This window comes from Streptomyces javensis (assembly GCF_039525925.1).
Classification (GTDB): Bacteria; Actinomycetota; Actinomycetes; order Streptomycetales; family Streptomycetaceae; genus Streptomyces; species Streptomyces asiaticus.
The window spans coordinates 114,570-229,912 of record NZ_BAAAIF010000004.1; the positions used below are offsets into that span (position 1 = coordinate 114,570).

A 115,343-nucleotide genomic window follows, 5' to 3' on the forward strand; every position below is an offset into this window, starting at 1 on the left:
AATGGTGTTCAGGCCCGTACAGGCGAGGAGCAGCGTGTCCGCGCCCGACGCGACGAGCCCGGCGGCCGCCTCCAGCACCGCCTCGGGCCCCTCCGCGGCGAGCAGATCGGTGGTGCGGTGGACGCCGTGGGGGCGGGCGGAGGCGGTGAAACGGTCGCCGAGCAGAGCACGTACGGCGGGCGGTGCCTCGTCCCGGATGCCCAGCACCCCGACCCGGCGGCCGAGGCCCAGGGCCACGGCGGCGGCCGCCGACCCCGCGCCGATGACGGGGACGCCGACGGCCGCACGCGTCTCCTGGAGCGCCGGATCGGCGGCGCAGCTGATGATCAGTGCCCGCGCCCCGGCATCGGCCAACTCCCGGGCGAGCGCCACGATCTTGGGTTCGGCGCGGGCCTCGGACTCGTCGTCATGGATGCCGTACGGCTGGTCGGGGATGCACCGCGAGACGGTCGGCAGACCGTAGCGCTCCTCGATGGCCGTGCCATGGGTGGCGACGGCGGCGGGGTCCTCGCTGGTGAGGACGCGGATCACCCCGATGGGGCGGGCCGGGGCCGCGGACTGGGGCACGGACATGGTGGACCTCCGGTGGATGAGGCACATCGGGTCGGACGAAAGGCGCGGGCGGGAGGTGTGGGCGGCAGGTGCGGGCTGGAGGTGCGCTGGAGGCGCGGGCGGGAGGCGCGCGGCAGGCGCGGGCGGGAGGTGCGCTGGAGACGCGGACGGGAGGCGCGCGGCAGGCGCGGGCGGGATGCGCGCTGGAGACGCGGACGGGAGGTGCGCGGCAGACGCGGGCGGGAGGCGCGCTGGAGACGCGGACGGGAGGCACGCGGCAGACGCGGGCGGGAGGCGCGCTGGAGACGCGGACGGGAGGCGCGCGGCAGACGCGGGCGGGAGGCGCGCTGGAGACGCGGACGGGAGGCGCGCGGCAGACGCCGCGCACCCGTTACGCCGAGGCCGCCACCACCTCCGCCGCCATCCGGACGGCGATGGCGCGGGCCAGCAGTACCGGGCGGTCCGCGGCCCGCAGGGCGGCGGCGCGCATCCGCTCGGTGTAGCCGATGCAGTCCAGGACGAGCCAGGAGCTGCCGCGCTCAGCCAGGCCGCGCGCCGCGGCGGCCACGTCGTCCAGGGCACGTTCGGCGGGACCGTACGGATCGGCGACCGCGGTCTCCACCCGGCCGGGCAGCAGCTCCGCCCAGCGCCGCGAGACATCCTCCGCCTGGTCCGGGTGCGGGCAGATGATGCCCACGGGGTCGGTGCCCACGGCCGCGGCCACGGCCTGCTGCACCAGCGGTTCGGCGAACAGCAGCGGCCGCGTGGCCCGTACCGCCGGGAAGCGGCCGGTGCACAGCAGCAGCGTCGCGGCGGCGCCGTCCCGCTCCGCGCGGGCGACCGCGTCCGCGATGCGCGGGACGATCGCGCCGTGCCCGAGCAGCACCGAACGGCCGTCGCGCAGCCGGGAGACCAGCGGTGCCTCGCCGTGCTCGGGGGCCAGCAGGCGACGGGTCGCGGCCTCGGCGTCGCCGTCGAAGCGGTCGGCGTCGAGCGCACCGTGTTCGACCAGGCGCACCCCGGGCAGCAGCGGTTCGGCGTCCGGGCGGAGGTCGGCGCGCGGGGCCTGGCCGATGGTGACGAGGCCGAGGGCCGGGCCGCCCGCCGGGTGGTCGCGGTCGACGGTCTCCGTGGTGTCCACAGCCTCGGTGGTGTCCACAACCTCGGTGCTGTCCACAGCGTGCACGTCCTTCCTCACAGGGCCGTTGTCGGGGCCTGCCACAGGCTTCTTCACAGGGCCTTGGTGAGCTGGCCGACGTCGTTGAGGGAGCTTCCGGCGACGAGTCCCGCGCCGACCAGCGACAGATCGTTCTCGGCCTGCTCGTCGGACTCCTTGCGCGCCCTCGCGTCGGCGATCCCGCGCCGCCGCCACATGGTGTAGAGCTGACGGACCACCAGGGCGCCGAGGACCATCCATCCGGCCTGGGGCGTGGCCACCAGGAGTCCGGTGGCCAGCAGGACGCCCATCTGCCGGGAGGGTCCGCCGATGAGCTGGACCAGCGCGCCGGGGATCGCCCACAGCAGCATGGTGGTCATGGTGCCGGGCTCGAGGCCGGTCTTGATGGTGGTGACGTAGACCTCGGCGACCGGCGGCACCTTGCCGTCGGAGAAGAAGGCCTTCCAGGCCACGGCGACGACGACCAGCGCCACACCGAAGCCGACGAGCTGGGCGAGGTACTGCTGGCGCCGCCCCTCGATCTCGAAGGGCCGCCAGGGCGCGGCGTCCCGGCGCAGCAGCCAGCCCGCCTTGAAGTCGTAGCCGAGGTCGGCGAAGGCGGGGCCGGTGGAGGCCGTGTAGCCGACCAGCAGGGCGAGCGGGACGGTCGGGATGTGCAGCACCAGACCGATGATCAGGAAGATCAGGGTGACGGCGAAGGCCGGGAACCAGCCGGAGTGCATCGCCGCCAGCCCCACGATCAGCTGGTGGACGATGGCCGCGACACCGGCCAGCAGCACCCAGCCGACCAGGGCGGGCACGGAGAGCCCGCCGACCACGCCGCCCGCGATCGCGACCACGACCGCGCCGCAGACGAAGAGGCCCATGCCCTCCAGCAGTCCCCGCCGCAGCTGGGGGGCCCGGACCGTACGGCCGCCATCGACGTCATCGGCGCCATCGGCGCCATCAGCGCCATGGGCGTCCGGGCCGCCGTCGGCGCTCTCCGCCCGATCAGCCCCGGCGCCCCCGCCCTTCCGCGTCCGCATCAGCAGCAGCGCCTGGGAAAGGGCGACCAGCCCGGCGCCGATCATCAGCCCGTGCGGGACGTGGTTCGCGCCCAGGTCGAAGCCGAAGTCGGGGGCGTACTGCCCCACGGTCAGCCCGATGCCGAACATGGCCAGCGCCCAGATGTTGCCCAGGAAGCCCACACCCGCGGCGCTGGTCGGCAGCTTGAACAGCGCGCCGACGAAGCCGACCAGGGCACCCGCACCCAGGATCGCGGCCTTGCGCCCGCCGGTGTCCCCGGCCTTGATCGTCTCGGCCGCCGCGATACCGGCCGGCCAGGAGCCGGTGGCGGGCAGCAGCTTGGAGTCGAACACCCGGTACAGCACCCAGCTGTCGACCGCCAGGCCGATGACGGCCCCGCCGAGCATGGGCCACACCAGGTCGTTACGCCCGAGAGCGAAGGGCACCGCGATCGGGGTGAGCAGGGAGTTGGCCGCGGCGAAGGTGGAGCCGGAGATCGCCGACTGCACGAGGTTCTGCCGGTGCTTCGAGCGCATCCGGGTCAGCACGCCCACCGGGATGCGGCCGATGAGCATCGCCACCAGGGCGCCGATCACCGCCGTATTGGGCGACACCCCGAGCGTGGTGATCAGTACGATGCCGATCAGCGCGCCGAGGACCGACAGCACGATGGTCAGCACGAGGGTGACCGGTTCGAAGGCTCTGGGGTGCGACCGCGGTGGGGCTTCCGCGGCCGCGGCGGTGGCCTGGGGGTTCGGGTTCATGGGGACTCCTGCGGGGTCCGGGGCGGGGACTGGTCGATCGCCCCGGACGGGTCGGTCACCCCGCCGGGGTGAGGGCCTGGAGGTGGGTCATGGGTCCGTACAGCTCGACCAGGCGCGCGAACTCCTCGGCGTCCAGGAAGCGGGCGACGCCGCGGCCGAACTCCTTGGCGGTCTCGACGGCGAACCGGGCCGCGACGGCGATGTCGGTCTCGTGGCTGGCGCCGGTGGCGCAGCCGGCGACCGCCGAGCCCGCCGTGATCGCGAGGCCGACGACGGGGGCGGTGGTGGCCACGGCGGGCTGGAGGATGGAGTTGAGGTGGTGCACTCCGTTGCCGTACGGGGTGATGTCCTGGGTGGTGATCGGCAGGATCCGCGCCGACTCGCCGGTCACGCTCTCCAGGACGGACACCAGATCCTCGCTGACCCGCAGGATCCAGCCCTGGCAGACGGTGGGCGAGAGGGCGACGCCGCGGTGGTTGAGCAGCCGGTTGCCCTTGGTGGTGTCGATGGAGACGACCGCGTCCATCGCGGGCGAGATCTCCTCGCGGTTGCACACCAGGGTGTCCACCGGGGAGTCCATGAAGGGCACCGGGTCGTGCGGCTGGGTGGGGGCCCAGCCGGAGACATGGGTGGAGAGCGTGACATCGCCGTCCAGGACGTCGCCCCGAGCGTGCATGTCCAGCAGCTTGGCCGCGGCGGACAGCGCCGCGACCGCCCCGTCGGCGTCCGAGACCAGCCCGATCCGCTCCGGGCGGGCGCCGACTCCGCCGAGCCGGCCGAGGATGCCCAGGGTCGGGGCGGCGCCGCCGGACAGCTTGCCGCGGCGGCCGGGGACGGTGACGGAGACGAAGTCCGTGCTGCCCTTGTCGCCCTCGACGGTGCGTACCTCGATCGCGGGCGCCGTCTGGGGGTCGGCTCCGGCCGCGGCCTGGACCGCGCGCAGATGGTCGGCGAGCAGGGCGCCGCTGGTCTGCGGACGGTCGAGGAGTTCGATGATGTCAAGGACGTGTTTGAGCACGGCTGGCCTCTCACGGCGGGTGAAGCGGTGGTGGGGTGATGCGGTGGTCGGGAAGATGCGGTCGGTGGCGGCGATGGCCCGACCGGAGATGAGCGGGGAAGCGGCGCGCGGGGCGGGCACTGCCACCGGGCACCGGCCTGGCCGGGGATCCTCCCGGCACCGGCCCCGCCAGGGTCCGCCCGCTGTCGCGCAGTGCGCAATGTTTTCTCTATATCCGAGAATGTTTACCCTTTCGTCATGGCCGAACAGACGCCCGTAACCGGCGCCCCACCCCTCCAGACCGCGGACCGCGTGCTGAATGTGCTGCTGTCCTTCGACCGGGAGCGCCCGGAGTGGGGCGTCACCGAGATCGCCGAGGAGTTCGGGCTGGACAAGTCGGTGGCCCAGCGGCTGCTGGCCGCGCTGGCCTACCGGGGCTTCCTGGTCTCCGACAAGCGCTCACGCCGCTACCGGCTGGGCCCGGCGGTGTGGCATCTGTCCTGGGTGTGGGAGCGGGGCGGCGGCATGGCCAGCCTGGCCCGGCCCACCCTGGAGTCGCTGGCCGGGGCGGTCGGGGTGAACGCGCTGTTCGCGGTCCCGGACGGGGTGCACATGCGCTGCGTCGCGGCGGTGGACGGGGCGACCGGACCGCTGCGCTACTACGTGCTGGCGGGTGAGCTGTACCCGGCGCACGCCGGGGCCACCTCCCGCGCCTACTTCGGTATGCTCCCGCCCGGTGACCGGGCCGTGCTGCTGTACGGCCGTCCGATGGCGCGCTTCGGCGAGCACACCCTGACCGACCCGGTGCGGCTCGAGGAGCGGTTCGCCGAGGCGCGGCGCGAGGGCTACGCCTACTCCGAGGGCGAGTACGATCCGGACACCGCGGCGCTCGCTGCGCCGGTTCTGGTGGGCAGACGTCCGGTGGGCACCCTGACCCTGGCCGCCACCCCCGAGGTGCTGCGCCCGCGCCGGGAGCAGCTGGTGGCACCGCTGCTCCAGGGTGCCGCCGATCTGGGCCGGGCGCTGACGCCCGCCCGGACCCGGCGCGCCCCGCACCGCGAGCGGCGCTGAACGGCGCGGCGTCGGCGCCCAGCCGTCCGCCGTCCCGCCGCCCTCCCCCCTGTGACCCGTCCCGGAAAGGCCCCCTCATGCAGTTGCTGCTGCTGTCGAACTCCGCCGCGCCCGGCCGTGGCTATCTGGAACACGCGCGGGAGGAGATCGCCTCTGCGCTGGACGGCGCGCGCCGGCTCGTCTTCGTGCCGTACGCGCTGGCCGACCACGACGGCTACACCGCCCAGGTGGCCTCGGCCCTGGAGCCGCTGGGCGTGGAGGTCACCGGCGCGCACACCGCCGACGACCCGGCCGCGCTGGTGCGCGGGGCGCGGGCGGTGTTCGTCGGCGGCGGCAACAGCTTCCGGCTGCTCAAGGCGTTGCACGAGCGCGATCTGGTCCGGGCGATCCGGGAGCGGGTGGCCGCGGGCGCGGTCTACATGGGCTCCAGCGCGGGCACCAACATGGCCTGCCCGACCCTGCGCACCACCAACGACATGCCCATCGTCCAGCCGCCCACCTTCGAGGCGCTGGGCCTGCTGCCGTTCCAGATCAACCCGCACTACCTCGACGCCAAGCCGGACACCGCCCACATGGGCGAGACCCGGGCCCAGCGGCTCGAGCAGTTCCTCGAGGAGAACGACGTCCCGGTGGTCGGCCTGCGCGAGGGCACCTGGCTCCGCCGGAACGCGGACCGGCTGACCCTGGGCGGCATCGACGCCGGGGCCATCCTCTTCCGCCGCGGCGAGGCCCCGGCGGAACTGCGCCCCGGCGCCGAGCTGAGCGCCCTGCTGCGCGAGGAGCCGCGCTTCGACTCCGCCGCGCGCTGACGGCGCGGATCGGGTTCGCCGGGTTCGGGGGGGTGGGGCACGGGGGTGGGAGATGAGGGTGGGACATGGCGGGTGATGCCGGGATACGCCACCGACATCGCCCCTTACCGAAATTGACCGTAAATCACCGTCATATGAACACGGCACACCTGTCAACGGACACTTTCCGGACAAGTTTTTGTCGCGATCCTGACAGGTCGAGTCCATTGGTGGCACTCTTCCCTCGGCCGAGGCGCAGCGCTTCCCCCAGCCCATAGCCGCGCCTGACGCCACAGCCACCCAATCCCTCCACACCAGCACGCGTTCTGCCCTGCCCTGCCCGGACGGCGACCCAGCCGCCCGGTCGTCCCGGCCGTGCCACCGCGCGGCCAGCGCAGAAGGAGTCAGCGTGAGATCCCTCCCCCAACGGCACCTCAGACCCAGTAGCCGCAGATCCGGCCGCACCCCGGGCAACCGGACGATCGCGACCGGTGTGCTGGTCGTCGCGGCGGCGATGATCGGGGTCGGCTTCCAGAGCGGCACGGCCGCCGCCCGCCCGGACGGCTCCGCCGCGAACGCCGCCGACCGCCCCGCCGCCCGTACGATCTCCGGCGCCCCCGACCGCGGCGCCCTCCCCGTCAAGCTGTCCCCGGCCGAGCGCGCCAAGCTGATCCGCGAGGCCGATGCCACCAAGGGCGATGCCGCCCGGGATCTCAAGCTCGGGGCCAAGGAGAAGCTGGTCGTCAAGGACGTCATCAAGGACGCCGACGGCACCACCCACACCCGCTACGAGCGCACCTACGCCGGACTCCCCGTCCTCGGCGGCGACTTGGTCGTCGACCGGGCGAAGAGCGGCGCGCCGCTGACCGTCGCCAAGGCCACCAAGGCCCGGCTGACCGTCCCGACCACCAGCGCCGCCGTCACGCCCGCCACCGCCGAGAAGGCCGCCGTGAAGGCGGCGAACGCGCAGGGCTCCGGTAAGACCTCGGCCGACCGGGCGCCCCGCAAGGTGGTCTGGGCCGCGAAGGGCACGCCAACTCTCGCGTACGAGACAGTCGTCGGCGGCCTCCAGGAGGACGGCACCCCGAACGAGCTGCACGTCATCACCGACGCGGCCACCGGCAAGAAGCTGTTCGAGTTCCAGGGCGTCAAGAAGGGCACCGGGAACAGCCAGTACAGCGGCCAGGTGACCCTCGGCACCTCGGGCAGCTCGGGCTCGTACAACCTCACCGACTCCGGCCGCGGCAACCACAAGACGTACAACCTCAACCGCTCCACCTCGGGCACCGGCACCCTCTTCACCGACGCCGACGACGTCTGGGGCAACGGCACCACCTCCGACGCCGCGACCGCCGGGGTGGACGCGCACTACGGCGCCGCCGAGACCTGGGACTACTACAAGAACGTGCACGGCCGCACCGGCATCCGGGGCGACGGCGTCGGCGCGTACTCCCGGGTCCACTACAGCAGCGGCTATGTCAACGCCTTCTGGCAGGACGCCTGCTTCTGCATGACCTACGGCGATGGCTCGGGCAACGCCAAGCCGCTGACCTCCATCGATGTCGCCGCGCACGAGATGAGCCACGGTGTCACCGCGGCCACCGCCAACCTCACCTACAGCGGTGAGTCCGGCGGGCTCAACGAGGGCACCTCCGACATCTTCGCCGCCGCCGTCGAGTTCTACGCCAACAACGCGAGCGACCCCGGCGACTACCTCGTCGGCGAGAAGATCGACATCAACGGCGACGGCACCCCGCTGCGCTACATGGACAAGCCCAGCAAGGACGGGGCCTCCAAGGACAGCTGGTACTCCGGTGTCGGCAATGTGGACGTCCACTACTCGTCCGGCATCGCCAACCACTTCTTCTACCTGCTCTCCGAGGGCAGCGGCGCCAAGGTCATCAACGGCGTGAGCTACAACAGCCCGACGTACGACAACCTCCCGGTCACCGGCATCGGCCGGGACAACGCGGAGAAGATCTGGTTCAAGGCCCTGAGCCAGCGGATGACCTCCAACACCAACTACGCGGGCGCCCGCGACGCCACGCTGTGGGCGGCGGGCGAGCTGTTCGGCCAGGGCAGCGCGCAGTACAACGCGGTGGCCAACGCCTGGGCCGGGGTCAACGTCGGCACCCGGATCGCGGACGGCGTCACCGTCACCCCGCCCGGCGACCAGACCAGCATCGTCAACCAGGCCACCAGCCTCCAGATCACCGCGACCAGCTCCAACCCGGGCGCGCTGAGCTACGCGGCGAGCGGGCTCCCCGCGGGCCTGGCCATCAACTCCTCCAGCGGTCTGATCTCCGGCACCCCGACCACCGAAGGGTCGAGCTCGGTGACCGTCACGGTGACCGACTCGGCCGGCAAGACCGGTACCGCGTCCTTCACCTGGACGGTCAGCGTCAGCGGCGGCAATGTCTTCGAGAACACCGCGGACATCGCCATCCCGGACGCGGGTGAGCCGATCACCTCGCCGATCTCGGTGAGCCGGGCCGGTAACGCGCCCAGCAACCTCCAGGTGGGCGTGGACATCGTGCACTCCTACCGCGGCGACCTGGTGATCGACCTGGTGGCCCCGGACGGTACGGCCTACCGGCTCAAGGATGCCAGCCTCTTCGACTCGGCGGACGACGTACGGACCACGTACACCGTGAACGCGTCCTCCGAGACCGCGGTCGGCACCTGGAAGCTGCGGGTCCAGGACATGTACGCCCAGGACACCGGCTACATCAACAGCTGGAAGCTGACGTTCTGAAGTTTCTGACGCTCTGACGTTCTGACGGGCCGTGAGGCCCACCCAGGACAGGCGCCGCCAGGGGTCGACCCGACTCCCCCTGGCGGCGCCTCTTTCCGTCCAAGACTCTTACGTCCGCTCGTCCGGAATCCGAAGGTTGATCAGCATTCAACGAACATTTTCCCTTCGACCTGTCGTGAAACCCGTGACATGTCCCGGACTTGTGTGACAGTCTGCCCAACGCATTACGCATCAGTACCTCTTGTTCAGCACCGGGCCGCACTTCCCCGCAGCCCGGCGCTGACCCCCCACAGCAACGAGGAGATCGCGTGCGCAAGACCTTCAGCATGCCCATATCCGGTTCCGGCAAGCGGCGTTCGGCCATCGCGGCCGGTACCGCCGTCGCCGCGGCGGCCCTGCTCGCCTCCGGACTGAGCGCCGGTACCGCGGGCGCCGCCCCGGCCGACGCCACGTCCGGCGCCCAGCCCGCGGCGCTCACCGCCTCGGCCCGCGCCGAGCTGCTCCGCGAGGCCAACGCGACCAAGGCGGACACCGCCTCGTCGCTCGGCCTCGGCGCCAAGGAGAAGCTGGTCGTCAAGGACGTCATCAAGGACGCCGACGGCACCACCCACACCCGCTACGACCGCACCTACGACGGCCTGCCCGTCCTCGGCGGCGACCTGATCGTCCACCGCGCCAAGGGCGGTGACGTGAAGAGCGTCACCAAGGCCACCAAGGCCACCGTCAAGGTCGCCTCCACCACGGCCGGGATCGCCCCGAGCGCCGCGGCGAAGTCGGCCGTCAAGCTGGCCAAGGCCGACGACACCGCCAAGGCGGCGGCCGACCAGGCCCCGCGCAAGGTGATCTGGGCCGCCGACGGCAAGCCCGTGCTCGCCTACGAGACCGTCGTCGGCGGGGTGCAGAAGGACGGCACCCCGAACCAGCTGCACGTCATCACCGACGCCGCCACCGGCAAGAAGCTCTACGAGTACCAGGGCATCGAGACCGGCAAGGGCGCCAGCGAGTACAGCGGCGAGGTCGAGCTCGGCACCAGCAAGGAAGGCAGTGGTTACACCCTGACCGACGCCGACCGCGGCGGCCACAAGACCACCAACCTGGAGAACAAGGAGGACGGCGAGGGCAAGGCCTTCACCGACGACGACGACAACTGGGGCACCGGCAAGCCGGACGACCCCCAGACCGCCGCCGTCGACGCCCACTACGGCGCCGCCGCCACCTGGGACTACTACAAGAACGTGCACGGCCGCGACGGCATCGCGGGCGACGGCAAGGGCGCCTACTCCCGCGTGCACTACGGCGACAGCTACGTCAACGCCTTCTGGGACGACAGCTGCTTCTGCATGACCTACGGCGACGGCCAGGACAACAAGGCCCCGCTGACCGCGCTCGACGTCGCGGGCCACGAGATGAGCCACGGCGTCACCTCCAAGACCGCGGGCCTGGAGTACAGCGGCGAGTCGGGCGGTCTCAACGAGGCCACCTCCGACATCTTCGGCACCTCGGTGGAGTTCAACGCCAAGAACACCACCGACGTCGGTGACTACCTCATCGGCGAGGCGATCGACATCAACGGCGACGGCACCCCGCTGCGCTACATGGACAAGCCGAGCAAGGACGGCCAGTCCGCGGACAACTGGTCCGACGGCGTGGGCGACCAGGACGTGCACTACTCCTCCGGTGTCGCCAACCACTTCTTCTACCTGCTGTCCGAGGGCAGCGGCGCGAAGGAGATCAACGGTGTGAAGTACGACAGCCCCACCGCCGACGGCTCCAAGGTCGAGGGCATCGGGCGGGACAAGGCCGAGAAGATCTGGTACAAGGCCCTGACCACGTACATGACCTCCAACACCGACTACCACGCCGCCCGTGAGGCCACCCAGAAGGCCGCCACGGACCTCTTCGGCGCCGACAGCGCCGAGGCCAAGGGCGTGGACGCCGCCTGGGCCGGGGTCAACGTCAAGTAAAACCACCTGAGTTACCGCACGACACTCTGCCGGTGCCCGGGGCCTGAGGCCCCGGGCACCGGTATGTTTTATCCACGGCAAAGCGACATCTTTGTCGCGTTGGGCGGAAGCTTCGCCCAACTCCCCATCACAACTGGAGATACGCGTGGATTCACGTTCGACGTCAGCCATATCCGGCATATCCCGTCTCAGACGCTCGCGTACCGCCCTCGCCGCCGGAGCGGCGACCCTGGCCGCCTCCCTGCTCGCCGCCGGCGCCACCGCCGGATCCGCGAACGCGGCCCCCTCCTCGGCCACCGCTTCAGGTGCCACCACCGTCTCGCTCTCCCCCTCGGCCCGCGCCGAGCTGCTGCGGGAGGCGGGCTCCACCGCTGTCGCCACCGCGAAGTCGCTGCGGCTCGGGGCCAAGGAGAAGCTGGTCGTCAGGGACGTCGTCAAGGACGCCGACGGCACCACCCACACCCGCTACGAGCGCACCTACGCGGGACTGCCGGTCCTCGGCGGCGACCTGATCGTCCATGAGTCCGCGAACGGCGCCTCCCAGGGTGTCGACAAGGCGACCGACGCCGACATCGAGGTCGGCGACACCAGCGCCGCCATCGCCCCCTCCGGCGCCGAGCGGTCCGCGCTCGGGGCCGCGCGGGCCGCGGGCGACAAGAAGGCGGGCGCCCAGGACGCGCGCAAGGTGATCTGGGCCGCCACCGGCAAGCCCACGCTCGCGTACGAGACGGTCGTCACCGGGGTGCAGAAGGACGGCACGCCGAGCAAGCTGCACGTCATCACCGACGCCGACTCCGGCAGGAAGCTCTACGAGTTCCAGGCCGTCGAGAACGGCACCGGCACCGGCCAGCACAACGGCAAGGTCACCGTCGGCTCGGTCAAGAGCGGCAGCCAGTGGCTGCTGAAGGACACCGCGCGCGGCGGCCACCAGACGTACAACCTCAAGCACGCGTGGGAAGAAACCAAGAAGGGGTCGGCGTTCTACGACGCCGACAACGTCTGGGGCAACGGCAAGCCCACCATCGCGCAGACCGCCGCCGTGGACGTCCACTACGGCGCCGCGATGACCTGGGACTACTACAAGAAGGTCCTCGGCCGGAACGGCATCAAGGGCAACGGCAAGGCCGCGTACTCCCGCGTCCACTACGGCGACGCGTACGAGAACGCCTTCTGGGACGACGACTGCTTCTGCATGACCTACGGGGACGGCGCGGGCAACAAGAAGCCGCTGACCTCGCTCGACGTCGCCGGCCACGAGATGAGCCACGGGCTCACCTCGGCCACCGCCAACCTCGAGTACAGCGGCGAGTCCGGCGGGCTCAACGAGGCCACCTCCGACATCTTCGGCACCGCCGTGGAGTGGTACGCCAAGAACGCCAAGGACCCCGGTGACTACCTCATCGGCGAGAAGATCGACATCAATGGCGACGGCACCCCGCTGCGCTACATGGACAAGCCCAGCAAGGACGGCCTGTCCTACGACTACTGGAAGAGCGGTGTGGGCAACGACGACCCGCACTTCACCTCCGGCATCGCCAACCACTTCTTCTATCTGCTGGCCGAGGGCAGTGGCCGCAAGGTCATCGGCGGGGTGACCTACGACAGCCCGACCAAGGACGGCCGCACCGTCAAGGGCATCGGCCGCGCCAAGGCCGAGAAGATCTGGTACAAGGCCCTGACCACGTACATGACCTCGACCACCAACTACGCCAAGGCCCGCACCGCGACCCTCAAGGCCGCGAAGGCGCTTTACGGCGCGAGCAGCGCCGAGTACAAGGCGGTCGACAACGCCTGGGGCGGCGTGAACGTTAAGTGACCCCCGCCGGTCGGCCGGGCTTCGGTACCCACCCCGGCCGACCGGTTGCCCCGCTGTCTCCTACCGCCCGCTTACCGCCCGCCGGTCGCCAGCTGACACGCCCGCTGGTTCTCCGCGGCGGCGCAGGGCAGATGGCCATGCTTCTCGATGAGGTTCCGCCCGGTGTCCCCGGCCAGATAGTCGAGGAACTTCGAGGTCAGGGAGTTCGCGGGCGGCGCGGTGTAGGTGTACGCGTACTCCGGCTCCCAGAAGGGGTAGATCCGCTCCCGCACCGCGTCGATGGAGGGCTTGCGGTTGTCGAGCGCCACCAGATGGAGATCCCCTTTCTGGGCGCTCTCCTCGGCGGAGTGCAATTCGGCGTAGCCGATGGCGCCAGGGGTGTTCGCCACCGTCTTCAACACCTCGCCGGTGCTGTCGAGTTCACAGCGGACGACGGTGTCTCCGGTGAATTTCGGGGTCCGGCAGTTGTCGGACGTCCGCGAAATCTCGTTACGCTCCAGCACCCGGCTCTCGAACACCCCGCGCGTCCCGGATTTCGCGTCCCGGCTCACCAGCCGCACCGGCAGATCGGGCCCGCCGGGCAGCTGGTTCCAGTTGGTGATCCGGCCCGAATAGAGCCTGCGGAGCTCGTCGAGCGAGAGATCGGTCATCCGTACGTCCTTGTTCACCACCACGCTGAACACGGACAGCGCCACCAGATGCTCCTTGAGCCTGGGGTCCCCGTCCCCCTCCGGCCCGTCGGAAAAGGCGAGATACGACGGGAATCCGCCCTTCGCCGCCTCCCCGACGTCGATCAGCGTCTTCGTACCGCGCCCGCTGCCCTGCGCCTCCACGGTGACACGGGCATCCCGGCAGTCGCCCTGATACGCCGTGCCCGCGTCCTGCGCCACCGGCTTGAACGCGGTCGAGCCGACGATCGTCAGATCCCCCTCGGCGCAGCCGCGCGGGAGCGGATCGTCCCGCCACACCCGCATCCCGAACGACTGGAGGATCAGCATCGCCAGCAGACTGCCGATCAGCCCGAGCATCCGGTTGCTCGGCCGCCGGAACTTCTCGTTGTTCCGGATCCTGCCCTCTTTGATCCGCCCGCCCACATGCGGCGGCTTATCGGTCCCGGCACCCGTCAGCAGCACCAGCAGCTTGAAGTGATCGCCCTTGTTCAGCGGCACCCGGGGCAGCGAGATCTCATTGCCCGCACAGACCAGCCCGGGATTCTCCGGCGTCCCGCGCTGCGGCAGATGCCGCAGCAGATCCGGATGGCTGGGCTCGGTGACCGCCACATCCCGCACGGTGCGATTGGGAAAGGTCGCGGTGAGCCCTCAGTGATTCGTCGCCGGCGCCGTGATGTAGTCGTCGGCGTCAATGCTCCGAAACCCATCATTCTCGATCCGCAACAGTACGAGCGAGGCCCCGGCCAGATCCGGAGTGTTCTCCAGCATCCGCAACCGCTGATGAATCGGCCCGCCCTGGGTGCTGTCGTCTATCAACGTGTCCATCTGCACGCGATAGCCGATACGCTTCCGCCCGGGAATCAGCCGCTCATACGAGAGCCCGCCGACCGTCACGACGACACCGAGCAGCGCCAGCAGATTCTCGGGCGCAGTCAACTGCTCCAGCCACTTCATGGTTGCCCCCCGTGCATGCAATGGCTTCAGGGGGGCGAATGTACGCTCCACGAACGCACATGTGGCCGAGGTGGCCCAGCTCTCATCCAATGTTCGTCCCGCGTTCAACCACGACCTTCGCAGGGGCGCGGGCGGCACGACGCCACCGTGCAGCAAACGCATCTGCCGCACGGCGCTGCTGCCCCATGCGCGATCAGAGGTCGTCCGGCATGCGGATGGGACGGTCGAAGGGACGCTTCTGGAAACCAGTGCGCAGATTGCGGCAACCGGGCGCCTTGCACATGAAGAACTCCTCGACCGTCTTCCGCCCCGTCCGGTTCTTGAGCCAAGCTTTCTCGGCGGCAGAGAGACGACGGTGCATCTCGTCTGTTCCACAGGTGTAGCAGTACATCTTCTGGCCTCGCACGACACCTCCTGAAACGGGCGGACAGCCAACCCCCAAGCCTATAAGCCACGTTCAGCGACGGACAGCACGCAACCGGACAACGCGACCTCTGACACGGGGACTACGAGTTCAGTAATGTCTACTCACGTAATTGCTCGATGTTGCCCCCAGGTCTTCTCCGGGGAGGAGAAAGCGTGCCCGACCTCGTTCCGTTCGAAGACATCACACATTTCTTCGAAGACTTCGTGCACACCGCCTGGCGGCTGGAGACGCAGCGGGGGTACGCCTCCGACCTCGCCAGCCCCAACTGGCCGCGCTTCCAGCGGGGTGAGACCTTCGGCTACAACCCGGAGAACTCCTGGCACCTCAACGTCCGCGAACAGACGATGCAGGGCAAGCGCTTCGAGCGGGTGCGCCTGGTGGATCAGCCTCCCACAGAGGGGCAACGGTTCTTGCTCGCCTCCGGGCTGGGCAACGTCGAGGCCGGAGAGGACATCCGGAACCTCTTCCGGTCGGATGCGGAGCGTATCGGCCTGCCGGACTATGACTTCTGGCTATTCGATTCCCGCTCCGTCGTCAAGTTCGTCATCGACGGCGAGGGAACGACGTTGGGCGTGCACGTCCTGGAAGACGCCGAATCAGTGGTTCGCGCGTGCCAGGTCCGTGACGCTGCATGGCATTACGCCATGCCCACGAGGGAGTTCGAGGCACAGGTACCGTCGTCCGCATGAGCACTGATTTTCAGGCCGGTCGTATCGCTCTCGGTGCGCGGCTGCGTGAACGGACCTGCGCTGCCACCACGACGGTTCACAGTGGCCAGTACTGGGAGTGGGGCAAGGCACGCTCCCAAACGGATTCGAACGCGGAACCGGCCAGCCTAGCCGTGTCGGACTCGTGCCGAACCTCCATATCCGTGGCCGGGTTCCAGTTCCCATCGCCGTCGAAGTGGTTGAAGATCACAACCTGTTCGTCGATCAGCCAGAAGTCCGCTCCCGGAAGCGCCAAGTCAGCCGCCCGCCTTCTGGGCAGCCACCGCACCTCCTCCCCTGCGGCGACATTGTGGCGCCCGGTCACGTCGTACTCGAATTTGATGTATTCACTGACGGGCTCGGAAATGATCCGGGCACGCCGCATCCGAACACCGCGTGAAACTGTCGACACCACGAGGTCGAACCAGCTCCGCCACCGCTCTGCGGGGTCGAAGCGCACCCCGGCGCACCAGTCGGCGAAGTCAGGGTCGCCGGGCGTGTAGATATCACGCATTTCCAGGTGAACCGCTGAACGCCGCGCGTTGATCAATGCCTGACGTACCGCTGTAGCCATCGATCGTGAACCTCTCGGAGTCGTCGCTAAGGGATACGCCAGCCGATCGTGCATTGCGGCGCGCCCCGCCGCACAGCCTCGTCAGGGTCCGGCGACATGGTCGAACCGACCGGCCTTGGCGGCGCATATGAAGGTTCTCAGGCGCGCCCGAGTGGTCGAAAGTACGACCTCGGGGTGCTCGCTCTCGCGGAGCATTATCGAGTCGCGCTCACCTGCGGCGACGTTGACGCACGAGGCCGATTCCTGGCAGTAGGAGGACTGCCGCCATGACGCCGGGTCCATGTGCTGCTCCTTGTCATAGTTCCTGGATGAGGCCATGGATGAAGTCGCGAGACTCGTCCGGCTCCAGAGCGATGGCCTCCATCTTGCCGATCACCAACCGATACTTCTGCAACTGGGCTTCCGCGTCGAGCAGGAGGGAGCCGTGCGCCTGTTCCAACAGGATCGTGTCGAGTTGGGGTACGGGGCCGGAGAAGTAGTTGATCGACTGCCCGGACCCGGCAAACGTGCCGTTACGGAACGGAACCACCCGGATAGTGATGTGATCCCGTTCGCTCATGTCAATCAAGTGCTTGAGCTGCGCTCGGGACGTTTGTGGCCCGCCGAAGGGCATACGGAGGGCGGCCTCGTGGATCACCGCCTTGCACGGGGTGGGACTTTCGCCATAGAGGATGCGTTGTCGCTTGATGCGGTACGAGACGCGGTCTTCCACATCGGGCGGTGGGAGCGCGGGCACCCCTTCGGCGAAGACCGCACGGGCGTGATCGACGGTCTGAAGCAAGCCGGGGATGTGGAGCACAGTAGCCAGCAACAGTGCCGCCGCATGGTGTTCCAACTCGGCCAGGTCGAGCTGTCCGGGAGATAGCAGCTCCCGGTACTCCTCCCACCAGCCCCGCTTCCGTTTGCCGGTCATGGCGATGAGCGCGGCGATCAGGGCCTCGTCACCGCATGTGTAGTTCCCGGCCAAGGTGCGGATGCTGCGCTCGCTGAGGCCGAAGCGTCCAGTCTCGATGTTGCTGATGCGGGCCGGGTTGGCCCCGATCAGCTCAGCGGCCTCCCGGGTGTTGAGCCCCGCGCGCTCGCGGAGCTTGCGCAGCTCAACTCCGAGGCGTAGCTGACGTGCGGTCGGAGTTGTCCTTGGCGGCATGCGGTCCTCCACGATCGCACAGGTGGTGCAAGGGTCACTGGAACGAAGTCAAGGTTAGAGACTTCTCGATACACCGTAGAAGTAATTCGACCTTTCGCTCTACGCTGTGATCCAGGCCACCCCGACCAACCCGCCTCGGAGCCCTTCGACCTCGGCACAGAACTCCGCGCCCTCGTCCTCGCCACCGCACCCCGCCTCTTCGCCGTGGCCCGTATCCACCCGTACGAGGACACCGGAGAATCAGACGTGGAGATCGCGGCATGGGGCATGGCCTACGAGGACGGCCGTACCGAAGTGGTTGGGTCAGGGCAGCGGTTGGTCCTCGCCTCGCCCGAGCGGGTGGCGGCGTGGTTCTCCCGGGACGAGGTCACCGCACAGCTCGTATGGCTCGCCCCGGCCACCGTCGCCTCGCTCGGTCCCGACCTGGCCGCCTAGCGTTCGCCGGGTTCATTGCCTCCGGTGGCCGACCGGTCTGTGGGAAGGGTGTAGTGCCAGCCGTCCTGACATCTGAACGGCGCGTTCGACCAGGTCTTCGATCGAGGCGCCGGTCAGTAGGCTGGGCGGCCAGGACGTCAGGCCGACACGCTTTGGTGTTGCGCTGGACCATCCCCACGCCGGTTCTCCCGCCAGGAAGCGGGCCCTGTGGTCAACTGGCCCTGCCGGTTGGGCGGCTGGCCGCCGAAGCACCCACCGCCCCGGCGCCCCGCTCCGCGTCCTCACGAGCGCGCAGGTCGCCGTGGAGACGGGCGAACACCGCGCACACCAGTGGCATGACCACCGGGGGCAGGAGGAGAAGGGCCACGGCTGTGGGCAGGATCATCACCAGCACGCCAGTGATCCACACATTGTCGTCGCTGAGCCACAGCATGCCGAGTCCGGCGAAATGGGCGACGGGAGCGGCCGCGTACCGGGCCAGCCAGAAGACGAGCACGGCGGCCGCGGTGACCAGCGTGCCCAGGCCGAGGGTGCGCCGTCGTGCGCGGCGGGTCAGCACCCAGGAGCGGTACAGCGCCACGAACGGGGAACGGCGTTCCAGCACCGTCTCGGCGGTGGCCAGCGACAGGCGGGAGTACAGCAGCGGGCCGAGACACCAGATGGCGATCGGCAGCACCCACCCCACCAGCGTGTACTGCCAGGACGCGGTTTCGCCCAGTGGCGTGGTCTCCACGCCGGGCACCTTGTTGCCGTCCACGAGGCTGAACAGCACCAGGCCCGCCATCACCACGGCGCCCACGGCCAGCCCGGTCAGCGCGTTGACCGCGAGCGCGGCGGGGAAGCGCCGGCGGGTGCGCCGCCACAGCTCGCGGGTGGTCAGCGGCCCGCCGTCGCGCGTGGCGTGGGAGTCGCCGATGGCGTACGCGGTGTGCAGGACGGAGACGACGAGGAGTCCCAGCACGAGCAACAGCAGCGACACCACAAAACCGACCCGCACCAACGGGGGCAGGCCACCGTCGGCGTAGGCCACATAGGAGTCCTCGTTGGCGATGTTGCGGTCCGCGTAGTCCCGGACGCCCTCGAAGGTGTCCCAGGCCGCCGCGAACCCGCCGGCCACGATCGCGCAGCCGAGCACGGCTGTCAGGACGGACACGCGGAGGGTGAAGCCGTACAGCGCGCCACGGTAGCGTCTGACGACGCCGAGCGACGACCGGAGCGCCCCACCGATGCCGCCGCCCGGCTGCTCGGTGGGGTTGTCGCCGATGCCTTCGGCCACCCGGTTGGTCGACTGGGTTCCCTCGTGCGCCATGACCTGATCCGACCTCCGTGCGGCTACGTGGTGACGGCAGCCAAGATGTCATGCCGGGCGCGTGGGTTCCCGGAGATCGGGTTCATTCCCGCAGGTCCGCATCACCGGCGGCCGCCCCGGCCTGCGCCACACGGCGAGATCGACGAGTCCACCAGCCGCCGGAGGCTCAGCGCATCAGGACTCCCGCCGCCTCGGACGCGGTCTCCGAGGGCATGGCGATGAGGCCCGGTTCGGCGGGGTGGGAGAGGAGGGGGTGGGTGGGGAGGATGCGGATGGTGTAGCCGAAGGGGCCGGTGCGGTTCAGGGCCAGGGGGGCTTCGTAGAGGCGGCTGCCTTCCAGGTCGGGGCCCGCTGTGGGTTTGAGGGGGACGTGGGTGGCGTCGGTGATGTGGTCGGTGTCGTCCACGCGGCCCGCCACGGCCTGGACTTCGACGTCCGCCGGGTCCAGCGCACCGAGGCGCACCCGGACGCGGAGGGAGAGGGTCGAGCCGAGTTCGGCGGCGCCGCCCGGGGCGGGTGGGGTGAGGTGGGCCTCGACGTGGTCGACCGCGACGTCCGGCCAGGCGGCGCGGATTCGGGACTTCCAGGTGGCCAGTTCGGCGGCCGCGTCGAGGTTCAGGGCCCGGTGGGAGCGGGCGGCGGGGGCGTAGAGGCGCTCGACGTATTCGCGGACCATGCGGCCCGCGAGCACCTTGGGGCCGAGGGTGGTGAGGGTGCGGCGGACCATGGCGATCCAGCGGCCGGGGTGGCCGTCCAGGCCGCGGTCGTAGAAGCGCGGGGCGACCCGCTGCTCCAGCAGGTCGTAGAGGGCGGCGGCCTCCAGGTCGTCGCGGCGGGTCTCGTCGATGGCGTCGCCGTCGGCGGTGGGGATGGCCCAGCCGAAGTCCGGCTCGTACCACTCGTCCCACCAGCCGTCGAGGACGGAGAGGTTGAGACAGCCGTTCAGGGCCGCCTTCATACCGCTGGTGCCGCATGCCTCCAGCGGGCGCAGCGGGTTGTTGAGCCAGACGTCGCAGCCGGGGTAGAGGTTCTGGGCCATGCCCATGCCGTAGTCGGGCAGGAAGACCAGGCGGTGGCGGACCCGGGGGTCGTCGGCGAAGCGGACGAGTTCCTGGACCAGGCGCTTGCCGCCGTCGTCGGCCGGGTGGGCCTTGCCCGCGACCACGATCTGGACCGGCCGCTCGGGGTGGAGCAGCAGCTCCATCAGCCGGTCCTGGTCGCGCAGCATCAGGGTGAGCCGCTTGTAGGAGGGGACGCGGCGGGCGAAGCCGATGGTGAGGACGTCGGGGTCGAGCACCCCGTCGATCCAGCCGAGCTCGGCGGTGCCCGCGCCGCGCTGCCGCCAGGAGGCGTACAGCCGCTGCCGGACCTCGGCGACCAGCCGCTTGCGCAGGGTGCGGCGCAGCTCCCACAGCTCGGCGTCGGGCAGGTGGCCGAACTGGCGGGCGCCGAGCCGGGTGACCTCGGGGGCCGTCCAGGTGGGCGCGTGCACCCCGTTGGTGACGGAGGTGATGGGCACCTCCTCAGGGTCGAAGCCCGGCCAGAGCCCGGCGAACATCTCCCGGCTGACGCGGCCGTGCAGGGTGGACACCCCGTTGGCGCGCTGGGCCAGCCGCAGGCCCATGACGGCCATGTTGAAGAGGTTGGGCTCGCCGCCGGGGTAGGTCTCCATGCCGAGCGCGAGGATCCGCTCGACCTCGATCCCGGGCAGCTCGGCGTCGTCGCCGAAGTGGCGGGCGACCAGCTCGCGGTCGAAGCGGTCGATGCCGGCGGGCACGGGGGTGTGGGTGGTGAAGACGGTCCCGGCCCGCACCGCCTCATGGGCGGTGTCGAAGTCGGCCCCGTCGGCGATCAGTTCGCGGATGCGCTCCAGGCCCTGGAATCCGGCGTGGCCCTCGTTGGTGTGGAACACCTCGGGTTCGGGGTGGCCGGTGAGCCGGCAGTACGCGCGCAGGGCGCGGACGCCGCCGATGCCCAGCAGCATCTCCTGGAGCAGCCGGTGCTCGCTGCCGCCGCCGTAGAGCCGGTCGGTGACCTCGCGCTCGCCGTGGCCGTTCTCCTCCACGTCGGAGTCGAGCAGCAGCAGTGGCACCCTGCCCACCTGGGCCTGCCAGACGCGGGCGTGGAGCGGACGGCCGCCGGGCAGGGTGAGCGGGATCCGGACGGGCCGGCCGTCCGCCTCGCACAGCTGGGTGAGCGGGAGCTCGTCGGGGTCCAGGACGGGATAGTGCTCCTGCTGCCAGCCGTCGCGGGAGAGCGACTGCCGGAAGTAGCCGTGGCGGTAGAGCAGGCCGACGCCCATCAGGGGGACGCCGAGGTCGCTGGCGGCCTTGAGGTGGTCACCGGCGAGGATGCCGAGGCCGCCGGAGTACTGGGGCAGGGCGGCGGTGATCCCGAATTCCGGCGAGAAGTAGGCGATGGCGGTGGGGAGTCCGGAGGGGGCGGGTGGGACGGAGGGTACGGGCGCGCCTGGGGACACGGTGGGTACGGACGCGTCTGACGGCACGGGCGCGCCCGAGGACGCTGTGGGTACGGACTCGACCGGGATCGGCCCGGCTCTGTCCTCGGCGGCGGCCCGGCCCTGATACCACCGGGGTCCGGTCAGATAGTCGTGCAGATCATCCGCGGCCGCCGTGAGACGCCGCAGGAAGGAGCGGTCCTCGGCGAGGTCCGCGAGCCGGGAGAGGGGCACGGCGCCCAGCAGCCGTACCGGGTCGCCGCCCGACTCCCGCCATCCCTCGGGGTCCACGGACTCGAAGAGCTCGCGGGTCTCGGGGTGCCAGGACCAGCGCAGATTGCGCGCCAGCCGGTTGAGCGGTCGCAGGGGCTCCGGAAGGACGGGGCGCACGCTGAATCGACGAATGGCCTTCACCCTTTGACGGTAGCGGCCGACGAGTCCCTGTTTCGACTGTTTCGCCCCGCTCCCGAGAAGTCGGCCCGAAGGCGGCAACCTTTCAGGCCAAGGGGGCGACTAGGGGTCACACCTTCCCCCCATGCCTTGGAGGACCACGTGCGCTCTCGGGACAGTTCGCACACTCCGCCCCCCGCTCATCCGCCCAGATCCACCCCGCGCCGGGGCCGGATGCTGGCCGCCGCCTGCGCGGCGGGCGCGCTGACCGTCACCTCGCTGGTGAGCGTCTCGGAGGCCGCCGAGGGCAAGGGGCCCACGCCGAAGGCGGCCGCCGCGGCCCAGCTCGAGAAGCTGGACCGGGGGCTGGTGAGCGTGCACACCGGCAATGACAACCTGGTCAGCTGGCGCTGGCTGGCCACCGATCCGAATGACGTGACGTTCAACCTCTACCGGGGTGGCGTCAAGGTCAACTCCTCCCCCATCACCACCACGAACTACCTCCACAAGGACGCCCCGAACAGCGCGGACTACACCGTGCGGGCCATTGTGGGCGGGGCGGAGCAGCCCGCCTCGCCGAGCGCGATCCAGTTCCGCCCGGGGTACTACGATGTGCCGATCTCACCCCCGGCGGGCGGCTCGGGCTACACCTATGAGGCGAATGACGCCTCGGTGGGCGACCTCGACGGCGACGGCGACCTGGACTTCGTCCTGAAGTGGCAGCCGACCAACGCCAAGGACAACTCCCAGTCGGGCGTCACCGGCAACACCGTCGTCGACGGCTACACCCTCCAGGGGCAGCGGCTGTGGCGGATCGACCTGGGCCGCAACATCCGCTCCGGCGCCCACTACACCCAGTTCCAGGTGTATGACTACGACGGCGACGGCCAGGCCGAGATCGCGATGAAGACCGCGGACGGCACGGTCGACGGCGCCGGTAAGACGATCGGCAGCGCGTCCGCCGACTACCGCAACTCCAGCGGCTATGTGCTCAGCGGACCCGAATATCTGACGATGTTCAACGGCCGTACGGGCGCCGCGATGAGCACGGTGGACTACGTCCCGCCGCGCGGCACCGTCTCCTCCTGGGGCGACTCCTACGGCAACCGCGTGGACCGCTTCCTGGCCGGGACGGCGTATCTCAACGGCTCCACCCCCTCGCTGATCGAGGCGCGCGGCTACTACACCCGCACCGTGATCTCCGCCTGGAGGTTCAGCGGAGGCCAGCTCACCCGGCAGTGGACGTTCGACACCAACAGCTCCACCAACACCGGCAGGGGCTACGACGGCCAGGGCAACCACGCGCTGGCCACCGGCGATGTGGACGGCGACGGCAGGGACGAGATCGTCTACGGCTCGATGGCCGTGGACGACAACGGCTCGGGGCTGTGGACGAATAAGAACGGCCACGGCGACGCCGCCCACCTCGGCGATCTCGACCCCTCCCGGGCGGGCCTGGAGTACTTCAAGGTCGACGAGGACTCCTCGAAACCGGGTTCGTACTTCGCCGACGCGCGCACCGGCCAGGTGCTGTGGTCCACCGCGTCCGGCGGCGACAACGGGCGCGGCGTGGCCGGTGACATCTGGGCGGGCAACGACGGCGCCGAGATGTGGTCCGCGCGGGACGACCAGATCCGCGACGAGGGCGGCGGCGCCAAGGGCCGCAAGCCCTCCTCGATCAACTTCCTGGCCTGGTGGGACGGCGATCCGGTGCGCGAGTTGCTGGACGGCACCCACATCGACAAGTACGGCACCTCGGGTGACACCCGGCTGCTCACCGGCTCCGGGGTGCACTCCAACAACGGCACCAAGGCCACCCCGTCGCTGTCCGGCGACATCCTCGGCGACTGGCGCGAGGAGGTGGTCTGGCCGACCAGCGACAACAAGGCGCTGCGGATCTACTCCACGCCGTACGAGACCGACCGGAAGATCACCACACTGCTCCACGACCGGCAGTACCGCGAGGCGCTGGCCTGGCAGAACACCGCCTACAACCAGCCCCCGCACCCCAGCTTCTTCATCGGCGACAAGATGGCGACCCCGCCGCGGCCGGCCATCACCACCCCGTGAGACCCCCCACCAAGAAGGAGATCCGACATGGCTGAACAACGCACCAGGTACCGGGCGATGGCCGGGGCCCTCGGCGCCGTCGCCCTCACCGCGGGCGCGATCACCACCGGGCTGACCCTGCCCACTGCCTCCGCCGCCACCTGGCCCACGCCCAGCGGCACCCCGCAGGCGGTCTCCAAGACCATCAGCGTCAGCGGGACCACCGACGGCGGCATGAAGCGCTACTACGGCTCCGGCGACCTCGGCAGTGACAACCAGGACGAGGACCAGGGCCCGCTGTTCGAGCTGAAGGACGGCGCCACCCTGAAGAACGTCATCCTCGGCGCCCCGGCCGCCGACGGCGTCCACTGCGAGGGCAGCTGCACCCTCCAGAACGTCTGGTGGGAGGATGTCGGCGAGGACGCCGCCACCTTCCGCGGGACCGGCAAGACGTTCAATGTGATCGGCGGCGGCGCCCGTAAGGCCGCGGACAAGATCTTCCAGTTCAACGGCGGCGGCACGCTCAACATCTCGGGCTTCGCCGGGCAGGACTTCTCGACCTTCGTCCGCTCCTGCGGCAACTGCTCCTCGCAGTACAAGCGCACCATCAACGTGAGCAACTCCGAGATCACCGCCCCGGGCAAGGTGATCGGCGGGATCAACACCAACTACGGCGACTCGCTGACCCTGCGCGGGATCACGATCGTCGGCGACAGCAGCAAGAAGATCGTCCCGTGCCAGAAGTACATCGGGAACAACACCGGCGCCGAGCCGAGCAAGAACGGCAGCGGCCCCGACGGCACGTACTGCAAGTACAGCTCGTCCGACATCACCTACAAGTGATGCGCGGATGACCGCGCGCCGTGCCTGACCCTCACAGGGACAGGCACGGCGCGTGCCCGTGCCGGACACTGGTGGGTATGGACACAACCGCCGAGCTGGGGAGCTTTCTGCGCACCCGCCGCGCCGGGCTGCGCCCCGAGGACGTCGGCCTGGTCGCGTACGGGACCCGGCGCCGGGTCCCGGGGCTGCGCCGCGAGGAGCTGGCGCAGCTGGCCGGGGTGAGCGTGGCGTACTACACCCGGCTGGAGCAGGGCCAGTCCACCGGCGCCTCGGACGGGGTGCTGGACGCGCTCGCCCGCGCGCTGCGGCTGAGCCAGGACGAGCGGGCGCACCTCGGCAATCTGGCTCGTCCGCCGCGCGCCGGGCGGCGCCCCGCGCGGCGCGCCGAGTCCGCGCGCCCGGCGACCCGGCGGCTGCTCGCCGCGATGGACGGCGTACCGGCCGTGGTCCTCGGCCTCCGGTTCGACGTCCTGGCGTGGAATCCGCTGGGGCACGCCCTGATCGCCGGGCATCTGCCCGCCGGCGCGCCCGAGCGCCCCGCCGACCGGCCCAACACCCAGCGGATGCTGTTCCTCGACTCCCACACCCGTGAGCTGTATCCGGACTGGACGGGCGAGGCGCGGCGCGCGGTCTCCTCGCTGCGGGTGGTGGCCGGGGCGCACCCCGACGACCGGCGGCTGGCGGAGCTGATCGGCGAACTATCCATGAAGAGCGAGGAGTTCGCGGCACTGTGGTCGCGCCACCCGGTGCGCCGGTGCGCCTTCGGCACCAAGTCCTTCCACCATCCGCTGGTGGGGCCGCTGGAGCTGGACTTCGAGATGACCCGGCTGCCGGACTCCGGCGGCCAGGCCCTGCTGATGTACGGGGCCGAGCCGGGGTCGCCGTCGGAGGCGGCGCTGCGGCTGCTGTCGCGGGAGGCGGTCGCGTTCCACGCCCCCTGATGCGCCCTTGTCGGGATCTTTCATCCCAGGTCAGGCTTACGCCGTCGAGTTGGGGAGGGGATCGTTCCATGGCATGCGCATCTGCGGGCCCCCGGCGGAGGGTGGCGGCGCCGGCCGCCGTCGTCGCGGTGGTCCTGGTGGTCTTGTCGCCCGCTCAGACCGTTCCCGCGCAGGGGGTCCAGGCCACGGGCGCGGCGGGGACCCACGGCTATATCGTCGCCCTGAAGCGGGGCGCGGACGCGCCCGCGGCGGCGTCCGGGGCGGGCCGGGCGCTGATCGAGCGGTACGGGGCGCGGGTGCGCCGGGTCTACCGCACCGCGCTCAACGGCTATGCGGTACGGGCGAACGCGGCACAGGCCGGGCGGCTGGCGGCCGATCCGCGGATCGCCTCGGTGACCCGGGACGAGCGGGTGTCACTGCGCTGGTCCCGGGCGCGGTTACCGGCCCCGCCGCGCGGCCGGGCGCGGCCGCCGTGGGGTCTGGACCGGATCGACCAGCCGGACCGGCGGCTGGACGGGGCGTACACCGCGCCCCGCGGCGGCGGGCGCGGCACCACGATCTATGTGATCGACTCCGGGGTGCGCACCTCCCATGAGGACTTCGGCGGCCGGGCCCGCTCCGGCTGGGACTTCGTGGACGACGATCCGGTGGCCCAGGACGGCAACGGCCATGGCACCCATGTGGCCGCCACGGCGGCGGGCACCCGCTACGGCGTGGCGAACGAGGCCACGATCGTGGCCGTACGGGTGCTGGACGACCGGGGCGAGGGCACCATCGCCCAGGTGCTGGCCGGAATGGACTGGGTGCTGCGACACGCCAGGCGGCCCGCGGTGGTCAATCTGAGCCTGGGCTCGGCGGCCGCCACCCCGCTGCCCGAATGGGACGCGGCGGTGCGGGCGGGGATCGCCGCCGGTCTGGTCTTCACCGTGGCGGCGGGCAACCAGGACCGGCCCGCCGCCTCGTTCTCGCCGGGCCGGGTGCCGGGGGCGCTCACGGTGGGCGCGACCGACCGCGCCGACCGGCGTTCGGGATTCTCCAACTGGGGCCCGGGAGTTGACCTGTTCGCGCCCGGCGACCGGATCGTCTCGGCGTCCAACGCGAACGACACGGCGACGAGGACGCTGTCGGGCACCTCGATGGCGGCCCCGCATGTCGCGGGCGCCGCCGCGCTGTACCTCGCCGGCCATCGCTTCGCGACTCCGGCCCAGGTCGGGGCGGCGCTGACGGCCGGGGCGAGCAAGGGCCGGGTGCGCGGCGCGGGCCCGGGCTCACCGAACCGTCTGCTGCGGGTGGCCAACTGACGTAACCACGGAACGCGTCGGGTGGACGGCCCCGCCTACGGGCGGGGTCGATCCATGTACCCCGCGTTACGAACCGGTAGTTCACGGGAACCCGGATTGTCTCCCCATTCCGCAGGGGAAGGCTTTCCACGCGCGCCCCCCATGGCCGACCCCATCCGCCCACCAGAGTGAACGCGGACAGGAGCTGTCATGCCCGCAACCCAACGCCCGGCGGCAAAACCGATACAAAGGACAAAAGCCGCCCCCGCGTCTCCATCCGCACTGCCGTCAGGTGATCCTATGATCGGTCGCATTCCCATTCTGGATATCCGCCCGCTGATCGACTGCGGCCGCCGCCCCGCCAAGGCGGTGGTGGACGAGACCTTCGAGGTCAGTGCCACCGTGTTCCGTGAGGGCCATGACGCGGTCAACGCCAATGTGGTCCTCCGGGATCCGTCCGGCCGCTCCGGCCCCTGGACCCCGATGCGCCAACTCGCCCCCGGCACCGACCGCTGGGGCGCCGAGGTCACCCCCGGCGCGCCCGGCCGCTGGACGTACACGGTCGAGGCGTGGAGCGATCCGATCGCCACCTGGCGCCACCACGCCCGCATCAAGGTCCCGGCCGGGATCGACACCGATCTGGTCCTGGAGGAGGGGGCCCGGCTGCATGAGCGGGCCGCCGCCGGAGTGCCCAAGAACGACGGCCGGGAGGCGGTGCTGGCGGCCGTCGACGGGCTGCGCGACGAGCGCCGCCCGGTGGCCGACCGGCTCGCCGCCGCCCTGGCGCCCGATGTGACCGCGGCCCTCGACCGCCATCCGCTGCGGGAGTTGGTCACCTCCTCGCGCCCCATGCCGCTCCAGGTGGACCGGGAGCGCGCGCTGTTCGGCTCCTGGTACGAACTCTTCCCGCGCTCGGAGGGCGCCAAGGTGACCGAGGGGCGGCGGCCGGTCAGCGGCACCCTGCGCACCGCCGCCGAGCGGCTGCCCGCGATCGCCGCCGCGGGCTTCGACGTGGTCTATCTGCCGCCGATCCACCCCATCGGCACCGCCTTCCGCAAGGGCCCCAACAACACGCTCTCGGCGGGCCCCTTCGACGTGGGCTCGCCCTGGGCCATCGGCTCGGCCGACGGCGGCCATGACGCGATCCACCCCGACCTCGGCACCTTCGAGGACTTCGACCACTTCGTGGCGCGCGCCCGGGAACTGCGCATGGAGGTCGCGCTGGACTTCGCGCTCCAGTGCTCCCCGGACCACCCCTGGGTCTCCCAGCACCCCGAGTGGTTCCACCAGCGCGCCGACGGCACCATCGCGTACGCCGAGAACCCGCCCAAGAAGTACCAGGACATCTATCCGCTCGCCTTCGACCGGGACTTCCACGGGCTGGTCCGGGAGACCGAGCGGGTGCTGCGCTTCTGGATGGCGCGCGGGGTGCGGATCTTCCGGGTGGACAATCCGCACACCAAGCCGGTGGTCTTCTGGGAGAAGGTGCTCGGCGACATCCACCGCTCCGACCCCGATGTCCTCTTCCTCTCCGAGGCGTTCACCCGCCCGGCGATGCTGAACGCCCTCGGCGCGGTCGGCTTCCACCAGTCGTACACCTACTTCACCTGGCGGAACACCAAGCAGGAGCTCACCGACTACCTCACCGAGCTGTCGGGGGACGCGGCCGCCTGGATGCGGCCCAACTTCTTCGTCAACACCCCCGACATCCTGCACGCCTACCTCCAGGAGGGCGGCCGCCCCGCCTTCGAGGTGCGGGCCGTGCTGGCCGCCACCCTCTCCCCCACCTGGGGCGTCTACGCGGGCTACGAACTGTGCGAGTCCACCCCGGTGCGGCAGGGCGGCGAGGAGTACCTGGACTCGGAGAAGTACCAGCTGCGGCCGCGCGACTGGGCGGCGGCCGAGCGCGAGGGAAGAACGATCACCCCGCTGCTCGCCCGGCTGAACCGGGTGCGCCGCCGCCATCCCGCCCTGCGGCGGCTGCGCAACCTCAGATTCCACCACGCCGACAACGATTCCGTCATCGTCTACTCCAAGCGCGCGGGCGACTCGTGTGTGGTCACGGTCGTCAACCTCGACCCTCACCACACCCAGGAGGCGACGGTCTCGTTGAACATGCCGGAACTCGGCCTCGAGTGGCATGAGTCCGTCCCGGTGCGCGACGAGCTCACCGGCGAGACCTATCACTGGGGCAGGGACAACTATGTGCGCCTGGAGCCGGGGCGGGATATGGCTCCGGCGCATGTGCTGTCCCTGCGACCGTCCTCACCGATCGGAGGGTCACCCACAACATGATCGTCAACGAGCCCGTACCGGACACATTCGAGGACACGCCCGCGGGCGACCGCGATCCCGACTGGTTCAAGCGCGCGGTCTTCTACGAGGTCCTGGTCCGCTCCTTCCAGGACAGCAACGGCGACGGCGTCGGCGACCTCAAGGGCCTGACGGCCAAGCTGGACTACCTCCAGTGGCTGGGCGTGGACTGCCTGTGGCTGCCGCCGTTCTTCGCCTCACCGCTGCGCGACGGCGGCTACGACGTCTCGGACTACACCGCCGTGCTGCCGGAGTTCGGGGACCTCGCGGACTTCGTGGAGTTCGTCGACGCCGCTCATCAGCGCGGGATGCGCGTCATCATTGACTTTGTCATGAACCACACGAGTGATCAGCATCCGTGGTTCCAGGAGTCCCGCAGCGACCCGGACGGACCGTACGGCGACTACTACGTCTGGGCCGACGACGACAAGCAGTACCAGGACGCGCGGATCATCTTCGTCGACACCGAGACGTCCAACTGGACCTTTGACCCGGTACGCAAGCAGTACTACTGGCACCGCTTCTTCTCGCACCAGCCGGACCTCAACTTCGAGAACCCCGCCGTCCAGGAGGAGGTACTGGCCGCCCTGCGCTTCTGGCTGGACCTGGGCATCGACGGATTCCGGCTCGACGCCGTCCCGTATCTGTACGCCGAGGAGGGCACCGACTGCGAGAACCTGCCCCGCACGCATGAGATGCTCAGGCGCGTCCGGGCCGAGATCGACGCCCACTATCCGGACACCGTGCTGCTGGCCGAGGCCAATCAGTGGCCGGAGGACGTCGTCGACTACTTCGGCGACTTCTCGGCGGGCGGCGACGAATGCCATATGGCCTTCCACTTCCCGGTGATGCCGCGCATCTTCATGGCGGTGCGGCGGGAGTCCCGCTACCCGGTCTCGGAGATCCTCGCCAAGACCCCCGCCATCCCCTCCGGCTGTCAGTGGGGCATCTTCCTGCGCAACCACGACGAGCTGACGCTGGAGATGGTCACCGACGAAGAGCGCGACTACATGTACGCGGAGTACGCCAAGGATCCGAGGATGCGGGCCAACATCGGCATCCGCAGACGGCTGGCGCCCCTGCTGGACAACGACCACAACCAGATCGAGCTGTTCACCGCGCTGCTGCTGTCCCTGCCCGGCTCGCCGATCCTCTACTACGGGGACGAGATCGGCATGGGCGACAACATCTGGCTCGGCGACCGCGACGCCGTGCGCACCCCCATGCAGTGGACCCCCGACCGGAACGCGGGCTTCTCCTCCTGCGATCCGGGGCGGCTGTTCCTGCCGACCATCATGGACCCGGTCTACGGCTACCAGGTCACCAATGTCGAGGCGGCCATGAGCAGCCCGTCCTCGCTGCTGCACTGGACCCGCCGGATGATCGAGATCCGTAAGCAGAACCCCGCCTTCGGACTCGGCTCCTTCACCGAGCTGCCGTCCTCCAACCCGGCCGTCCTCGCCTTCCTGCGCGAGGCTCCCACGACCCGGGACGGCGAGGACGACCTGGTGCTGTGCGTGAACAACTTCTCGCGCTTCGCCCAGCCCACCGAGCTGGACCTCCAGTCCTTCGCCGGGCGCCATCCGGTCGAGCTGATCGGTGGGGTCCGGTTCCCGGCCATCGGCGAGCTGCCCTATCTGCTCACCCTGGCCGGGCACGGCTTCTACTGGTTCCGGCTACGGCGCGGCGAGCCGGTGGGGCGCTGGGCCGACTGAGCCGGACGCTTTCCCCTCCCCGCCCCATCCCGAAACTGGGGCATCCGCCCCAGACCCCGTGCCGGGGCTCCGCCCCTGGACCCCGGACGCCCTTCGGGCGTGTCCTCAAGCTCCCCCAGCTACCGCTGGGAGGTGCCCCCTGACGGGCTGAAATCAGCCCCTCCGGCGATTGAGGAGCGGGGTCTGGGGCGGAGCCCCAGTTGAGGGAAGGGGCGGGTAGGGGAACAGCCCGCCGCAGGCGCCACGCTCCGCCGTGGGGTCATCCGTACGCGTCCATCTCGGGCGCGTACGGGCGTTTTCGACCCCCCGTCATGGGCACTCTGTACTCACGTCGTCACCGGCGGGCCCGATCGCGTTCACCGAGCTCGGCGTACGGACGATCCTCGCCCGACACGTCCCGCACCGTCGCACAGTCAATGCCGCAATCCGGGACACTTTGCCCTGATCTGTCGTGTGCCCGGGGAAAGGACGCGACGCCATGCCGGAAGCTCCGCTCTCCCGGGGGGCACACCACCCGCCGACCGCCGTACCGCGGGACCAGCCCCCACCGGCCGCGGCCCGCACCGCCGCGGCCATGGGTCCGCCCGGGCTGCTCACCTCGCTCGCGCCGCTGCTCGCCGAGTGGCTGCCCCGGCAGCGCTGGTTCGCGGGCAAGGGCCGTCCCGTCACCGGCTTCGCGCTGGTCTCCGCGACCGAGCTGCTGCCGTGGCGGGCGAGCGGCGGCACGCCCGGGCTGCTCCATCTGCTGGTCCGCGCCGAGCAGCCGGAGCCGCCCGGCCACCGGCACGGCTTCGGCTGCGGCCACCGGCGCGGGGCGGCGGCCAGCGACTGCTACCAACTGCTGCTCGGGGCGCGCCCCGCCCTGCCGCCGCCGCTCGCCCCCGCGCTCATCGGCCGGCCCAGCGGCGGTCCACTGGACGGGCAGACGGTGTACGAGGCGCTGGCCGACCCCCGGCTCACCACGCTGCTGCTGGAGCGGCTGCGGAGGCCCGGGCGGCTCGGCCCGCTGCGCTTCGTACGGGAGCCGTCCAGCGCCATCCCGTCCGCGCTCGCGCCCCGGGTGATGACCGCCGAGCAGTCCAACTCCTCGGTGGTTTACGGCGATACGTTTATCCTCAAGCTCTTCCGGCGGGTCAGCCCCGGCACCAACCCCGACCTGGAACTCCCCCTCGCGCTCGCCCGCACCGGCTGCGCCCGGGTGCCCGCGCCCACCGCCTGGTTCGAGGCCGAGCCCCCGGCCGAGGGCGCCGGGCCACGGCCGGAGCCCTTCACGCTGGGGCTGCTCCAGCCCTTCCTGGCCGGTTCCCGGGACGGCTGGCAGCTGGCGCTGGACGCCCTGGCCACCGGGGGCGACTTCGCGGACGCCGCCCGTGCGCTGGGGCACGCGACCGCCGAGGTCCATCTGGCCATGGCCCGCGCACTGCCCACCTCCGTGCTGCGCCGCCAGCAGATCGAGCATCTCGCGGCCGCGATGAGCGAACGGCTCGACTCGGCCGCCGCCGCGGTGCCCGCCCTCCAGCCGTACCGCACCGCGCTGCACGGCGCGTACGAGGACCTGGCCGCGCTGGGGCGCGCGGGCCGCACCTGGGCGGCCCAGCGCATCCACGGCGATCTGCACCTGGGGCAGGCGCTGCTCACGGGAAACAGCGGGGACGGCGGTGGAGGCGGGCGGTGGTCGCTCATCGACTTCGAGGGCGAGCCGTCCCGTCCGCTGGCCGAGCGGCGCCGCCCGCAGCCCCCGGTGCGCGACATCGCGGGCATGCTGCGGTCCTTCGACTACGCGGCGGCCGTGGGCCGCCATGAGCGCCCGCAGGAGTGGGCGGGCCGCACCCGCGCCGCGTACTGCGCGGGCTACGCGGAGGCGTCCGGCACCGATCCGCGCGACGAGCCGGAGCTGCTGCGCGCCCACGAGACCGACAAGGCCGTCTACGAGGTGCTCTACGAGGCGCGGCACCGCCCCGACTGGCTGTCCGTCCCGATGACCGCGATCCACCGCCTGGCCGCCACCCGCGCCTGACCCGGGCCGGGGCGGCCCCGCCCCGGCTCCCGCCCCGCCCCGGCTCCCCCGCCCGCCGTTCCCTCCGACACCCCCGACACCCCGGGAGGACCACCCCGTGACCGCACGACCGCCGTCCGGCCAGTACCCGTCCGACGAGGGACCGGGCCACCCGCCCGCCGCCACCGGCGCCACGACCGGCCCGGCGGTCCCGGCCACGTTCCTCCCCGGCCGTACCCATCCGCAGCCCGAACCCGCCACCGCCCACCCGCGTTCGGAGACCCCGGCACGCCACGAGCGGGAGTCGGCCGAGGCGGCCCAGCCGGGCGGGAGCGCGGACCGCCCGGCGCCGACCACGTCCCCGGGGGCCGGGGAAGCGGCTCCAACGGGCGGGCGTCCGCGCCCGGACCAGGGGCAGGCCCCTCAAGGCACCCCGGACCGGGCCCCGGTCTCCCGCCAGGACCCCGCGTCCGCCGAGTCAGCAGGCATCAAACCCGCACCCGACCGGGAACCCGTCCCCGACCCGGCCGGTCGCGAGGCGCGGGTGTCGTACGGCTCGCCGCCCGTGCCCCGGGCGCCCGGCGCGGGCGAGGAGCGGCAGGAGGAGCCAGGCGGCTCTGCCGAGCCGTCGCGGGTCGCCGGGCGGCCCGTGACCGGGGACAGCGGGCGGCAAGTGGCCGGGGGTGGCGCGGGCCCCGACGACGCGGTGGAGGACGAGCGGGGGGTGCGGGCCGCGCCCGCGCTGGGGGACGAGGACCGGCGGCGGCTGCTGGCCGGGGCGCATCACGATCCGCACGCGGTGCTCGGCGCCCACCCCGTGCCCGGCGGAGTGCTGTTCCGGACCCTGCGCCCGTACGCCCGGTCGGTGACCGTCGCCGCCGACGGGCTGCGCGCACGGCTGCGGGCCGAGGGGGACGGGCTGTTCTCCGGGGTGCTGCCGCTGCGGAACATCCCGGACTACCGGCTGCTGGTGGCGTACGAGGACGCCGAGCTGGAGCTGCACGACCCGTACCGCTTCCTGCCCGCCATCGGCGAACTCGATCTGCACCTCATCGGCGAGGGCCGCCACGAGGAGCTGTGGCGGGCGCTCGGCGCGCGGCCGATGACCCACCAGGGCGTGACCGGCACCCGTTTCACCGTATGGGCGCCCAACGCCCTCGGGGTGCGGCTGACCGGCGACTTCAGCTACTGGGACGGCACCGCGCTGCCGATGCGCTCGCTCGGCGGCAGCGGTGTGTGGGAGCTGTTCCTGCCGGGTGTCGGCGAGGGCGCGCTCTACAAGTTCGAGATCGCCCGGCCCGACGGCGGCCACTCGCTGCGCGCCGACCCGATGGCGCGGCGCACCGAGTGCCCGCCCGCCACCGCCTCCGTCGTCCACGCCTCGCACCACGACTGGGGCGATGCCGCGTGGATGGCGGGCCGGGCCGGCGGACGCGTCCATGAGCTGCCGTTCTCCGTCTACGAGGTGCATCTGCCGTCCTGGCGGCCGGGGCTGACCTACCGGCAGCTCGCCGAACAGCTCCCGGCGTACGTCAAGGACCTCGGCTTCACCCACGTCGAGCTGATGCCGGTGGCCGAGCACCCCTTCGGCGGCTCCTGGGGCTACCAGGTGACCGGCTTCTACGCGCCCACGGCCCGGCTGGGCACCCCGGACGACTTCAAGTACCTGGTGGACGCGCTGCACCGGGCGGGCATCGGGGTCATCGTGGACTGGGTGCCCGCGCACTTCCCGAAGGACGCCTGGGCGCTGGCGGAGTTCGACGGCCGTCCGCTGTACGAGCCCGCCGATCCGCTGCGGGCCGCGCATCCGGACTGGGGCACGCTGGAGTTCGACTACGGGCGTACGGAGGTGCGCAACTTCCTGGTGGCGAACGCGGTCTACTGGTGCGAGGAGTTCCACATCGACGGCCTGCGGGTGGACGCCGTCGCCTCGATGCTCTACCTCGACTACTCCCGCGAGCCCGGCCAGTGGACGCCCAACGCGCACGGCGGCCGGGAGAACCTGGACGCGGTCGCCTTCCTCCAGGAGATGAACGCGACCGTCTACCGCCGCTGCCCGGGCGTGGTCACCATCGCCGAGGAGTCGACCGCGTGGGACGGGGTCACCCGCGCCACCCACCACGTGGGCCCCAGCGGCTTTGGCGGCCTCGGCTTCGGGCTGAAGTGGAACATGGGCTGGATGCACGACTCGCTGGCCTATCTCGCGCACGAGCCGGTGCACCGCGCCTATCACCACCACGAGATGACGTTCTCGATGGTGTACGCGTACAGCGAGAACTATGTGCTGCCGATCTCGCACGACGAGGTGGTGCACGGCAAGCGGGCCCTGGTGTCGAAGATGCCCGGCGACTGGTGGCAGCGGCGCGCCACCCACCGCGCCTACCTCGGCTTCATGTGGGCCCACCCGGGCAAGCAACTGCTGTTCATGGGCCAGGAGTTCGCGCAGGGCGCCGAGTGGTCGGAGGCGCACGGTCCCGACTGGTGGTTGCTGGACCCGTCGTACTCCGCCGAGCCCGACCACCGGGGCGTCCGCGACCTGGTCCGCGACCTCAACCGGACGTACGCGGCCACGCCCGCGCTGTGGCAGCGGGACACCGACCCCGAGGGCTTCTCCTGGATCGAGGGCGATGCCCGCGAGGACAACGTCTTCGCCTTCCTCCGCTACGACGCCGAGGGCTCCCCGCTGCTGGCCATCAGCAACTTCTCGCCGGTGGTCCGGCATGAGTACCGCGTCGGGACGCCGGAGGCGGTGCCGGTGTGGCGCGAGGTGCTGAACACCGACGACCGGCGCTACGGCGGCGGTGGCGTGGTCAACGCCGAGCCGCTGAAGGCCGAGCCCACGGGGTGGCACGGCCGTCCGGCCTCCATCCTGCCGGTGCTGCCGCCGCTGGGCACGATCTGGCTGCGGCCCGCCTGAGCCGTACGTACAGTACACCCCCTGCTTCGCAGCCTCACGTCCCGTCAGCCGTCGGCCCCGCCCAGGCCGGTGAGGCCGTCCCGGACCCGGTGGGCGTCGGGGTGGCCGAGGGAGTCGAACCGGGTCAGGGCCCGCTGCCAGCTGCGGCGGGCCCCGGCCCGGTCCCCGGCGGCGAGCTGGGCGCTGCCGAGCCGGTGCAGGGACTCGGCCTCCCTGACCCGCTCGCCCCGGCCGCGCCGCAGATCCACCGCGTGCCGGTAGCAGCTGATGGCCTGCTGGTGGTCGCCGACGTGGCTGTGGGCGTAGCCGAGGCTGTCCCAGGCGGCGGACTCCCCGCGCCTGTCCCCCGCCTGCCGCAGCATGGTCAGCGCCTTCTCGCAGTGGACGAGGGTCTGCTGGAAGTCGCCCAGCATGGCGTACGCCCAGCCGACGTTGTTCAGGGCGTACGCCTCACCGCTGCGGTGGCCCGCCGCCCGGTACAGTTTCAGGGCGCGCAGCGCGTGGTGCAGCCCCTCGTCATGGCGCCCCTCCCGCTCGCTGGCGAGGTTGAGCGCGCCATGGGCCAGGGCCTGGCCGACGGCGTTGCCGGTCTCGCGGTACAGGTTCAGGGCGCGCACCAGATGGCCGCGGGCCCGGTCGTAGCGCCCCATCCGCAGATCGGCGAGGCCCAGGGCGTAGCAGGAGTGGGCCTGACCGGTGAGGTCGCGGATGCGGTGGGCCGAGCCCAGGGCGATCCGGTGCACGGTGCGCTGGTCGTGCCAGTGGCCGCGCTGGTCCAGGAACTCGGTCAGCGACCAGGCCAGTTGCCAGGCGTGGGACTCGAATCCGGCCTCGGCGGCCTCTTGCAGGGCCGCCATCAGCGCCGGATAAGTGACGATGAACCAGAGCAGCGCCTGGCCGTGCCCCGCGAACTCGCCGACGCTGACGCCGGGCCGGACCGGCTCGACCGCGATCGGCTCCCGGTGCGGGGTGAAGGCCCTCCCGGCGGCCACGGCGGTGTGCAGATAGTGGTCGAGCATCCGGTGCAGCGCGGTGCGGCGCTCCTCCGGCGCGTCGTACGCCTGGGTGAGCTCCATGGCGTAGGCGCGCAGCAGATCGTGGAAGCCGTACTGGCCGGGGGCGCGCTCGGTGATCAGATGCGCCCGGGTCAGCTGGATCAGCAGCCGGCGGGCCTGCGGCACCGGGATCCCCACCAGGCTGGCGGCCGCGGGGGCCGCGATGTCGGGGCCCGGGTGGACGCCCAGCAGCCGGAACAGCCGGGCGGCGTCGGCGCCCAGGGTGTGGTACGACCAGGAGAAGACGGCCCGGACATCGGTGGTGGCGTCCCCGCCCTCGAACGCGTCGAGGCTGCCGCGGGCGTCGCGCAGCTCCCCGGCGAGCGCCTCCAGGCCGAAGCGGGGGTGGGTGGCGGCGCGGGCGGCCACGATGGCGAGCGCGAGCGGCAGCCCGGCGCACACCGTGATGACCTCCTCCACGGCCTCGGGTTCGGCGGCCACCCGCTCGGCGCCCACCCGGCTGATCAGCAGTTCGCGCGCCTCGTCGCGGTCGAGCAGATCCAGCGGCAGCGGCTGGGCCTGCTCGGCGACGACCAGGCTGGTGAGCTCGTTACGGCTGGTCAGCACCACCAGACAGCCGGGGGAACCGGGCAGCAGGGGCCGCACCTGCTCGGCGTCCCGGGCGTTGTCGAGCAGGATCAGCATCCGGCGGTCGGCCAGCAGGCTCCGGTACAGCGCGGTCTGCGCCTCCAGGGTCGCGGGGATCCGGTGGGCGGGCACCTGGAAGGCGTCCAGGAAACCCCGTACGGCCTCGGCGACGGTCATGGCCGAGTCGGTGGGGCCGAAGCCGCGCAGATTCACATAGAGCTGGCCGTCGGGGAACCGGTCGCGGACGCGGTGGGCCCAGTGCACCGCGAGGGTGGTCTTGCCGAGACCGCCGCTGCCCGCGATCACGGTGATCCTCGCGGCCGTGGGCGGCCGTCCCCCGCCCCCGCCCTCGCCCGAGCCCGCGGGCAGCAGGGCGTCCAGCCCGGCCAGTTCGCGCTCACGTCCGGTGAAGTGGGCGACGTCGGAGGGGAGTTGCTGGGGTACGGCGGTGACGACGGTGAACTGCTCGGGGGCGGTGGCGGGCATGCCCAGGGGCTCGGCGGCGGGTTCGGCGGCGAGCTCGGGGGGCTCGTCGGCGGCCGGGGCGCCCTCGGGGGTGGGGGCGGGTGCCGCGTCGGGCGGTGTCGGGGGCGCGGGAGCCGTCGCGGGAGCGCTCACGTACGTGCCGGACGGCCCGGAGGCATCCCCGGACCGGCCGTCCCGGCCGTCCCGGCCATCGTGGCCGTCCTGGCCCTCCCTCCCCTCCCGGCTGTCCTCGAGCGCCTGCCGGTGGAGCCGCTGGAGCTCGTCGCCGGGCTCGATGCCCAGCTCCTCCACGTACCTCCGGCGGGTGGAGCGGAACAGCGCGAGGGCGTCGGCCCGCCTGCCGCAGCGCCGCAGCGCCTCCATCAGCAGCGCCACCGAGCGTTCCCGCAAGGGGTGTTCGGCCACCAGGACGGACAGCTCCGCGGCGGCCTCGTGGTGGCGTCCGGAGCGCAGATCGATCGCGGCGCACTCCTCGACCGCCGCACGCCGCTCCTCCTCCAGACCGGCGCCCAGGGTCTCGGGCAGCCAGCCGCCCGCGACATCCGCCAGCGCGGGCCCGCGCCACAGGTGGAGCGCGGAGCGCAACAGCTCCCCGGCCCGAGCCTCGGCGGCCACGGCGGCCTCGGGCTCCCCGGTGGCCCCGGCCTCCTTGGGGGCCTCCCGCGCGGCCCGCACCAGATCGCGGAAGCGATGCAGATCGACCTGCTCACGCGCGACGGTCAGGGAGTAGCCCTTCGCCGACGTCGTCAACTCGGCCCCGGGCAGGGCGGTCAGGATCCGCCGCAGCTTGGAAATCTGTACCTGTACGGCGTTTCGCGCGGACCCCGGCGGGTCCTCGCCCCATACTGCCAACACCAGCCTGTCGACGGACACCACGCGGCCGGAGGCCATCAGCAGCATCGCCAGAACGGATCGCTGCTGTGCGGCGGTCGGCCCCAACAGACGCTCGCCCTGCCATATGCCGACCGGTCCCAACAGGCGAAACTCGGTCCCATCCACACACTGCCCCCGTTGGTACCAGAGATTTCACTGTGACCACTTGGAAGCCTACCCACGGGTTCGGGTCAGCGAGGCATCAGCGGGATATCAGCGGCTCGTAGCACCCTACGAGTGTTCGAGGGTCCCACGGGCACCAGAAGCTCTCCCCGGTCACCGCTGGCGGCGGCCGGACCGGAACTCTCCGGTCTCCGGGCCCTCTTCCGACGACGAACGGGGGACGGTATGGCAGTGAGGTGCCGAGGAGGCGGCTCATGACCACCGCGGAAGGAACACGGAGCACACCACGGATCGGCGAGCTCGTCTACGACCTCGAACGCGAGGCCATGGGCCGGGTCGCCTACGTGGACACCGGCGGGAACATCGCCTGGGTCAAACCCCTGCGCGAGGGCCCCGAGTGGACGGCCCTCCCGGAGCAGCTGCGCCGCGCGCCGGACGGCGAGCGGTAGGGCGCCTTCGGCGCCGAGGACCAGCCCAGGGCCGCCAAGGGGTCGTTGGCGGCCGGGGCCCATGCCGGCGTCTCGCGTCTTCCAACGGGGGGAAGACGCGGGACGCCATTCGCCGTGTCCACCACGCCCTGCGCCCCGGGCCCGTGGAACGCGCACGGCCCTGCCCCGATTCAGGAGGGCAGGGCCGCGTTGCGCGTGGGGTGTCAGGCGGGCACGTGCTCCTTCGCCGTGTCACCGTCACGCCGCTCGGGGAGGGACGTGCCCCCGGCCGCCCCGGAGTCGTCCGCGGCCGGGCCGTGGCCGCCGCCGTCGCGGGCGAAGCCCTCCGCGTCGAACGGCAGCCGTCCGGCGAGGACTTCGTTCATCCGCTCCTTGTCGATCTCCTTGGTCCAGGTGCCGACCAGGACGGTCGCGACCGCGTTGCCCGCGAAGTTGGTGAGGGCGCGGGCCTCGCTCATGAAGCGGTCGATGCCGACGATCAGGCCGACGCCGTCGACCAGTTCGGGCCGGTGCGACTGGAGACCGCCCGCCAGCGTCGCCATGCCCGCGCCGGTCACACCGGCGGCGCCCTTCGACGCGACGATCATGAAGACGAGGAGGGATATCTGCTGGCCTATGGAGAGCGGGTCGCCCATGGCCTGCGCGATGAACAGCGAGGCCATCGTCAGGTAGATGGCGGTGCCGTCCAGGTTGAAGGAGTAGCCCGTGGGGACGGTGATACCGGCGACCGGCTTGCTGACGCCCGCGTGCTCCATCTTCGCGATCAGCAGCGGCAGCGCGGACTCGGACGAGGACGTCGACAGGATCAGCAGGAACTCCCGCGCCAGGTACTTCAGCAGCAGGAAGATGTTGATGCCCGCGACCAGCCGCAGGATCGTCCCGAGGACGAGGAACACGAAGAGCGCACAGGTCACATAGAAGCCGATCATGATGACCGCGAGCGCCTTGAGCGCGTCCAGACCGGTCTCGCCGACCACGGCGGCGATCGCGCCGAAGGCGCCGACCGGGGCGGCCCACATGACCATCGACAGCAGCTTGAAAACGAGCTGCTGTATGTGGCCTATGCCGCGCAGCACCGGCTCGCCCGCCTTGCCCATCGCCTGGAGGGCGAAGCCCGCGAGGAGGGCCACGAACAGGGTCTGGAGCACCTCGCCCGCGGTGAAGGCGGAGACCAGCGTCTTCGGGATGATCCCGAGCAGGAAGTCCGCCGTCGACTCGGAGGCGCCGTCGGCCTGGCTCTGTCCGGCCTGGGCCGCCTCATGGCTCATGTGCAGACCGCTGCCGGGCTCGAGGAAGTTGCCGACGACCAGGCCGATGGCGAGGGCCACGGTCGACATCACCATGAAGTAGCCGAGCGCCAGACCGCCGACCGCGCCGACCTTCGCCGCCTTGCGCACCGAGCCGACGCCGAGCACGATCGTGCAGAAGATGATCGGCGAGATCAGCATCTTGATGAGGTTGACGAAGCCTTCGCCGATGGGCTTGAGCTCCACCGCCGTATCGGGGGCCACGAAGCCCACGAGGATGCCGAGCGCCACCGCGCCGATGACGGCGAGGTAGAGGTAGTGAATCCTTTCTTTCTTCGGCTTCGTCCCGTCCGGTTCCGTACGCCCGGATGCGGGCGGCGTGGTGTCCGCAGCCACGGTGCTGCCTCCTTCTGTTCTGCCGTCCAACTGTCCCGGCGCTGTACTGTGTGCGGCTCGCACACCGCCTTGAACGGTCCCGGCGACTATGCCCCAGCCTGTGACGGGGGTCACCCTTCCGTTCATTTCGTTCACACAAAGATGCGTGTGCAGACTGATGTCCATGCGCGTTCCCCACCCCCGGAGCCTGGCGGGCCAGCTCTTCGCGATGCAGGTCGTGCTGGTCGCCGCCCTGGTGGCCGGATGCGCCGTCTTCGCCTACGTCACCGACCGCGAGCAGGCGGTGGTGGCCGCGCGGCAGCGGGCGACCGCCGCCGCGGTGGCCGTCGCCGACTCGCCGTCGGTCGCCGAGGCCGCGCGGTCGAAGGACCCCACGGCCCGGCTCCAGCCGTACGCGGAGAAGGTGCGCCGGGACACCGGCGTCACCTTCGTCACGATCATGGATACCCACGGGGTGCGCTGGGCGCACCCCGATCCGGACCAGATCGGCGCGACCTATCTCGGCCACATCAAGCCCGCGCTGCGCGGCCGGATCTTCCCCGAGACGTACACCGGCACGCTCGGCCCCTCGGTGCGGGTCGTGGCCCCGGTGCGCGACGACCGCGCCGGCGGCCGGATCACCGCGCTGGTCAGCGCGGGGATAACCGTGGACACCATCAGCGCCCAGGTGCGCCAACAGCTGCTCGCGCTGCTCGGCGTGGCGGCCGCGGCGCTCGCGCTCGGCGGTCTGTGCGCGTATGTGATCAACGCCCGGCTGCGCCGCCATACGCACGGGATGAACGCGGCCGAGCTGAGCCGGATGCACGACTACCACCAGGCCGCGCTGCACGCCGTGCGCGAGGGGCTGCTGATACTGGACGGCCAGCGGCGGATCGCGCTGATCAACGACGGCGGGCGGGAGCTGCTCGGCCTGCCCGAGGACTCCGTCGGCCGCTACGCCTCCGACCTGGGCCTGCCGCCCGCGCTGACCGGAGCCCTGCTGGCCGCCGAGCCGCGCGTGGACGAGCTGCATCTGACCAAGGAGCGGGTGGTGGTCGTCAACACCTCACCGGTGAGCAGCGGTGAGCAGCGCGGCACGGTCGTCACACTGCGCGACCACACCGAGCTCCAGGCGCTCTCCGGCGAGCTGGACTCGCTGCGCGGCTTCGCGGAGGCGCTGCGCTCCCAGGCCCATGAGGCCGCGAATCGGCTGCACGCCGTCGTCTCGCTGATCGAACTGGGCCGGGAGGACGAGGCGGTCGACTTCGCCACCGCCGAGCTGGAGCTGGCCCAGGCGCTGACCGACCAGGTGGTGGCGGCCGTCGCCGAGCCCGTCCTGGCCGCCCTGCTGCTGGGCAAGGCGGCCCAGGCCAGCGAGCGCGGCGTCGAGCTCGTCCTGGCCCCCGACAGCCGCATCGACGACGGCGTCCTCCCGCCCGGCCTGCCCGCCCGCGACCTGGTGACCATCCTCGGCAACCTCATCGACAACGCCACGGACGCGGCCGCCGAGGGCGTCGGCAACGAGTCGGCCCCGCGCAGCGCCCGCGTCACGGTCACCGCCCGCGCGGACGCCGGCGAGCTGACCCTGCGCGTATCGGACACCGGCGCCGGGCTGGACCCGGCCGCGGCCGAGGAGGTCTTCCGCCGCGGCTGGAGCACCAAGTCCCCCGGCCGCGGCCTCGGCCTGGCCCTGGTCCAGCAGGCCGTCCGCCGCAACGCGGGCACGGTGGAGGTGACCGCCTCCCCCGACGGCGGCGCCGAATTCACCGCCCGCCTCCCCCTGACAACCCCGGCCGTCACGACGTGAGCCCCGGCTCGGGCCGGGAGGCCCCGACCGTCCACTCGGCGGCAGCCGGTGCCGGAGCGGGCCACCCCGTGCGGGGCGGGGACAGAGGGCCCGGCCGGACGGCCGGATGCCCGCTCGGCATCGGGCGCCCGCCGGGGGGCCAGGTGGGTCCGACCCGGGCAGGCCGCCGCCCCGCCCGGCCGCCGTACGGTCAAATCCGGCCGTCCGGAAGCGGGGTCCCAGGGCCTGAGCCCCCGTAGTACAGGCCGTAGGGGAATCGTCACCGTAGGGATCTGGCCACTTGCGGTTACCCTCCGTAAATTGGAGCCCCGAGCTTCCACGTCCACCGCGTTTCGACCGTGTTTCGAGAGGAATCCGTCCAATGAGCCCGCCGCAGGCGAGACCGGGGGATCCGGCGCCGATCCGGGTTCTCGTCGTCGAGGACGACCCCGTCGCGGCGGACGCGCACCGGATGTACGTCGAGCGCGTGCCCGGCTTCGCCGTCGTCGGGACGGCGCGGAGCGGCGGGGACGCGCAGCGGTTGCTGGAGCGGACGCCCGCCGATCTGGTGCTGCTCGACCTCTACCTCCCCGACGGGCACGGCCTCCAGCTCGTACGGGCGCTGCGCGCGGCCGGGAACGGCGCGGATGTGATCGCGGTCACCTCGGCCCGGGACCTCGCGGTGGTCCGCGACGGGGTCTCCCTCGGGGTCGTGCAGTACGTGCTGAAACCGTTCACCTTCTCCACCCTCCGGGACCGCCTCCTCCGGTACGCCGAGTTCCGCGCGACCGCGGGCGAGGCCAGCGGGCAGGACGAGGTGGACCGCGCGCTGGCCGCGCTGCGGGCGCCGCAGCCCGCCGCGATGCCGAAGGGACTGACCCAGGCCACCCTGCACGCGGTCACCGAGGCGCTGCGCGGCGCGGCGGACGAGGGCATCTCGGCCGCGGCGACCGCCGAGACCGTGGGGATCTCCCGGATCACCGCCCGCCGCTATCTGGAGCACCTGGTGGAGGCGGGGCGGGCCGCCCGCGCCCCGCACTACGGGCAGATCGGACGGCCCGAGCTGCTGTACCGCTGGCTCAGCGAGCACTAGGCGCTTCGCTGGAAGTGTCGTGATGCGTCATCGGCCGAGTGCGGCACCGTCGCGGCTGGTCGCGCCCGCACGGCGGAGCCGCACATCGACACGGCCCCGCGCCCCTTCGGGACGCCGCCCGCCGATCTGCTCAGTCGCTGTCCGCGGTCGCGATCGCCGCTTCGTACGCCTGCCGCAACCGCTCGGAAGCGGTGGGGCTCTTCGGGCTTTCGCGCGTGACGCCGAGGTGGATCTCGCGCAGTTCGTCCATGAGCTCGTCGACGAGGTGCGGGGACCCCTCCGCCAGGAGGCGGGCACGCACCGCGAGCTCCGGGGTCGTGGGCCGGTGCCGCAACCCCCACGCGCCGAGGGCGACCATCACCGGGAGCGTCTGGATGCCGGCTTCGGTGAGGGTGTAGGTCGCCTTCTGCCCACGCGTGGCACCGTCGCGGGTGAGCAGGCCCCCCTCGACGAGCTTGCGCAACCGGCTGGCGAGGACGTTGGACGCGATGCCCTCGTCATTCCGGGTCAGCAGATCGCGGAAGTGACGACGTCCACCGAAGATCACGTCACGCAGCACGATCAGAGTCCACGGATCCCCCAGGACCTCCACCGCCGCGTTGATCGCACACCCCGAACGCGGCTCCTCACGCATCGCGCACCCACCTCCCGACTGATTGCGATTCGCAACTCCTCCATCGTAGAGTGTCCTCAACCAGTTGCAGTTCGCAATCACTCATCGGAGGTGGACCGCATGGCCAGGGTCCGAGTACACAACTTCTTCGTCTCCCTCGACGGCTACAGCGCAGGCGAGACGATCACGCTCGACCAGCCCATCGGGGGCGCGGAGAGACTGTTCGCGCGCTTCGACGGGCGGTTCATCCATGGCCTGGACGTCATGGATGAGCCGATCACCCTCGATCGCGCCCTCACCAGCACCTGGGGGCAGGGCATCGGGGTCGAGATCATGGGCCGGGGCAAGTTCGGTCCGCAGACCGGCGAGTGGACCGACGAGGACTGGCGAGGCTGGTGGGGCGACGAACCCCCCTTCCGCACGCCCGTGGTGGTGCTCACCCACCACCAGCGTGCCCCCATCCACTTCGACAACGGGACGAGCTTCCATTTCCTCGACGCCACCCCCGAGGACGCGCTCGCCTACGCCCAGGGCCTCGCCGACGGCCGGGACGTGCGCATCGGCGGCGGCCCCTCCACTGTCCGGCAGTTTCTGGCGGCCGACCTCATCGACTTCATGCACCTGGTCACCGTGCCCATCACCCTCGGCGCCGGCGTTTCGCTGTGGGACGGACAGGCCGAGGTCCAGGATCGCTTCACCATCGAGTCGGCGACCTCGGCAAGCGGCGTCATCCACCACTTCTGGAACCGGACCATCCGCGACTAGCCCCGGTCCGGCATCGCCCGGGCCTCCGCGTTGAGCCGGGAAGTGCCGAGTAGCGGACCGCGCGGTGGAGTCCTCCGGACACTCCGTAGGGGCCGCCGGCCACCACGGCGGGCGCTCGATGTCCGCCACGCGGCGCTGACATCAGGACATGCCCGGCAGTGCCACCTCGATCCACGCATACGTTTGCGGAATGAATTGCTCCCCGTACGTCGGCACTCTGGCGCCTACGGCACCCGGCAAGCGGCGTCCGCTCCTCGCCCCCAGTTGGTTCGCCGCCGTGATGGGTACCGGCATCGTCGCCAACGCGGCGGTCACCCTGCCACGGAGCTTCCACTCGCTGCGGACCGCCGCCCTGGTGGTCTGGCTGGGCGCCGCGCTCCTGCTGGTCCTGCTGGCCGCCGTTTACCTCCGGCAGGGGGCACTGCGGTCGCACGCCGGTGATCCGGTGACCGCCCAGTTCTTCGGCGCGCCGCCGATGGCGCTGCTCACGGTGGGCTCCGGGGCGCTGCTGCTCGGCCGCCCGCTGATCGGAGCCGAAACGGCACTGGACGTGGACTGGGTGCTGTGGTCGCTCGGTACCGTGCTCGGCCTCGTCACGGCCTGCGCGGTGCCCTATCTGATGGTCACCCGGCACCGCTTCACGCCGGACGCGGCGTTCGGGGGCTGGCTGATGCCGGTGGTGCCGCCGATGGTCTCGGCCGCGACCGGCGCGCTGCTCGTCCCCCATGCCCCGGCCGGGCAGCCGCGGCTCGCCCTGCTGCTGGGCTGCTACGCGATGCTCGGGCTCGGCCTGGTCGCGGCGCTGCTGGTGCTGGCTATGATCTACGGCCGTCTGGTGCACCATGAGGCCCCCGCCGGAGCGGTGGTGCCCACGGTGTGGATCGGGGTGGGGGCGTTGGGCCAGGCGGTGACGGCGCTCGGGGCGCTGGCCGCGGTGGCACCGAGCGCGCTGCCCTCGCCCTATGCGCGGGGCACCGAGGTGTTCGCGCTGCTGGGCGGGATCGTGCTGTGGGGCTTCGCCATGCTGTGGGGGGTGCTGGCCACGGCACTGACCGTACGGACGATCCGGGCCGGGCTGCCGTTCGCGCCCACCTGGTGGTCCTTCATCTTCCCGGTCGGCGCCTGTGTGACGGCCACCAGCACCCTCGCGGGACGGACCGGTTCGGACCTGTTCGTCTGGATCGCCCTGCCGCTCTACGGGCTGCTTGTCATCGCCTGGGTGGTGGTGACCGGCCACTCCCTGCGCCATGCCGCCCGGAACGTCCTGCCCGACTCGGCAGGCGACATGTCCTGATGTGCTGCTCTCATGTCATATTCATCCGCGTTTCTCACCTTTCCGACTGTTTTAGCTTGGATGACATGACACAGTCGCATGAGCTGGAATTCGGCCTCAACGAATGGCTTGTCGAGGAGCAGCACGAGCGGTACCTGCACGACCCGGGCTCGGTCGACCAGGCGTGGCGGGACCTCTTCACCTCCTCCGCCCCCGCGCCGGACCGGGAGCGTCACGACCCTGGCACGGTGAGTGACCATGCGGTCAAGGCGGTCCGCGTCGCGGCGCTCATCCACGCGTACCGGGTGCGCGGACACCTGATCGCCGACACCGATCCGCTCGCGGCGGAGCGGAGGGGCTCGCACCCGGAGCTCGACATCACGGCGTTCGGGCTCGGCGACGAGGACCTGGAGCGGATGTTCGTCGTCGACGGCTTCGCCGGGCGGGTCACGATGTCCCTTCGCGACGTTCTGCGGGTCCTGCGCGAGTCCTACTGCCGGACCGTCGGCACCCAGTACATGCACATCCAAAGCGCCGGAGAACGTCGCTGGGTCCAGCGGCGGATCGAATCGCCTCCCCCCGGGACGGACCGCGCGGAACAATTGCAGATCCTCTACCGACTGGGCGCGGCGGAGGCCCTCGAGACGTTCCTGCACACCAAATACGTGGGCCAGAAGCGGTATTCGCTCGAAGGCGGCGAGTCCGCAATCGTGCTGCTGGACGCGCTGCTGCACCGCTGCATCAAGACCGGGGTGAGCGAAGCCGTCATCGGTATGGCACACCGCGGCCGGCTCAACGTTCTCGCCAACATCGTCGGCAAGTCCTACGCGGAGATCTTCCACGAGTTCGAGGACGCGGTGGACATCCGGTCGGTCCAGGGATCCGGGGACGTGAAGTACCACCTCGGCGCGGAGGGGACCTACCGCGCCCTGAATGGCGACACCATCGCTGTCTCCGTCGTGGCGAACCCCTCGCACCTGGAGATCGTGGGGCCGGTGGCCCAGGGAGTGGTCCGCGCCAAGCAGGAGGTTGCCGCGGACGGCGCCGACGTCCTGCCCATCGTCATCCACGGGGACGCCGCGTTCGCCGGTCAGGGTGTGGTCGGCGAGACGCTGAACATGTCGCAGCTGCCCGGCTACCGCACCGGGGGGACGGTGCACATCGTCATCAACAACCAGCTCGGCTTCACGACCTCACCCGCCTACGGCCGCACGAGCGGCTACGCCACCGATGCGGCACGGTCCATCGAAGCCCCCGTCTTCCACGTCAACGGAGACGACCCCGAGGCGGTCGTCCGCGTCGCACGGTTGGCGTTCGACTACCGTCAGGCGTTCCACAAGGACGTCGTCATCGATCTGATCTGCTACCGGCGCCACGGCCACAGCGAGGTCGATGACCCGTCCATCACACAGCCGGCGATGTACGACCGCATCGTCGCCAGGCCATCGGTGCGCAAGCTGTACGCCGAGGCGCTGATCCGCCGCGGGGACATCAGCGAACGTCAGGTGGAGGGCGCCCTGCGGGACTACCGGGAACGCCTGGAGCGTGCCTTCGTCGAGACCCAGGCGCTGTCGGCCCCCGGCCACTCCCCGCAACGCGTCATTCCAGGGAGCGCCCGGAACGCCACGGACACCGGGAGCGCCGGGGACGCCGAGACCGAGGCCGCCCCTCAAGCGCCCACCGCGATCACCGAGGCGACCGCCCGGCACGTGATCGCGGCCCAGACCATCCCGCCGCAGGGCTTCACCGTGCACCCGCGCGTTCTGCCGCAGCTGCGCCGACGTGCCACGATGCTGGACGCGGGAACGATCGACTGGGCCACCGCGGAGTCCCTCGCCATCGGCGCCCTGTTGCTGGACGGGGTTCCGGTGCGGCTGACCGGGCAGGACTCCCGCCGCGGCACGTTCGGGCAGCGGCACGCCGCTCTCACCGACCGGCGCACCGGCCTGGAGCACATACCGCTGAGCTCCCTCGGCGCGTCGGCCGCGGACTTCGCGCCCTACGACTCGATGCTCTCCGAACTGGCGGCCCTGGCCTTCGAATACGGCTACTCCCTGGCTCGGCCCGACGCCCTGGTGCTGTGGGAGGCACAGTTCGGCGACTTCGCCAACGGCGCCCAGATGGTCGTCGACGAGTACATCGCGTCGTCCGAACAGAAATGGGGGCAGCGCTCCGGGGTGACGCTGCTGCTGCCGCACGGTTTGGAGGGGCAGGGACCGGACCACTCCTCCGGCAGGATCGAGCGGTTCCTCCAACTGTGCGCGCAGGGGAACATGAGCGTCGCCGTGCCCTCCGTTCCCGGCAACTACTTCCACCTGCTCAGGCAGCAGGCGCTCGGCGAGCGCGAGCGCAGAAGGCCGCTGGTCGTGTTCACTCCGAAGTCGATGCTGCGGCTGAAGGCGGCCACCTCCCCGCTGAGGGAGCTCACCACGGGCGCGTTCCGTGCGGTCCTGCCGGACGAGACGGCCGATGCCGCCAGGACCCGGCGGGTGCTGGTGTGCTCGGGCAAGGTCTTCTACGACCTGGACGCCCACCGGCGAAGCTCGAACCTGTCGGACACCGCGATCGTCCGCGTGGAGCGTCTCCACCCGTTCCCGGAGCGGGAGCTCAGCGCGGAACTCGCCCGTTTCCCCGCCGACGCCGAGGTGCGGTGGGTGCAGGAGGAGCCGGAGAACCAGGGCGCCTGGTCCTTCGTGGGGCCGCGCGTGCGGCGGCCTGCGAGCCGCCCCGTCGAATGCGTCAGCCGACCGCCGGCCCCGGCCCCGGCCGTGGGCTCCGCCCGGCGGCACGCCGACGAGCAGAAGGCTCTGGTGGCCTCCGCCTTCCGCTGACCGCGCGGCCTGCAACACCGCGGAAGGGACCCGTCGCGCCCCGGCTACGGCGAGACGGGTTCGGGCGCCGCGTCCTTCGCGCCCATCCCGGTCGTGCGGAAACTGGTCCGGTACGCACCGGGCGTCACACCCAGGTGCCGCACGAACGCCCTGCGCATCGACTCGGGCGAACCGAACCCGGTACGCCGCGCCACCACCGTCATAGCGTCATCGCCCGTCTCCAGCAGCACCTGGGCGGCCTCCAACCGGACCTGCTCCACGTACCGGGCCGGAGTGGTTCCCACCTCCTCGTCGAAGAGGCGGGCCACATGACGGACGCTGACGCCCGCCTTGCGTGCCATGGCCGACAGCGTGTGGTTGGCCCCGGGGTCCTCGGCGACCTCGTCCAGCACCCGGCGGAGCGTCTCCCGACGGGAGTGCGGGACCCGGGAGCGGACGCTGAACTGGGACTGGTTCCCCGGTCGTTGCATGAAGACGACCATGTCCTTGGCAACCGCTCGAGCCGCCTCCGCACCGTAATGCTCTTCGACGAGCGCCAGGGAGAGGTCGATCCCGGCGCTGACACCCGCCGAGGTCATCACGCGCCCGTCCCGCACGAAGATGGCGTCCGGTTTGACCCGCACGGACGGGAAACGCTCGGCCAGCTGCCGTGCGTGCCGCCAGTGTGTCGCGGCGCGACGCCCGTCCAGCAGTCCGGCCGCCGCCAGCAGAAAAGCGCCCGTGCACACCGATGCCGTGCGGCGGGCCTTCCCGTGCAGTCGCCGGACGACGTCCAGGAACGCGTCGTCCTTGATCAGCGTTTCCCATTCCGGGCCGCCCGGGATCACCAGAACGTCGCACGGCTCGCCCACCTCATCGACGCGCAGGTCGGCACCGAGGCGGGTCCCGGCGGCGGTGATCACCTCCGCCCCGTCCTCGGACACCGTCCGCACCCGATAGCGCCCGCCGATCTCGTTGGCCGAAGCGAACACTTCGATGGGGCCAGTCACATCGAGCAGCCGCACCCCCGGGAAGACGAACACCGTCACGGTGAGCGGGCCCGTTCCAGGGCGCTTGTCATGCATCGGATGCCTCCGGGCCGTACGCAAGGGGCGGGACTGGCGCCCCGTTGCGCCGGTCGGCGGGCGTTACGGGACGGATCGGGGGCCGATCACAGCCGACATCGGATCCGGTTCGCTGGATTTGCCCGCGTTCTCCCTGTCGCCATTATCCGCCCGCGACCAGAACCGGGGCTACGACCGGCATCCTCCCTGCTGGTAGGCACATCATCCCAGTCGCCCGCGAGCGCACGATAGGAAAGTTTCCTATCCGACATCTTGTCGCGGCCATGCCGCCTCGCTAGGTTCAGCCTCGCTCGACTTCCTCCCACCCCCCACTCAGGAGGCTCCATCAGCCATGCCTCTTTCCAAGCCGACGCACCGCAGACTCGCCCTCGCCGCCGCCATCGGCCTGCTCGGCGCGGGCGCCACCACGGCGGCCACCGCCCAGGCGGCGCCGGAGTCGGCGCACACCGCCGCCGCGCCCAGCGGGCTCAACGGCCCCTACCTCTACCTGGGTTGGGGCTCCCCGCCCAAGGCCACGGACGTCATGTCGGCCACCGGCACCCAGCAGTTCACGATGGCGTTCATGCTGTCCGACGGCGGCTGCAACCCCAAGTGGGACGGCTCCCGCGCGCTCACCGGCGGCAACGACCAGTCGACGATCAACTCCATCCGCTCGGCGGGCGGCGATGTCACCGTCTCCTTCGGCGGCTGGAGCGGTAACAAGCTGGGCGAGAAGTGCTCCTCCGCCTCCGCGCTCGCCGGCGCGTACCAGAAGGTCATCGACGCCTACAAGCTCAAGTCGATCGACATCGACATCGAGTCGACCGAGTTCGAGAACGCGACGGTCCGCCAGCGCGTGATCGACGCGCTCAAGACGGTCAAGCAGAAGAACAGCGGCATCAAGGTGTACGTCACCTTCGGCACTACCACGACCGGTCCCGACTCCAACGGAAAAGACCTGGTCAAGCGCGGTGCCGCCGCCGGGCTCGACGTGGACGGCTGGACGGTCATGCCGTTCGACTTCGGCCAGGGCTCGATCGACATGGCCGCGGCCACCAAGTCCGCGGTGGACGGTCTGAAGAACACGGTGGCGAGCGCGTACGGCCTCTCCTCCGACGCCGCCTACCGCAAGGCGGGCTTCTCCTCGATGAACGGCAAGACCGACGTCGCGGGCGAGACGATATCCCTGAACAACTTCAAGAGCATGGTCTCCTACGCCAAGAGCCACCACCTGGCCCGCGTCAGCTTCTGGTCGCTCAACCGCGACCGCAAGTGCGGCTCCGGCACCGACGGGGACGCGTGCAGCGGTATCGACCAGGGCACGTACGACTTCACCAAGGCGCTCGCGGGCTACAACGGCTGACACCGAGCCGAGCCCCGTCCGCCCGCCGGGCGGCGTTCGATCAAGTGACCATCCAGGTCACGGGGATTGACCTTCCGTTGAAGCCGACCTTACGGTCAGCCCGCAGCCCACAGAGGCCAGCAAGGAGGTCGTGCCCGTGCGCCCCACCGCCCCACCGATCCTCGCCGCCACGCTCGCCGCCACCGCCGGACTCACATCCTGCGGTGGCGGTTCGGGCAGCGACCCGGACACCGTCAAGGTCGCCTACAACCGCTCCACCGACAACAAGATCCGGTTCAAGGACAACCATCTGGCCGAGGTCAAGAAGCAGTTCGAGAAGGCCAACCCCGGCAAGAAGGTCAAGCTGATCCCGATCCAGGCGCAGGACAACGACTACGCCACCAAGGTCCAGCAGATGATGCGGTCCCCCAAGACCGCCCCGGACCTGGTCTACGAGGACACCTTCCGGATCAACTCCGACATCAAGGCGGGCTATCTGCGCCCGCTGGACGAGTATCTGGCCAAGTGGAAGACCTGGGACCAGTTCGTCGACACCGCGAAGGCCGCCGCCAAGGCCGAGGACGGCAAGACGTACGGCGTCCCGGACGGCACCGACACCCGCGGCCTGTGGTTCAACAAGAAGATCTTCGCCAAGGCCGGGCTGCCCGCCGACTGGTCCCCGAAGAACTGGAACGAGATCCTCGAGGCGGCGCGCACGATCAAGAAGAAGGTCCCCGGCATCACCCCGCTCAACGTCTACACCGGCAAGGCCCCGGGCGAGACCTCCGTGATGCAGGGCTTCGAGATGCTGCTGTACGGCACGGGCGAGGCGGGCGGGAACCCGCTCTACGACCCCGGCGCCAAGAAGTGGGTCACCGGCGGCAAGGGGTTCAGCGACGCCCTCGGCTTCCTCAAGACGGTCTACTCCGAGAAGCTGGGCCCGGACATCTCCGATGCCCTCGACCCCAACGTCGGCACCACCGTCTACAGCGAATGGCTGCCCCAGGGCAAGCTGGCCATCGCCCTCGACGGCTCCTGGCTCGGCCAGAACTGGCTGAAGACCGGCGGCAAGCCCTGGCCCGAGTGGTCCAAGACCCTCGGCCAGGCGCCGATGCCCACGCAGCACGGCCAGGCGCCCGGCAAGGTCAGCATGTCCGGCGGCTGGACGTGGGCGATCACCGCGAAGTCCAAGAACCCCGATCTGGCCTGGAAGTTCATCCAGCAGCTCCAGACCAAGGACAACGCGGTCACCTGGGACATCGTCGACGCGCAGATCGCGGTCCGCAAGGACGTCGCGCAGGACCCGAAGTACACCTCGTCCATGCCCGGGATCACCTTCTTCACAAGCCTGGTGAAGAACACCCACTACCGCCCCACCACCCCCGTCTATCCGCAGGTCTCCACGGCGATCGGCGAGGCGATGGAGGCGGCGACCACGGGTGACTCATCACCGGAGAAGGCCGCGAAGTCCTACGACGACCAGTTGAAGTCCATCGCCGACGGCGCCACGGTGGCGGCGGGCGGCCAGGGCTGAGGGCCGCCCCCGATGGCAACCGCGACCAAGGTGGCGGCGGCCCCGACGGAGACCCCGGCCCGGCCGGGCCCCCGTCGCGGCCGCCCCCTGCGCTGGCTCCCGCTCGCCCCCGCCACCGTCATGCTGCTGCTCTTCCTCGGTGGCCCGATCGCCTACTGCGTCTATATCGCCTTCACGAACATGCAGCTCACGGGCGCGTCCTCCACGGACTTCGTGGGCCTGGACAACTTCCAGCGCGCCTTCGGGGACGACGACTTCCGCAACGCGGTCGTCCTCACCCTCGTCTTCACCCTGCTCTCCTCCCTCGTCGGCCAGAACACCCTCGGCCTGGCCCTGGCCGCCCTGATGCAGCGCGCCTCCCGGCCAGTGCGCACCCTGACCGGTTCGATCGTCATCGCGGCCTGGGTCGTCCCCGAGATCGTGGCGGGCTTCCTGCTGTACGCGTTCTTCCGCCGCGAGGGCACGCTCAACGCGCTGCTGGACTGGCTGGGCCTGCCGTCCCAGAACTGGCTCTACACCCTGCCCATCCTCGCCGTCTCCTTCGCCAACGTCTGGCGCGGCACGGCCTTCTCGATGCTCGTCTACTCCGCCGCGCTGGCCGAGATCCCCAAGGAGATCACCGAGGCGGCGGAGGTCGACGGCGCCGGCGGCCTCGGCCGCTTCTGGCACGTCACCCTGCCGATGATCCGCCGCTCCATCGGCACGAACCTGATGCTGAACACGTTGCAGACGCTGTCGGTGTTCGGCCTCATCTGGGCGATGACCCGCGGCGGCCCGGGGAACCGCAGCCAGACCCTCCCGGTCTTCATGTACGACCAGGCGTTCAACAAGTCCCTCATCGGCTACGGCACGGCGGTGGCCCTGCTGTTGCTGCTGGTGGGCGCGCTGTTCTCGGTGGTGTATCTGCGGCTGCTGCGCGAGGAGGTCTGAGCCCCGCCCTGAACCCCGCCGGGGCGGTGGACCCGCCCGGGTCGACGGTGACGGCTCCCACGGCGGTGGCGGGCCCCTCCGTCCGCACGCCGAGGCCGGACCCGGGCGCCACGAGCGCGGCCCCCGTCAGCACCGCCGCGACCACCAGGGCGCACGCCGCTGCGGCCTGCGTGGCGCTCGCCGACGGCCCGGTACCCGTCACCTTTCTGTCCGACGCCTTTGCGCCCGACGGCCGGCCCATGCCCCTGTCTGTGGTCACACCTTCACCTGTCCGCGGGGACGGCCGCGTTCACATGACATACGTCACCCAGCCGCCTCTTAGTCCGATCGGTCCCGGACGTGCGGTCAACCACCAGCGCGGGTGCGCCGCCGGTAGGCCTTCTGTCTGCACGCCGCCCCGCAGAACCGCGCGGGGCGGCCGGCACGGCTGGCGCGGTCGCCGGGCAGCGGGTCACCGCACATCCCGCAGCGATCGGTTTCGTCACGCGTAACGGCGGCTCCACCGTGCGGCTCTCCCGTTACGTTATGGAATTTCGTTACGGCTTTTTCCGCTCGCAGTCCGTCGCACATCACCGCCGTCAGCACCCCGGCGCCGGGGCCGCGCGCCTGCTCCATGGCCGCGCACCCCGCCACCAGCGCCCGCACGTCCGGCACTTCGACATCCGCCCTGACCGCTCCGGCCTCCTGGGAACGCCGGAGCAGCACGCTCAGCACCTCTTCGAACTCGCGCCCGGCACCGTCCGCCGCCGCGTCGGGGATACGGCCGGGCGCCTCCCGGGCGAAGGCCTCGCACAGCGCACGGTTGAGCGACGCCTCCCCGACCACGCGCTCCAGGAAGCCGAAGAACGCCGCCCCCGGGTCCTCGGCCACGGCCAACGCCCGCCCCTCGGCGACGAACCGCTCCACGCTGTCGGCGATCACCGCTTCGAAAAGGTCCTCCTTGGAGGGGAAGTGGCGGTACACCGTCCCGGCGCCCACCCCGGCCCGCGCGGCGATGGCGCCGAGCGGCACCATGCGGCCCTCCGCCGCGAACGAGGCCCTGGCCGCGGCCAGTACCCGCGCCCTGTTCCGCCGCGCGTCGGCGCGCGAGGGCAGCCCTTCCGGGGAGGGCCCGTCACCCTCTGCGGCGCCGTGCGCCGGTTCCCTCGCCATCGCCGTCTCCCTGATTGACAAGCGGGTCATCCGTTCCGGTACGTTAACCGGGTTACTCGTTCCGATTCTACTCGGGAGCCTTCCGCCATGACCACCATGACGTCGAAACGAATCATCCTGGTGACCGGCGCGACCGGTCAGCAGGGCGGCGCCACCGCGAGGCGGCTGCTCGCGGACGGCCTGCACGTACGCGCGCTCACCCGGGACACCACCAGCCCCGCGGCAGTCGCCCTCGCCTCGGCGGGCGCCGAACTGGTCGCGGGCGACCTGGACGACCGCGCCTCGCTCGACGCGGCGGCCCGAGGGGCCCACGGTGTCTTCAGCGTCCAGCCCACCCCCGGCATGCCGGGCCTGCCCGCGGAATACGGACCGGACGACGAGGTGCGGCGGGGCCGGAACGTGGCGGACGCCGCGCTGGCGGCCGGGGCCCAACTCCTCGTCTACGCCTCCGCGTTCGGCGCCGACGTCGACAGCGGGCTGTCGACGCTGGAGAGCAAGCGGCGCGTCGAGGAGCACACCGGCGCGATCGGCGTGCCCACGACCGTCCTGCGCCCCACGTCCTTCATGGAGAACCTCCTCCACCCCACCTGGGGGCTGCGGGACGGCGCCCTGGCCACCCCCTACAACCCGGACACCCGCCAGCAGTTCATCGCGCTGTCCGACATCGCGGCCTTCGCCGCCCTCGCCTTCGACGCCCCCGACCGCTTCCGCTCCCGCGCCTTCGCCCTGGCGGGCGACACCCTCACCCCGCCGGAGACCGCCGCCGCCATCAGCCGGGCCACGGGCCGGGAGGTCCCGTACGTCCACATCCCCCTCGATGCCGTACGCGCCCAGAGCGAGGAGGCCGCCCGCGGTATCCAGTCCCTCAACGACGGCATCTATCCCTTGGTCGACATCGAGTCCCTGCGCGCCATCCACCCCGGCCTGTTCACCTTCGAGGACTGGCTGACCCACCACGGCGCGGCCCGCCTCAAGGCCCTGCTGAACGCCTGACGAGCCACATCCGTTCCTCGAAGGCGCGGACGGGCCTCGTCCAGGTCTCCGGGGCCGGTGGCGATGGACTCGGCGAGTTCGGCGCCTTCCAGCATCGCGAGGTTCGCGCCCGCCCCCGTGACCGGCCTGGAGTGGGTCCTCGACGCCGTGGCCGACAAACTCACCATCCGGCCGCCGGAGTGACGCTCGGCTCTCCATGGGCTCGGTGACGCCGCCCGCCCCGCCACGGGTTCAGGCCATGGACAAATCAGGAGACGCCGTCTCGGCCGTGGACTAGCCTCGCGAGGTTGCCCTTTCGCGCCTTCTGGAGGAGACCGCCATGGCCGAGCCGTTCCCGCCCGTCGAACCGTACGCGCACGGCCTGCTCGAGGTCGGCGACGGGAACCGGATCTACTGGGAGACCAGCGGGAATCCGCGAGGGAAGGCGGCCCTGTGGGTGCACGGCGGGCCCGGCAGCGGAGGGCGCCGCGGCGCTCGCGGGATGTTCGACCCCGAGGTCTTCCGGATCGTCCTGTTCGACCAGCGCGGCTGCGGTGAGAGCCTGCCGCACGCCGCCGACCCGTCCGTCAGCCTCGAGCACAACACCACCGACCACCTCATCGCCGACATGGAGCGGCTGCGCGAGCACTTGGGCATCGACCGCTGGCTCCTCTACGGCGGCTCCTGGGGCTCGACGCTGATCCTCGCGTACGCCGAGCGCCACCCCGAGCGGGTGTCCGAGATCGTCATCTCGGGAGTCACCATGACCCGGCCGGACGAGATCGACTGGCTCTACCGCGGTGTCGGACGCCTGCTGCCCGGCGCCTGGGAGGCGTTCCGCGACGCGGTGCCGGAGGCGGAGCGGGGCGATGGTCTCGTCGCGGCGTACGACCGGCTGGTGAACGGTCCGGACGAGGCGGTCCGGGTCAAGGCCGCGCGGGCCTGGTGCGCTTGGGAGGACGCCGTCATCGCCCATGAGGCGCTGGGGCATCCGGGCTACTACAGCGACAAGACCGACGACGCGCTGATGGCCTTCGTCCGGATCTGCGCCCACTACTTCTCCCACGACGCGTGGCTCGAGGACGGACAACTCCTCCGCGACGCGCACCGGCTGGCCGGCATCCCCGCGGTGCTGATCCATGGGCGACTCGACCTGGGCAGTCCGTTGCAGAGCGCGTGGGAGCTGTCCAGGGCCTGGCCGGACGCGGAGCTGAAGGTGATCGACGACTCGGGGCACACGGGCAGCCCCACGCTGCGGGCCGCCGTCCTGGAGGCGATCGCCCGCTTCGGCAAGGAGGGGCGGTGACTGGCTCCGCGGTGCGCTGCCGGTCGGAGCGTGAGGTCTGAACCCGGCCGGGTCCCGGGTTGCGGCTCCCACGGCGGCGGTGGCGGGACCCTCCGTCCGTACGCCGAGGCCGGATCCGGATGCGACGAGCGCGGCCCCCGGCGACTTCAGGCCATACCCACCCACATCGGGCGGGACCGGTCCCAGCGGACTTGCGGTACACCCGGTATGTCGCTGAATGAGCGACTCACACAACCGGAAGGACGCCAGTCATGGGTACGCGCAACGCCCTCCTCGGGACCATCGCCGCAGCGGGGCTCACCGGTGCCATGCTCACCGCGGTGACAGCGGCTCCGGCTCAGGCCGCCGAAGGCTGCAACACCAACAACGCCAGGACGGTCGCGTCCGCCTCGACCCACTCCCGCGGCATCGAGCTGCGGTACAACGGGACATGCGCATGGGGCAGGATCTTCGGCTCCCCGGGTGACCTGGTGTGGGTGGACCGCAGCTACGACGGCGGTCGAACCTGGAACCAGCTCAGCGTCACCAAGATCAACACCGGCGGCAGCAACCACACCGACGCGTTCAACAACAAGGGCAACCTCATGCGGGCCTGCGGCAAGGCCAGCAACTATCCGGATGTCGCCTGCACCATCTGGTGGTGACCTGAACATATCTCCATGGCCCGTGGTGTCTACGGAAGCGGACACCACGGGCCGCTCGGCGATTCGCGACCGCCCCGCTTCGGGGCGAATCACACCGTGTCGCGAACCTGAGTGAGGGCGCCCCCGAGTGGCGCGGGATGTCGCTCACCGAGCAGCTCCAGGAACGCCTCGGTGGCCGCGCTGGGGCGCCGGGTCGCGGCGGTGGCGACGGTGAGCCGCCAGCGCAGTTCGTGGTCCGCGACCCGCACCGTGTCCAGGCCGGTCCGGTCAGGGACCAGGAAATGGCCGAGAAAGGCGATGCCCAGCCCCGCCCGGATGAAGTTGACGGCAGTGCCGATGTCCGCGACCTCGACGGATACCTCCCGCTGCACCCCTGCGGCGGCGAAGGCCTGGTCGGCCACGGCGCGGTTGCCGAAGCCCGGCGGGGAGTCGATGAACGGGAACTCGGCCAGTCGCGCCAGTGGCACCCGGCCGGCCCCGGCCAGCGGATGTGAGTCGGCCACGTACACGACCATGGGTAAGGAGGCCAGCAGCCGGGTGGTGAGATCGGCCGGTGGCGGCCCGGGCAGGGAGAGGAAGGCGACGTCGAGCCGACCGTCGCGCAGCTGCTCCGCCAGACCCGCCGACCCCGCCATGGCCGCTCGGAGCCGCACCGCGACACCGGGATGGCGGGCGCGCAGCGCGGCCAGGAGTCCGGGCAGGTCGACGAGGTCGATCGAGGTCTGGGTGCCGACCGTGACCGTGCCGTGCAAGGCGCCCTGTATCCGGTGAACGGCGTCCTTGGCGGCGCGCGCCGCGTCCAGGGTCTCTCGCGCCCGGGGCAGGAAGGCACGTCCGGCCGCCGTCAAGGTGACTTCCTGTGGGCTCCGGGTGAACAGGGCCGATCCCAGCTCCCGTTCCAGTGCCCTGACCGTCGCCGACACGCCTGACTGGACGACGTGCAGCGTCTTCGCCGCGCGGGTGAAGCTCCCGGAGTCGGCGACCGCGAGGAAGTATTCGAGGTGGCGCAGTTCCACGCCCTCCATTATCACCGATCGTGCTGGCGCTCAGCAGCAGACATCGTTGGACGTGATGGGCACGCCCAAGTGAGGGTGGACGGGTCGGCTCGAACCTCGACCACCGGAGAAAACGTCGATGGACCACAAGTGGCGCTACACCGAACTCCCCGTGCGGGCACGGCAGGCCATCGAGAGCTTCGTACCGCCCGACGCCGTCGTGGCCCGGCGTCTTGAGCGCTACGCCGATGTGCGGCCCCGTCCCGCCGACCGCGACGGGGACACCGAGGAACTCGACGGGGCCGTGTTCACCCACCACTTCGAGGACGTCCCGGGCGATCACGAAACGGTCCGGTGGCACTACGTCGAGACCGGGACCGGGGAGCCCGTGGTGTTCCTGCACGGGATGCCCGACTCATGGTTCCTGTGGCACCACCAGATGGCCGCGCTGTCGGACTCGTACCGCTGCGTCGCGATCGACCTCAAAGGCTATGGACAGTCGGAGAAGGGACGAGGCGACTACCGGCACTCCGGCGCCGCCGGGCAACTCGTCGCGCTGCTCGACGCGATCGGGGTGGATCGGTTCACCCTGGTCACCCACGACCGGGGCACCGTACAGGGCGACCACATCGTCGCCACCCTTCCCGGGCGGGTCCGCCACTATGTGCGCGGCGAGCAGCACCTCCACCACTTCCACCCCGACCTCGCCCCACAGGACGACCTCCTCGCCGAGGCACCGTGGAGCGGGCTGATGGAGGACCCGAAACGGTTCGTCGTCTGGGCGTACGCCTCCGTCGGGAATCTGCCGGTGGCCGACGAGGACATGCGCCGCGTCATCCAGGAGTACTCCTATCCCGGGATCACCCGCGCCGTCCCGCGCTACAACATGGCCTCCACCTTCCGGAAGGAGTGGATCGAGCGGCGCACCGACCTGATCCCGCGCTGGCGCGCTCCGGTGACCCTGATGCAAGGCCGGGACTCACGCAGCCAGCCCCGCGAGTTCTACGCCGACGCCGCCGAGCGCATTCCCCGTGCGGCCGGCGTCGAGGTTCGCTTCGTCACCGGGGGGCACTTCTGGCCCCTGGAGAGCCCCGAGGAGACCAGCGTCACCCTGCGCGAGGTACTCCGCGTCCGACGCTCACCGGCGCCCTGACCCTCGCCCCTGACCCTCTGATAAGGACAACCATGGATCTCATGCTCAAAGGCCGGACCGCGATCGTCTGCGGCGCCTCGTCCGGGCTGGGGCTGGCCATAGCGGAACGCCTGTCCGGCGAGGGTGCCAACGTCGTCGCCGTCGCCCGGCGCCGGGAGAGCCTGGAGACGGAGGCGGCGCGTATCGGCGCGGTGCCCATGGTCGCCGACCTCTCCGAGGAAGGTGCGGCGGGCCGGGTCGTCGAGCACACCGTCGGCCGCTTCGGCGGTGTCGACATCCTGGTGTGGAACACGGGAGGGCCGCGTCCGGGCACCGCGCTACAGATCGACGAGCACGCCGCGCACGACGCGTTCCGCACCCTGCTGCTGCCCCTGGTCCGCATGGTCGGCGCCGCCGTTTCCCACCTACGGCACAGCCCGTACGGCCGGATCGTCGCGGTGACGACGACCACGGTGAAGGAGCCGACGTCACTGGTCGCACTGTCCAACCTGATCCGCCCCGGGCTGACCGGATACCTGAAGACGCTGGCCAACGAGCTGGCGCCGGACGGCATCGCGGTCAACTGCGTGGCGCCCGGCCGGATTCTGACGTCCCGGGCACGCGAGCTCTACCCGGACGGCGTGCCGACGGACGCCACGGACACCATCCCCATGGGGCGGTTCGGCACACCGGACGAACTCGCCTCCGTCGTCTGCTTCCTCGCCACGCCGTTGGCCTCGTACGTCACGGGCACCACGATCGCCGTTGACGGCGGCCTCACCCGTTCGATGCTCTGAGGGCACGCTGGAAGGCCGCCCAGGCGGCGGGGGTGAACCGGAGTATTCGACCCTCCGGGTCCTTGGAGTCGCGTACCGCCACGATGTTGGGCACGTTCGTGGCCACCTCCACGCATTCGCGCTCAGGGTCGCTATGGCTCGACTTGCGGAATGCGAAAGCAGGCATCGGGGTTACAGCTCTCCACTCAGGTTTGCGATGAGTTCCAGGGAATCGTGCTCGTTCAGGGCACGCTCAGCGATTCTCTCGAACAACTCATCGTGTTGTGCAGCCGCATCTCCGCCTTCGACCCAGATCCGCCTGAACGGAACCTCCATGTACACCACGTCCATCGCTCCGGGTTCGGCGAAGGAGATGATGTTGAACGTGCAGTTCAGCCCATGGCGGGCTCCCGCGCTGAACGGAAGAACGCGCAGGCTGACGCTGTCCTTCCGGGCCACGGCTACCAGATGGTCCAACTGCCCACGCATCACGTCCGCGCCGCCGATGAGGTTCCGCAGCGCGGCCTCGTAGACCACTGCCCGCAGTGAGAGTTGCGGAGCCTCATCGAGCCGCCGCTGGCGTGCGAGCCTCGCCGCCACGAACTCCTCATGGTCGCCGCCCGCCGACGGGGCATCATTCCGGAGTGCCCGGATGTAGTCCGGCGTCTGCAACAGTCCCGGGACGAAGGTGAGCTGCCATGCCTTGATGGCCGTGGCCGCGTTCTCCAGCGCGACGTATTCCTGCATGTCCCCGAGGTTCGGGAACTCATTCCACCAGCCCTTCGCCTTGCGGCGCTCACGATCAACGCGAGCCAGCTCCAGCAACCCGCCCACCGCTGCCGGGTCGCTCAAGCCGTACAGCTCGCACAGCGCGCGGATGTCCGGGTCCCGCATCGGGACCCAGCCGCCCTCCATCTTGGCGACCTTGGTCGTGGACCCGGTGAGCACCTTGGCGGCATGGGTCTGCGTCAGGCCCGCCGCGGTGCGGAGCTTGGTCAGCTCGCCACCGAGCCTGCGTCCCAAAACGGTCGAGGTGCTATTGCCCTGCATCGGCTGACTTGTCGTCACGCGCACAGTCTGGCCGCCCGGCGCAGGCGCCGCAAACCAGATCGGGGGAAATCCTCCAAGAGGAACTTGTGTGCCACACGGTGGCGGGGCTACGGTCCGTAATGAACCGCTCGCACAGGGACGTCAGTTGGCGGACGCACTCCGCCCTGCCCTGCCCACTGGAGGTACGCGATGGCATTCGCGCCCCAAGACCCCCGGATCCCGGACCCCAACGATCCCGTCGTCCAGGACGGCCGCGTCGACTACGTCCCGACACCGATAAGCGTGACCAGGGCCCGCCAGCACGCCGCACGACTCATCGCCGAGTGGGGGCACCCCGCACTCGCCGACGACACGGCACTCATCGTGTCGGAGCTGGCCACCAACGCCTTACGGCACGGACACGTACCCGGGCGGCTCTTCCGCGTCGAGCTCACGCTCACCAAGACCCGCCTGCGGATCGCCGTATCCGACCCCCGGGGCGAGCGGCTCCCCCGCCCCCGCCACCCGTCGCCCCGCGACAAGCACGGCCGCGGCCTGCTCATCGTCCGCGCCCTCGCGGATCGCTGGGGCGTCCGCGAACGCACCGTCGGCAAGGAGATCTGGGCCGAGCTGGATACACAAACGAGCCGTAACCAAGGCGAATGGGACCACACTGGTTCTCGCCGCTTCGACCATCGCGAGGAAAAGGACAACAAGCAGTGACCACGTTCGCGCATCCCCGTGAGGCGTTTCCGCTCCTACCCCATGGCGAGCGGACCCCGCAAAGCGACGAGGGGCCCTCGGGTTCCACCACGCGCCCGTGGATTCTTCGTTTCGCCCGTGTGCCCGACTCCACACAGGTGATCGAGAAACCAGTGGTTGTCTACGACGAGGGATCGCAGATGTCGGTCGGGCTCTACGACGGCCCGCTGCCGTACATGACGACGCACAGTCCCACCGTCCCCGACGGCAACGTGACCAATCCGCCGCCCCTCGACGAGGGTCCGAAGGATTGAGGCCATGCCCACCATCCTCGTGATCGCCGCCCGCGACGACTGGCCGACGGACCGCGTCGTCAACGTACTCACCAACCGAGGTGTGCGGGTATTCCGGATGGACACCGCGGACTTTCCACAGCAGGCCATCCTCGCTGGGCGCATCGACACCCGACGAGCATGGTGCGGCAAACTCGCCAACTCCCACCGGGCAGTCGAACTCTCGGACATCGAAGCCGTCTACTTCCGCGCACCTCATCAGTTCCGGCTCACGGACGGAATGTCCGAGGCCGAACGACGGTTCGCCGCGGCACAGGCACGCGCGGGATTCGGAGGAGTGATCTCGGCGCTCGACGCCCGGTGGGTCAACCACCCGGCGGCGATGACTCGCGCCGAGTACAAACCGATCCAACTCGCGACAGCCCGTGAGTGCGGCCTCACGGTCCCCCCGACCCTCGTGACGAACGACCCCGATGCCGTCAGGGCATTCGCCGAGGACACCCCGGGCCCGATCATCTGCAAGCCCGTGGCCTCACCGGTATTCATCGAGGGCAACGAGCTCAAGACCGTCTACACCCGGCGCCTCTCCCCGCACGACCTGGTCGATCTGCGTGGCATCGGCACCACCGCCCATCTCTTCCAAGCCTGGATCGAGAAGGCGTACGAGGTTCGGCTCACCATCGCGGGCGACCGTCTGCTCGCGGCGGAAGTCCACGCCCGGAGCGCGCTGGGTCATGAGGACTGGCGCAGCGACTACGGCTCACTCACCTATCACCGGACGGACACACCCGCGGACGTCGCCGAGGGGGTGCACCGCCTGATGGGTCACCTGGACCTTCGCTTCGCCGCCCTCGATTTCGTCGTCTCACCATCGGGAGCATGGACGTTCCTGGAGGCTAATCCGTGCGGGCAATGGGACTGGATTCAAGGCGCCACGGGTCTGCCCATCGCCGAAGCCATCGCCGATGAACTGCAAGGAGTACCCACGTGAGTGTCCCCCGGTTCGACGGCGCGCCGCCGCGACTGCGCTCGTTGGTCGAGGACTTGCGGCGGGCGGGAGCGATCCGTTCGGCCGCCTGGGCCCAGGCGTTCGCCAAGGTGCCGCGCCATACCTTCGTGCCCGAGTGGTACGGGCAGGAGGCCGACAGCAGGGGCATCACCATATGGCGCCGGCATGACGCGGCCGACCGTGATGCCTGGGAAGCCGCCGTCTACAGCGACCAGACCCTCGTTACGGCACTCGACCCCGAGACCGCCGAACGCGTCGACGAGCGCGCGTGGACCGGTATTCCGACCTCCTCCAGCACAATGCCCAGCCTCATGGCGCGGATGCTGGAGGACCTGGGCGTGGCGGACGGCCACCGAGTGCTGGAAGTCGGCACCGGCACGGGGTACAACGCCGCCCTTCTGTGCGCCCGACTGGGCGATCGCCTTGTGCACTCCGTCGATGTGTCGCCCGGTCTCGTGGAAGTCGCCCGTGGCCGGCTCGCCTCCGCGGGGTACCGGCCGCACCTCGCCGCCGGGGACGGGCAACAGGGCTTCCCGGGGCACCCTGCACCGTTCGACCGGACCATCGCGACCTGCTCGGTCCCCCGTATCCCGGCCGCCTGGGTCGAGCAGACGCGACCCGGCGGCGCGATCCTCGCCGACGTGTCCCTGGGCATCGAGGGTGGCCTGGTCCGTCTGACCGTGGACGACGAGGGACGTGCCGTGGGCCGCTTCACCACCACGACCGGCCGGTTCATGGCCGCCCGCAGTGACGCGCACGCCTACCGGCACCCCGGGCGGGCACCTTACGCACCCAGAGCCGGGTCCCGTTCCACCTCGCTCACCGCTGCCGACATCCGGGCGCACTACGCCTTCCGGCTGCTGCTCGCCTTCCACCTTCCCGGCGCCGAGCTGGTCTATCACGTGGACGACGACACCGGGGCCTTGTCGCTCCAGCTCCAGGGGCGCGACGGCACCTGGGCACGTGCGCCGATCGCCGATGAGCACACCACCACCGTCACGTACGGCGGGAGCGCCGACCTGTGGCGGCGGGCGGAGGCCGCCTGGCAGTGGTGGGATGACCACGGGCGTCCCGCTCAGGACCGTTTCGGCTATGCCCGCGAAGCCGACGGTCACCACTACGCGTGGCACATTCCGGACGGACGACATCGCTGGCCTCTCGAACCCTAAAAATTGCGTATCCCGCACATTTGCTGGGCGCGCAAGTTTTGCTACGCTCACCGCATGGGACTGCGAGAGCGGAAGAAGGCCCAGACGCATGCCGCGCTCAGCTGGGCCGCCGTGCGGCTGACCGTGGAGCGTGGGTTCGACAAGGTCAAGGTGGAGGACATCGCCGAGGCCGCCGGGGTCTCGCCGCGTACGTTCAACAACTACTTCTCGAGCAAGGCCGAGGCGATCGCGTTCCGCCACCTCGACCGCTGTCTGCGCGTCGCGGAGGCGCTGCGCGAACGGCCGGGCGAGCCGCTGTGGGACGCGATCACCGGCTCCGTGCTGCGGCAGTTCGCGACGCCGGATGCGGAGGCGGTCGCCCATCCGCCCGTCGCCGACGCGGCGCAGTGGACGGAGGGGGTGCGGGTGATGATCGCGGAACCGGCACTCCGAGGCGAGATGTTGCGGGCCGGGGCCACCGCCGAGGCCGAGATCGCGGCGGCCGTCGCGGAACGTACCGGCGGTGACCTGGAGCAGGACCTGTATCCGCACCTGGTCGCCTCGGCGGTCATGGGCGCGGTCAACACCGCCATCGCCCACCATCTCCGCACCGACGCGGCCGTGCCGGTGAGCCGCCTGCTCACGGACGCCCTCGCCCGGATCGCGGCGGGGCTCTCCACCCCGTAAGGCCACTCAACCAATCTGCCCCGAAGGGGAATTCATGATCGAGGTCGTCATCGCAGGCGCCGGGCCCAACGGGCTGATGCTCGCCTGCGAACTCGCCCTGTCCGGTGTGCGCCCGGTCGTCCTGGAGCGCCTCACCGAACCGACCGACACACAGCGCGCGAACGGCCTCGTGGGCCAGGTCATCCGCATGCTCGACCGGCGCGGGCTGTACGAGCGGCTGACCGCTCCCGGCACCACCCCTCAACCGGCGCCCCGCTTCACCTTCGGCGCGTTCCCGCTCCACCTGAGCGACCTGCCGGACAACCCGCTCTACACGCTCCTGGTGCCGCAGCTCCGGATCGAGCGCATGCTCGCCGAGCGCGCGGCGGAGCTGGGCGTCGACATCCGGCGCGGCCATGAGGTCATCGGGCTGACACAGGGCGAGAAGTCGGTGACGGTCGAGCTGCGCGAACAGGACCCGATCGAGGCGGAGTTCGTGGTCGGCGCCGATGGCGGGCGCAGCGCGGTCCGTAAGCTCGCCGGGATCGACTTCCCCGGCGTGACGACGGACGACTCGGTGTCGCGCGCCGGACATGTGGGCGTGGACCCGGACGCGGTCGGCGCCGATGGCGGCCTGACCGTGCCCGGTTTCGGCGTCATACCGCCGTACCAGCATCTGCGGACCGAGCAGGGGCTGATCGCCTGGGCGCCGTCACCGGACGATGACCCGAAGCTGACCACCGTGGAATGGGGGCAGCCCGCCGAGGGCGAGGCATCGCTGGACGAGCTGCGGGCCAGCGCCCGCCGGGTGCTCGGCGCGGACATCGTCCTCTCCCCGCCGACCGGGCCGGGACCGCATCTGATGCGGCGGCTGTTCGGCGGCAACACCCGGATCGCCGAGCGATACCGCGCGGGCCGCGTCCTGCTGCTCGGCGACGCCGCCCATGTGCACTCGGCGATCGGCGGCCCGGGGCTCAACCTGGGCCTCCAGGACGCGGTGAACCTCGGCTGGAAGCTGGCCGCCGAGGTGCGCGGCCACGCGGCGGAGGGGCTGCTCGACACCTACGAGTCGGAGCGGCACCCCGCGGCCCGGCGGGTCGCCATGCACACGCAGGCCCAGTCGCTGCTGACCCGGCCGGGCGGCGATGTGACGGCGCTGCGCGAACTGTTCGGCGAGCTGCTGGACCAGCCCACGGCCCGGCAGCACATCGCCGGGCTGCTCTCCGGCGCGGACATCACCTACGCCATGGGTCCGGCGACCGGCCCCCTCGTCGGCCACTGGGCGCCCGACCTCCCGGGCCTCCGCGACCTGACCCGCACCGCCCGGCCCCTGCTCCTGGACCCCACCGGCACCCTCGACCCGGGCCCCTGGTCACCCCACGTCGACACCGCGGCCGTCCCCGGCCTCGACACCGCGCTCCTGCTCCGCCCCGACTGCTACATCGCCTGGCAGGGCACGACGAACGACGGGCTGCACGAGGCCCTGGCCACCTGGTTCCGGGCGGCCTGAAGCCGTCGCGGCTCCCCGTGCCGTGACCTCGACGTCCGATACCCGCCGGACCCGGCCGCCCGCGGCGAGCATGCTGGGCCGCATGGTCAACGCGTTTGAAGGGCTCATCGATCGGTTCCTCGGGGCCAGCGCCGAGTTCGAACGGAATCTGGGAGCGGTGCGATCCGAGCAGTGGTCCTGGCCGACTCCCTGCACGGAGTGGAACGTGCGGCAGCTGGTCAATCACATGACGCGCGGAAACCTCAATTACGTGAGTCTGCTGCACGGCGGTGGCGCCGCCGATTTCCTGCGGCTGCGGGACGCCGACGCGCTGGGCACGGATCCGGTCGGCGCGTACGCCCGGTCCGTCCGGGAGTGTGCCCAGGCGTTCGGCGAGACCGGTGCTCTTCAGCGGATGTTGGACTATCCCCTGGGTCCGGTGACCGGCCAACAGGCACTTGCCGTGCGGATCACCGACACCGCCGTCCACACATGGGATCTCGCACGGGCCGTCGACGTGGACAACACCCTCGATGAAAGCCTGGTGGCATGGATCGACGAGCACCTTGACGAGATCTACGCCGGCCTGGCGGAAACGCCCACCGCCGTCGAGACCACTCACCGGTTCTTCGCCGCTCCCCAGGGCGTGCTCGCTCATGACACATCCCGGCAGACGCGGCTGCTGCACCGAATGGGGAGGACACCCGAGACGCCCGTACGCGGTCACTGAACCCGGTCGGCTACGCCTCCGTCACCACCACGTACAGCGTCGCCGAGGCGAGGAACGGGCCGTGGGCGAGGTGGTGCAGCCAGGCGGCCGCCTGGTCCTCGGTGAGGTAGCCGGCCTCGACGGCACGGCGGGTGGTGCGCTCGAATCCAAAGGTCCGGTCCGCCGCGCGGACATCGCGGAAGACCTGGGTGGCCGGGATGACCTCCGGCACCCGGAACCCGGCGTCGGTGGCGAGCCGGGCCAGCTGGCGGCCGATGGTGGCGTTGCGGATCACCCGCTCGGTGATGTGGCGGGTGTAGGCGCGGGACAGCGCCGGGTCGGGGTGGTCGACGGCGAGGGTGTCCCAGTCGGGCTCGCCCATCACCAGCCGCCCGCCAGGACGCAGGACCCGGTGGAACTCGGCGAGGGCGCGGGCCGGGTCGTCCACCCACTGGAGCACCCGGTCGGTACGGGCGCGGTCCACGGTGGCGTCGTCCAGCGGAAGGGCGTGGACATCGCCCCGCAGCAGCTCGACGCCCGGACGCGCGGCGATGCGCGGCGCCGCCGCGTCCAGCATCTCCTGGTCACGGTCGACCCCGATGACCGTACCGCCGGGGGCCACCGCCTCCGCGAGGGCCGCGAGATCGGCCCCGGGCCCGCAGCCCGCGTCCAAGACGGCCAGCCCGGCCCGGAGCTCGAGGGCGTCCAGCATCCGTCCCTTGTAGTCGCGCCCCGCGTCGCTCGCGGCGAGCCGGGTGAGGTAGTCGGCGGGCGCGGGCCTGATGGTCTCAAAGATGGAGGAAACGGGAGAGGTCATCGCGTCAGTCAAGCAGAGCCGACCCGCGGAGGCGGGCCTTCCGCGTGCTTCCACTACGCGATCCGGCCACGCGGCGGGGAGCGTCCCGGGAATTCTTATCCATTCACGCTGCTTCACCGGCCGCGCCGCGCGCCCCACAACTACGGTGCGGGCAACCATGTTTGAGGGCAACCGGTCGAAAAAGCGCCAGGAACCACACCACCTGTCCCGAGGAGGTCGGCACAAGGCGGCCCGTGATCCGCGCGCGCACTGGCTGCTCCTCCTCCTCGTCCTCCCCGCGATGTTCGGCCTGCTGATGTTCCAGGGCTGGACCAACCACGAGGTGGACGCGGCGAAGGCGCGGCGGCCGTGCACCAGCCCGGTGCCGCGGGCGCTGGCCGACGGCGGGCCGGTGGTGCAGATCAACGGGGGCCGGGTGCGGACCGTGGGCATGCCCGCCGGGACGGTCGCGCTGACCTACGACGGCGGTCCTGACCCCGTCCAGACGCCGCGCCTGCTGGACCTGTTGCGCCGGTACGACGCGCGGGCCACGTTCTTCGTCTCCGGCGCCAAGGCGGCCCAGTACCCCGACCTCGTACGCCGGATCCGCGCCGAGGGCCATGAGATCGGGTCGAACACCTACACCGGCGCCGACATGGGCACGGCGTCCTCCAGCCGCTCCCGGATGGAACTGTCGCTGACCGAGTCGGCGCTGGCGGGGTCCGTGGGGGTCCAGCCGAGGCTGCTGCGGCTGCCGCTGACCACCGATGTGGACACGCTGTGCGGCGACGAGTGGCAGGCGGCGCGGCGCGTGGCCGCGGAGGGCTATGCGCTGGTGGCCGCCGACCGGTCGGGCACGAAGCCCTCGCAGGGGATGGTCCGGCAGTTCAGCCAGACGGACACCGCGTACCAGGAGACGGAGAAGCTGCTCAAGGACCCGCGCGCCAAGAAGTTCACCACCGTGACCGGCGGGCTCGGCGTGCCCCCGGTCGACGTCCCGGTCTCCGGCCTGGAGCGCTGGGAGGGCAAGGCCCTGATCTGGGTCGCGGCCATCGGCCGGGGCTTCGTGTCCACCATGACCTGGGTGCTGGGGATCGCGGGGGCGCTGGGGGTGCTGCGGCTGCTGATGCTCGTGCTGTTCGCGCGTACCCATGTCCGGCGGCTCACCCGCTTCCGGCCCGTAAAGCAGGTCAACGAGCCGGTGACGGTGCTGATCCCCGCGTACAACGAGGAGGCGGGCATCGAGGCCACCATCCGCTCGCTGCTCGCCTCCACCCATCAGCGGCTGCAAGTGGTCGTGATCGACGACGGCTCGACGGACCGTACGGCCGATATCGCCGCGAGCGTCAAGGACCGCCGGGTGCTGGTGGTCCGGCAGCCCAACGCGGGCAAGGCTGCGGCCCTCAACACCGGTCTGGCGCACACCAAGCACGACATCGTGGTGATGGTCGACGCCGACACCGTCTTCGAACCGGACGCCATCCACCAGCTCATCCAGCCGCTCGCCCACCCGGCCATCGGCGCGGTCAGCGGCAACACCAAGGTGGGCAACCGGCGCAGTCTGCTGGGCAGGTGGCAGCACCTGGAGTACGTCTTCGGGTTCAACCTCGACCGGCGGATGTTCGAGGTGCTGGAGTGCATGCCGACCGTGCCCGGCGCCATCGGGGCCTTCCGGCGGGACGCGGTGATGGGCGTCGGCGGGGTCAGCGAGGACACCCTCGCCGAGGACACCGACCTCACCATGGCGCTGTGGCGGGCGGGCTGGCGGGTGGTGTACGAGGAGACCGCCGTCGCCTGGACCGAGGTGCCCACCTCGCTGCGCCAGCTGTGGCGGCAGCGGTACCGCTGGGGGTACGGCACGCTCCAGGCCATGTGGAAACACCGCCGCGCGGTGATCTCACTGGGCTCGGTGGGGCGGTTCGGCCGCCGGGGGCTCAGCTATCTCACGCTCTTCCAGGTGCTGCTGCCACTGCTGGCGCCCGTGATCGACCTCTTCGCCCTGTACGGCGCGCTCTTCCTCGACCCGGCGGAGGCGGCCGGGGTGTGGTTCGGCTATCTCACCGTCCAGGTGGTCTGCGCCGGGTACGCGCTGCGGCTGGACGGGGAGCGGATGCGGGCGCTGTGGTCCCTGCCGTTCCAGCTCTTCGTCTACCGGCAGCTGATGTATCTGGTGGTCATCCAGTCCGTGGTCGCCCTTCTGCTCGGGACGCGGCTGCGGTGGCACCGCATCCAGCGCTCCGGGACGGCCGCGCAGGCGCTCGGCGAGGCACCCGCGCACCGGAGCCTGACATCGCGGTGACGTACGGAGGGGTCGCGTACGGAGGGGTGACGCACCGAGGGCGGCATACGACGGGGTGACGTACGGCGACCGGGTCCGCGTTCAACGCGGCACCGAAGTTGTCATACCTCTATGAACGGACGGCGGGCGCCTCCGGCCGCTCGGCAGACTGCCGCACATGAGCGATCGGTTGGACGGGTGGGCCGCCGGGGACCGGCCGTCGGCGCGGGCCTGGGAGATCTCGACGGCGGACACGCAGAGCATCCCCGTACAGGGGGCCCAGGGCATGCCCGCAGCCGGATCCCAGGGCGTCCCCGTACCGGGGCCGTCCGCGCCACCAGGTGCCCCCGCGCCCCACGGCGTCCCCACCAAAGCGGCCCCCTACCGGACGGGCGACGAGACCCGCGCCCCCGAGCCCCTACCCCCACCCGTGCCCACCCCCACCGTCCGGCGCCGCGCCCCCAAGGAGCCGCTCAGCCGGCGCCGCCGGATCGTCAGGCTGACCGTCGTGGCGGTCTCCGTGCTGCTCCTCGCCTCCGGCGGCGCCTACGTCTGGGCCGACACCCAGCTCAACCGCGAGGTCGACCTCGGCAGGGCTCCGGACCGCCCACCGCCCGGCAAGGGCACCAACTACCTCATCGTGGGCTCCGACAGCCGGGAGGGCCTTTCCGAGGAGGCCAGGAAGAGCCTGCGCACCGGCTCGGCCGAGGGCCGCCGCACCGACTCGATGATGATCCTGCACACCGGCTCCAACGGCACCACGATGATGAGCCTGCCGCGCGACTCCTGGGTGAACGTCCCCGGTTTCGTCCGCCCCGAGACCGGCAGGCGCTACAACCCGTCCCAGAACAAGCTGAACGCGGCCTATTCGATGGGCGGCCCCGATCTGCTCGTCTCGACCATCGAACGCAACACGGGACTGCGCATCGACCACTACGCGGAGATCGGCTTCTCCGGGTTCGTGGACGTCGTGGACGCGGTGGGCGGGGTGCGGATGTGTGTGGACCGGGACATCAAGGACCCCAAGTCCGGGCTGGATCTGAAGAAGGGCTGCCACACCCTCGACGGCGCGAAGGCGCTCGCGTTCGTCCGCCAGCGCAAGCAGGAGGCCAAGGGCGACCTGGGCCGCACCCAGAACCAGCAGAAGTTCCTGGCCGCGCTCGCCAACAAGGCCGCCACACCGGGCGTCCTGGCCAACCCGTTCGCCGCCTTCCCGACCGTACGCGCGGGTCTGGACACCCTGATCGTGGACAAGGACATGGGCCTGCCCACCCTGATGTCCCTGTTCGAGGCGGTGAAGGGCGTCACCTCGGGCAACGGCAGGCAGCTCAACGTCCCGGTGTCCAACACCAACCTCCGGACCTCCAAGGGCAGCGCGGTGCAGTGGAACGAGGCGCGGGCGCGGCGCCTGTTCGACCAGTTGCGGAACGACCAGCCGGTGACGATCGCCCCGCCAACGCCGTAAGGCCGACGCCGTAAGGCCGACACCGTAAGCCCGACACCGTAAGGCGGGCCTGAACCGCGCACGCGTCTTCCCCAACGCGAGTGGCAACGGGTTTCATGGACGGACGCTGATCGACTGCGCTCGCAAGCGCGCGAGGAGGTCCGAGGTTGTCCGCGCTCTCCGCCCGCCCCGCCCGCACCTGGCCCCGCTCCGCCAAGAGCCGTACCGGCGGCCCCCGCTGGTCCCCGAGGCTGCGCCGCCGACTGGCCGCCGACGCCGCGCTGCTGGTCGTCGCCGCCGCGTTCCTGCTCCCGCTCGCCTGGCTGGTCCTGGCCTCGATCGACAACGATGCCACCCTGCGGGTCTCGGCGCCCGACTCGCCCACGATGGAACACTTCTCGGCGGTGTGGACGGACGAGATCACCTTCACGCCGATGCTCAACAGCCTGCTCCTGTGCGGCGGCGCCACGATCCTGACCGTCGCCTGCGCGGCCCTCGCCGCCTATCCCCTCTCCCGCTTCCGCTCCCGCGTCGTGCGCCCGTATCTGCTGACGGTCCTCTTCACCACCTGTCTGCCGATCACCGCGATCATGGTTCCGGTCTATGGACTCTTCGTCCAGGTGGACCTCATCGACACCATGTCCGGCACCGCCCTCTTCCTCGCCGCGTCCCAACTCCCGTTCGCGATCTGGCTGATGAAGAACTTCATGGACGGCGTACCGGTGATCCTGGAGGAGGCGGCGTGGACCGACGGCGCGTCCTGGCTACAGAGCCTGATCCGGGTGATCCTGCCGCTGATGGGTCCGGGCATCACGGTCGTGATGATCTACAGCTTCATCATGATGTGGGGCAACTTCTTCATCCCCTTCATGCTGCTGCTCTCCCCCGAACAACTCCCCGCGTCCGTCTCGATCTTCACCTTCTTCGGCAACCACGGCCAGGTCGTCTACGGCCAGCTGGCCGCCTTCTCGATCCTCTACTCCACGCCCGTGCTCCTGCTCTACGTCCTGATCTCCCGCCGCCTGGGCGGCGGCTTCGCCCTGGGCGGCGCCGTCAAGGGATGACCCGCTTCCTGACCGGCCTCAGCCGCCCGGCCTCAGCCGCCCGGCAGGCTCGGCGCCGCGCAGCCGTGGTGTTCGGCCGAGGCGGCGGCGAAGGCCGCCAGCGCGGCGCGTTCGTAGGCGAGGTCGGGGCGGCGGCGGGTCTCGCCGTCGGCGGCGTCGGCGCGGATGAGGTAGAGCGCGGGCTGGGCGCCGCGCGGGCAGGTGGCACCGGCCCAGTAGGCGCTGCGGCCGAGCCGCCCGGCGGGCTTCTCCGCGGGGGTCACGTTCTCGTAGTCGTAGTCCCGGGTGTACTGGGAGCGGGCGTCCTCCGCGTAGGGGCCGTAGTACGCCTCCAGCCGGTACAGCGGTGAGCCGTCCCGGGTGCCGAGGACGCAAGCCTCGCGCGGTGCGCGGTCGCGGGCGGTCTCGCGGGCGGTGGAGACGGCGGAGCGGGAGGCGGTGGGGACGGCCGCGCAGGTGCCCTTGGCACCGAGCAGCGGCTCGTACTCGTCCTCGTTCACCGGCAGGCCGACGCTGCGGACCGGCTTGCCCAGACGCGCGCCACAGCCCCAGTGGTCGTTGGCCGCCTCGGCGGTCGCGGTGGCGGTGCGGACGAAGTCGGGGCGGACGGCGGGGTCGTCGAGGGTGGCCGCGCCGCGCAGCGCCGTCTCGACGGTGATCAGCAGACTGTCGCCGCGCCGGGCGCAGTCGAGCAGTACGGCGGTGGTGGCCGTGCCGTCCTCGGCGTCGTCCAGCCGTGCGGTGTCGGTGGCGAACAGGCCGGACCAGCCGTGGCCGAGGGGGACGGGGAGCGTGCGGCGGGCGGGTACGGCGGTGTAGAGGTCGTCGTATCCGTACTCGGCGCGGGGGCGGGGCGAGCCCGCGATGGAGACGGCGATGTGGCCGGTGTCCTCGGCGGTGATCCGGCAGTGGACGGAGAGGGAGTTGGCCCGCTTGGCGCCGCCCCCGTCGCTCTTGGCGCTCCCGTCGCTCCCGTCGCTCTCGTTGGCCTCGTCGCTCCCCTCGCTCCCGGAGGCCGTCTTGCCGAAGGAGCCCTCGGCGCGGTTCGTGACGTCCAGTTCGGTGTCGTCGCCGAGCACCGAGCGGACCTCGCCGACCGGAAGGACCCCGTCGCAGGCCCCCTCCAGCGCCCGGTCCGCGCTGCCCACGAACCAGACGAACGCTCCAGTGAGGGCGGCCAGCGCCACCGCCACGGCCACCAGGGCGCGGATCCGGCGCCGGGTGAGTGCGGGGCGGGTCGGTGCGGATCGGGTCAGTGCCACTGCTCGACCTCCCCGAGCACCTTGGTGTCACGGCACTTCGCGGACGCGGGCCAGCCGTCGTCGGCGTCGAGATAGCGGTCCAGGACCGTACGCGCGGCGGTGGAGAGCCTGGCCCGGTCCTTGCCGCCGATGACGGCCGTCTCGCCGTCCTCGAGCCGGATCTCGGGGAGGACGGCCACCCGGTGGTAGGTGGTGCGGCCTCCGCACACCGACCGCGCCCACAGGGCGAGTTGGGGCCGTCCGGCATAGGAGGAGACGCGGTCCTCCTGCGGCGCTCCAGGCTCAGCGTCCGCCTCGGAACCGGCCTCGGACGCGGGCCTGTCGTCCTCCGCTCCCCACCCGGGCACATGGCCCTCGCGTTCATAGGAGTCGTACGCCGACCGGCCGAGGATCCCCGACCAGCTGGCCGCCTCGACCTCGGTGACCTGCCACTGCTTCGGGCGCGGGCGCTCACCGGCGTTCTTCTCCGCGTCCCACTCCCCGGCGCAGGCGCTCAGACCAGGGGACTCCTGGAGATCGCCGAGGGTGGTCCAGGAGCCGGAGGCGACACCGGGGAGCGAGGAACCGTCGATCCACTCGCATTTGCGCAGGCCCTGGCCGGGCGCGCCATGGGTCTCGTCCGTGTCCACCACGGCGGTCGGCGTCGTGAGCGGTCCGGAGCCGCAGTGCTGGGCCTTGGTGAGGGCGTTGGCGACGTGTACGGCGGTGCGGAAGCCGAGGAGCGCGGTGGCGCGGTCCGGCTTGCCGCTCCCCGCCGTCGCGCCGTCCGCCGAGTCGGTCCCGTCAGTCCCGTCAGTCCCGTCGGTCCCGTCGTCGGTCCCGTCCGTCACCCGGGCCGTCACATACAGATCGGTCGTGGGGCGGACCCGGCCGCCGAGCCCACCCTGGCAGTCGGCCACCAGCCAGGCGCCCCGCTTCCCGTACTGGCCGGTGGTGCCCGGCGCCACGAAGGTGCCACGGCCACCGGCCGGTTCGAGGAGGTCCCGGGTCTCGACGGCCTCGGGCACATCGGAGACCAGCGCCTCGGCGTGGACCGTGACCCCGTAGCCGTCGCCCCACGACAGCGAGCAGTCCAGCAGCGAGCGGCTCTCCTGGCCGGGGGCGAGCATCGTGCCGTGCTGTCTGAGCTCGCCCGGCCGCTCGTCACGCACCAGCCGCGCGAGGTCGCCGTACGGCAGGGTGCCGTCGCATGCCTTCCTCAACTGGGCCCGGTTGGCGGCGAGATGGCCACCGCCGCTGTCCCGGGTCGCGAGGACGGCCCCCGCGATGCCCACGACCGCCATCAGTACGACAAGGGGCGTGCGGCGCTGCCACACACGGCCCCATAAACCACGCATCCCGCCCTTAACTCCTTACATCCCCTGACCAGTTCCCCCTTGATCAGGCGGGGACAGTATCAGAGGGCCGGAACCACGGCGGCGGCGCGGGCTACCCCTTCGCCCCGGACGGCTCCCCCTTCGTCTCCGACGGCCGCCCTTTCGCCCCCGAGCCCACCGGGTCGAAGCGGAAGACCTGCCCCGGGGCGTCGGACCGGCACGGCAGCTGGACCACATGGGCCCAGTGCCGGGTGGTGCCGCCGGGCAGCGTCAGGCACTGGCCGGTGTGCGCGGGCCGCAGCCGGAACCCCTCGGCGGGCCGGTCCACGGCCTCCAGCCGGAACTCCTCGCCCGCTCCCCGGGTCTCGCAGTAGTCGTCCCCCAGCCAGGCGCCCTCGGCCTTGCTCTGGCCCATGATTCCGGAGCAGCCCGGGCCGTGTTCGGGGTGCAGGGTGGCGAGCTGCCAGAGCCCGTCGTCCAGGCGCTTGAGCGAGAACGAGGGGAAGACCTCCGCGCACGGCACCTGATAGACCCAGGAGGTCTTGTCCGTCCGGCGTTCGGACAGACACAGCGAGGAGTGGACGGCCCGGATCCGGTACTTCCCGGGCGCGGGTGCGGGCGTGGGCGTGGCCGTCCGATCGTCCGGAGAGACGGCCACGGACCCGCCGCCCCCGCCACCCTCGTCGTCATGTGCCCGCCATGCGAGCACGGCGGCGACGGCGGCCACGACCACCGTCAGCCCGAGCGCGGTGCCCAGCATCGGCATCCGTAAGCGCCGGGCGCCCGCCTCGGCCGGACGGGCGACGGAGGGGGCGGCAGGCGCCGCGGGCTCACCGTGCTCGACCGGCGCGACGGGCCCGCCCGACACAGCCACCTCGACCGACTCAGCCGCCTCGCCCGCCCTAGCCGACTCGACCGACCCGTCCGCCTCAGCCGACCCGCCCGCCTCAGCCGACTCGACCCGTTCGACCCGCTCGATCGAGGTCGCGAGGTCCTTCCGTACGGCCAGCCACACCGTGAGCTCCGCGGGCCCCACCCCACAGGCCCGCACGAAGGCCGCGACCAACTCCTCGCGGGGCAGCGTGGCGCGCGCGAGCATATTGGCGACCGTGCTGCGCGGCAGTACGTCCCCGAGCGCGTCCGCCCGCGCGGCCAGCTCCCGGTAGGTCAGCCGGGACCAGTCCTTGAGCGCCTGAAGCGCGGCGATGAACTCAGCGGCGCTCCGCGCCTCCCGTGGATCCGGAGCCCTGTCGGCATCGGCCATCTGTCGTTCTCTCCCCCACCCCTGTGTCCCGCCCCTGTCCGGGACTGGCCCGGAATGTGTCCCGGACACGGGACAGCCTTGTTCACACCAGGCACTTGTTCAAGGGTGAACCTCGCCAACGGCACACAGCCGCAGCGGCCTTGATCTTCCACGGGGGGATGATCAAGGCCGCTGCGGCCGACGAAGACGAGAGAAGACGAGAGCAGACGAGAAAGGGAGACCTGGCGGCCGTGGCCGATCAGAAGACCGACTCGGCCTCGTCCATCCGGTCCACCGGCACGGTCTTGAGCTCGGTGACCGCGTTGGCGATCGGCACCATCGTGATGTCCGTGCCGCGCAGCGCGGTCATCATGCCGAAGTCGCCCCGGTGCGCCGCCTCGACGGCGTGCCAGCCGAAGCGGGTGGCCAGCACGCGGTCGTACGCGGTGGGCGTGCCGCCGCGCTGCACATGCCCCAGGATGACCGGGCGGGCCTCCTTGCCCAGGCGCCGCTCCAGCTCGGCCGCGAGGCGGTTGCCGATCCCGGTGAACCGCTCATGGCCGTACTGGTCGATCTCGCCCTTCTGGTACTCCATGGAGCCCTCGGCCGGGTGCGCGCCCTCGGCGACGCAGATGACCGCGAACTTCTTGCCGCGGGCGAACCGCTCCTCGACCATCTTCACCAGCCCGTCGACCTCGAAGGGCCGCTCCGGCAGGCAGATGCCGTGGGCGCCGCCGGCCATCCCGGACTCCAGCGCGATCCAGCCCGCGTGGCGCCCCATGACCTCGACGACCATCACCCGCTGATGGGATTCGGCGGTGGTCTTCAGCCGGTCCATGGCCTCGGTGGCGACGCCGACGGCGGTGTCGAAGCCGAAGGTGCGGTCGGTGGAGGAGATGTCGTTGTCGATCGTCTTGGGGACGCCGACGATCGGGAGCCCGGCGTCGGAGAGCATCCGCGCCGCGGTGAGGGTGCCCTCGCCGCCGATCGGGATCAGTACGTCTATCCCGTAGTCCCGGGCGTGGTCCTTCGAGGTCTCGCACGCCTCGCGCAGCCGGGCGCGCTCCAGGCGGGAGGAACCGAGGATGGTGCCGCCGCGGGCGAGGATGCCGCTGACGGCGTCGAGGTCGAGCTTGCGGTGACGGCCGTCGAGGAGCCCCTTGAAGCCGTCCTCGAAACCGATCACCTCGTCTCCGTGGCCGGCGACCGCGCGGTGCACCACCGACCGGATCACAGCGTTGAGACCGGGGCAGTCGCCGCCTGCGGTGAGAACTCCGATGCGCATCGTGCTGTGTCTCCTGCTCCCTACGGGTAGATGTGAGCCAGTCCGATTGTTTCATGGGCGGAGTGGTGCTGTATCCCCCGAGCGACAAGCGCCTTAATCACGGTCGCGGGTATTGTCAAGAGGACTGGGCCGGTGAATGTGGCCGATTTGTGTCCGATGGGCGCACATAACGAAAACACCGACGAACGCCAGAGGAACGGAGAGCACGCGTGACACGCAGCGTGTACGTGACCGGAGTCGAGCGTGGCGACGGACGCCAGGTCGTGGAGCTGGGGGTCATGGAGCTCCTGACCCGCCATGTCGACCGGGTCGGCGTCTTCCGCCCCCTGGTCCACGACGACCCCGACCGCCTCTTCGACCTGCTGCGGGCGCGCTACCGGCTCAGCCAGTCACCGGAGTCCGTCTTCGGCATGCGTTACGAGGACGCGGCCACGCTCCAGGCCGAGCGGGGCACCGACGAGCTGGTCTCACAGCTGGTCGGCCGCTTCCACGAGGTCGCCGACGCGTATGACTACGTGCTGGTGCTGGGCAGCGACTACGCGGCCACCAGCCTCCCGGACGAGCTGGGGCTGAACGCCCGGCTGGCCAATGAGTTCGGCGCCTCGGTGATCACGGTGGTCGGCGGACAGGGCCAGACCGCCGAGTCGGCCGGCGCCGAGGCCCACAACGCCTACCGCGCCTATGAGGGGCGGGGCTGCGAGGTGGTCGCGGTGGTCGTCAACCGAGTGGCGCCCGGCGACCGCGAGGCCATCGCCGAGCGGCTGGCCGCCAAGCTGCCGGTCCCCAGCTATGTGCTGCCCGAGGACGGGTCGCTGTCGGCGCCCACCGTCTCCCAGATCGTCCGCTCGCTGGGCGCCGAGGTGCTGCTCGGCGATCACACCGGGCTCTCCCGGGACGTGCGGGACTTCGTCTTCGGCGGCGCGATGCTGCCGAGCTTCCTGCCCGCGCTGACCGAGGGCTGCCTGGTGGTGACGCCCGGAGACCGCGCCGACCTGATCGTCGGCGCGCTCGCCGCGCACAGCGCGGGCGCCCCGCCGATCGCCGGGGTGCTGCTCACCCTGGACGAGCGGCCGGGTCCGGACATCCTGGCGCTGGCCTCGCGGCTGGCCCCGGGGACCCCGGTGGTGTCGGTCGCGGGCGGGTCCTTCCCGACGGCGGCCGAGCTGTTCGCCGTCGAGGGCAAGCTCACGGCGAGCGCGCCGCGCAAGGCGGAGACCGCGCTGGGCCTCTTCGAGCGGCATGTGGACACCGCGGCGCTGACCGAGCGCATCTCGGTGGGCCGCTCCAGCCGGGTCACCCCGATGATGTTCGAGCGCGAGCTGATCGAGCGGTCCCGGTCCCACCGCCGCCGGGTGGTGCTGCCCGAGGGCGCGGAGGAGCGGGTGCTGCGCGCCGCCGACGTACTGCTCCGCCGCGATGTGTGCGATCTCACACTGCTGGGCGAGGAGGAGCCGATCCGCAAGCGCGCCGCCGAGCTCGGCATCCAGCTCGCCGAGGCGCAGATCATCGATCCGCAGACCTCCCCGCTGCGGGAGCGCTTCGCGGAGAGCTACGCGAAGCTGCGCGCCCACAAGGGCGTCTCCTACGAGCTGGCGTACGACGTGGTGGCCGACGTCTCGTACTTCGGCACGCTGATGGTCCAGGAGGGGCTGGCCGACGGCATGGTCTCGGGCGCGGTGCACTCCACCGCCGCCACCATCCGGCCCGCCTTCGAGATCATCAAGACCGCGCCGGGCGCCCAGATCGTCTCCTCGGTGTTCTTCATGTGCCTGGCCGACCGGGTGCTGGTGTACGGCGACTGCGCGGTCAACCCCGACCCGGGCGCCGAGCAGCTGGCCGACATCGCCATCCAGTCGGCGACGACGGCCGCCAAGTTCGGGGTGGAGCCGAGGATCGCGATGCTGTCGTACTCCACCGGCACCTCGGGCTCCGGCGCGGACGTGGACAAGGTGCGCAAGGCGACCGAGCTGGTCCGCGAGCGCCGTCCGGATCTGCTGGTCGAGGGCCCGATCCAGTACGACGCGGCGGTGGACGCCGCGGTGGCGGCGACCAAGCTGCCCGAGTCCGAGGTGGCGGGCAGGGCCACCGTGCTGATCTTCCCGGACCTGAACACCGGCAACAACACCTACAAGGCCGTGCAGCGCTCGGCGGGCGCCGTCGCGGTCGGCCCGGTGCTCCAGGGCCTGCGCAAGCCGGTGAACGACCTGTCCCGAGGGGCACTCGTCCAGGACATCGTCAACACCGTCTCGATCACCGCCATCCAGGCCCAGTCCCCGGCGGCCGCCGCCTCTCCGGCCTCCTCGACTTCCCCGACCTCTCCGACTTCCCCGACACAGAAGGCGCAGTCCGCGTGAACGGCTCCCGAGTCCTCGTCCTCAACTCCGGCTCCTCGTCCGTGAAGTACCAGCTGCTGGACATGGCCGACGGCTCCCGTCCGGCCTCCGGCATCGTGGAGCGGATCGGTGAGGGCCCCGTCGCCGACCACGCGGCGGCCCTCAAGCAGGTGGCCGACGAGCTGGCCGCCGAGGGCCTGGGCCTCGACTCGCCCGAGCTGGCGGCGGTCGGCCACCGGGTGGTGCACGGCGGCACCCGGTTCACCGAGCCGACCCTGATCACCGACGAGGTGGTCCAGGAGATCGAGAAGCTGATCCCGCTGGCCCCGCTGCACAACCCGGCCAATGTCACCGGGATCAAGGTGGCCCGCTCGCTGCGCCCGGACCTGCCGCAGGTCGCGGTCTTCGACACGGCGTTCCACTCCACCATCCCGGAGGCGGCGGCGCGCTACGCGATCGACGTGGCGACCGCCGACCGCTGGGGGGTGCGGCGCTACGGCTTCCACGGCACCTCGCACGCGTATGTCTCGCGGGCCACCGCCGCGCTGCTGGGCAAGGAGCCGGCGGAGGTCAACACGATCGTGCTGCACCTGGGCAACGGGGCCAGCGCCTCGGCGGTGCGCGGCGGCCGGTGTGTGGAGACCTCGATGGGGCTGACCCCTTTGGAGGGCCTGGTGATGGGTACCCGTTCCGGGGACATCGACCCGGCGGCGATCTTCCATCTGTCCCGGGTGGGCGGCATGTCGACCGATGAGATCGACACGCTGCTCAACAAGCGCAGCGGTCTTGCCGGGCTGTGCGGGGACAACGACATGCGCGAGATCGGCCGCCGGATGGGCGAGGGCGACCGGGCCGCCCAGCTCGCCTTCGACATCTACATCCACCGACTGCGGAAGTATGTGGGCGCGTACACCGCGGTGCTCGGACGGGTGGACGCCATCGCGTTCACCGCCGGTGTGGGGGAGAACTCCGCGGCGGTACGGGAGGCGGCGATGCGCGACCTCACCGCGTTCGGCATCCAGGTGGACGGCGTCCGCAACGCGCTGCGCTCCGCCACGGCGCGGCTGATCTCCACGGAGGACAGCCGGGTCGCGGTGGCCGTGGTGCCCACCGATGAGGAGATGGAGATCGCCAGCCAGACGTATCACCTGGTCAGCGCCTAGGCTCCGGTTCCGCTCCGCTGTGCCCTTGACTTAAATATTCCGCTCCGAAACAAACCCGATAGGATCTGCCCCATGCGCCGTTCCAAAATCGTCTGCACTCTGGGCCCCGCCGTCGACTCCTACGACCAGCTGAAGTCCCTGATCGAGGCCGGGATGAACGTGGCCCGGTTCAACATGAGCCACGGAAGCCACCCGGAGCACGAGGAGCGGTACCACCGCGTCCGCAAGGCCTCCGAGGAGACCGGGCACGCGGTCGGCGTCCTCGCCGACCTCCAGGGCCCCAAGATCCGTCTGGAGACCTTCAAGGACGGACCGGTGGAGCTGGTCCGCGGGGATGAGTTCATCATCACCACCGAGGACGTGGACGGTGACCGGACCATCTGCGGCACCACCTACAAGGGGCTGCCGGGCGATGTCTCCAAGGGCGACCAGGTCCTGATCAACGACGGCAACGTCGAGCTGCGGGTCACCGCCGTCGAGGGCTCGCGGGTGCGGACCATCGTCATCGAGGGCGGGGTGATCTCCGACCACAAGGGGATCAACCTGCCGGGCGCGGCGGTCAATGTGCCCGCGCTGTCCGAGAAGGACATCGAGGACCTGAAGTTCGCCCTGCGGATGGGCTGCGACATGGTCGCCCTGTCCTTCGTCCGGGACGCGGCCGACGTCCGGGACGTCCACCGGATCATGGACGAGGTGGGCCGCCGGGTACCGGTGATCGCCAAGGTGGAGAAGCCGCAGGCGGTCGCCAATATGACCGAGGTCGTCGCGGCCTTCGACGGGGTGATGGTGGCCCGTGGTGACCTCGCGGTGGAGTATCCGCTGGAGAAGGTCCCGATGGTGCAGAAGCGGCTGATCGAGCTCTGCCGCCGCAACGCCAAGCCGGTGATCGTCGCGACCCAGATGATGGAGTCGATGATCACCAACTCCCGGCCGACCCGCGCCGAGGCGTCCGACGTCGCCAACGCGATCCTGGACGGCGCCGACGCGGTGATGCTCTCCGCCGAGTCCTCGGTCGGCTCGTACCCCATCGAAACCGTCAAGGTGATGTCCCGGATCGTCGAGGCCGCCGAGCAGGAGCTGCTCTCGCGCGGTCTCCAGCCGCTGGTGCCCGGCAAGAAGCCGCGCACCCAGGGCGGTTCGGTGGCCCGCGCGGCCGCCGAGATCGCCGACTTCCTGGGCGCCAAGTCGCTGGTGGCCTTCACCCAGTCCGGCGACACCGCGCGCCGGCTCTCCCGCTACCGCGCCCAGCAGCCGATCCTGGCCTTCACCACCGACGCGTCCACCCGCAACCAGCTCACGCTGAGCTGGGGCGTGGAGTCCTTCGTGGTGCCGTACGTCGAGCACACCGACGCGATGGTGGACCTGGTCGACGCCGAGCTGCTGAAGCTGGGCCGCTACACCGAGGGCGACACCATGATCATCACCGCCGGTTCGCCCCCCGGCGTCCCCGGCACCACCAACATGGTCCGGGTGCACCACCTGGGCGGCGCGAGCCAGTAGGCGCCGAACCCGCCCCTAACGCGTCCGTGGGCACCGTCTCCGAGTGGAGGCGGTGCCCACGGGCGTTTCCCTCCTCATGGAGGGGTGTGCGGCTCCCGAACGGGTCGGTGGGGGCGCGGGATCACTCCCCGGTCTTGAACAGATGCATACCCGGAACGGTCAGGTCGCCACCGAACTGACCGGCCTGGGTGACCGTGACATCGGTGAAGAACACCTCGGGGATGTTCACCGGCGGCGGGCTCTTGGGGCTGAAGGTGATCGGGATGAGCCCCAGCAGGTTCCCCTTCAGCTCCTCGGTGTACATGGTCACCGTGCCGTTGCGGATGGTCGAGGTGGACCCGTCGCGCGCCTGCACATGCGTGGTGGTCCCGGCCGGTCCCACCACCAGCTGGTGGAGGTCCTTGATGTCCACGCCCGAGGCGGTGAACTTCAGGACCTTCTTGATCTGGCCCCCCTGCGTCTTGACCTCCACGATGCCCTTGTAGTCCAGGCCGTGCAGGCTCAGCATCGTGCTCTTGAGGGTCCAGGGGTCCTCGGGCAGCAGGCTCGGGGTCGGGTCCGTCTCGGCGTTCTCGTACGCGTCGGCGTCGAACTTCGGGCAGGGGAACGCCTCCTTGCCGTCCGCGTCCTTCGAGGCGGACGCGGAGGGCTTGGGAAGCGCCTTGTCCGCCTTGTCCTTGGCGTCGTCGACGGTCTTGCCCACCCCGTCCACGGTGTCCTTGACGCCCTTGCCCACCTTGTCCACCGTGTCCTTGACCGGATCGGTGAGCTTGTCGGAGGACTTGGACGGGGACGGCGACGAGCTGGGCTTGTCGCTGGAGGACGGGCTCGGCGAGGCGCTCGGCTCGGCCGACTCGTCCCCGCTCTTGTCATCGGGCGTGAGGACGTCGTGGAGCGTGTCCCCGAGACCCAGCGGGTCCAGCGGGTTCTTGGACTTGGAGGGGCTCGGCGAGGCCGACGGCTCCTTCGACTCCTTCTCGTCCTCGGAGCCGGACGACGGAGCGGAGGAGGAACTGGACGGGGACGGCGTGGGAGTGGCCTTGTCGTCCCGGGACCCGGTCTGGCCACCCGAGGACTCCTCGGAGCCCTTGGAGCCGTCCTGGGAGCCCTTCTCGGACGAATCCTTGGCGTCCTTGTCCTTGGCGTCCTTGTCCTCGCCCTGGGCGTCCTTGCTGCCCTTGGCGTCGTCCTTGTCCGCCTCGTCCGGCTGCGACACACACGGCCCGGGCTTGTAGCGGTCCTCGGGCCGGGGGTTGGCCGAGGCGAGCTGCGGAGTGAGCCCCATGCCCATCAGCACGGCCGTCGGCATGGCGGCCAGCGCTATGGCCTTGCCGGCGGGCACCTGAAGGCGGGTGAGTACCGACTTCTTCGGTGCCGCGTGCCGCGGGCCGGTTCTGACCCGGCGTGGGCTCACTCCCTCCGGCTGCTCGGGTCGGTCTTCACCCCGCACGGTGCCTCCCATTCCTGGCTTCCTGGTCCGGCGCGGACCCGGCCCCGGCCGGCTCCGGCACGCTGTCACCGTTCCCGTCGTCCTCTGAGGCGTTTCCCGGCCCCTCGGCCGGCTGCGCGGAGGGAGCCTCCCCGGGGGCCCAGGCAATGCTCATGCCGCCGCCGAACAGCGCGAGCAGGAAACCCATCAAGAAGCCGCCGAAGTTCGAGACGGGGATCGACACCAGACCGAGCAGGATCGTGGCGACTCCGGCGAACACCCGCACCATGGGCTGAAACCACATGGTCAGGCCCAGGACCACCAGCAACACCCCGATGATCAGCGAGGCCGATCCGGCGGTGGTGGACATGTTGATGGTGAATCCACCGGCGTTGAGGTCGTTGTACGGGAAGTACATGATCGGTACGCCCGCCAGCAGGCTCAACAGCCCGGCCCAGAACGGGCGCTGCCAGCGCCATGCCCTGAAGGACCCCCGCCAACGGCTGATACGGTCACTCGCCCCCGGCGACTCGGCACTCATTGAAAACAGCTCCCTGGGGCTGGCGATCGGTGTGATCGCGGTTGTTCTACAGCGGTACTAGCCTGGCGCATACACGCTGCGGGTCGATGCCCGGGTGAGGGGCAGCACCGCGGCCCCCCACCCTTGGCTCAGCTGATCAGAAGCACTCGTTCTTGCCCTTGCTGACCTTCATCGAAAGGCCGGAGAGCTTGAACGTGCCCGCGCTGGTCGCCCAGGCGGTCTGCTTCACACCGGTCAGCGTGGCGGAATCGGACTGCTGGCCGAACGAACCGGGATCGGCCGCGTCGCCCTTGTTGATGCCGGGACCCTTGTGGGCGTCACCCGCCGCGACACCGATGTCGATCCCGCGGAACGTGGCGTCCGCGTTGAGCTGATCGAGATCGATGAAGAGGTTCTTTGCCTCAACCTGCTTGCTGCCGTTGCCGGCCGTCAGCTTCAGCGACACATCGCCGAAGACCGGAACCGGGATCACGACGGACTGGCACAGGCCCTTGAGCTTCGCGCTCTTGAACGCCGACACCGCGACGGGGATCTTCTTGCCCCCGTGCTGGGTGTCAAGCGCGCCGTACTGCGCGAACCCGGTGCCGTCGAGCCGGTCGACCGAGACCTTGAACTGCTGACCGGACACGTTGAACGAGGCCGCGAGCGCACCCTGGGACAGGGCGACGCCGATCGCGGCCGTGGCAGCAACGCTCGGCACCATGACAACGGCGAACCGCTTCCATCTGGTGCCGCCACGAGCCACGGACTCCATGACTTTCCTCCTTCTCGGACGTACATCTCCGGCCGGGGCGGGGCCCCGGACCTGGGATGGGAGAAGTGCTACGTCCTCGGGAAGGAGAGCGCCCACGTCTCACAGGCGCACACCGCACCCGAAACACCGGCGATCACCCCCGAGCGACAACCACTGGCCACGCAATCTCGCGCAACCTCCTGGACAGGCCCTGCCTTGTGGGCAGAGACCCCCCTGTCCACGGCCGACGCCACTGCCGCCGACCTGCCCGGTGGGGACCCAACCACACCGACGCGCCGACCGGATGCCGAGCTACGGGGGGATGGACCGAGCTTGGCCGATCGTGGTCCATTCCCGGCCTGGGCACAAGGGGTTCGTTACTAGCGAGTAACGGACGGATAACCGAACCGCGGCAGGACGGTCGAGATCGGCCACACAGGGTTGCCGGACAGTGACCGGAAAGAGAGGGAGATTTACTCCAAGACCGGACAAAGCCCGGGCTTGCCTTTACTGGCAGTAACAGCGACCGCGTTTACCAAGTTTTAGTAAAGAGCGGTCGCTGTGTTGTTTGAGGAGCCGGAGGTCAGAACAGCACCCGCGCCAACGCGCCGCGTGCCGCCACCACTCGGGGGTCCTCACCGCCGATCACCTCGAACAGACTCAGGAGATGAACCCGGGCCGCGTCCCGGTCCTCCCCCGCCGTACGGCGCACCGCGTCCACCAACCGGCCGAAGGCGTCTTCCACATGACCGCCCACCAGGTCGAGGTCGGCCGCCGCGATCTGCGCCTTGACATCCGCCGGGCTCTCCGCGGCCGCCTTGCGCACCTGTGTGGCGTCCACTCCCTGGACGCGCTCCAGCAACTGGGCCTGGGCCAGGCCGAGCTTGGCCTCGCCGTTGGCGGGGTCGTCGGCGAGCACGTTCTGGTACGCCCGCACCGCACCGCCCAGGTCACCGGCGTCCAGCGCCTGATGGGCCGCGGCGAGCGCGAGGTCCTGCGGCGACTCGGGGACCTCCGGGGCGGCCTCCTCGGCGCCCTCGTCCTGGGCGCCGGGTTCGATCGGTGTACCCACGATGCCGAACTGCTGCTCCGCCGCCTGGATCAGCTGGTCCAGCACCTGGCGGATCTGCGCCTCGGGCGCGGCGCCCTGGAAGAGCGGCACCGGCTGGCCCGCGATCACCGCGAAGACCGCGGGAATCCCCTGGACGCCGAACTGCTGGAAGAGCATCTGGTTGGCATCGACGTCGATCTTCGCGAGGACGAACTGCCCCGCGTACTCCGTGGCCAGCCGCTCAAGGACGGGACCGAGCTGCTTGCACGGCTCGCACCACTCGGCCCAGAAGTCGATGACGACCGGCACTTCGGTGGAGCGCTGGAGGACGTCCTGCTGAAAACCCGCCTCGTCGACATTGAAGATCAGACGGCCGGGCGCGGGCGCGCTCCCGGTGCGGGCCGCCTCGGCCCGCGACCGCTCCGCCTTCTGCTTCGCTTCTCCGGCCGCCTTCACCGCGGCGAGGTCGACCACTCCACTCATGGACATGTTCCGTGGCTGCATGGTCCCATCCTCCCCTCTTCGCGCGGTGAAGGGAAAAGCGCATCGGCCCGTGGACCGGCCGTGGCACACCCTTACGCTACGAGTCGTAGCGTAACTCACCGGGACGATGCGCGGTACTGGCGGGTAGGGTGCCGCGCATGAGCCCGTCCGCACGCCGCACCGGGCGCCCGCGCAGCGCCGAGGCCGACCGCGCCATCCTGGGCGCGACGCGTGCCGCCCTGGTGGAACTGGGCTGGGCGAAGCTGACCCTGGGCGATGTGGCGGCCCGCGCCGGAGTCGCCAAGACGACGCTCTACCGCCGCTGGGCGAGCAAGTGCGAGCTGGTGGTGGACGCGGTCGCGGCGGTCTTCGACGAACATCTGGAAGCGGGCGACCACGGCAGTCTGCACGCCGATGTGGAGGCCGCGGTGATCCGGCTGGGGGCGCTGCTGGAGCGGCCCGAGACGGGCACCGCGCTGATGGCCGTCCTCGCCGAGGCCATGCATGACGAGTCGCTGCGGTGCCGGGTGCGCTCGGCGATCGTGGACCGGCAGAAGCGGCTGGTGACGATCGGCCGGGAGCGCGCCAGGCTCCGCGGTGAGCTGCCGCGCGAGGAGGACCCGGAGGCGTCGGCCCGCAACGCGGACCTGATCTTCGACGCGGTCGCCGGGACGGTGCTCCACCGGCTGATGGTCAGCGCGGAGCCGGTGGACCCGCGCTGGGCGCGGGACTTCACGGATCTGCTGCTGTACGGGATGACCGGGGCGGAACCCGATGGCGCGGCGGCCGCCGGACCCGCCCCGGACGGGGCTCAGAAGCCGGCCGGCTCCGTGTAGACGCCCCACTCGTCGCGGAGGGCGTCGCAGATCTCGCCGAGCGTGGCCTCGGCGCGCACCGCGGCCAGCATCGGTTCGATCATGTTGGAGCCCTCGCGGGCGGCGGCGATCATCGCCTGGAGCCCCTTGGCGATCTCGGCCTCGTCGCGCCCGGCCTTACGGCCGCCCAGCACCCGCACCTGCTCGCGCTCGACCTCGTGGCTGACCCGCAGGATCTCCAGGTCGCCGGTGACCGAGCCGTCGTGGCAGTTGACGCCGACGACCTTCTTCTCGCCCTTCTCCAGGGACCGCTGGTAGCGGAAGGCGGATTCGGCGATCTCGCCGGTGAACCAGCCGTCCTCGATGCCCTGGAGGATGCCCGCGGTGATCGGCCACCGGGGTTCCTGCCCGTCCGGCACCGTACGGCGGCCGCGCTCCTTGATCTCCTCGAAGATCTTCTCGGCGTCGGCCTCGATCCGGTCGGTCAGCGCCTCGACGTACCAGGAACCGCCCAGCGGGTCGGCCACGTTGACCACCCCGGTCTCCTCCATCAGCACCTGCTGGGTGCGCAGGGCGATCTCGGCGGCCTGCTCGCTGGGCAGCGCGAGGGTCTCGTCCAAGGCGTTGGTGTGCAGCGAGTTGGTGCCGCCGAGGACCGCGGCGAGGGCCTCCACGGCGGTCCGCACCACGTTGTTGTACGGCTGCTGGGCGGTGAGCGAGACCCCGGCGGTCTGGGTGTGGAACCGCAGCCACTGCGCCTTCTCGGTGGTCGCCCCGTAGACATCGCGCATCCAGCGGGCCCAGATCCGCCGGGCGGCGCGGAACTTGGCGATCTCCTCGAAGAAGTCGACATGCGCGTCGAAGAAGAAGGACAGCCCGGGCGCGAAGGTGTCGATGTCCAGGCCCCGGGAGAGGCCGAGCTCCACATAGCCGAAGCCGTCGGCGAGGGTGTACGCGAGCTCCTGCGCGGCCGTCGCCCCGGCCTCGCGGATGTGGTAGCCGGAGACGGACAGCGGCTTGTAGGCGGGGATGCCCTCGGAGCAGTACTCCATCAGGTCGCCGATCAGCTTCAGATGCGGCTCCGGCGGGAAGAGCCACTCCTTCTGGGCGATGTACTCCTTGAAGATGTCCGTCTGGAGCGTGCCGTTCAGCCGTGAGATGTCCACGCCCTGGCGCTCGGCGGCGACCAGGTACATGCAGAAGACGGGGACGGCCGGGCCGCTGATGGTCATCGAGGTGGTGACATCGCCGAGCGGGATGTCCTTGAAGAGGATCTCCATGTCGGCGGCGGAGTCGATGGCGACACCGCAGTGGCCGACCTCGCCGAGCGAGCGCGGGTCGTCGGAGTCGCGGCCCATCAGGGTGGGCATGTCGAAGGCGACCGAGAGCCCGCCGCCGCCCGCCTTGAGGATCATCTTGTAGCGCTCGTTGGTCTGCTCGGCATTGCCGAACCCGGCGAACTGGCGGATGGTCCAGGATCGGCCCCGGTACCCGGTGGCGTAGAGGCCACGGGTGAAGGGGAACTCCCCGGGCCAGCCGATCCGCTCGAACCCCGCCACGGAGTCGCCCGGGGCGGGCCCGTAGACCGGCTCGACGGGGTCCCCGGACAGCGTGGAGAAGTCGGCGTCGCGCTTGTGTGCCGCGTCGTACCGGGCCTGCCACCGTCGGCGGCCCTCCTCAATGCCTTCGGCGTCCATGCTGCAAAATTACTAGGACGTCCTAGTAATTGTCGACACGAGACGCGCCGCAGTGGGCCGATCGGGGGTACTCCCCTACCCGGCCGCGCGCCTCGTCCGACCCCGGACGGGACGCGCGGAAGGGCTGCAAACGCCCGGTCAGACCTGCGCGGGCGCGGGCTCGGCGCCGCTGACCAGCGGCTCCACCTCGCGGGTGACCTTGCGCTCGACGAAGAACGCGGCCGTCGGGATGGTGCCCGCCACCAGGACCCACAGCAGCTTGCCGAACGGCCACTTGGCCTTGGAGCCGAGGTCGAAGGCGAAGACCAGGTAGATGATGTAGAGCACGCCGTGGATCTGGGAGACCACGAGCGTGAGGTCCTCGCCCGTGTCGAAGCCGTACTTGAACACCATGCAGGTGCAGAGCACGAGCAGCATCACTGCGGTGATGTAGGCCATGACCCGGTAGCGGGTCAGCACGCTGCGTTTCATGCCCTGAGCGTAACCGCCCGTTCCGGGGCGATCTTCGCCGCCCCCGGTCTTCGGCGGCCGCCACCGGGGCCCCGCTCAGTCGTCGTCGAAGTCCTCCGCCGAGACCCTCAGCGGGCGCAGCATCTCGAAGATCCGGCCGCAGTCCTCGGCGTCGTAGACCCCGAGCCCGAACTCCATCGCCATCAGATCGCGGGTGGCCGACTCGACCACCTCACGGCCCCGGTCGGTGATCGAGGCCAGGGTGCCGCGGCCGTCGTTGGGGTTCGGCCGCTTGTCGACCAGACCCGATTTGACCAGGCGGTCCACGGTATTGGTGACCGAGGTCGGGTGGACCATCAGCCGCTCGCCGATCTTGGACATGGGCAGCTCACCGGCCTTGGAGAAGGTGAGCAGCACCAGCGCCTCATAGCGGGCGAAGGTCAGTCCGTACGGTCTGACGACCGCGTCGACCTGGCTGAGCAGGATCTGGTGGGCCCGCATGATCGAGGTGATCGCGGCCATCGACGGCACGGACCCCCACCGCTGCTTCCAGAGCTCATCGGCGCGGGCGATGGGGTCGAACGACAGACTGAGCGGCTTCGGCACACCACCGACCCTACCGGCCGGTCATATCGTGGTCAGCCCTATCTCACACTTCGGTCCGTACCGGCCCGGAGGCCGTACGCCGCACCTCCAGCGCCGCCAGCAGCGAGCACAGCGCCCCACAGCCGCCCGCCGTCGCGGCCACCACATGGACCGGTACGACCTCGGCGACCGCGCCCGAGACCGCCATGCCGAGACCCTGCGAGGTCATCAGCCCGGCCGTCATCACCGTCATCGCCCGGCCGCGCAGCTCATCGGGGACGGCGGCGAAGAACCACTGGTCGAGGCCGAGGTGGTAGGCGATACCGCAGCCGGTCAGCACCTGGAGGGCCAGCGCCCAGCCGAACGACGGATGCGCCGCGTACCCCAGGGCGGGCAGCATCGCCGCCACGCCGACCGGCAGCGTCAGCCGGGTCCTGGCGTGCGGCCCGAGCAGCGAGCCCACCAGCGCCTCGCTGGTGATCGCGCCCACCGGCATCCCGCACATCAGCAGCCCGAGACCCACCGCGCCGAGACCCAGCCCATCGGAGTACGGCGTCAGCAGGACCTCGGGCATCACCACGAACATCGGCGGCACCCACGACAGCACCATCAGCGCCCGGATCCGGCGGTCCGCGAACAGCCGCCGGATCCCGCTCAGCGAGTCCCCGAGCAGGGGCCACCTCCCAGCGGTAGCGGGGGGAGCCCCGCCCCCGGTCAGCCGGCGCGCCGGGCGGCGGCGGGTACCGAAGCGGAGCACCAGTGCCGAGCCCACGAGCGCCGCCGCGGTGAGCGCCAGCGCGACCCGCGGCGAGACGGCGGCCAGCAGCAGTCCGCCGACTCCGAACCCGGCGAGCTGCGCGGTCTGGGAGGTGATCCGGAGGACCGAGCGGCCCAGCACGAAGGCGTCGCCCTCGCCGAGGATGTCGCCGAGCGTCGCCGACCGGGTGCCGCTGAACACCGGGGAGATCGCGGCGGGCACACAGCGCAGCGCGAGCAGCGCGGCCACCGGCATCCCCGGCACCACCATGGCGGCCACGCACGCGGCGTGCACCAGATCGCAGACCACCAGCACCCGACGGGCCGGGAAGCGGTCGGCGACGGCGGACAGCAGGGCGCCGCCGATCACGTACGGCAGCATCGAGGTGGCGAACGTCAGCGCGCTCAGCAGCGGCGATCCGGTGAGCCGGAAGACCAGCACGGACAGTGCGATCTGGCCGACCATCTCGCCGAGCATGGAGACCAGGTGGGCGGCGAAGACGGCCCGGAACTCCCGGACCGCGAACACCGCGCGGTAGCCAACGCTCCCCGGGCCCGGCGGCGGCTCCCCGTCGGCCCCGGGCGCGAGCTCGGGTCGGGAGGCGTGCGCGCCGGGGCGCGACTCGAGGGGGCCCGTGGTGCCGGGACCGGAGGGCGTTGACATGCGGCAAGCGTGCCCGTGCGGACGGGGCGGGCTCTAGTGTTTCGGACTGAGCCGAATCTTCGGGATCCGGGGGGGAACACAGATGCCACTGCACATGCAGTTCGGGGCCGATGATCTGATGCGCTGCCGGTTCGCCATCTCGCCCCTGTGCCAGACCCACGAGGCGGTGCGCACACTGCGCCGGACCGAGCGGCACGGCTATCACCTGCCGTGGCTGCGGCGGGTGCGGGAGGCGCTGGCCGGGCTCGACCTGTCGGAGCTGTGGCTGCTGATGCCGGGGCGCGGCTACACCCCGGACTTCCTGGGGCCGCCGCCGGAGGTTCCGTACGCGCCGTTCGAGGACGAGCTGGCGCGGATGCGGGCCACGGACCCCGCCGCCGCCCGCCGTGAGCTGGCCCTGTCCCTGGAGTGCAGCCCGGGGGCGGCCGGCTCCGCGCGGGGCCGGGCGATGCTGGACGATCCGGCGGCGGCCGTACAGCGGCTGGCGGATGTGACCGAGGCCGCCTGGCGGGCCCTGGTGGCACCGGACTGGCCCCGGCTGCGGTCCCTGCTGGAGGCCGATATCGCCCATCGCTCACGGCAGCTGGCCGAGGGCGGTCTGGAGCGGCTGTTCGCGGATCTGCACCCGGCGCTGCGCTGGACCGACGGCGCGCTCACCATCCGCAACTCCGTGGTGCCCGCCCGGACGCAGGAGCTCGACGGCCGGGGGGTGCTGCTGATGCCCAGCGTCTTCGTCTGGCCGGATGTGATCAGCGGCTTCGTCCCGCCCTGGCAGCCCACGGTGATCTATCCGGCGCGCGGGGTCGGCGGACTGTGGCGGGAGCCGGACGCGGTCGCGGCGGACGCGCTCGTACGGCTCCTGGGGGCCAGCCGTGCCGCGCTCCTCTCCGGTCTGGAGGAGCCCGCGTCCACCACGGCCCTGGCCGCCCGACACCGCCTGGCGCCCTCGTCGGTCTCGGCGCATCTTGCGGTGCTGCGCGCCGCCGGGCTGCTCAGCTCGCGGCGCCAGGGCCATCAGGTGCTGTACGAGCGGACCCCGCTGGGCATGGCCCTGGTGGGCGGGGGCTGAGGCCCGCCGCCCACACCGGGGCGCTCAGAGCCTGTGTCATATCCCCGGCCGGGCGTGCGACGCCTGGCACGCACGCTGATCCGACCGGGGATATGACACAGGCTCTCAGTCGGAGAGGTGCCGCTCGACGGTCTCGACCTTGGAGGTCAGACCGTCCGTGACGCCCGGGCGGATATCGGCCTTGAGGACCACCGAGACCCGGGGCGCCCGCGCCTCCACCACCGCGACGGCGCGCCTGACGACGTCCATGACCTCGTCCCACTCGCCCTCGATCGAGGTGAACATCGCATCCGTACGGTTCGGCAGCCCCGACTCACGGACCACCCGCACCGCGTCGGCCACGTACTCCCCCACGTCCTCGCCGACGCCGAGCGGCGTCACCGAAAAGGCGACGATCATGCGTTGACCACGCCCTCCTTACGGGCGCGGGCCGCGATCACCCCGGCCTCGGCCTCCCGCTTGAGCTTGCGCTCGGCGAAGAAGCCGCCGGTGGGCAGGACGGAGAGGACGAAGTACAGGGCCGCGGTCTGCCACTTCCACTTGGCGCGGTTCCAGGCGTCCGCCCAGAAGACCACGTAGAGGATGAAGAGCACGCCGTGCACCATGCCCATCACCGGCACCGCGTTGAAGTCCGTGGTGCGCTTGAGCACCGAGCAGATGAGCAGCAGCAGGAACGACACGGCCTCGGGCGCGGAGACCAGGCGGAGCCGGCGCAGCGCGGTGGCGGTCTTGAAGTCCACGAGAGCACCTTCGTGTGAAGAGAGAGACACGGACCAGCTTGTGAAGGAATGCACAAGCTTTCGCCCATTGTCGCAGCCGCGCGGGCGATCTCCGTCCGGGGGGCACCCCATGCCCCCGGCGCTCCCTGTTCCCCGACGTCGCCGGACCGCTACCGTCGGCTCCGTGGCTCAGTTTCGGCTCCAGGGAAGCAGGGTGCTCGCGGTCGACCTGACCGGCGACTCCGTGAAGGCCAAGAACGGCGCGATGGTCGCCTACGAGGGGGAGATGACCTTCAAGAAGAGGACGGGCGGCGGGGAGGGGCTGCGCGGGATGGTGACCCGGCGGCTCACCGGTGAGCAGATGGCGGTCATGGAGGTGAAGGGGCACGGCACGTGCTACTTCGCCGACCGGGCGAGCGAGATCAACCTGGTGTCGCTGCGGGGCGAGAAGCTCTATGTGGAGTCCAGCAATCTGCTGTGCACGGACTCCGCGCTGCGCACCGGCACCTCCTTCACCGGGCTGCGCGGCTCCTCGCAGGGCAACGGCCTGTTCACCACGACCGTCGAGGGCACCGGCCAGGCCGCGCTCGTCTCGGCCGGCACGGCGGTCGTACTGCGCGTCACCCCGCAGACACCGCTCCAGGTCGACCCGGGCGCGTACATCGCCCACACCGGCGGTCTCAAGCAGCACTTCCAGGCGGGGGTGAACTTCCGCGCGCTGATAGGCGAGAGCGGCGGGGAGTCCTTCCAGATCCGGTTCGAGGGCGATGGGCTGGTCTACGTCCAGCCCAGTGAGCGCAACACGATCGGGGGTGAGGTGTGATGCCGTTCAATCTGCTCACCTCGCGGATGGTCGAGGCCCAGGTGCTGCCCGGGCAGACCCTGTTCAGCCAGCGCGGCGCGATGCTCGCCTATCGCGGGGACGTCCGCTTCACCCCCAGCATCACCGGCGGCCAGGGCGGGGTGCGGGGGATGATCGGGCGGCGGGTCGCCAATGAGGCCACCCCGCTGATGACCGTCGAGGGACAGGGCACGGTGATGTTCGGGCACGGCGGCCACCACGTCCATGTGATCGACCTGGTCGGCGACACCCTCTATGTGGAGTCGGACCGGCTGCTGGCCTTCGACGGCTCGCTGCGCCAGGGCACGATGTTCCTGGGCTCCCAGGGCGGGGTGATGGGCATGGTGCGCGGCCAGGTCACCGGCCAGGGGCTGTTCACCACCACCCTGGAGGGGCAGGGCTCGGCGGCGGTCATGGCGCACGGCGGGGTGCTGGAGCTGCCGATCGTCCCGGGACGTCCGGTGCACGTCGATCCGCAAGCCTATGTCGCCCACCGGGGTGATGTTCGCAATAAGCTCTCGACGGCGATCGGCTGGCGCGAAATGGTGGGCCGCGGCTCGGGCGAGGCGTTCCAACTGGAGCTGTCCGGCACCGGCATGGTCTACGTCCAGGCATCGGAGGAGAAGCTGTGAACGGCCCCGTGATCCATGACGCCTGGACGCTGCCCGTCGACGACAACATCAATCCGTACGCCTTCAGCGTGGATCTGAACGGCCAGTGGTTCCTCCAGAAAGGGAAGATGGTCGCCTACTACGGGCAGATCGACTTCCAGGGCGTCGGACTCGGCCACCTCGACCACCTCATCGCGCACAGCTTCCACTCCCCGCTGCACGCGGCGGAATGGGTGGTGGCCGAGGGGCAGGGCAAGATGGTGCTCGCGGACCGCGCCTTCGACGTCAACTCCTACGACCTGGACGACGGCAACCTCTCCATCCGGTCCGGCAATCTGCTCGCCTTCCAGCCCTCGCTGTCCCTGAAGCAGTCCATCGTCCCGGGCTTCCTCACCCTCATCGGCACGGGGAAGTTCGTGGCCGCCTCCAACGGGCCCGTGGTCTTCATGGAGCCGCCGATCCGGGTGGACCCCCAGGCGCTGGTCGGCTGGGCGGACTGCCCGACGCCGTGCCACCACTACGACCACGAGTATCTGCGCGGCTTCCTCGGTGCCGTCCGGTCGCGTACCGGCATCGGGGGCGCCTCGGGCGAGGAGCACCAATTCGAGTTCGTGGGCGCGGGAACCGTACTGCTCCAGTCCACGGAGGAGGTCGTCGCAGAGATATCGGTCGGCGAGACAGGGGGTACCGGTTCGTGAGCACGAAGGTGCGGAGTGTAACGTCGAACAGGTGACCTCTAGCCCGATACATCCATTGGTTCGGAATTCAACTTCTATAGGTAGAATACATCCCATGGAGACCGAGAACGGCACGCGCTGGCTCAGCGACGAGGAGCAGCGCGCCTGGCGCACCCACCTGGATGTCAGCCGGCTGCTGACCTACCAGCTCGAAAAGGACCTCCAGCCGTTCGGCCTGACCATGAACGACTACGAGATCCTGGTCAACCTCTCGGAGTCGGAGGACCACCGGATGCGGATGAGCGATCTCGCGTCCGCGACCCTACAGTCCAAGAGCCGGCTGTCCCATCAGATCACCCGGATGGAGAACGCCGGCCTGGTCCGCCGCGAGAACTGCGAATCGGACCGGCGGGGGCTGTACGCCGTGCTGACCGAGCAGGGCTGGGACACCATGCGCAAGGTCGCCCCCCACCATGTGGCGTCCGTGCGCAGCCACTTCATCGATCTGCTCGCGCCGGACGACCTCAAGGCGCTGTACGGATCGCTGGTGCCCGTCGCGGAACATCTGCGCACCCAGCGGGGCCGGGTCTAAGTGGTGTCCGGCGGGGCTTGACGCCCGCGGCGGGCCGGGGCTCCGCCGCGTGGTCCGCCGGACAGCCCCTACCTCGGCAGCCGCAGCTCGAACAGGGCGCCGCCCTCGGGTGCCGTCCGGACGGCCAGTGTGCCGCCGTGGCGCACCGCCACGTCCCGCGCGATGGCGAGGCCGAGCCCGGCCCCGCCATCGTCGCGGCTGCGGGCGTCGTCGAGCCGTACGAACCGCTCGAAGATCCGCTCCCGCTCCGCCCCGGGCACCCCCGCGCCGTCGTCCGCGACCTCCAGCACGGCCCACCGGCCCTCCTCGCGCACCGCCACCCGCACCCCGCTCCGGGCGTGCCGCTGGGCGTTGTCGATCAGATTGCCCAGCACCTGGGCCAGCTGCCCGCGCGAGCCCGGCACCGCGACCGGCGCGGTCTCGTCCCGCACCGGCACCCGGTCCGCCAGCCGCTGGGCCAGCTCCTCGCGCACCAGGGCGTCCAGCGCCACCGGCGTCCCTCCGGTGGGCCGCTCCCCCGCGTCCAGCCGGGCCAGCAGCAGCAGATCGGCGGCGAGCCGCTGGAGCCGCACCACGTCCTCCACCGCGCCGTCCAGGTCCAGCAGCTCCGGATGGGCCGCGCCCACCTCCAGCTGGGTGCGGAGCGAGGCCACCGGGGAGCGCAGCTCATGGGAGGCGTCGGCCACGAAGGCCCGCTGCCGCTCCACGGACGCCTCCAGCGCCGTGAGCGTCTCATTGGTGGTCCTGGCCAGCCGCGCCACCTCGTCGTGCGACCCCGGCTCGGGCACCCGCCGGGACAGGTCCGTGCTGGCCGTGATGGCGGCCATCTCGCGCCGGATGCCCTCCACGGGCCGCAGCGCCCGCCGGGTCACCAGCCAGGTCACGGCGGCCACGACCAGCAGCAGCAGCGGCAGCCCGAGCAGCATCGCGTCCCGCACCGTGGTGACCGCGCCGCGCTCGGTGGCCAGCGGGGCGCCCGCGTAGACGGTGACGTCCTCACCGGAGGTGCCGGTGGCCTCCACGGCCGCCCAGACGTAGTCGGCGGTCTCCCCGTCGACACGGGCGGAGCCGTCGCCGTACTCCTCCCCGGAGGAGACCTTTCCGGCGCCGCGGTCGTCATCGTCGGCGTCGTCGTCCGTGACGCCCGCCGCGACGGGCTTCACCGACGCGCTCCCGGTGCCCGTCACGGCCTCCAGGTCCTCGCTGACCGCCCGCACCCGGCCGTCCTCGTCCACGACCTGCACCGGGACGCTCTCGTCCAGCTTCAGCGACCCGTAGCCCGTCCCGGCGGCGATCTTCGACGCCACCTCCCGGGCGTCCACCTGGGCCTTCAGCCGCGCCTGGTCCCCCAGATCGGAGCGCAGCACCTGGAGCACCGCGATCCCCGCCGCCACCAGGGCCACCGCCACCACCAGCGTCGCCCCCAGCGCGGCCCGCGCCCGTACCGAACCGAACACCTCACGCACGGAGCCGGTACCCCGCTCCCCGTACGGTCTCGATGAGCCCCGCGCCCAACTTGCGGCGCAGGGCGCTCACATACACCTCGACGATGTTGGGGTCGCCGTCGTAGGCGAAGTCCCACACATGCTCCAGGATGTCCGGCTTGGAGACGACGTCGCCCGCCCGCGTCACCAACTGCTCCAGCACGGAGAACTCCTTGGCGGTCAGCGGCACCTCCCGGCCGTCCCGCTCCACCCGGCGCGCGCCCCGGTCCACGGTGAGCGGCCCCAGCCGCACCACCGGGGAGGCACCCGGGCCGCGCCGCCGCAGCAGCGCCCGTATCCGCGCCACCAGCACCACATACGAGAACGGTTTGGTCAGATAGTCGTCGGCCCCGGTGTCGAGCCCCTCCGCCTCGTCGTACTCGCCGTCCTTGGCGGTGAGCATCAGGATCGGCACCTCGTGCCCGGCGGCCCGGAGCGCCCCGCACACTCGGTAGCCGTTCAGCCCCGGCAGCATGATGTCGAGGACGACGAGGTCGTGCACCCCCTCCTGCGCACGGTGCAGCCCCTCCTGGCCGTCGTGCGCCACGTCGACGGCGAAACCCTCCGCCCGCAGCCCCTTGGCCAGCGACAGGGCCAGCCGCCGCTCGTCCTCCACGATCAGCACACGCATGCGACCAGCGTCGCAGAGCCAACCTGAAGATCTCTTCAGGCGACTTCAGCTGGGCTTCAGCATCGCTCCGTGATGGTGGTGAACGTCCGAACAGCACACGGGGAGGAAACCCTCATGAAGCGCAACATCGTCATCGCGTCCGTCACCGCGGCAGCCCTGGTCACCGGCGGTACGGCCGTCGCCGTGGCGGGCACGCAGCCCTCGTCCACCGCCTCCCAGGCGACCGGCGCCGCCCGCGCGTCCTTGTCCGACGCCGCCCACGCCGCCCTGAAGGCCGTCCCGGGCACGCTGGACTCCATCGACCGCGACCACGGCCGCTGGGAGGCGGACGTCCTGGGCAAGGACGGCAAGTGGCACGAGGTCACGCTGGACGCCAACGGCAAGGTGACCGGCCAGCGGGTGGACCGGGACGACGACAGCGACCCCGAGGACGCCGCCGAGGCCAAGGCCCTGCGGCACGCCTCCGTCTCGGCCATCGAGGCGGCCCGGAAGGCCGCGCCCCAGTCCACCGTGACCTCCGTGGAGTTCGACGGCGACCGCACCCCGGTGTGGGAGGTCGAGACCGTGAAGAACCACAAGGAGCGTGACCTGACCGTAGACGCCCACTCGGGCAAGGTCACCCAGGCCCCGGCCGACGACGACCACGGTAATGACGACAGCGACGACGACTGAGGACTAGGGAGAGCCGCCGACGAGACAGGAGGGGACGGGGTCGGAGGGGCGGGGTCCTGGACACTTACGTGTATTTGTGGCGCCAATACCCGGCCGACCCCACGCTCAACGGCCGTCGGCGCCGTAAATATACGGTCCAGGGCCCCGCCCCGGAGGCCCCGTCCCCGCACCCGGAACGCACCCTCGGCGCACCGGAACGCACCCTTTCGGCACACCCCTCGACGCACCCGGAACGCACCCTCGGCGCACCCGAGAGCGGGCGCTAGCCCTGTTCGGTCACCGCCGCCACCAGCTCGTCCGCCGCCCGGTACGGGTCCAGCTCGCCCGCGACGACCCGCTCGGCGAGGGCGCCCAGGCGGCGGTCGCCGTGCAGATCGCCGATCCGCTCCCGCAGCGCGGTCACCGCGATCGTCTCGACCTCGCCCGCCGCCCGGCGCATCCGGCGCTCCGCGAGCACACCGTGCTCCTCCATCCACGCACGGTGCTTCTCCAGCGCCTCGACGACCTCGTCGATCCCCTCGCCGCGCGCCGCCACCGTCTTCACGATCGGCGGCCGCCAGTCGCCCGGCGACCGCGCCTCGCCCAGGCCCAGCATGTGGTTGAGCTCGCGGGCCGTGGCGTCGGCGCCCTCCCGGTCGGCCTTGTTGACCACGTACACATCGCCGATCTCCAGGATCCCGGCCTTGGCCGCCTGGATCCCGTCGCCCATCCCCGGCGCGAGCAGCAGCACGCTGGTGTCGGCCCGGGCGGCGATCTCGACCTCGGACTGACCGACGCCCACCGTCTCCACCAGGATCACCTCGCAGCCGGCCGCGTCCAGCACCCGAATGGCCTGCGGAGCGGCCCAGGCGAGCCCGCCGAGGTGGCCACGGGTGGCCATGGAGCGGATGTAGACGCCGGGGTCGGAGGCGTGCTCCGACATCCGTACCCGGTCGCCGAGGAGCGCCCCGCCGGAGAACGGCGAGGAGGGGTCCACGGCGAGCACGCCCACCCGCTTGCCCGCCCGCCGGTAGGCGGAGACGAGCGCGGAGGTCGACGTGGACTTGCCGACCCCCGGCGAGCCGGTCACCCCGACCACATACGCGCCCCCGGCCAGCGGAGCGAGCGCGGCCATCACCTCGCGCAGCTGCGGCGAGGCGCCCTCGACCAGCGAGATCAGCCGGGCGACCGCACGCGGCCGCCCCTGCCGCGCTTGCTCCACCAGCGTGGGCACATCAGCCATGGGTGCCGTACTCCTTATCGCTTGAGCACAATCGCTCGATCACAGCCGCCTGATCAAGGCCGCCTGGCCACAGCCGCCTGACCACAGCCGCTCGATCACAGCCGCTCGATCACAGCCGCTTGATCAGAACGGAAACCGGATTCCCGCACGGGACTACTTCCCCGCCGGCACCCGCAGGATCAGCGCGTCGCCCTGCCCGCCGCCACCGCACAGCGCCGCCGCGCCGGTGCCGCCGCCGCGCCGCCGCAGCTCCAGCGCCAGATGCAGCGCGATACGCGCGCCGGACATCCCGATGGGGTGGCCGAGGGCGATCGCGCCCCCATTCACATTCACCTTTTCGGGGGAGACGCCCAGGTCCTTCATTGACTGCACGGCGACCGCGGCGAACGCCTCGTTGATCTCGATGAGATCGAGGTCGTCCACCGTCAGCCCGTCCTTGCCCAGGGCGTGCGCGATCGCGTTGGACGGCTGCGACTGGAGGGAGTTGTCGGGTCCCGCCACATTTCCGTGGGCGCCGATCTCGGCGATCCACTCAAGACCGAGCTCCTCGGCCTTGGCCCTGCTCATCACGACGACCGCGGCGGCACCGTCCGAGATCTGCGACGACGTGCCCGCGGTGATCGTCCCGTCCTTGGTGAACGCGGGCCGCAGCCGGGCCAGCAGCTCCGCGGTGGTCTCGCCGCGGATGCCCTCGTCCTTGTCGAAGACCACCGGCTCGCCCTTGCGCTGCGGGATCTCCACCGGGGTGATCTCGGCGTCGAAGAGGCCGTTCTTCTGCGCGGCGGCGGCCCGCTGGTGGGACTGGGCCGCGAACTCGTCCTGCTCGGGGCGCTGGATGCCCAGCCGGGTGTTGTGCTTCTCGGTGGACTCGCCCATGGCGATGTGCTCGAAGGCGTCCGTGAGCCCGTCGTACGCCATCGCGTCGAGCATCTCGACCGCGCCGTACTTGTACCCCTCACGGGACTTGGGCAGCAGATGGGGGGCGTTGGTCATGGACTCCTGGCCGCCCGCGACCACGATGTCGAACTCACCGGCACGGATCAGTTGGTCGGCCAGGGCGATCGCGTCAAGGCCGGAGAGGCAGACCTTGTTGATCGTGAGGGCCGGCACGCTCATCGGGATACCGGCCTTGACCGCCGCCTGACGGGCCGGGATCTGCCCGGCGCCGGCCTGGAGCACCTGTCCCATGATCACGTACTGCACCTGCTCGGGACCGACCCCGGCCCGCTCCAGCGCGGCCTTGATCGCGATCCCGCCCAGGTCGGCACCTTCGAATGAGCGCAGGCTGCCGAGGAGTCGTCCCATGGGCGTGCGCGCGCCCGCCACCATCACAGAGGTCGTACGAGTCATTGGTGCGTCCCTTCACGAGGAGAAGGAAGTTAACGAGGGTTATCGTCAATGTACTGACGAGTACCCGCGCGGTCACCGGCCCATCGGTGTGATCGCGCGCACGTTGCGTAACCGACCGTACGGCGGTGCACTGTTCCCATGCTGACGAGAATCGACCACATCGGGATCGCCTGCTTCGACCTCGACAAGACTGTCGAGTTCTACCGTGCCACGTACGGCTTCGAGGTGTTCCACTCCGAGATCAACGAGGAGCAGGGCGTCCGTGAGGCCATGCTCAAGATCAATGAGACCTCCGACGGCGGCGCCTCCTACCTGCAACTTCTCGAGCCGATCCGGGAGGACTCCGCGGTCGGCAAGTGGATGGCCAAGAACGGTGAGGGCGTCCACCACATCGCCTTCGGCACCGCCGACGTCGACACCGACTCGGAGGCCATCCGCGACAAGGGCGTCCGGGTCCTCTACGAGCAGCCCCGCCGCGGCTCGATGGACTCCCGGATCACCTTCCTCCACCCCAAGGACTGTCACGGTGTGCTGACCGAGCTCGTCACCGCCGCGAACCCCGCCGCGCACGAGGCCGCGCACAAGGACGAAGAGGATCACTGAAGCGGACCACTGACCTACCCCTTCCCCGGCCGGTAGAGTGCTGCATCGGCCGGGGTACGGAAACGGAGAGGGTTCGGGGTCCGGCCCGGGCTTCGCCGATGATCTGACACCATTTCTTCGGAAGGGCCAGCTCCGGTCCGACCCGGCACGCACGTCGCCTGGTCGGTACCGCAAGGGAAACCGTCGAGGGACCTCGGGGCACCGCAAGGGACCACGGGAGTTCGAAGGGTTACGGAGCCGGCCGCCAATGCGACCAGGGGACGGATGGGACCGCGCAGTGCGGGGCTACGACCGCTACGAGCCTGACGATCAGCTCTCGAAGTTCGAGGCCGAGATGGAGCGGCTGAAGACCGAGCGGGAGAAGGCCGTCCAGCACGCCGACGACCTCGGCTACCAAGTCGAGGTGCTGCGCGCCAAGCTGCATGAGGCGCGCCGTAATCTGGCGGCCCGCCCCGCCTACGACAACGTCAACGCCGGCTACCAGGCTGAGCAGTTGCTGCGGGACGCGCAGCTCCAGGCGGACCAGCTGCGCGCCAACGCCGAGCGGGAGCTGCGCGAGACCCGCGCCCAGACCCAGCGGCTGCTCCAGGAGCAGGCCGAGCGGCAGTCCCGGCTCGAGGCCGAGCTGCACGCCGAGGCCGTGGCCCGGCGCCAGCGGCTGGACCAGGAGCTGGCCGAGCGCCGCGCCACCGTCGAGTCGCACGTCAACGAGAACGTGGCCTGGGCCGAGCAGCTCCGGGCCCGAACCGAGGCGCAGGCCCGCCGGCTGATGGACGAGTCCCGGGCGGAGGCCGAGCAGGCCCTGGCCGAGGCCCGCGCCGAGGCCCAGCGGATGACCGAACAGGCGCGCCAGCGGCTGGGGTCGGAGGCGGAGGCCGCCCGCCACGAGGCCGAGGCGATCCTGCGCCGGGCCCGTGCCGACGCCGAGCGGCTGCTGACCAACGCGGGCACCCAGGCCCAGGAGGCCACCGACCACGCGGAGCAGCTGCGCGCCTCCACCGCCAGCGAGGCGGACCAGGCCCGCCGCGCCGCCGCCGAGCAGACCCGCGCCGCCGAGCAGCGGATGCAGGAGGCCGAGCAGGCGCTGCGGGAGGCGCGCAGCGAGGCCGAGAAGGTGGTCGCCGAGGCCAGGGACGCGGCGGCCAAGCGGCTCAGCGCCGCCGAGTCGGACAACGAGCAGCGCACCCGTACCGCCAAGGCGGAGGTCGCCCGGCTGGTCGGCGAGGCCACCAAGGAGGCCGAGCGGCTGCGGGCCGAGGCCGAGCAGCTGCGGGACGACGCCCGCGCCGAGGCCGAGCGGATGATCGCCGAGGCGGGCGACGACGCCCGGGCCAGGGCCGCCGAGGACTCCGCGGCCCAGTTGGCCAAGGCGGCCCGGAGCGCCGAGGAGGTGCTGACCCGCGCCTCGGAGAAGGCGCAGTCCACCACCAAGGCGGCCACCGACGAGGCGGAGCGGATCCGGCGCGAGGCCGAGGAGGAGGCCGACCGGCTGCGGGCCGAGGCGCACGACACCGCCGAGCAGCTCAAGGGCACGGCCAAGGACGACACCAAGGAGTACCGCGCCAAGACCGTCGAGCTTCAGGAGGAGGCCCGCCGGCTGCGCGGCGAGGCCGAGCAGCTGAAGTCGGATGCGGTCGCCGAGGGCGAGCGGGTCCGCGCCGAGGCGCGCCGGGAGGCGGTCCAGCAGATCGAGGAGGCGGCCAGCACCGCCGAGGACCTGCTGACCAAGGCCAAGGCCGACGCCGAGGAGACCCGCTCCGGTGCCACCACCGAGAGCGAGCGGGTGCGCACCGAGGCCATCGAGCGGGCCAACGCGCTGCGCCGGCAGGCCGATGAGCTGCTGAAGCGGGCCCGCGGCGAGGCCGATGAGCTGGTGACCTCGGCCGAGGAGCAGGCCGAGCGGGTCAAGTCGGAGGCGGCCGCCGCGGCCGAGGAGCTGCGCGAGGAGGCCGAGCGGGCCGCCGAGGACCGCCGCGCCGAGGCCGAGGGCGAGCTCAACCGGCTGCACCAGGAGGCCGAGCAGCGGCTCTCCTCCGCCGACCAGGCGCTGCGGGACGCCCGCGAAGAGGCGGAGCGGCTGCGCAGGGAGACCGGCGAGGAGATCGAGCGGCAGCGCACCGAGTCCGCCGAACGGCTGAACGCGCTGCGTCAGCAGGCCGAGGACGAGGCGGCCCGGCTGCGCGACGAGGCCGCGGCGGACGCGTCGAACGCGCGCGCCGAGGGCGAGTCGGTGGCCGTACGGCTGCGCGGCGAGGCCGCCGCCGAGGCCGAGCGGCTGCGCTCGGAGGCCCAGGAGACGGCCGACCGGGTGCGCGCGGAGGCGGCGAGCGCCGCCGAGCGGATCGGCACCGAGGCCGCGGTGGCCCTGGCCGCCGTCGAGGAGGAGGCGGCCCGCCGCCGCCGCGAGGCCGAGGAGCTGCTCGCCGACGCCCGCGAGGAGGCGCAGGCGGAGCGTACGGCGGCGCGGGAGCAGAGCGAGGAGCTGCTGGCCGCCGCCCGGAACCGGGTCTCCGAGGCGCAGGCCGAGGCGCAGCGGCTGGTCGAGGAGGCCGAGCGGCGCTCGGCCGACCTGGTGGCCACCGCCGAGCAGACCGCCCAGCAGGTGCGGGACTCGGTCGCCGGGCTGCACGAGCAGGCCGAGCAGGAGATCACCGCGCTGCGCGGCGCCGCCGAGCACGCCGCGGAGCGGGTGCGCGACGAGGCCCAGGCCGAGGCCGACCGGGTCCGCGCGGACGCCTACGCGGAGCGGGAGCGCGCCTCGCAGGACGCCACCCGGGTGCGGCGGGAGGCCACGGAGGAGTCCGAGGCCGCCAAGTCGCTCGCGGAGCGCACGGTCGCGGAGGCGATCGCCGAGTCGGAGCGGCTGACCGAGCAGGCCCGCGAGGAGGCGAACAGGCGCCGCGCCGAGGCCGCCGAGCAGGCGGACCGGCTGGTCACCGAGGCCACCCACGAGGCCGAGCGGCTGCGTGCCGAGGCCAATGAGACGCTCGACGAGGCGCGCCGCTCGGCCAACAAGTCCCGTGCCGAGGCCGCCGAGCAGGCCGATACGCTCGTCAGCGGCGCCACCGAGGAGGCCCAGCGGCTGGTCTCCGAGGCCACCACCCGGGCGCAGGTGCTGCGTACGGAGGCGTCCGACGCGCGGGCGACCGCGGAGCAGGACGCGGCCCGCACCCGGGCCCAGGCCCGCGGCGACGCCAACAACATCCGCTCGGAGGCGGCCGAGCAGGCGGACCGCCTGGTCAGCGAGGCCCGCAACGAGGCCGACCGGCTGCGCGCGGAGGCGAGCGCCGAGGCGGAGCGGCTGCGCGGCGAGGCCGCGGAGACCGTCGGTTCCGCACAGCAGCACGCGGCGCGCACCCGCGCCGAGGCCGAGCGGGTCGAGGCCGAGGCGGCGGCCGAGGCGGAGCGGATCCGCAACGAGGCGCAGGCCGAGGCGGACCGGCTGATCGACCGGGCGCGCGAGGACGCCAACAAGCGGCGTTCGGACGCCGCCGAGCAGGCCGACCGGCTGATCACCGAGTCCTCGGCGGAGGCCGAGCGGCTCACCTCCGAGGCGCAGGAGGCCGCGCTGCGCGCGGCGACCGCGGCCGAGGAGCAGGCGGACACCATGGTGGGCGCGGCCCGCCAGGAGGCGGACCGGCTGGTCGCCGAGGCCACGGCCGAGTCCAACGCCATGGTGGAGAAGGCCCGTACGGACTCCGACACCATGCTGGGCGAGGCCCGGGGCGACGCCACCGCCATCCGGGAGCGCGCCGAGGAGCTGCGCACCCGTACCGAGGCCGAGGTCGAGGAGTTGCACGAGCGGGCCCGCCGGGAGTCCGCGGAGCAGATGAAGGCCACCGGCGAGCGGGTCGACAAGCTGGTCGCGGCGGCCACCGCGCAGCTGATGAAGGCCGAGGAGAAGGCCAAGTCGCTGGTCGCGGAGGCGGAGAGCGAAGCGAGCCGGGTGCGGATCGCGGCCGTGAAGAAGGCCGAGGGTCTGCTGAAGGAGGCCGAGCAGAAGAAGACCGAGGCCGAGCGGGAGGCGAACCGGCTCCGGACCCAGGCCACGGACGAGGCACAGCAGATCGTGGACGAGGGCAAGCGGGAGCTGGAGTTGCTCAAGCGCCGCCGCGAGGACATCAACGCGGAGATCTCCCGTGTCCAGGACGTCCTCGAGGCGTTGGAATCCTTCGAGACCCCCGCGTCGGGTGGCGCGGGCGGCAAGGAGAACGGCCAAGTCAAGACAGCGGCGGGTGCGGGTGCGACGAGGAGTGGAAAGCGGTCGGAGGGGTAACCGTATCCAGGGGGACGAGTCTCAGCTGCGCCTATCGAGGTTTCGCTTAAGTCTCGCGTCGGTTTCGCGTAAGTCTCGCGTCAGGCTGCGTCCATCACGGCATGTCCGTATCATCCCGACGAGTGACGAGGTCTCCGTCTTACTGCCACTCAAAAGGCTGGAGGTTTCGCAGATCAAACAGACGTTGACTCGATGACACGCCGTTCGGCCCCCTAGGATTCCCTCTATCACCTCACCGGTCTCTTTCGACAGGAACCCCATGAGCGACACTTCCTCCCCCTTCGGCTTCGAGCTCGTGCGGCGTGGGTACGACCGCGGTCAGGTGGACGACCGCATTTCCAAGCTCGTCGCCGATCGTGACAGTGCACTGGCCCGTATCACCTCTCTGGAAAAGCGCATCGAGGAGCTGCACCTCGAGACGCAGAACGCTCAGGCCCAGATCAACGATTCGGAGCCGTCCTACGCGGGGCTCGGCGCCCGGGTCGAGAAGATCCTCCGGCTCGCCGAGGAAGAGGCGAAGGATCTGCGCGAGGAGGCTCGCCGCGCCGCCGAACAGCACCGTGAGCTGGCCGAGTCGGCCGCCCAGCAGGTCCGCAACGACGCCGAGTCGTTCGCCGCCGACCGCAAGGCCAAGGCCGAGGACGAGGGCGCGCGGATCGTCGAGAAGGCGAAGGGCGAGGCGGCCACGCTGCGCCAGGAGGCGCAGAAGGACGCCCAGTCCAAGCGCGAGGAGGCGGACTCCCTCTTCGAGGAGACCCGCGCCAAGGCCGCGCAGGCCGCCGCCGACTTCGAGACCAACCTCGCCAAGCGCCGCGAGCAGTCCGAGCGCGACCTGGCCTCGCGTCAGGCCAAGGCCGAGAAGCGGCTCGCGGAGATCGAGCACCGCGCCGAGCAGCTGCGCCTGGAGGCCGAGAAGCTGCGCACCGACGCCGAGCGCCGCGCCCGCCAGACGGTGGAGACCGCGCAGCGCCAGGCCGAGGACATCGTGGCCGACGCCAACGCCAAGGCGGACCGGATCCGCAGCGAATCCGAGCGCGAGCTCGCGGCCCTCACCAACCGCCGCGACAGCATCAACGCCCAGCTGACCAACGTCCGCGAGATGCTGGCGACGCTGACCGGCGCGGCGGTGGCCGCGGCCGGTGCCCCGGGCGAGGACGAGGCGGCCACCCGCGGCGTCCCGGCCCAGCAGTCCCGGTGACCCTCGGTCACACCGGAGCGCCCGATGCCCCGCGCCGCCCAAGCGGCGCGGGGCACGCGCATGTTATGGGCCCCGAACGCCTTCCCGGCCTGGCCGGCCACGGCACGGCGGCCGCGCGTCAACGCGCGCGGATCGCGGCCCCCACCGCGTAAAGCCGCGCCCCGCGAATCCAGCCCCCATCCGGCGTTTGAGGAGCGGAGCCCCCGCGCGGGTCCGGGCGGACACCGCCCAAATCAGCCCCTCCGGCGATTGAGGAGCGGGGGTTTGGGGGCGGAGCCCCCGCAGAGGCCCGGTTTCGGGGAGGGGCGGGGAGGGGCGGGCAACCCCCCGTGACCGACCGCACCCTCAAAACCCTCGGCTTCGCCGACGTCCCCGCCCAACAACCCCTCACCTACCCCGGCCGCCCCATCACCCACCCCACCCTCCTCACCACCGGCGAACTCTGGGACCTCACCCCCACCCCCGGCCGCCGCCTCGGCACCTGGACGGTCAACCCACGCCCCGGCGACGGCGAAACGCCCGACGAAGCGCCCGCAGAAGCACTGGATGCCGTCCTCACCCACCTCGGCCACCCCCCTACCCCCCACCGCCACCCCGTCATCGCCGTCGGCTCCAACGCCTCCCCCGCCCAGCTCCACCACAAGCTGTCCCGCCCCGGCCGCCCGGCCACCGTCCCCATGGTCCCGGTCGACGTGCACGGCATCGCGGTCGGCTGCTCCGCCCACATCGGCCGCTACGGCTACGTGGCCTCCGCCCCCTACACGGCACCCGGCGCCCGCACCCCGCTCGTCATCAGCTGGCTGGACGCCGAGCAGCTCGCGGCCGTCGACGCCACCGAGTACCCCAACTACCGCCGCGTCCTGCTGCCCGGCGGCCAGTACCCGATGGTCATGCCGTCCGGCGAGCGGCTCCGCGGTGCGTACCTCTACGTCGGCGAGCGCGGAGTGCTGATGTCCCCGGACGGCACCGAACGCCCCCTCCCCGGCGGCGGCGACCAGAGCGCCCTGCTCACCCGGCTGCTCGCCGGCTCACCACGGCTGCGCGCACTCCTCGGCCCGGACCCCCGCGCCTGGGTCACCCGCGCGGGCGCCGACCTCGCGGTGCGCAGAACCGGCACCCGGATCTTCCAGGAGGAGGGCTGGGCGCTGCCGCAGCCCGACCTCCTGCGCTGCCCGGAGGACGGGCAACCCGGCGAGCCCGGCGGCCCCGGAGGGCCCGGCGGCGCCAAGAGTTACGATGCGCTCTCATCTCCCGAGTAACGGGAACCGTCAACGCGCCGTTATCCTCCTAACCCTCACGGGGCGAGCACGCCCGACCCATGCACATGAGGGGCGGAGAATGATCGAGGCAGTCGGCCTGACGAAGCGCTACGGCGCCAAGACGGCCGTGTACAACCTGTCCTTCCAGGTGAGGCCCGGCGCCGTCACCGGCTTTCTCGGGCCCAACGGGTCGGGCAAGTCCACCACCATGCGGATGATCCTGGGCCTCGACGAGCCCACCGCCGGCCATGTCACGGTCGGCGGCTATCCGTTCCGCAAGCTGCCCAACGCCCCCCGCCAGGTGGGCGCGCTGCTCGACGCCAAGGCGGTGCACGGCGGCCGCAGCGCCCGCCAGCACCTGCTCTGCCTGGCCCAGCTGTCCGGCATCCCGGCCCGCCGGGTGGACGAGGTGCTGGGCGTGGTGGGCCTCCAGGAGGTGGCACGCAAGCGCTCCAAGGGCTTCTCGCTCGGCATGGGCCAGCGGCTGGGCATCGCGGCCGCCCTCCTCGGCGACCCGCAGGTGCTGCTCTTCGACGAGCCGGTCAACGGCCTGGACCCCGAGGGCATCCTCTGGGTCCGCAACTTCATGAAGCGGCTGGCCTCCGAGGGCCGCACGGTCTTCGTCTCCAGCCATCTGATGAGCGAGATGGCGCTCACCGCCGACCATCTGATCGTGATCGGGCGCGGTCAGCTGCTCGCCGATATGAGCGTCAAGGACTTCATCTCCTACAACTCCGCGGACTTCGCCCGCGTCCGCACCCCCGAGGGCGACCCGGGGCAGCGCGAGAAGCTGACCGCCGCGCTGAGCGAGGCGGGCGGCCAGGTGCTGCCGGAGCAGGACGGCGCACTGCGGGTGACCGGGCTGCCGCTGCCGCGCATCAGCGATCTGGCGCATGGGGCGGACGTACGGCTGTGGGAGCTCTCCCCGCACCAGGCGTCGCTGGAAGAGGCGTACATGCGGATGACGCAGGGCGCGGTGGACTACCGCTCGACCATCGACGCGCGCGCCGCGTTGCAGCAGCAGATGCCGGGCGCGGTGCCGCCGGGCGGTCCGTACGGCTATGCGCCGGGCGCCCCGGCACAGCAGATGGGCTTCCCGCCGGGGACCGTACTGCCGGGCTACGCCGAGCCCCCGGCCCCGCCACAGCAGCACGCTCCGGGCGCCCCGCACACCCCGGGCGCCCCGATGCCCGCCGCACCGGCGGCCCCGTCCGCCGCTCCCGCGATGCCACCCACCGCTCCCCCGGCGGCTCCGGCGGCTCCCCCCACTCCCCCGGCTCAGCCGCCCGCGGCGCCGTCCGCCCCCGCCGATCTGACCAAGAGCGACACCGAGGACGCCCGATGACGACCCCGTACCAGCAGCAGTACCAGGCGCCCGTCCCCCCGCAAGGCCCTCCGCAGGGTCCTCCGCAAAGCCCTCCGCACGGTGGTCCTCCGCAGACGCCGCCGCAGGCGGCCCCGCAGGCGGCCCCGCATCAGCCGGCGCCCTCCGGGCCCCCGTCGCAGCCCTACGCCGGTGTCGGTCCGTACACCTCGCCGATCCCGATCCGCCAGACCCACCTCGGCAATGCCCTCGCCTCCGAGTGGACCAAGATCAAGTCAGTGCGCTCCACGATCTGGACGCTGGGCGTGATGGTCGCGCTGGTGGCCGGGATCGGACTCCTGGTGGCGGCGGGCACCAGCGACAGCGACTACGAGACCGTCCCCACCACCCTCCCCGGGTTCTTCGGCACCCTGCTCGGCCAGCTGTGCATCGTCACCCTCGGGGTGCTCGTGATCACCTCCGAGTACGGCACCGGGATGATCCGGACCACCCTCACCGCCTCGCCGCAGCGCTCCCGGGTGCTCACCGCCAAGGCGCTGGTGTTCTTCACCCTCTCGTTCACCACCACGACCATCGCGCTCGTGCTGGTGGCCCTCGCCAGCACCGGGATGCACGGCGGTGCGGGCGTCCAGGAGCCGACGAGTGACCAGTTCCTCGGGGCGACGGTCGGCGCCGGGCTCTATGTGTCGCTGCTGGGGCTGCTCTCGCTGGCCGTCGGCTGCATGCTGCGGCACTCCGCGGGCGCGATCACCACGATGCTCGGTGTGGTGCTGCTCCCGGCCATCCTCCCCGCGTTCCTGATGATGTCGGACAGCCTCCGTGATCTGGGGGAGAAGATGCAGGAGTACTCCTCGCCCCAGTCGCTGGCCGCCCTCTTCCGGCTCGACGAGAGCCTGAACAGCGGCTGGCCCCAGCTGTGGGCACTGGCCGGAGTCACGGCGGGGGCGATGATCGCCGCCTATGTGCTGCTGGAGAAGCGCGACGTGTAGGAGTCAGTGTCGCGGCGCGTTACGGGACCGCTGGAGCTTCGCGCTCCGGCGGTCCCGTGCGTTCCAGCACGCCTTGTGCCAGTGGCGCCGGTCGTCCGCGCCCATGTACTGCTGCCAGGCGACCACATGCGCCACCCCCGGCGGAATCTCCTGGTCACAGCCCGGGCAGCGGTAGTGCTTGGCGGCCGCCCCGCCGCCGACCTGCCGGACCACCCACTCCTCCCCCTGCCAGGTCTCCATGCGGTCGAGGCCATAACGGCCCGTACTCTCGTGGCCGACGGGCTTTTCGCCGCCTCGCGGGCGGTTTCGGCGTGGAGACACGGGGCACCTCGACAGAGCTGGGAGCTAACGGGCTGTGACCAGCGTACGCGCTACGGTCACCCTCCGGGAAAGCCGTCGTCCACACCCACGCTCTGATCATCATGAAAACTTCATGCACGGCCGTGCCCTTGGCACGTGTCAGGCGTTAATGCCTACGAGGGGGGATGCCTACGCCGGCACATCAGCCGCGACAAGGAGGCAGTTTCACCATGGATGTGGGGGCTTTCATCCTGGCCGCTCAATTCCCAGGCCAGGGACAGGAGGAGGCGCTGCACCGGGCGGTCCGGTCGGCCGAGCTCTCCGAGGAGACCGGGCTGGACGCGGTCTGGGTCGCCGAGCACCACTTCGTTCCGTATGGCGTCTGCCCGTCCGCGGTCACCCTCGCCGCCCTGCTGCTGGGACGTACCCGCCGCATCGGCGTCGGTACGGCGGTGAGCGTACTGCCGACCGCCCATCCCGTCGCGCTGGGTGAGCAGGCGGCACTGCTCCATCTCCTCTCCGGTGGCCGATTCACCCTGGGGGTCGGCCGTGGCGGGCCCTGGGTGGACCTCGAGGTCTTCGGCTCGGGTCTGCGGGCGTACGAGCGGGGCTTCCCCGAATCACTCGATCTGCTGCTGCGCTGGCTGCGCGAGCCCCGGGTGGGGGCCGACGGCGAGCGGTTCGCCTTCCGCGAGGTGGCGGTGGTGCCGCGCCCCGACGACGCCCTCGCCGGGCCGGTGGTGGGCGCCCCGCCGGTGGTCGTCGCCTGCACCTCGCCCGGCAGTGTGCGGCTGGCCGCCGAGCGCGGGCTGCCCATGCTGCTGGGCATGCACTGCGGGGACGAGGAGAAGGCCGAGGTGGTCGGGCTGTGGCGGAAGTCCGCGCTGGCGGCGGGCCGTTCACCGGAGCATGTCGAGGCGGTGGCGGCGCGCCATGTCTCGGCCGGGGTGGTGCAGATCGCGGACACCCGCCCGGCGGCGGCCGAGGTCCTGACCAAGGCGATGCCCGGCTGGCTGCGGCAGGGTCTGGAGGCGCATGTGACGGTCGACGGCCGGGAGCGCCGGATGCGCGACCCGGTCGCCTATGCGGAGCTGCTGTGCGAGCTGCATCCGGTGGGCTCGCCGCGGCTGTGCGCCGACCGGCTGGCGGCGACCGCCGAGCGCACCGGGATCCACCGGTTCGCGCTGCTGGTCGAGGGGTCGGGCGACCTGGCGGCCACGGAGGAGAACGTACGACGGCTCGGTAGTGAGGTGCTGCCGCTCCTGCGCTGATACACCTCCCCCTGGTGGAGCGGCAGCGTACGTCCCGTCAGCAGTCGCGGAGTTCGGGTGACTGGTTGAGCAGCTGCCCCCGGACCGAGGTGAAGCGGGCGAGGCGCTCGTCGGCCGATGCGTCCATCGGGAAGACCGCCACCCGGTGACAGTTCTGGAAGGCCAGCCGCACCCCGAAGTGGCGCTGGAGCGCGCCGCGTATCGCGTCGCTGGCGAGTGCGCGGAGCAGTTGACCGCGTGCCTGCTCATCGGGCGGCGGCGTCTGGTTGTCGGCGAACTCCCCGCCGTCCACCTTCAGCTGGGCCACCAGTGAGCTGATCATCTCCCATGCGTACGGTAGGGAGTTCCGGACGCAGTCGACGAAGGCCGCTTCGTCGACCTCGCCTCGCTCGGCCTGTTCGAGCAGGGCCGGTGAGACGTCGAGCGACATGGGTTCTCCTCTCGCGACCCCGCGAGCGGGGTCTCAGGGATGGGAAGGGCGGACGGCGACGCAGCGTACCCGTCCGACGACCGCCCGCTTCAACGGTAATTCGGCCACTGCGCCCGCACCAGGAGAACGGGCACACAACCAGCCATCGTCGAAGGGGTCCATCGGCGGACGAATCGCGTGCGGCGGTGGTGGTCGAGTAGCGTTGCCGACCATGCGTCTCGTCATCGCCCGGTGCTCGGTGGACTACGCCGGCCGCCTCACCGCCCACCTCCCCTCGGCACCCCGTCTGATCCTGGTCAAGGCCGACGGCAGTGTGTCCATCCACGCGGACGACAGGGCCTACAAACCCCTCAACTGGATGTCTCCGCCGTGCACGCTGAAGGAAGGCGACGACGATGTGTGGACGGTCGTGAACAAGGCGGGCGAGAAGCTCATCATCACCATGGAGGAGGTCCTCCATGACTCCTCGCACGAACTCGGCGTCGACCCCGGCC

At 71.3% G+C, this 115,343-nt stretch carries 98 protein-coding genes and 1 pseudogene (2 of these 99 cut by a window edge); 57 read left to right on the top strand and 42 right to left on the bottom strand.

The features are described from left to right. The 4 genes from ABD329_RS05970 to ABD329_RS05985 all read right to left on the bottom strand — a co-directional run. On the bottom strand, positions 1-573 hold the 5' portion of the coding sequence (locus ABD329_RS05970) for an aspartate/glutamate racemase family protein (protein WP_344316050.1). 96 nt of this gene lie to the left of the window's left edge; only the first 573 of its 669 coding nucleotides appear in the window; it begins with the start codon at positions 571-573; its stop codon lies beyond the left edge, outside the window. 370 nt (positions 574-943) lie between these two features. Then, complete coding sequence (locus ABD329_RS05975; protein ID WP_309142921.1) at positions 944-1,729, bottom strand: AroM family protein; 786 nt, start codon at positions 1,727-1,729, stop codon at positions 944-946. A 53-nt stretch (positions 1,730-1,782) separates the two neighbouring features. Continuing rightward, positions 1,783-3,498 (bottom strand): OPT/YSL family transporter, encoded by a 1,716-nt coding sequence (locus ABD329_RS05980; protein WP_198281284.1) that lies wholly within the window; start codon positions 3,496-3,498, stop codon positions 1,783-1,785. 55 nt (positions 3,499-3,553) lie between these two features. Then, positions 3,554-4,516 (bottom strand): DUF1177 domain-containing protein, encoded by a 963-nt coding sequence (locus ABD329_RS05985; protein ID WP_198281287.1) that lies wholly within the window; start codon positions 4,514-4,516, stop codon positions 3,554-3,556. A gap of 237 nt (positions 4,517-4,753) precedes the next feature. On the opposite strand from ABD329_RS05985, the gene ABD329_RS05990 reads away from it, so the two are divergent. The 5 genes from ABD329_RS05990 to ABD329_RS06010 all read left to right on the top strand — a co-directional run bounded on the left by ABD329_RS05990 (position 4,754) and on the right by ABD329_RS06010 (position 12,889). Continuing rightward, the gene (locus ABD329_RS05990; RefSeq protein ID WP_198281285.1) at positions 4,754-5,566 is read left to right on the top strand and encodes an IclR family transcriptional regulator; all 813 of its coding nucleotides are present in this window, start codon (positions 4,754-4,756) and stop codon (positions 5,564-5,566) included. 77 nt (positions 5,567-5,643) lie between these two features. Continuing rightward, the gene (pepE, locus tag ABD329_RS05995; protein ID WP_198282527.1) at positions 5,644-6,375 is read left to right on the top strand and encodes a dipeptidase PepE; all 732 of its coding nucleotides are present in this window, start codon (positions 5,644-5,646) and stop codon (positions 6,373-6,375) included. A gap of 493 nt (positions 6,376-6,868) precedes the next feature. Then, entirely contained in the window at positions 6,869-9,109 is a 2,241-nt protein-coding gene (locus ABD329_RS06000) for a M4 family metallopeptidase (protein WP_344316093.1), read from the top strand. A 326-nt stretch (positions 9,110-9,435) separates the two neighbouring features. Further along, positions 9,436-11,073 carry a M4 family metallopeptidase gene (locus tag ABD329_RS06005; protein ID WP_344316095.1) on the top strand — a complete coding sequence of 546 codons (1,638 nt, stop codon included), beginning with the start codon at positions 9,436-9,438 and terminating at the stop codon, positions 11,071-11,073. 145 nt (positions 11,074-11,218) lie between these two features. Next, positions 11,219-12,889, top strand: a complete 1,671-nt coding sequence (locus tag ABD329_RS06010; protein ID WP_344316051.1) for a M4 family metallopeptidase — start codon at positions 11,219-11,221, stop codon at positions 12,887-12,889. A 71-nt stretch (positions 12,890-12,960) separates the two neighbouring features. Here ABD329_RS06010 and ABD329_RS06015 read toward each other — a convergent pair whose 3' ends face one another. The 3 genes from ABD329_RS06015 to ABD329_RS06025 all read right to left on the bottom strand — a co-directional run bounded on the left by ABD329_RS06015 (position 12,961) and on the right by ABD329_RS06025 (position 14,920). Further along, on the bottom strand, positions 12,961-14,169 hold the full coding sequence (locus ABD329_RS06015) for a phosphate ABC transporter substrate-binding protein (protein ID WP_344316052.1): 1,209 nt from the start codon (positions 14,167-14,169) through the stop codon (positions 12,961-12,963). Between the two features lie 39 nt (positions 14,170-14,208). After that, positions 14,209-14,514 carry a hypothetical protein gene (locus ABD329_RS06020; protein ID WP_344316054.1) on the bottom strand — a complete coding sequence of 102 codons (306 nt, stop codon included), beginning with the start codon at positions 14,512-14,514 and terminating at the stop codon, positions 14,209-14,211. Positions 14,515-14,707: 193 nt separating this feature from the next. Then, complete coding sequence (locus ABD329_RS06025; RefSeq protein WP_344316056.1) at positions 14,708-14,920, bottom strand: hypothetical protein; 213 nt, start codon at positions 14,918-14,920, stop codon at positions 14,708-14,710. Between the two features lie 173 nt (positions 14,921-15,093). On the opposite strand from ABD329_RS06025, the gene ABD329_RS06030 reads away from it, so the two are divergent. Continuing rightward, positions 15,094-15,630, top strand: a complete 537-nt coding sequence (locus ABD329_RS06030; protein WP_344316058.1) for a DUF6879 family protein — start codon at positions 15,094-15,096, stop codon at positions 15,628-15,630. Positions 15,631-15,706: 76 nt separating this feature from the next. On the opposite strand, the gene ABD329_RS06035 is transcribed toward ABD329_RS06030, so the two are convergent. The 3 genes from ABD329_RS06035 to ABD329_RS06045 form a co-directional block, all read right to left on the bottom strand. Continuing rightward, positions 15,707-16,222 carry a DUF6879 family protein gene (locus ABD329_RS06035; protein WP_344316060.1) on the bottom strand — a complete coding sequence of 172 codons (516 nt, stop codon included), beginning with the start codon at positions 16,220-16,222 and terminating at the stop codon, positions 15,707-15,709. A gap of 81 nt (positions 16,223-16,303) precedes the next feature. After that, positions 16,304-16,540: a DUF397 domain-containing protein gene (locus tag ABD329_RS06040; protein ID WP_344316061.1), complete on the bottom strand. Its 237-nt coding sequence runs from the start codon at positions 16,538-16,540 to the stop codon at positions 16,304-16,306. Continuing rightward, positions 16,518-17,369 carry a helix-turn-helix domain-containing protein gene (locus tag ABD329_RS06045; RefSeq protein WP_344316097.1) on the bottom strand — a complete coding sequence of 284 codons (852 nt, stop codon included), beginning with the start codon at positions 17,367-17,369 and terminating at the stop codon, positions 16,518-16,520. Before ABD329_RS06045 ends, ABD329_RS06040 begins: the two co-directional genes overlap by 23 nt. A gap of 204 nt (positions 17,370-17,573) precedes the next feature. Here ABD329_RS06045 and ABD329_RS06050 point away from each other — a divergent pair, with 204 nt between their 5' ends. Beyond that, positions 17,574-17,804, top strand: a complete 231-nt coding sequence (locus tag ABD329_RS06050; protein ID WP_344316062.1) for a hypothetical protein — start codon at positions 17,574-17,576, stop codon at positions 17,802-17,804. A gap of 211 nt (positions 17,805-18,015) precedes the next feature. Here the strand turns inward: ABD329_RS06050 and ABD329_RS06055 are convergent, their stop codons facing one another. Continuing rightward, entirely contained in the window at positions 18,016-19,113 is a 1,098-nt protein-coding gene (locus ABD329_RS06055) for a hypothetical protein (RefSeq protein ID WP_344316064.1), read from the bottom strand. 166 nt (positions 19,114-19,279) lie between these two features. Continuing rightward, positions 19,280-21,985, bottom strand: coding sequence for an alpha-glucan family phosphorylase (gene glgP, locus ABD329_RS06060; protein WP_344316065.1), 2,706 nt, complete (start codon positions 21,983-21,985; stop codon positions 19,280-19,282). A gap of 210 nt (positions 21,986-22,195) precedes the next feature. Between glgP and ABD329_RS06065 the strand changes: the two genes are divergently transcribed. From ABD329_RS06065 to glgB, 8 genes are all read left to right on the top strand, one after another. After that, positions 22,196-24,031, top strand: a complete 1,836-nt coding sequence (locus ABD329_RS06065; protein WP_246618840.1) for a rhamnogalacturonan lyase — start codon at positions 22,196-22,198, stop codon at positions 24,029-24,031. A 27-nt stretch (positions 24,032-24,058) separates the two neighbouring features. After that, a complete protein-coding gene (locus tag ABD329_RS06070) occupies positions 24,059-24,853 on the top strand; it encodes a pectate lyase (RefSeq protein ID WP_198279832.1) in 795 nt (264 codons plus the stop codon). A gap of 77 nt (positions 24,854-24,930) precedes the next feature. Further along, positions 24,931-25,794 carry a helix-turn-helix transcriptional regulator gene (locus ABD329_RS06075; RefSeq protein ID WP_198279831.1) on the top strand — a complete coding sequence of 288 codons (864 nt, stop codon included), beginning with the start codon at positions 24,931-24,933 and terminating at the stop codon, positions 25,792-25,794. Between the two features lie 68 nt (positions 25,795-25,862). Beyond that, positions 25,863-27,095, top strand: a complete 1,233-nt coding sequence (locus tag ABD329_RS06080; RefSeq protein ID WP_198279830.1) for a S8 family peptidase — start codon at positions 25,863-25,865, stop codon at positions 27,093-27,095. 279 nt (positions 27,096-27,374) lie between these two features. Then, entirely contained in the window at positions 27,375-29,369 is a 1,995-nt protein-coding gene (locus ABD329_RS06085) for an alpha-1,4-glucan--maltose-1-phosphate maltosyltransferase (protein WP_198279829.1), read from the top strand. Then, positions 29,366-31,102: a maltose alpha-D-glucosyltransferase gene (gene treS / locus ABD329_RS06090; protein WP_198279828.1), complete on the top strand. Its 1,737-nt coding sequence runs from the start codon at positions 29,366-29,368 to the stop codon at positions 31,100-31,102. Before ABD329_RS06085 ends, treS begins: the two co-directional genes overlap by 4 nt. A gap of 478 nt (positions 31,103-31,580) precedes the next feature. Further along, a complete protein-coding gene (locus ABD329_RS06095) occupies positions 31,581-33,119 on the top strand; it encodes a maltokinase N-terminal cap-like domain-containing protein (protein ID WP_198282278.1) in 1,539 nt (512 codons plus the stop codon). Between the two features lie 652 nt (positions 33,120-33,771). Beyond that, positions 33,772-36,015 carry a 1,4-alpha-glucan branching enzyme gene (gene glgB, locus ABD329_RS06100; protein WP_425574291.1) on the top strand — a complete coding sequence of 748 codons (2,244 nt, stop codon included), beginning with the start codon at positions 33,772-33,774 and terminating at the stop codon, positions 36,013-36,015. A 44-nt stretch (positions 36,016-36,059) separates the two neighbouring features. On the opposite strand, the gene ABD329_RS06105 is transcribed toward glgB, so the two are convergent. After that, positions 36,060-39,083: an AfsR/SARP family transcriptional regulator gene (locus tag ABD329_RS06105; RefSeq protein ID WP_344316067.1), complete on the bottom strand. Its 3,024-nt coding sequence runs from the start codon at positions 39,081-39,083 to the stop codon at positions 36,060-36,062. A gap of 311 nt (positions 39,084-39,394) precedes the next feature. Between ABD329_RS06105 and ABD329_RS06110 the strand changes: the two genes are divergently transcribed. Continuing rightward, positions 39,395-39,589 carry a hypothetical protein gene (locus ABD329_RS06110; RefSeq protein WP_198276475.1) on the top strand — a complete coding sequence of 65 codons (195 nt, stop codon included), beginning with the start codon at positions 39,395-39,397 and terminating at the stop codon, positions 39,587-39,589. A gap of 203 nt (positions 39,590-39,792) precedes the next feature. On the opposite strand, the gene ABD329_RS06115 is transcribed toward ABD329_RS06110, so the two are convergent. Further along, complete coding sequence (locus ABD329_RS06115) at positions 39,793-41,232, bottom strand: cation:dicarboxylate symporter family transporter (RefSeq protein ID WP_198276474.1); 1,440 nt, start codon at positions 41,230-41,232, stop codon at positions 39,793-39,795. Between the two features lie 163 nt (positions 41,233-41,395). Between ABD329_RS06115 and ABD329_RS06120 the strand changes: the two genes are divergently transcribed. Further along, positions 41,396-43,018: a sensor histidine kinase gene (locus ABD329_RS06120; protein ID WP_198276473.1), complete on the top strand. Its 1,623-nt coding sequence runs from the start codon at positions 41,396-41,398 to the stop codon at positions 43,016-43,018. A 361-nt stretch (positions 43,019-43,379) separates the two neighbouring features. Further along, complete coding sequence (locus ABD329_RS06125; RefSeq protein WP_198276472.1) at positions 43,380-44,090, top strand: response regulator; 711 nt, start codon at positions 43,380-43,382, stop codon at positions 44,088-44,090. Between the two features lie 130 nt (positions 44,091-44,220). Here ABD329_RS06125 and ABD329_RS06130 read toward each other — a convergent pair whose 3' ends face one another. Next, entirely contained in the window at positions 44,221-44,724 is a 504-nt protein-coding gene (locus tag ABD329_RS06130) for a winged helix-turn-helix transcriptional regulator (protein ID WP_198276471.1), read from the bottom strand. Positions 44,725-44,823: 99 nt separating this feature from the next. Between ABD329_RS06130 and ABD329_RS06135 the strand changes: the two genes are divergently transcribed. The 3 genes from ABD329_RS06135 (at position 44,824) to ABD329_RS06145 (ending at position 49,572) form a co-directional block, all read left to right on the top strand. Continuing rightward, on the top strand, positions 44,824-45,468 hold the full coding sequence (locus ABD329_RS06135) for a dihydrofolate reductase family protein (protein ID WP_198276470.1): 645 nt from the start codon (positions 44,824-44,826) through the stop codon (positions 45,466-45,468). A gap of 190 nt (positions 45,469-45,658) precedes the next feature. Beyond that, positions 45,659-46,762 carry a TDT family transporter gene (locus ABD329_RS06140; protein ID WP_246618359.1) on the top strand — a complete coding sequence of 368 codons (1,104 nt, stop codon included), beginning with the start codon at positions 45,659-45,661 and terminating at the stop codon, positions 46,760-46,762. Continuing rightward, positions 46,762-49,572 carry a multifunctional oxoglutarate decarboxylase/oxoglutarate dehydrogenase thiamine pyrophosphate-binding subunit/dihydrolipoyllysine-residue succinyltransferase subunit gene (locus ABD329_RS06145; protein WP_198276468.1) on the top strand — a complete coding sequence of 937 codons (2,811 nt, stop codon included), beginning with the start codon at positions 46,762-46,764 and terminating at the stop codon, positions 49,570-49,572. Before ABD329_RS06140 ends, ABD329_RS06145 begins: the two co-directional genes overlap by 1 nt. Before the next feature lie 44 nt (positions 49,573-49,616). Here the strand turns inward: ABD329_RS06145 and ABD329_RS06150 are convergent, their stop codons facing one another. Beyond that, positions 49,617-50,636, bottom strand: a complete 1,020-nt coding sequence (locus ABD329_RS06150) for a GlxA family transcriptional regulator (RefSeq protein ID WP_198276467.1) — start codon at positions 50,634-50,636, stop codon at positions 49,617-49,619. A gap of 331 nt (positions 50,637-50,967) precedes the next feature. Between ABD329_RS06150 and ABD329_RS06155 the strand changes: the two genes are divergently transcribed. The 3 genes from ABD329_RS06155 to ABD329_RS06165 all read left to right on the top strand — a co-directional run bounded on the left by ABD329_RS06155 (position 50,968) and on the right by ABD329_RS06165 (position 54,421). Next, complete coding sequence (locus ABD329_RS06155; RefSeq protein WP_198276466.1) at positions 50,968-51,978, top strand: chitinase; 1,011 nt, start codon at positions 50,968-50,970, stop codon at positions 51,976-51,978. A 136-nt stretch (positions 51,979-52,114) separates the two neighbouring features. Beyond that, the gene (locus ABD329_RS06160) at positions 52,115-53,491 is read left to right on the top strand and encodes an ABC transporter substrate-binding protein (RefSeq protein ID WP_198276465.1); all 1,377 of its coding nucleotides are present in this window, start codon (positions 52,115-52,117) and stop codon (positions 53,489-53,491) included. Positions 53,492-53,503: 12 nt separating this feature from the next. Then, positions 53,504-54,421, top strand: coding sequence for a carbohydrate ABC transporter permease (locus ABD329_RS06165; RefSeq protein WP_198276464.1), 918 nt, complete (start codon positions 53,504-53,506; stop codon positions 54,419-54,421). 345 nt (positions 54,422-54,766) lie between these two features. Here the strand turns inward: ABD329_RS06165 and ABD329_RS06170 are convergent, their stop codons facing one another. Beyond that, positions 54,767-55,573, bottom strand: coding sequence for a TetR/AcrR family transcriptional regulator (locus ABD329_RS06170; RefSeq protein WP_198276463.1), 807 nt, complete (start codon positions 55,571-55,573; stop codon positions 54,767-54,769). Between the two features lie 87 nt (positions 55,574-55,660). On the opposite strand from ABD329_RS06170, the gene ABD329_RS06175 reads away from it, so the two are divergent. Continuing rightward, entirely contained in the window at positions 55,661-56,566 is a 906-nt protein-coding gene (locus tag ABD329_RS06175; RefSeq protein WP_198276462.1) for an NmrA family NAD(P)-binding protein, read from the top strand. 4 nt (positions 56,567-56,570) lie between these two features. On the opposite strand, the pseudogene ABD329_RS06180 reads toward ABD329_RS06175, so the two are convergent. After that, positions 56,571-56,691: pseudogene (locus tag ABD329_RS06180) on the bottom strand (FAD-dependent monooxygenase); the annotation flags it as partial. Between the two features lie 194 nt (positions 56,692-56,885). Between ABD329_RS06180 and pip the strand changes: the two are divergent. Then, positions 56,886-57,851, top strand: a complete 966-nt coding sequence (gene pip, locus ABD329_RS06185; RefSeq protein ID WP_198276461.1) for a prolyl aminopeptidase — start codon at positions 56,886-56,888, stop codon at positions 57,849-57,851. A gap of 251 nt (positions 57,852-58,102) precedes the next feature. Next, positions 58,103-58,495 carry a glycosyl hydrolase gene (locus tag ABD329_RS06190; protein WP_198276460.1) on the top strand — a complete coding sequence of 131 codons (393 nt, stop codon included), beginning with the start codon at positions 58,103-58,105 and terminating at the stop codon, positions 58,493-58,495. 89 nt (positions 58,496-58,584) lie between these two features. Here ABD329_RS06190 and ABD329_RS06195 read toward each other — a convergent pair whose 3' ends face one another. Beyond that, positions 58,585-59,511: a LysR family transcriptional regulator gene (locus ABD329_RS06195; protein ID WP_198276459.1), complete on the bottom strand. Its 927-nt coding sequence runs from the start codon at positions 59,509-59,511 to the stop codon at positions 58,585-58,587. Positions 59,512-59,629: 118 nt separating this feature from the next. Between ABD329_RS06195 and ABD329_RS06200 the strand changes: the two genes are divergently transcribed. Further along, positions 59,630-60,643 (top strand): alpha/beta fold hydrolase, encoded by a 1,014-nt coding sequence (locus tag ABD329_RS06200; protein WP_198276458.1) that lies wholly within the window; start codon positions 59,630-59,632, stop codon positions 60,641-60,643. Between the two features lie 32 nt (positions 60,644-60,675). Then, positions 60,676-61,419 carry an SDR family oxidoreductase gene (locus tag ABD329_RS06205; RefSeq protein ID WP_198276457.1) on the top strand — a complete coding sequence of 248 codons (744 nt, stop codon included), beginning with the start codon at positions 60,676-60,678 and terminating at the stop codon, positions 61,417-61,419. On the opposite strand, the gene ABD329_RS06210 is transcribed toward ABD329_RS06205, so the two are convergent. Together ABD329_RS06210 and ABD329_RS06215 are read right to left on the bottom strand one after the other, a co-directional pair. Then, a complete protein-coding gene (locus ABD329_RS06210; RefSeq protein ID WP_198276456.1) occupies positions 61,400-61,585 on the bottom strand; it encodes a DUF397 domain-containing protein in 186 nt (61 codons plus the stop codon). The genes ABD329_RS06205 and ABD329_RS06210 overlap by 20 nt on opposite strands. A gap of 5 nt (positions 61,586-61,590) precedes the next feature. Next, on the bottom strand, positions 61,591-62,466 hold the full coding sequence (locus ABD329_RS06215) for a helix-turn-helix domain-containing protein (protein WP_309142678.1): 876 nt from the start codon (positions 62,464-62,466) through the stop codon (positions 61,591-61,593). A gap of 171 nt (positions 62,467-62,637) precedes the next feature. On the opposite strand from ABD329_RS06215, the gene ABD329_RS06220 reads away from it, so the two are divergent. The 7 genes from ABD329_RS06220 (at position 62,638) to ABD329_RS06250 (ending at position 68,464) form a co-directional block, all read left to right on the top strand. Continuing rightward, complete coding sequence (locus tag ABD329_RS06220; RefSeq protein ID WP_344316072.1) at positions 62,638-63,150, top strand: ATP-binding protein; 513 nt, start codon at positions 62,638-62,640, stop codon at positions 63,148-63,150. Then, positions 63,147-63,443 (top strand): putative ATP-grasp-modified RiPP, encoded by a 297-nt coding sequence (gene tgmA, locus ABD329_RS06225; protein ID WP_198280035.1) that lies wholly within the window; start codon positions 63,147-63,149, stop codon positions 63,441-63,443. The genes ABD329_RS06220 and tgmA overlap by 4 nt, the downstream gene beginning before the upstream one ends. A 4-nt stretch (positions 63,444-63,447) precedes the next feature. Continuing rightward, positions 63,448-64,413: an ATP-grasp ribosomal peptide maturase gene (gene tgmB, locus ABD329_RS06230; protein WP_198280034.1), complete on the top strand. Its 966-nt coding sequence runs from the start codon at positions 63,448-63,450 to the stop codon at positions 64,411-64,413. Further along, a complete protein-coding gene (locus tag ABD329_RS06235) occupies positions 64,410-65,600 on the top strand; it encodes a methyltransferase domain-containing protein (protein WP_309142863.1) in 1,191 nt (396 codons plus the stop codon). The genes tgmB and ABD329_RS06235 overlap by 4 nt, the downstream gene beginning before the upstream one ends. Positions 65,601-65,654: 54 nt before the next feature. Beyond that, positions 65,655-66,266, top strand: a complete 612-nt coding sequence (locus ABD329_RS06240; RefSeq protein WP_198280033.1) for an acyl-CoA-like ligand-binding transcription factor — start codon at positions 65,655-65,657, stop codon at positions 66,264-66,266. Positions 66,267-66,300: 34 nt separating this feature from the next. After that, the gene (locus ABD329_RS06245; RefSeq protein WP_198280032.1) at positions 66,301-67,755 is read left to right on the top strand and encodes an FAD-dependent monooxygenase; all 1,455 of its coding nucleotides are present in this window, start codon (positions 66,301-66,303) and stop codon (positions 67,753-67,755) included. Between the two features lie 82 nt (positions 67,756-67,837). After that, positions 67,838-68,464, top strand: coding sequence for a TIGR03086 family metal-binding protein (locus ABD329_RS06250; protein ID WP_246618872.1), 627 nt, complete (start codon positions 67,838-67,840; stop codon positions 68,462-68,464). Positions 68,465-68,474: 10 nt separating this feature from the next. Here the strand turns inward: ABD329_RS06250 and ABD329_RS06255 are convergent, their stop codons facing one another. Then, positions 68,475-69,260 (bottom strand): methyltransferase domain-containing protein, encoded by a 786-nt coding sequence (locus tag ABD329_RS06255; RefSeq protein WP_198280031.1) that lies wholly within the window; start codon positions 69,258-69,260, stop codon positions 68,475-68,477. A gap of 157 nt (positions 69,261-69,417) precedes the next feature. Here ABD329_RS06255 and ABD329_RS06260 point away from each other — a divergent pair, with 157 nt between their 5' ends. The 3 genes from ABD329_RS06260 (at position 69,418) to ABD329_RS06270 (ending at position 74,025) form a co-directional block, all read left to right on the top strand. Further along, positions 69,418-71,538, top strand: coding sequence for a bifunctional polysaccharide deacetylase/glycosyltransferase family 2 protein (locus ABD329_RS06260; protein ID WP_198280030.1), 2,121 nt, complete (start codon positions 69,418-69,420; stop codon positions 71,536-71,538). A gap of 157 nt (positions 71,539-71,695) precedes the next feature. Next, positions 71,696-72,982, top strand: coding sequence for an LCP family protein (locus ABD329_RS06265; RefSeq protein WP_344316073.1), 1,287 nt, complete (start codon positions 71,696-71,698; stop codon positions 72,980-72,982). 146 nt (positions 72,983-73,128) lie between these two features. Beyond that, on the top strand, positions 73,129-74,025 hold the full coding sequence (locus tag ABD329_RS06270; RefSeq protein ID WP_344316074.1) for a carbohydrate ABC transporter permease: 897 nt from the start codon (positions 73,129-73,131) through the stop codon (positions 74,023-74,025). A 32-nt stretch (positions 74,026-74,057) separates the two neighbouring features. Here the strand turns inward: ABD329_RS06270 and ABD329_RS06275 are convergent, their stop codons facing one another. From ABD329_RS06275 to ABD329_RS06290, 4 genes are all read right to left on the bottom strand, one after another. Next, complete coding sequence (locus ABD329_RS06275) at positions 74,058-75,287, bottom strand: hypothetical protein (protein ID WP_344316075.1); 1,230 nt, start codon at positions 75,285-75,287, stop codon at positions 74,058-74,060. Beyond that, positions 75,278-76,624: a hypothetical protein gene (locus ABD329_RS06280; RefSeq protein WP_344316076.1), complete on the bottom strand. Its 1,347-nt coding sequence runs from the start codon at positions 76,622-76,624 to the stop codon at positions 75,278-75,280. Before ABD329_RS06280 ends, ABD329_RS06275 begins: the two co-directional genes overlap by 10 nt. Positions 76,625-76,715: 91 nt before the next feature. After that, positions 76,716-77,867: an RICIN domain-containing protein gene (locus tag ABD329_RS06285; protein WP_344316077.1), complete on the bottom strand. Its 1,152-nt coding sequence runs from the start codon at positions 77,865-77,867 to the stop codon at positions 76,716-76,718. 238 nt (positions 77,868-78,105) lie between these two features. Beyond that, a complete protein-coding gene (locus tag ABD329_RS06290; protein WP_020868358.1) occupies positions 78,106-79,131 on the bottom strand; it encodes a 6-phosphofructokinase in 1,026 nt (341 codons plus the stop codon). A gap of 209 nt (positions 79,132-79,340) precedes the next feature. Between ABD329_RS06290 and pta the strand changes: the two genes are divergently transcribed. The 3 genes from pta (at position 79,341) to pyk (ending at position 84,127) form a co-directional block, all read left to right on the top strand. Then, positions 79,341-81,485: a phosphate acetyltransferase gene (gene pta, locus ABD329_RS06295; RefSeq protein WP_198276735.1), complete on the top strand. Its 2,145-nt coding sequence runs from the start codon at positions 79,341-79,343 to the stop codon at positions 81,483-81,485. Next, entirely contained in the window at positions 81,482-82,627 is a 1,146-nt protein-coding gene (locus ABD329_RS06300) for an acetate kinase (protein ID WP_198276734.1), read from the top strand. Before pta ends, ABD329_RS06300 begins: the two co-directional genes overlap by 4 nt. 72 nt (positions 82,628-82,699) lie before the next feature. Beyond that, complete coding sequence (gene pyk, locus ABD329_RS06305; protein ID WP_198276733.1) at positions 82,700-84,127, top strand: pyruvate kinase; 1,428 nt, start codon at positions 82,700-82,702, stop codon at positions 84,125-84,127. Between the two features lie 121 nt (positions 84,128-84,248). Here pyk and ABD329_RS06310 read toward each other — a convergent pair whose 3' ends face one another. The 4 genes from ABD329_RS06310 to ABD329_RS06325 form a co-directional block, all read right to left on the bottom strand. Next, positions 84,249-85,589: a hydrogenase expression protein HypF gene (locus ABD329_RS06310; protein WP_198276732.1), complete on the bottom strand. Its 1,341-nt coding sequence runs from the start codon at positions 85,587-85,589 to the stop codon at positions 84,249-84,251. Beyond that, positions 85,567-86,097 carry a DUF6114 domain-containing protein gene (locus ABD329_RS06315; protein ID WP_198276731.1) on the bottom strand — a complete coding sequence of 177 codons (531 nt, stop codon included), beginning with the start codon at positions 86,095-86,097 and terminating at the stop codon, positions 85,567-85,569. The genes ABD329_RS06310 and ABD329_RS06315 overlap by 23 nt, the downstream gene beginning before the upstream one ends. A 136-nt stretch (positions 86,098-86,233) precedes the next feature. Continuing rightward, the gene (locus ABD329_RS06320) at positions 86,234-86,851 is read right to left on the bottom strand and encodes a DUF6230 family protein (RefSeq protein ID WP_037958497.1); all 618 of its coding nucleotides are present in this window, start codon (positions 86,849-86,851) and stop codon (positions 86,234-86,236) included. A gap of 562 nt (positions 86,852-87,413) precedes the next feature. Beyond that, positions 87,414-88,385: a tetratricopeptide repeat protein gene (locus ABD329_RS06325; RefSeq protein ID WP_198276730.1), complete on the bottom strand. Its 972-nt coding sequence runs from the start codon at positions 88,383-88,385 to the stop codon at positions 87,414-87,416. A gap of 137 nt (positions 88,386-88,522) precedes the next feature. On the opposite strand from ABD329_RS06325, the gene ABD329_RS06330 reads away from it, so the two are divergent. Beyond that, entirely contained in the window at positions 88,523-89,200 is a 678-nt protein-coding gene (locus ABD329_RS06330) for a TetR/AcrR family transcriptional regulator (RefSeq protein ID WP_198276729.1), read from the top strand. Here the strand turns inward: ABD329_RS06330 and icmA are convergent. From icmA to ABD329_RS06350, 4 genes are all read right to left on the bottom strand, one after another. After that, positions 89,176-90,876 (bottom strand): coenzyme B12-dependent isobutyryl-CoA mutase large subunit, encoded by a 1,701-nt coding sequence (gene icmA / locus ABD329_RS06335; protein WP_198276728.1) that lies wholly within the window; start codon positions 90,874-90,876, stop codon positions 89,176-89,178. The two genes, ABD329_RS06330 and icmA, sit on opposite strands and share 25 nt — an antisense overlap. 138 nt (positions 90,877-91,014) lie before the next feature. Beyond that, positions 91,015-91,347, bottom strand: coding sequence for a DUF3817 domain-containing protein (locus ABD329_RS06340; RefSeq protein ID WP_198276727.1), 333 nt, complete (start codon positions 91,345-91,347; stop codon positions 91,015-91,017). A 75-nt stretch (positions 91,348-91,422) separates the two neighbouring features. Beyond that, positions 91,423-91,932, bottom strand: a complete 510-nt coding sequence (locus tag ABD329_RS06345; RefSeq protein WP_198276726.1) for a MarR family winged helix-turn-helix transcriptional regulator — start codon at positions 91,930-91,932, stop codon at positions 91,423-91,425. Between the two features lie 43 nt (positions 91,933-91,975). Continuing rightward, positions 91,976-93,331, bottom strand: a complete 1,356-nt coding sequence (locus ABD329_RS06350; protein ID WP_198276725.1) for an MFS transporter — start codon at positions 93,329-93,331, stop codon at positions 91,976-91,978. Between the two features lie 82 nt (positions 93,332-93,413). Between ABD329_RS06350 and ABD329_RS06355 the strand changes: the two genes are divergently transcribed. Continuing rightward, positions 93,414-94,400 carry an ArsR/SmtB family transcription factor gene (locus ABD329_RS06355; protein WP_198276724.1) on the top strand — a complete coding sequence of 329 codons (987 nt, stop codon included), beginning with the start codon at positions 93,414-93,416 and terminating at the stop codon, positions 94,398-94,400. A 105-nt stretch (positions 94,401-94,505) separates the two neighbouring features. Here ABD329_RS06355 and ABD329_RS06360 read toward each other — a convergent pair whose 3' ends face one another. Next, positions 94,506-94,799 carry an MTH1187 family thiamine-binding protein gene (locus ABD329_RS06360; protein ID WP_037958476.1) on the bottom strand — a complete coding sequence of 98 codons (294 nt, stop codon included), beginning with the start codon at positions 94,797-94,799 and terminating at the stop codon, positions 94,506-94,508. Then, entirely contained in the window at positions 94,796-95,140 is a 345-nt protein-coding gene (locus tag ABD329_RS06365) for a DUF3817 domain-containing protein (RefSeq protein ID WP_198268972.1), read from the bottom strand. The genes ABD329_RS06360 and ABD329_RS06365 overlap by 4 nt, the downstream gene beginning before the upstream one ends. A gap of 163 nt (positions 95,141-95,303) precedes the next feature. On the opposite strand from ABD329_RS06365, the gene ABD329_RS06370 reads away from it, so the two are divergent. The 4 genes from ABD329_RS06370 (at position 95,304) to ABD329_RS06385 (ending at position 97,840) form a co-directional block, all read left to right on the top strand. Further along, entirely contained in the window at positions 95,304-95,942 is a 639-nt protein-coding gene (locus tag ABD329_RS06370) for an AIM24 family protein (RefSeq protein WP_198276723.1), read from the top strand. Further along, the gene (locus tag ABD329_RS06375; RefSeq protein ID WP_198276722.1) at positions 95,942-96,592 is read left to right on the top strand and encodes an AIM24 family protein; all 651 of its coding nucleotides are present in this window, start codon (positions 95,942-95,944) and stop codon (positions 96,590-96,592) included. Before ABD329_RS06370 ends, ABD329_RS06375 begins: the two co-directional genes overlap by 1 nt. Next, positions 96,589-97,269 carry an AIM24 family protein gene (locus tag ABD329_RS06380; protein WP_037958467.1) on the top strand — a complete coding sequence of 227 codons (681 nt, stop codon included), beginning with the start codon at positions 96,589-96,591 and terminating at the stop codon, positions 97,267-97,269. The genes ABD329_RS06375 and ABD329_RS06380 overlap by 4 nt, the downstream gene beginning before the upstream one ends. A 94-nt stretch (positions 97,270-97,363) precedes the next feature. Continuing rightward, entirely contained in the window at positions 97,364-97,840 is a 477-nt protein-coding gene (locus tag ABD329_RS06385) for a MarR family winged helix-turn-helix transcriptional regulator (protein WP_198276721.1), read from the top strand. A gap of 68 nt (positions 97,841-97,908) precedes the next feature. Here the strand turns inward: ABD329_RS06385 and ABD329_RS06390 are convergent, their stop codons facing one another. Beyond that, positions 97,909-99,306, bottom strand: a complete 1,398-nt coding sequence (locus ABD329_RS06390) for a sensor histidine kinase (RefSeq protein ID WP_198276720.1) — start codon at positions 99,304-99,306, stop codon at positions 97,909-97,911. Next, entirely contained in the window at positions 99,299-99,955 is a 657-nt protein-coding gene (locus tag ABD329_RS06395) for a response regulator transcription factor (protein WP_198276719.1), read from the bottom strand. Before ABD329_RS06395 ends, ABD329_RS06390 begins: the two co-directional genes overlap by 8 nt. Before the next feature lie 114 nt (positions 99,956-100,069). Here ABD329_RS06395 and ABD329_RS06400 point away from each other — a divergent pair, with 114 nt between their 5' ends. After that, positions 100,070-100,627 (top strand): PepSY domain-containing protein, encoded by a 558-nt coding sequence (locus ABD329_RS06400; RefSeq protein WP_198276718.1) that lies wholly within the window; start codon positions 100,070-100,072, stop codon positions 100,625-100,627. A gap of 262 nt (positions 100,628-100,889) precedes the next feature. Here ABD329_RS06400 and meaB read toward each other — a convergent pair whose 3' ends face one another. Both meaB and ABD329_RS06410 read right to left on the bottom strand, forming a co-directional pair. Beyond that, entirely contained in the window at positions 100,890-101,849 is a 960-nt protein-coding gene (gene meaB, locus ABD329_RS06405; protein WP_198280083.1) for a methylmalonyl Co-A mutase-associated GTPase MeaB, read from the bottom strand. Positions 101,850-102,002: 153 nt separating this feature from the next. Continuing rightward, on the bottom strand, positions 102,003-103,181 hold the full coding sequence (locus ABD329_RS06410) for an acetyl-CoA C-acetyltransferase (RefSeq protein ID WP_198280085.1): 1,179 nt from the start codon (positions 103,179-103,181) through the stop codon (positions 102,003-102,005). Positions 103,182-103,337: 156 nt separating this feature from the next. On the opposite strand from ABD329_RS06410, the gene mce reads away from it, so the two are divergent. The 6 genes from mce (at position 103,338) to ABD329_RS06440 (ending at position 112,848) form a co-directional block, all read left to right on the top strand. Further along, entirely contained in the window at positions 103,338-103,802 is a 465-nt protein-coding gene (mce, locus tag ABD329_RS06415; RefSeq protein WP_198280082.1) for a methylmalonyl-CoA epimerase, read from the top strand. Between the two features lie 247 nt (positions 103,803-104,049). Next, positions 104,050-108,078, top strand: coding sequence for a polarized growth protein Scy (gene scy, locus ABD329_RS06420; RefSeq protein WP_344316081.1), 4,029 nt, complete (start codon positions 104,050-104,052; stop codon positions 108,076-108,078). A 259-nt stretch (positions 108,079-108,337) separates the two neighbouring features. After that, positions 108,338-109,276, top strand: a complete 939-nt coding sequence (locus tag ABD329_RS06425; protein ID WP_037958439.1) for a coiled-coil domain-containing protein — start codon at positions 108,338-108,340, stop codon at positions 109,274-109,276. 329 nt (positions 109,277-109,605) lie between these two features. After that, positions 109,606-110,535: a hypothetical protein gene (locus ABD329_RS06430; protein ID WP_344316082.1), complete on the top strand. Its 930-nt coding sequence runs from the start codon at positions 109,606-109,608 to the stop codon at positions 110,533-110,535. Positions 110,536-110,614: 79 nt separating this feature from the next. After that, on the top strand, positions 110,615-111,880 hold the full coding sequence (locus ABD329_RS06435; RefSeq protein ID WP_344316084.1) for an ABC transporter ATP-binding protein: 1,266 nt from the start codon (positions 110,615-110,617) through the stop codon (positions 111,878-111,880). Next, positions 111,877-112,848, top strand: a complete 972-nt coding sequence (locus ABD329_RS06440; protein WP_198281669.1) for an ABC transporter permease — start codon at positions 111,877-111,879, stop codon at positions 112,846-112,848. Before ABD329_RS06435 ends, ABD329_RS06440 begins: the two co-directional genes overlap by 4 nt. Before the next feature lie 3 nt (positions 112,849-112,851). Here ABD329_RS06440 and ABD329_RS06445 read toward each other — a convergent pair whose 3' ends face one another. After that, positions 112,852-113,169: an ATP/GTP-binding protein gene (locus tag ABD329_RS06445; protein WP_198281668.1), complete on the bottom strand. Its 318-nt coding sequence runs from the start codon at positions 113,167-113,169 to the stop codon at positions 112,852-112,854. Between the two features lie 209 nt (positions 113,170-113,378). On the opposite strand from ABD329_RS06445, the gene ABD329_RS06450 reads away from it, so the two are divergent. Further along, entirely contained in the window at positions 113,379-114,419 is a 1,041-nt protein-coding gene (locus tag ABD329_RS06450) for an LLM class flavin-dependent oxidoreductase (protein WP_198281667.1), read from the top strand. A 37-nt stretch (positions 114,420-114,456) separates the two neighbouring features. Here ABD329_RS06450 and ABD329_RS06455 read toward each other — a convergent pair whose 3' ends face one another. Continuing rightward, on the bottom strand, positions 114,457-114,849 hold the full coding sequence (locus ABD329_RS06455; RefSeq protein WP_037951008.1) for an SCO5389 family protein: 393 nt from the start codon (positions 114,847-114,849) through the stop codon (positions 114,457-114,459). Between the two features lie 211 nt (positions 114,850-115,060). Between ABD329_RS06455 and nucS the strand changes: the two genes are divergently transcribed. Further along, a protein-coding gene (nucS, locus tag ABD329_RS06460) for an endonuclease NucS (protein ID WP_198281666.1) crosses the window boundary here: on the top strand, positions 115,061-115,343 show its start. It continues 380 nt past the right edge of the window; 283 of the gene's 663 nt are visible here — the first part of the coding sequence; the start codon lies at positions 115,061-115,063; the stop codon falls past the right edge of the window.

Coding starts and splice junctions, on each gene's coding strand:
- ABD329_RS06285 (WP_344316077.1), bottom strand. CDS start 77,867: ATGGCCGATGCCGACAGGGCTCCGGATCCACGGGAGGCGCGGAGCGCC.
- ABD329_RS06455 (WP_037951008.1), bottom strand. CDS start 114,849: ATGTCGCTCGACGTCTCACCGGCCCTGCTCGAACAGGCCGAGCGAGGC.
- ABD329_RS06395 (WP_198276719.1), bottom strand. CDS start 99,955: ATGCGTGTGCTGATCGTGGAGGACGAGCGGCGGCTGGCCCTGTCGCTG.
- ABD329_RS06110 (WP_198276475.1), top strand. CDS start 39,395: ATGACCACCGCGGAAGGAACACGGAGCACACCACGGATCGGCGAGCTC.
- ABD329_RS06400 (WP_198276718.1), top strand. CDS start 100,070: ATGAAGCGCAACATCGTCATCGCGTCCGTCACCGCGGCAGCCCTGGTC.
- ABD329_RS05990 (WP_198281285.1), top strand. CDS start 4,754: ATGGCCGAACAGACGCCCGTAACCGGCGCCCCACCCCTCCAGACCGCG.
- pyk (WP_198276733.1), top strand. CDS start 82,700: ATGCGCCGTTCCAAAATCGTCTGCACTCTGGGCCCCGCCGTCGACTCC.
- ABD329_RS06245 (WP_198280032.1), top strand. CDS start 66,301: ATGATCGAGGTCGTCATCGCAGGCGCCGGGCCCAACGGGCTGATGCTC.
- ABD329_RS06190 (WP_198276460.1), top strand. CDS start 58,103: ATGGGTACGCGCAACGCCCTCCTCGGGACCATCGCCGCAGCGGGGCTC.
- mce (WP_198280082.1), top strand. CDS start 103,338: ATGCTGACGAGAATCGACCACATCGGGATCGCCTGCTTCGACCTCGAC.
- ABD329_RS06095 (WP_198282278.1), top strand. CDS start 31,581: ATGCCGGAAGCTCCGCTCTCCCGGGGGGCACACCACCCGCCGACCGCC.
- ABD329_RS06155 (WP_198276466.1), top strand. CDS start 50,968: ATGCCTCTTTCCAAGCCGACGCACCGCAGACTCGCCCTCGCCGCCGCC.
- ABD329_RS06360 (WP_037958476.1), bottom strand. CDS start 94,799: ATGATCGTCGCCTTTTCGGTGACGCCGCTCGGCGTCGGCGAGGACGTG.
- ABD329_RS06330 (WP_198276729.1), top strand. CDS start 88,523: ATGAGCCCGTCCGCACGCCGCACCGGGCGCCCGCGCAGCGCCGAGGCC.
- ABD329_RS06440 (WP_198281669.1), top strand. CDS start 111,877: ATGACGACCCCGTACCAGCAGCAGTACCAGGCGCCCGTCCCCCCGCAA.
- tgmB (WP_198280034.1), top strand. CDS start 63,448: ATGCCCACCATCCTCGTGATCGCCGCCCGCGACGACTGGCCGACGGAC.
- ABD329_RS06205 (WP_198276457.1), top strand. CDS start 60,676: ATGGATCTCATGCTCAAAGGCCGGACCGCGATCGTCTGCGGCGCCTCG.
- ABD329_RS06435 (WP_344316084.1), top strand. CDS start 110,615: ATGATCGAGGCAGTCGGCCTGACGAAGCGCTACGGCGCCAAGACGGCC.
- ABD329_RS06240 (WP_198280033.1), top strand. CDS start 65,655: ATGGGACTGCGAGAGCGGAAGAAGGCCCAGACGCATGCCGCGCTCAGC.
- ABD329_RS06135 (WP_198276470.1), top strand. CDS start 44,824: ATGGCCAGGGTCCGAGTACACAACTTCTTCGTCTCCCTCGACGGCTAC.
- ABD329_RS06165 (WP_198276464.1), top strand. CDS start 53,504: ATGGCAACCGCGACCAAGGTGGCGGCGGCCCCGACGGAGACCCCGGCC.
- ABD329_RS06350 (WP_198276725.1), bottom strand. CDS start 93,331: ATGTCAACGCCCTCCGGTCCCGGCACCACGGGCCCCCTCGAGTCGCGC.
- ABD329_RS06385 (WP_198276721.1), top strand. CDS start 97,364: ATGGAGACCGAGAACGGCACGCGCTGGCTCAGCGACGAGGAGCAGCGC.
- ABD329_RS06320 (WP_037958497.1), bottom strand. CDS start 86,851: ATGGAGTCCGTGGCTCGTGGCGGCACCAGATGGAAGCGGTTCGCCGTT.
- ABD329_RS06210 (WP_198276456.1), bottom strand. CDS start 61,585: ATGCCTGCTTTCGCATTCCGCAAGTCGAGCCATAGCGACCCTGAGCGC.
- ABD329_RS06255 (WP_198280031.1), bottom strand. CDS start 69,260: ATGACCTCTCCCGTTTCCTCCATCTTTGAGACCATCAGGCCCGCGCCC.
- ABD329_RS06125 (WP_198276472.1), top strand. CDS start 43,380: ATGAGCCCGCCGCAGGCGAGACCGGGGGATCCGGCGCCGATCCGGGTT.
- ABD329_RS06340 (WP_198276727.1), bottom strand. CDS start 91,347: ATGAAACGCAGCGTGCTGACCCGCTACCGGGTCATGGCCTACATCACC.
- ABD329_RS06425 (WP_037958439.1), top strand. CDS start 108,338: ATGAGCGACACTTCCTCCCCCTTCGGCTTCGAGCTCGTGCGGCGTGGG.
- ABD329_RS06260 (WP_198280030.1), top strand. CDS start 69,418: ATGTTTGAGGGCAACCGGTCGAAAAAGCGCCAGGAACCACACCACCTG.
- ABD329_RS06075 (WP_198279831.1), top strand. CDS start 24,931: ATGGACACAACCGCCGAGCTGGGGAGCTTTCTGCGCACCCGCCGCGCC.
- ABD329_RS06310 (WP_198276732.1), bottom strand. CDS start 85,589: ATGGGAGGCACCGTGCGGGGTGAAGACCGACCCGAGCAGCCGGAGGGA.
- ABD329_RS06020 (WP_344316054.1), bottom strand. CDS start 14,514: ATGAAGTGGCTGGAGCAGTTGACTGCGCCCGAGAATCTGCTGGCGCTG.
- treS (WP_198279828.1), top strand. CDS start 29,366: ATGATCGTCAACGAGCCCGTACCGGACACATTCGAGGACACGCCCGCG.
- ABD329_RS06040 (WP_344316061.1), bottom strand. CDS start 16,540: ATGGCCTCATCCAGGAACTATGACAAGGAGCAGCACATGGACCCGGCG.
- ABD329_RS06325 (WP_198276730.1), bottom strand. CDS start 88,385: ATGCAGCCACGGAACATGTCCATGAGTGGAGTGGTCGACCTCGCCGCG.
- ABD329_RS06265 (WP_344316073.1), top strand. CDS start 71,696: ATGAGCGATCGGTTGGACGGGTGGGCCGCCGGGGACCGGCCGTCGGCG.
- ABD329_RS06035 (WP_344316060.1), bottom strand. CDS start 16,222: ATGGCTACAGCGGTACGTCAGGCATTGATCAACGCGCGGCGTTCAGCG.
- ABD329_RS06045 (WP_344316097.1), bottom strand. CDS start 17,369: ATGCCGCCAAGGACAACTCCGACCGCACGTCAGCTACGCCTCGGAGTT.
- ABD329_RS06200 (WP_198276458.1), top strand. CDS start 59,630: ATGGACCACAAGTGGCGCTACACCGAACTCCCCGTGCGGGCACGGCAG.
- ABD329_RS06355 (WP_198276724.1), top strand. CDS start 93,414: ATGCCACTGCACATGCAGTTCGGGGCCGATGATCTGATGCGCTGCCGG.
- ABD329_RS06065 (WP_246618840.1), top strand. CDS start 22,196: ATGCTGGCCGCCGCCTGCGCGGCGGGCGCGCTGACCGTCACCTCGCTG.
- ABD329_RS06085 (WP_198279829.1), top strand. CDS start 27,375: ATGATCGGTCGCATTCCCATTCTGGATATCCGCCCGCTGATCGACTGC.
- ABD329_RS06000 (WP_344316093.1), top strand. CDS start 6,869: ATGATCGGGGTCGGCTTCCAGAGCGGCACGGCCGCCGCCCGCCCGGAC.
- ABD329_RS06250 (WP_246618872.1), top strand. CDS start 67,838: ATGGTCAACGCGTTTGAAGGGCTCATCGATCGGTTCCTCGGGGCCAGC.
- ABD329_RS06315 (WP_198276731.1), bottom strand. CDS start 86,097: ATGAGTGCCGAGTCGCCGGGGGCGAGTGACCGTATCAGCCGTTGGCGG.
- ABD329_RS06140 (WP_246618359.1), top strand. CDS start 45,659: ATGAATTGCTCCCCGTACGTCGGCACTCTGGCGCCTACGGCACCCGGC.
- ABD329_RS06070 (WP_198279832.1), top strand. CDS start 24,059: ATGGCTGAACAACGCACCAGGTACCGGGCGATGGCCGGGGCCCTCGGC.
- ABD329_RS06450 (WP_198281667.1), top strand. CDS start 113,379: ATGGATGTGGGGGCTTTCATCCTGGCCGCTCAATTCCCAGGCCAGGGA.
- ABD329_RS06170 (WP_198276463.1), bottom strand. CDS start 55,573: ATGGCGAGGGAACCGGCGCACGGCGCCGCAGAGGGTGACGGGCCCTCC.
- ABD329_RS05980 (WP_198281284.1), bottom strand. CDS start 3,498: ATGAACCCGAACCCCCAGGCCACCGCCGCGGCCGCGGAAGCCCCACCG.
- ABD329_RS06120 (WP_198276473.1), top strand. CDS start 41,396: ATGCGCGTTCCCCACCCCCGGAGCCTGGCGGGCCAGCTCTTCGCGATG.
- ABD329_RS06080 (WP_198279830.1), top strand. CDS start 25,863: ATGGCATGCGCATCTGCGGGCCCCCGGCGGAGGGTGGCGGCGCCGGCC.
- pip (WP_198276461.1), top strand. CDS start 56,886: ATGGCCGAGCCGTTCCCGCCCGTCGAACCGTACGCGCACGGCCTGCTC.
- pepE (WP_198282527.1), top strand. CDS start 5,644: ATGCAGTTGCTGCTGCTGTCGAACTCCGCCGCGCCCGGCCGTGGCTAT.
- ABD329_RS06280 (WP_344316076.1), bottom strand. CDS start 76,624: ATGCGTGGTTTATGGGGCCGTGTGTGGCAGCGCCGCACGCCCCTTGTC.
- ABD329_RS06150 (WP_198276467.1), bottom strand. CDS start 50,636: ATGCATGACAAGCGCCCTGGAACGGGCCCGCTCACCGTGACGGTGTTC.
- ABD329_RS06130 (WP_198276471.1), bottom strand. CDS start 44,724: ATGCGTGAGGAGCCGCGTTCGGGGTGTGCGATCAACGCGGCGGTGGAG.
- ABD329_RS06220 (WP_344316072.1), top strand. CDS start 62,638: ATGGCATTCGCGCCCCAAGACCCCCGGATCCCGGACCCCAACGATCCC.
- ABD329_RS06055 (WP_344316064.1), bottom strand. CDS start 19,113: ATGGCGCACGAGGGAACCCAGTCGACCAACCGGGTGGCCGAAGGCATC.
- icmA (WP_198276728.1), bottom strand. CDS start 90,876: ATGGACGCCGAAGGCATTGAGGAGGGCCGCCGACGGTGGCAGGCCCGG.
- meaB (WP_198280083.1), bottom strand. CDS start 101,849: ATGGCTGATGTGCCCACGCTGGTGGAGCAAGCGCGGCAGGGGCGGCCG.
- ABD329_RS06290 (WP_020868358.1), bottom strand. CDS start 79,131: ATGCGCATCGGAGTTCTCACCGCAGGCGGCGACTGCCCCGGTCTCAAC.
- ABD329_RS06145 (WP_198276468.1), top strand. CDS start 46,762: ATGTGCTGCTCTCATGTCATATTCATCCGCGTTTCTCACCTTTCCGAC.
- scy (WP_344316081.1), top strand. CDS start 104,050: ATGCGACCAGGGGACGGATGGGACCGCGCAGTGCGGGGCTACGACCGC.
- ABD329_RS06005 (WP_344316095.1), top strand. CDS start 9,436: ATGCCCATATCCGGTTCCGGCAAGCGGCGTTCGGCCATCGCGGCCGGT.
- ABD329_RS06375 (WP_198276722.1), top strand. CDS start 95,942: ATGCCGTTCAATCTGCTCACCTCGCGGATGGTCGAGGCCCAGGTGCTG.
- ABD329_RS06175 (WP_198276462.1), top strand. CDS start 55,661: ATGACCACCATGACGTCGAAACGAATCATCCTGGTGACCGGCGCGACC.